Here is a 115343-nt window from a genome sequence, read left to right on the forward strand (position 1 = left end):
CTTCGTCGCCCGGCCGATCGGCTCCGCGCTGTTTGGCCACTTCGGCGATCGCGTCGGCCGCAAGGTCACCCTCGTGGCTTCACTGTTAACCATGGGGATCTCCACCGTGGTGATCGGCCTGTTGCCCGGCTATGAAAGCATTGGCATTGTCGCGCCGATGCTGCTGGCGCTGGCGCGTTTCGGTCAAGGCCTTGGCCTCGGAGGGGAATGGGGCGGCGCAGCGCTGCTGGCTACGGAAAACGCCCCGCCGCGCAAGCGGGCCCTGTACGGCTCCTTCCCGCAGTTGGGCGCGCCGATCGGCTTCTTCTTCGCCAACGGCACCTTCCTGCTGCTCTCCTGGCTGCTGACCGACCAGCAGTTTATGGCGTGGGGCTGGCGCGTGCCGTTTATCTTCTCCGCCGTGCTGGTGATCATCGGTCTGTACGTTCGCGTCTCGCTGCACGAAACGCCGGTCTTCGCCAAAGTGGCGGCGGCGAAAAAACAGGTCAAAATCCCGCTGGGTACCCTGTTGACCAAACACGTCCGCGTGACGGTGCTGGGCACCTTCATCATGCTGGCAACCTATACCCTGTTCTACATCATGACCGTCTACTCGATGACCTTCAGCACCGGCGCCGCACCGAATGGCCTGGGCCTGCCGCGTAACGAAGTGCTGTGGATGTTGATGATGGCGGTGATTGGCTTTGGCGTGATGGTACCTGTCGCCGGCCTGCTGGCGGACGCCTTTGGCCGTCGTAAGAGCATGATTGTCATCACCACGATGATTATTTTGTTCGCCCTGTTCGCTTTTAAACCGCTGCTGGGCTCCGGTAACCCGCTGCTGGTGTTCGCCTTCCTGCTGCTGGGTTTAAGCCTGATGGGACTGACTTTTGGCCCGATGGGCGCGCTGCTCCCGGAGCTGTTCCCGACGGAAGTGCGCTACACTGGCGCGTCATTCTCCTATAACGTGTCGTCGATCCTCGGCGCCTCGGTCGCACCGTACATTGCCGCCTGGCTGCAGGGCAACTACGGCCTGGCGGCGGTCGGCACCTATCTGGCGGCGATGGCGGCGCTGACGCTGATCGCCCTGCTGCTGACCCACGAGACCCGCCACCAGTCGTTGTGATCCTTCGCCCTGACGCCAGCGGCGTCAGGGCTCTCCCCTACTTTTTCATCTGCGACAAAATGGTCCGGCACTGGTTGCTATCGCCCTCCGCCGGGGAGACCAGCGCCAACAGCGCGGCGGCCGGCGTCACCAGGGTTGCCAGCGCGGCCGCAACCGCACCGCGGACAATCAGCGGCCCGGCCTTCACCCCCGCCTGCGGCGATTTAAAAGTGCCCCGAACATACAGCGGTGAACGCAGCGTGATCACCCGGAAGCCTTTACTTTCCGGATCGATGGTCAGGTCCAGCTGCTCGGAGGCGAAGCTGGCGGTCCCGGTCACATTGATCAGCGCGTTTTCCGTATCAAAGGCAAAAATCTGCGGCCGGGCGACACCGTTGGTCACGTCGATATTGGCCGCCGCACAGTTCACCCGGACCTCCTCATCGCCAAAAATCTGGCCTATCAGGTAGTTGCCGACGTTAAGACCGAGAATTTCCATCAGGTTGCGACTGATCAGGCCGTCGTTCATCAGTAGCTTCAGATTGCCATTACTGTTGCCGAGCAGGGCTGCCACCGAGTTACCGCTGCCGCGCAGCTGGACATCGCCATTCATCTCGCCGAGGGTTTTCTGCATCATCTCGACGTTCGGCATCAGCGCCTTCAGCTTCAGGCGTCGCGCCTGCAGATTGGCCTCACCCTGCAGCGGCTTTTTATCGCCCTGCAGGTGTACGCTGCCGGCAATCGAACCATTGGCCAGGCCAAAGCGCACCGGCTGCAGGCGCAGGTCGCCATCTTCCAGGATCACGTGGGTCGACAGATCGCTGATCGGCAGGGTGCCACCGTGCTCAATTCTCCGGCCCTTAAAACGAACATCGGCATCCATCACCTGCCATTTATCGGTTTCAAAGCGGTCTGCCGGCAGCACTTTACCCGCCGGCTGCGGCCGGTCGCTCGCCTGGCGCGAAGCGCTTTTCTTCGTCCCTTTGCCAGAGTCGACACCGATTAACGGCCCGAGGTCCGCCAGCCGCAGCTGCTTCGACTCCATATCGCCGCTGAGTTTCGGCCGCGGTTTGCCGGTGGTGTAGGTCAGGGAGCCATGAATGTCGCTATCGCCGATCCGACCATTAAAATCCTGATAGTCAAAGCGCATGCTGTTTTTCTGCTTAAAGTCGGCGCGCAAGCGGCCGTCGGTAGAGAACGATGGCGTCTCCGGCAGCAGCACGCCGGTCAGGTCGTAGAGATCGCGCAGCGAGTCGCCGGCGAATTTCAGCCGCAGGTCGATGCCGCCGACGTTGAGCGGGTCGCTGACCGTACCGCTGAACGCCACCCGCGTGTTGCCGGAGTGGAAGTCGCCCTGCAATGGAAAAGGGGTGCTTGCGCTGCGCAGGGCCAGCATACCGCCGATTTTACCGTTGCCGGTGACCGGCTGATCCTTGTAGCGGCCCTTCAGCGACAGGCCAAAGACATAGTCACCCACTTTCGTCGCGGTATGGCGATCGTCGGCTCCGGTCACTTCGCTGAACGGCAGCGGTTTGCCGAGGGGATCGACGAGGATGGTGATATCGCTGCGAGTGATCTTGTCATCAATGGCGATAGTCCCGCGATCAAAGAGAATGTTATCAAGGCGAAAGGACCAGCTGGAGGGGGCGCTATCGCCCGACGTACGCTGATCGCCTGCCAGCTGAAAGGTCCAGTTATTGTTGTCTTCCGCCAGGCGGATCAGCCGCACGTCGGGCTGTTCCAGCTTGATCCACGGCAGGTACACCGTTTTGCTCAGCAGCGCCAGCGGGGCGAGGGTCGCCTCCACCCGCGGCAGGTGGATCATGGTCACCTGGGGGATGGCCGGCGGGTTGCCCAGCACGATATCCTCCGCGTGCACGTGCGGCCACGGGATCCAGCTGCGCCAGCCGCGCTCGTCCGGCTGCCGCTCCCAGACCACACCGAGATCGCCACGGATGGCGAACGGGCGGTTAAGCTCAGCGGACACTTTCTGATTGATCGTCGGCTTCAGCCGGTTCCAGTCAAAGGTGGCCAGCACGATAAAGAAAAGAACGATCAGCAACAGTATCGTTCCTGTGATGATAACCAACGTTTTACGGGTTCTGCTCATCCCTACTCCGCTCCTTTTGCATCACGTCAGTCCTGAATATAGTCAAAAAGCGGCGTTTCTCCTGGAAATGCGCTTTTCGTCACATTACGCGCGTCAGGTCAAAAAAATAATGGAACGATGTTTTAATATGATTGACCAGTAAAACAGCGCAGCGCACACTAGCGCTCATATCGATTCCATTGCAGGTTCTGGCTATGTCTAAAAAAATTGCCGTCATTGGCGAATGCATGATTGAGCTGTCAGAGAAGAACGGGGCCGTTAACCGCGGCTTTGGCGGCGATACCTTAAACACCTCGGTCTATATCGCAAGGCAGACCGATGCCAGTGCGCTGAACGTCCACTATGTCACCGCGCTGGGAACCGATGCCTTCAGCCAGCAGATGCTCGACAGCTGGCAGCAGGAAAACGTCAACACCGATCTTATCCAGCGGATGGCCGACCGCCTGCCGGGGCTGTATTACATTGAAACTGATGATACCGGCGAGCGCACCTTCTACTACTGGCGCAACGAGGCGGCGGCAAAGTTCTGGCTGGAGAGCGATCGCGCGGCGGCGATTTGTGAAGAGCTGGCCACTTTCGACTATCTCTATCTGAGCGGCATCAGCCTCGCCATTCTCAGCCCGGCCAGCCGCGACAAGCTGTTCACGCTGCTGCGTGAGTGCCGCGCCAACGGCGGCAAGGTGATCTTCGACAACAACTATCGTCCACGCCTGTGGGCCAGCCAGGCGGAGACGCAGCAGGTCTATCAGGAGATGCTCGCCTGCACCGATATCGCGTTTCTGACCCTCGATGATGAAGACGCGCTGTGGGGGGAAAAACCGGTTGCTGAGGTGATCGCCCGCACGCATGCCGCCGGAGTGGAAGAGGTGGTGGTGAAGCGCGGGGCGGATGCCTGCCTGGTCTCGGTTAGCGGGCAACCGCTACAGGAAGTGCCGGCTGTCAGGCTGGCCAAAGAGAAGGTGGTGGATACCACCGCCGCCGGAGACTCCTTCAGCGCCGGTTATCTGGCTGTTCGCCTGACCGGTGGTGATGCTGAATCCGCCGCCAAACGCGGACACCTGACCGCCAGCACGGTGATCCAGTATCGTGGGGCGATCATCCCACGGGAAGCGATGCCGCAGTAATTCTCCACAGGAAGCGCTCTCCGGCCGCCGCTGGCGCGCCGGAGAGGCGTTAGGTTACTGCCCTGGCGGGATATCGCTGGCCTCGCTGTGAGCGTCAACCGTATCAGCGCTACCGCTGACCGCCGCGGCCGCCGGATTCGGCGCCATCAGTTTTTCCCACGTAGCCTGCAGTTCCTTCATGTTATATTCCGGTTCGCCTTTCGGCTGCTGCAGCACCAGCGCCATATCCTGAGACAGCTGCTGACGCAGGTACTGGTTCAGCATGTCGACCGTCAGGGAGTTGAGGAACTCCTGGCGCAGCTTCTGGTACTGCTCCGGCGCGATATCCACTACCTGATTCTGCAGAGAGCGCATGCGCTGGCTCATCAGAATGTCGGTGTCCGTGCGCGCATAGGTGGCAAACAGCTTCTGCAGCTCAAGGCTTTTCTGGGCGATAAGCGCGTCAAACTCCTCCTGCGGCAGGCCGTTGTCCCGCACTTTCGCCAGCTCGCGCGAGACCACGCTCAGGTTGTTGTTCAGACGCTCGCCCGGCGATTCGATGTTGATGGCGCACTGCGCGCGCTGATAGAGCACCCGGCAGTCAAAGCCAAGACCAATATCCTTCACGTTATTTTTGCTCAGGCTCTGCTGCACATGCCAGAACAGCGCTTCGCGGGCGAGGTCGTCGCGCCAGTAGCGCTGCAGCGCCGCGGAATCACGGATTGGCTGCCAGGGCGCATCCCACATGATGGACAGTTTGTCCTGCCGCACCGCGCTGGTCATGATGCTGACCGGCACGGTAGGCAGTGGTGATAAGGTCGGCACCGCCGCGGGTGTTTCCCGCTTGCCCTTCAGATCGCCGAAGGTTTTACTGATTTGCTCGGCGACGCTGCGGCTGTCGACGTTACCGACCACAATCAGCGTCATGGCGTCGGGGGTGTACCATTTATGATAAAAGTCTTTCAGGTGCGCCACGTCAATCGGCTGCTTCAGCGGCGCTGCGGGATCATGGCCCAGCATAGTGGACCCTTTCAGGCGGTAGCGCCACCAGCCCTCTTTGGTATCCAGCGGCCAGGTCGCCACCATGTCGCTGCCCTGCAGCGCATGATTGATCGATTCAGGCGTAATGGTCAGCTTACCGCTGGCGTCCGCCAGCCAGCTCAGCGCCTCTTTCAGCAAATCGTTGCGGTTATTGGGCAGACTGAGATTAAACATCGTGTAATCGTAAGAGACGATGGCCGGCGGCAGAGGACGCTTCGGGTCAATACTCTGCTGCCATAAAGAGCGCGCCTGCATCGTTGGCAGGCTACCGCTTTGCGTCAACGCCAGGCGGGGAATAAAGCGGCTGAAACCGCTCTGCTGAGTGCTTTCGCTCAGCGAGCCAATATTCACGGACAGACGGACTTCAATACGGTCGCTGGGACGCTGCGGCGTGGCCAGCACCTGCCACGTCAAACCATTCGCTAAGGTCCCTTGTTGCCAGGCCGGATCAGGCTGGAGCGCTTCTGCCTGCACATAACCGGCCGCCGCTACCATCAGCAAACCGCCCGTTAAGAGTTTAATTGTTGTGCCCTGCATGTGAACCCCTGATGAACATTCCTGGTTACAACAGCACCCCACTGACGGGCTGCCGAAAAAAGTGAGAGTGAAATACGTCGGTTAGACCACACGGAGACGAAAATGTCGCATGACAACGCAAAATAATCATTTCGTGTCATTTCCGCCGGGCGGAAATGACCTCTAATTATGCGCAGGAGCCCGTACTCCAGCAAGGGAGTACGGGCCTAAGAGGAGGATTTAAGAGGATAATTCGTGCGATTTGTTCGCTGGAACACGGTTATTCAGAACATCATCCATCTGTTTGGCATCCAGTTCTTTGACCCATTTGGCCACCACCACCGTAGCGACGCCGTTACCCACCAGGTTGGTCAGCGCACGGGCTTCGGACATAAAGCGGTCGATACCGAGGATCAGCGCCAGGCCGGCCACCGGTAAATGCCCGACGGCGGAGATGGTCGCCGCCAGCACGATGAAGCCGCTGCCGGTCACCCCTGCCGCCCCTTTCGAGGAGAGCAGCAGCACCACCAGCAAGGTGATCTGGTGGAAAATATCCATATGGCTGTTGGTCGCCTGGGCAATAAAGACCGCGGCCATCGTCAGATAGATAGAGGTGCCATCGAGGTTGAATGAATAGCCGGTCGGGATCACCAGGCCCACCACCGATTTGCGGCAGCCCAGCTTCTCCATTTTGTCGAGCATTCTCGGCAGCGCCGATTCTGACGAGGAGGTCCCCAGCACAATCAGCAGCTCCTCACGGATATAGCGGATAAATTTGAAGATGCTAAAGCCGGTGGCCCGGGCGATGCTGCCCAGCACGACGACCACAAACAGGATACAGGTGATATAGAAGCAGATAATCAGCTGCCCCAGCTGCACCAGGGTGCCGACGCCATATTTACCAATGGTAAAGGCCATGGCCCCGAAGGCACCGATCGGCGCCAGGCGCATGATCATATTGATGATGCCGAAGATGACCTGCGAGAAGCTTTCAATGACGTTGAAAATCAGCTGACCTTTGCTGCCCAGACGGTGCAGGGCAAAACCAAACAGGACAGCGAACAGCAGAACCTGCAGAATGTTGCCGCTGGCGAAGGCGCCGATGACGCTGCCCGGGATCACATCCAGTAAAAAGGCCACCACCCCCTGGTCTTTCGCCTGCTCAGCGTACATCGCCACCGCTTTCGCATCGAGCGTCGACGGGTCAACGTTCATGCCGGCGCCCGGCTGCACCACGTTGACAATAATCAGACCGATAATCAGCGCGATAGTGCTGACCACTTCGAAATAGAGCAGCGCCACCGCACCGGTACGGCCGACGGCTTTCATACTCTCCATCCCGGCGATCCCCGTCACGACGGTACAGAAGATAACCGGAGCAATCACCATTTTAATCAGCTTAACGAAGGCGTCGCCGAGGGGTTTCATTTGCGCGCCCAGTTCCGGGTAAAAATGGCCCAGCAGAATACCGATCGCTATGGCCGTCAGAACCTGGACATAGAGGCTTTTAAAGATAGAGGTTTTCATAGGGTGTCCTTTGGGAATAACCACAGAGCAAGAAGGGATATTTGACGTCTGTGGCTTAAAAATAACACCCTGGAAACATTTCAGAAATAACTAACGCCGAAAGTGCAACGCAATTGTTAAAATCTTTGAGCTGACTCGCACAAGTCAACAAAATATTTACAAATTTGCATCCTCCTGGACCGGAGATAAATAGCGCGCGCTGAATGCCTCCTGCGGCAAAGCGCAACCGAACAGATGGCCCTGGAGCACCTCGACGCCAGCGGTTTGCAACCAGCGGTACTGGGCGTCGCTCTCCACTCCTTCCGCCACGATACGCAGCGACAGGCCGCGCGCAAGCTGGATCATCGCCGGCACCATGCTGACATCCTCCGGCAGCATATCGATGAATACCTTATCGATTTTCAGAATATCCACCGGCAGGGCCTTCATCTGCTGCAGCTGGTGCAACCCGGCATAACCCATGCCAAAGTCATCCAGCGCAATCTGCACCCCGGCCTCGCGCAGCGGTCGCAACCGCGCCATCACATCCTGCGGATCGTCCATCCGACAGCTCTCCGTCACCTCGAGGATGAGGGTGCCCGGGGCAATGCGGTAGCGGGCGATCAGCTTCAGCATCTCCTCACCACGATCGTGTTCCAGCAGCTGGAGCAGGGAAACATTGACCGACAGCGGCAGCATAATCCCCTGGCTTTGCCAGGCCGCCAGCTGGCGGCAGGCCTCTTCCATCACCCAGTAGCCGACCGGGATAATCAGCCCGCAGGACTCAATACGCTCAATCAGCGACGGCGGTAGCGACCAGCTGCCATCCGCCTGCCGCTGGCGCAGCAGCACCTCGGCGCCGCAGATCTCGCCGCTGGCGCAGGCCACCTGCGGTTGCAGCCAGATAGCGAACTGCTGGTTGTCGAGGGCGGTCATAATGTCGTGCTCTTCCATCAGACGGCGCTGAGCCTTTTCCATCTGCTCGGGATCGAAGAACTCAATCTGGTTTTTGCCTTTACGTCGTGCGGTGACGGCAGCCGACACCGCGCGCCGGTAAAACTGTTCGGCACTGAGCCCGGCGTGGAACATGGCGATCCCGACGCTGGCGTAGGGGCGCAGCTGCAGCCCATGCAGCGGCAAACGCTCATTAATAATAGTGAGCACTTGCTTACTTAACGTCACCGCCTGCCACGGTTCAGCAAGGCCATCGGCGAGAATCGCGAAGTCATACCCGCTCACCTGAGCCAGCACCATTTGCGGCGGAATGGCGGCTCGCAGCTTCTCCACCAGCGTCAGGAGCAGCATTTCGCGCTGGCTCTCCTTGAGGACGCCGGCGGCGTCCTGCAGGGTTTCGCAGGCGACGACGATCAGCGCGGCGCTCTGCGGGCGGGCCACCGTCTGCTCCAGCATCGCCAGCAGAAAGGCTTTATTCGGCAGCTCGGAGACCGGGAAGCGGGTCGACTGGATGGACAGCTCATCATGCTGGCGCACCAGGCTCTGCTGGTTGCGGTTATAGCTGCGCACCAGCATGCCGATCTCGTCGTCGTGATGCAGGCGCGGGAGCGTTAGCTGATGGCCGAGACGCTCCTGCTGAGAGAGATCGTTCAGCTCACGGGCGATACGCCGCAACGGGCGCACCATCAGCCGGTTGATACACCAGGTCAGCGCCACCGTCAGCATTAGCACCAAAAGTAAGTAAGCCGTCACTAACGTAGCAAGGGCGCTCATGACAAACTTATACATGCGATAGGAGTCGGCCTGCAGCACCAGATAGGCCAGCGGCTGCGGGTTGGCTGGCCGCTCCAGTGAATAAATAGGTAACGAAATCTGCACCGGCAGCTCAAACAGCCGGGTGACGGTCACCGGCACCGGCCGCTCGGGGATAAATCGCATCCGCAGCGCCTGGAACTGGTTCGGCAATACCACATCCGCCCGGCTGACGATGCCAGCAGGCTGGATACGGCTCAAAATGGCTTCCGCTTCCGGAATATCGGCTTTCAGAATAGCCGCAGATAACGGTTCGCGAACGGATCGCGCGATACTTTCTAACTGCGTGGCCGTGGTAAAGCGACTCTGTTGCACAAAGTGAAACAGCAAAATAGTGCAAAAAACCAATACAAATGCCATGGACACGCTCGCGACCATCGCCATCTGTTTGATTGTAAGTGAACGGCTGACGCGCAACGGTGTTCTCCACTGATACTGAATGCATACCCGGCATCAATCCTTCAATCCCGGTCGTTTCAGGCTGATTATATACTTAAATCCTTCGCCCACGCCCGCGAGGGATGAAGTGGCGGGATATTTCCGCGCGCTAGCGCAGACGCCGGGAAAGCCTCCCCGGCGGCCGGCGGTGGGCAATGACACACGAGTATACGCGAAGCGCGCCGTGGAGTGGCGCTCTGTGACGTAATTCAGCCTATTCTGCTACCAGTCGGCGTAGGGCACCAGCGGCTGGGGCGGCATATCCAGATCCCCCTGCCAACCGGCCGCCGAGTAGCGGACGTAAAGCAGCGCATGGCTCGGGGTGTAATCCTTCGCCTGCTGAATATCGACCGCGGCGCCGACGAACCAGTTGCTGGTCACCCGCCGCTCCACCAGCGCTCTGGCGGTGTAACCAAATCCCTGGCTGCTGCTTCCCTGCTCCGTCAGCTCGCTGGCGCGCTGGCGGTAGTCGGACGGGATCAGGTTCAGCAGCGGATAACGGGCTTGCGTCTGGGTGCGCGAATGGGACCATGACACCGACCCGCCGAGCTCCCAGGACCAGTTCTCGGTACGCTGACGCCAGGTCACCGGCACGGCGAATGAGAGATATTCCTGCGGGCTGTAGTAGCCGCCCTGGCCGAGGGTGTAGCCGCTGAGATCTTTGTCGTAGTGCCAGATCATATTGTTGAGGCCGACGGTGACGCGACGATTATTCTCGTTGATGACCTTGTAGTAGTACCCGGTCATCCAGCGCACGCGCCAGTTATCCGCCACGTTTTTACCGGTCAGCGAGTCGGCCCCCAGTGAGGACCAGATACCGTGCGCTTCGCCCCGGTCATAGCTGAGGCTCAGGCCGCCGCCGTCGGCGCGGACGCCGCCCCAGGTGGTGCCGGTATGGCTGCTGCTGTCTTTCTGCCCGCCAAAGGAGAGCAGCGAGCTGGAGATGGGGCGCCGGTGGACGTTGACCGTGTACCCCACCGGCCCGACATCGCTGCTGTAGCTCAGCCCCCCCACCACATCGACGACATTGAAGCCCATCGGCGTGGTGCCGATATCGCCGCTCCAGGTGTCATTCTTCCAGCCGACCGCCACGCTGGCCCCGCTGTCGGTCTGGTTTTTACTGCCGCTGGTACAGGCGATCTCCCCGCAGGTACCCCAGCTGGGCGAGTAGCTCCCGTCGCTGTGGGTGGAAAAGCTGCCGGCATCCATATTGACCAGATCGGTGCGGAAGAACATCCGGCCATCCGCCAGCGGAGCATCCACCTGCAGCATGGTGGTATGCGCCTTCAGGTCGGAATAGCCGCCGGTGCCGCTGGAACCCCAGAAGTCGTGTTCCAGGGTGACGTTCAAATCCTGCTGGCGATAAAGGTCGGCGGCATCGCTGCGGATCCCGCGCTTCAGCCAGTCATCCCGGCTGTCGTTGCGCGTCAGCCGCGTAAAGGTATCGTTGTCCTGCGGCTGCGCGGGGGTGATCCCGGAGGCCACCATCGCCTCCCGGTAGTGCGTCAGCGCCTGCTGCGGCGCCCCGGTCTGGGTGGCAAAGCGCGCGGCATCGCGCAGCACCAGCGCACTCTCCATAGAGGGCGGCTGCGCCTTCGCCTGCGGCACAATCTGGTTAAAAATCTGTTGGGCATCAGCGGTATCGCCAAGGCCGGCTCGCGCCAGGGCGACCCGACGCTGCATATTCATGGATTCGGTCTCTGCGCCTTTCAGCTGCATGACCTGCGCCCGGGCGGCCTGTTTATCGCCCTCGGCCAGGTAGACTTCCGCAAGGCCAAGGCGCGCATCGCCGTTATCGGCCTCCTGGCGCAGCACCCGCTGATAGTCGGCAATCGCCGTCTGGCTATCGCCGCGCTGCTGCGCCCAGTCGGCCAGCGTCAGGTCATAGCGCACCGAGGCGGGCTGCTGTTGGATAAGGGCGATCGCCTGCGCTTCGTCACCGCTGTCGCGCAGCTGGTTGGCCTGGCGCAGCACCCGGTCGCTTTGCAGACGCGCCTCAAGTTCACGAATGTTATCCGTCCACGCGCTGCGCGGCAGAGCGGCGATTTGCGCCAGGGCCAGATCGTCCTGGTCGTTCCCCGACAGGTAGAGCCCCGAGGCGTAGACCCGTTCAGCATCCTGCGGCTGGCGGTTGACCATCGCCCGCATCAGTGCGTCGGCCTCCTGGCGCTCACCGGCGCTAACCAGATCGCGCGCCAGACGGTAGGTTATCCACACGCTGTCCGGATCCAGCGCCAGGCGCCGACGCTGAACTTCCGCCGCCTGCGCCCAGTTGCCCTGGCTTTCCAGGGCCTGCGCCTGTTTCTCCAGCCGGTCGTTGGTCAGGCTGCGCTCAATATCATCGATGCTCCGCCGCTGAGCGGGAGGGAGGCCGGCGATCCAGGCGCTGGCTTTCTCCGGCGATTCGGCGCGATAGAGGTTGGCCAGGCCGCGCACCGCCAGGTTATTGCCGCGATCCAGGCGCAACGCCTGCTGGTAATAGCGCTCCGCCGCCGCCGCCTCTTTGCGCGCCGCCGCAACGTCCCCCAGCCCCAGCACGGCATAGCTGTCGGTCCGATCGACCCGCTGCGCCTGGGCATAATAGTTCTGCGCCTGCGAAAGCTGGCCGGCCTTCAGGGCGTTATCCCCCTGCTTGATCAGTAGCCAGTAACGGTTGGTTTGCAGCAGGCTGTCCCATTTGCCGCGGTTCGGGCTGTCGGGGTCCATGGCAATCGCTTTATTGAGCTGCGACACAGCTCGCGCGCGGTCACCGCGCTGAGAATAGGCCTGGCCGAGGGCACCCACCGCATCGCTGTCGCGGCTGTCGGCCTGAACGGCTTTCTGCAGATCCGCGACCGCCTGCGAGGCATTCCCGGACTTGACCGCCGCCAGCCCTTCCGAGCGGGCGCGGAAGGTCGGATCCTGCAGCTGCGCCTGCTGCTGGTCGAGCAGAACGCGGGCGTTGGCCGCCACCGAGCCGGTGGGGAACTGCAGGAGAAATTGCTGCAACGCCTGCACGCTGGCCTTGCTCACCGGCATGCTTTTCACCTCACTGAACCACATATCGGCGGCGATACCACGCCCTGAGGCCGAGCGGGCCATCTCCGCCAGATAGGCGAACCCTTCCTGCGGTTTGTTATCGGCAAACATCTGCTTCGCCAGCGAAGTCAGCAGGCTGACGTTGCCCGGCGTGCTGGCGTTCAGTTTTTTCAACTGGCTGACGCCTTCGCTATGGCGGGCCGGCAGGCGCGCCACCAGCGTCCAGTATTCAATGGCGACGTCAACGTCATCCGGCACGCCGCCGTACAGTTTTTCATAGGCGGCGATGGCTTCATCGACCTTCCCGGCCACGCCCAGCAGTCGCGCCTGCTGCAGCGCCTGCCGGCCCTCGCCGGTGTTGCTTTTCATCTCATTGCGCGATGCTTTCAGTTCCGGAGAGTCCGGCGCCAGCTTCGTTAGTCGTTCCAGCTCTTTTTGCGCCCCGGCGGCATCCCCCTGACGCAGCAGGTAGCGCATCCGCGCGGCAATCAGGTCCGGGTTGTTGGGGTCAATCAGCTCCAGGCGGTACAGCGACTGGCGCACCAGGTCTTCACGGTGGCTGGCCTCGCCGAGGCGCACCTGCTCCAGCAGATGTTCCTGGGCAGGCGTCGTCGCCGCCTGCGCTAACGGCAGCAGCGCAACGCCGAGGGACAGCGTGAGTAAACTTAGTGAGAGCTTGCGCATTCCTGGTTCCAGTCAGGTTGTAATTCGCCACCCGCAGTGAAACGAAAACGGTGTTGATCCCACCCCTGGCCGAACAGCGTCAGGACCGCGCTATAGTAGGCATCCGCGCCGGGATAGTTATCGGCGACGCGCTGGCGTTGCACCGACCGGGCCTCGTCGTCCTGTAAAAATGGTAGCATCACCGCGGAGAAGCCCACGGGTCCCTGGCCGCTGGTCTTGCCGGTGGCAATATTCACTTTCTCCGGGGGCACCCCCTGCTCCGTGGTCTGCGCCGCCATCGGCGCAAAGCGTTGCAGCAGGCGCGCTTTCTGCTTATCGCCTTCATGGAGCATGCCCACCCACAGGTAGACGCGAATCGCGTCATAGCTACCGATCAGCGGTTTCTCGGTTTTCAGCTGCCAGCCTTTCCCTTTCTCATAGCGCACCCAGTCCGGGGTAAAGCCTTTCGGCGCGGTTTCCAGCAGCAGGCGCAGGTTACTGTCGCGCAGGGCAGGCCACGGCGCGCCAAAACGCACAAAGTAGGTGGCCAGCTGCGGCGGAAGATAGCTGGGGTTAAACCGCCAGCCGCTGTCATCGGCAAAACCGACTTTTCCCGGCAGCAGCATCGTGCCAAGGCCCGGCACCGCCACTGTCTCTTCATCGACAATCCGCGCCAGCAGCGCTTTTCCGGTCTCGGTATACTGCGGCTGCTGCCACAGGCGGCCCGCCTCCAGCAGCGCCCAGGCTATCCACAGATCCGAGTCGGATGCCGAGTTGCTGTCCAGCAGGGTCCACTGCTTGTCGTCCTTTTTCCCCCACAGCCAGCCCGGCAGATGTTGTCGCAAGTCACCTTCCGCCAGGTTGTTCTGCGTCCAGGTCAGCAGTTTGTCGAACCCTGCGCGATCGTTGGCTGCCAGGGCGAAGAACAGGCCATAGCTCTGTCCTTCTGAGGTGGAGATTTTGCGCGCATCGCTGGGGTCAATCACCCGACCCTCAGGGCTGACGTACGCTTTTTTAAACTGCTCCCAGGCGGGCCACTGGCAGGCGGCGCCCACCGGGGCCGCCGCCAGCAGCAGCGCGGAGAGCACCGCGCCACAAAGTACTTTCATCATGATTTATTCATCATCCAGGCTAAGACGGCGGCGGCTGATGATGCGCAGCATGCGCCACAGCACCCACGCCAGCAGCACGATACTGATGGCAGCGAAGATCGCCAGCAGGATCGGGTGGTTAGAGAGCGCGAACCAGATACGCTCGAACCAGGGCAGATGGCCGACATAGTAAACGTCGCCCACTCGCAGGCTGTTGACGCCGGACTCACGGATCACTGCCACCGACCCAAACATTGCTGCCCGCTTACCGCTGTCGTTGAGGGCGTTGGTCAGCAGTTCATTACCGCGCGGGCTGTCGGCCAGCAAGGCCACCACGCTGCGCTGATCGTTATACGGCGACTGGAAGCCAATCACCGCCGCCATCGGTCCGGTGGAGGTAATGTCGGTACGCGTGTTGGGCGTGCGGGCCTCATCGTCGGGATAAATGCTCGCCAGGTCATAGTGGCGCATCGGCATTTTCACCCAGCTTTTGGTCGCCTCAACCAGCAGGTTGATTTTGGTGTCGTCCTTGAGGGCCGATGGGATCGCGCCGATCAGCAGCAGATCTGCGTCTTTATCCTTGATCTGGGTGCCATCGTCGGTCATCTGCAGATTAATCGCCGCCAGACCGGTCTGCGAACCAATGCCGCCCAGCGCCTGCAGCAGCGTCGCCACCTGACCCTGGGTCGGCGCCTTCGGCACCACCACCAGCGTGTCGGCGAGATCCGCCATACGGCTATATGGGAAGCCCGCGTTGGCGAAGACGCGCAGGTCCGGCAGGGCGATAAAGTGATAATACTTTGAGAAGTCGATGGTCGAATCGTCACCGATCACCACATGGTTCTGCACCGGCTGGAAGGTAATACAGTTGTCGATGGAGCCGCCCGGCATCGGGTTCATGTACTGGAAGTCAAAGCGCAGCTGGTTGACCGCCCCGAGACGCAGCGCGGGGATGGTGACCTCTGATTTGCCGTCCAGCAGCCCCTGCAGCACCGGCAGACGCAGGATCAGTTTATTCACGTCCTGAGCACTGTTGAGGCTGAATGACTGCAGGAACTGGTCGTTGAGGCTGATATCCATCCGCGAGCTGTCCTTCACCGGTGGCATGGTGTAGCGATATTTCAGATCCATATCGATGCCGTTGGCCCGCAGCAAATAGAGATCCGGCGGCAGGTGAAGCGCCACGGTGATGGCATCCGGCACCAGACCGCTGGACTGCAGCTGTTGCTCATAGGTTTTCAGCTCAGCAAAGGTGACCGAACGGTCGGTGCGCACCCAGTTCGGCGCGTCGTAAGGCTGACGCGGCTGCAGGGTTTTGATGCCGTCCACGGTGACGCTGCTGCCGCGGAATAAAATATTGCCCTGGGCAATCCCCTTCGCCGCCAGCAGCAGGTCGTTATCATCGCGGCCGAAAATCACCAGCAGCTTGACGTAAGGATCGTTCGGGTTGTCGATCATTTCGATGGTCGGCGCCTTGACCGGCGGATGATCGCGCAGGAAGTCCGGGCGCTTGTCGTTAGTGGCGAACACAATGGCGTTACGATCCGGCAGTTCGTTGAAATAGACCGGGAACTGCTGGCCGCGCCAGCCGGCCTTGCTGCCGAACCAGGAGGCGACAATCGCCGCCGCCTGCTGCTGAGCGACCGCCGGCGAGGCCGGGAAAATCATCGGTAGCGTCAGCGGGCGGTTATCGCGCGGATCGTAGAACGGCACCGGGAAGTGCGACAGATCGTTACGCACCTTCAGCGACTGATAGGTGAGATCCAGATAGCTTTCGCGCCCGACGTCCAGCCACAGCGTACTGCTGGCCGGGTTTTCACAGACATCGCGGTAGTGGCCGACAAACTCCAGCCGTACGCGGTTGAAGTCGGTGATGTATAGCGGGTCAATCGGCAACTGCGCGCGGATCTTTTTCCCCAGTTGCTCTTTAGTCACGGGCAGGACGCCCATCAGCTCATCGTTGAGATAGACTTTCAGCTGCGACTGCACGGGCAGCAGCGAGGGCGATGGGGTGTATTCCAGATTGAGCAGCGCGTTGGCGACCAGCTCATCGCTGCGCATGCCGAATTCGACCGATGCGTCAGGCCGTGAGCCGCGCAGCACGATGCTGCCGGGCGGCGGCGCGATGGTGGCAAAGGTTAGCTTCACCTCCCGCTGCGGGACGTTCTCGGCCACTACCGCCGGAGCGGTCGGTTCGGCGAGGGTCGCCGTCGGCTCGCCCACCACGATCGGCGCACCCGGGGTCGCTACCTGCGGCTGAACGCCAGGGGCGGCGTTCGCCACGGCGGCCGGCGCCGCATAAGAGGCCAGCGGATACCAGCTGCACATGCCCACCGCTACTGCACACATCCAGGAAAGTTTTCTTTTCATCGCATTATCATCATTGTTGAGCCATTGCCGGGTCTGCGGAGAGCGTCGGCGCGGCGCGTTCAGGGCGTCGGGGTACAAACGACACTATCCAGGCCACCAGCGAAGTGAGCGCGCGGAAAACCACCTTCACCGACGGCGGTGAAAACTCCGCCAGGTGACGATAGCCACGGAAGCCCAGCTTGAGGATATCCAGCAGGCTTTCCATCGGCTTGTCTTCCGGGAAGCTATCCTGCCAAAGCGCCCACGTATCAGCGCGGGCAAACGTACACTGCACAAAATCGATATGCTGTTGGTTGGTCAACGGCAACAGCTGGAGTCCCACTTCGCTGCCGTTGACCCGCGCGACTCTTACCGGGAAGGCATACTCCTGCTGTCCCCGTTTGAGCAGCAGCCTGGCGTTCTGGCCTTCCAGCACCTGCGCGTCGCCGTGAATTTTGATCCCCAGCCCGCCGTCGGAATAGTCGTGCACCGTGCAGGAGAACAGATGGCCATCTTCGCGGGCAATGGCCGCCGGCATGCTCATTTCGACACGATGCGAACGGCGGACCTGTTTGCTTTCGACCGAGACCGCCACCGCACCGCCAAGAATAATCAGGTTGTAGAACACCCAGACAATACTCACCCAGACGGTGAGGATTTCGTTTTCCGGGCCGTACATAAATCGCCAGATCCCCACCGCGACGCCGACCAGATTGAGCAGTACGAGGTAGATATAGGGCCGGGAGATCACCCAGTCGACATACTCTTCTTCCACCAGCCCGCCCTTCGCGGTGACGTTGAATTTGCCTTTATGCGGGTTAATGAGCGCGACAAAGGTGGGTGGCGCGATATACCAGGCCAGCACCGTCTCGTAGATTTCACTCCAGAACGAATGGCGGTATTTGCCCTGAATCTTCGAGTTGGTCAGGCTGGCGTGGATCATGTGCGGCAACACGAACAGCGCGATCATCAGCGCGGGCGCATAAATGATATAGGCATGGAGCAGCAAAAAGGCCAGCGGCGCCGTGAGGAAAATGAGGCGCGGAATACCGGAGAGGAAGTGGAGCATGGCGTTGGCGTAGCAGACGCGCTGCGCCAGCTTCAGGCCTTTGCCAAACAGCGGGTTATCGAGCCGGAAAATCTGCACCATTCCGCGCGCCCAGCGGATGCGCTGGCCGATATGCGCGGATAAACTCTCCGTCGCCAGCCCCGCCGCCTGCGGGATCCGCATATAGGCTGAGGTGTGTCCCCGCCGGTGCAGACGCAGGGAGGTATGGGCATCTTCGGTTACCGTTTCGACGGCTATCCCGCCAATCTCATCCAGCGGGCCGCGACGGATAACGGCGCAGGAGCCGCAGAAGAAGGTGGCGTCCCACATGTCGTTCCCGTCCTGCACCAGGCCGTAGAACAGCGTCCCTTCGTTCGGCGTTTTGCGAAAGCGGCCAAGGTTGCGCTCAAAGGGATCGGGCGAGAAGAAGTGGTGCGGGGTCTGCATCATCGCCAGCTCTTTCTCTTTCAGGAACCAGCCCATGGTCATCTGCAGAAACGAGCGCGTCGGCACGTGGTCGCAGTCAAAGATCGAGACGAACTCCCCTTTGGCGTATTTCAGCGCATTGTTGATGTTGCCGGCCTTGGCGTGCTCGTGGCTGGTACGGGCGATATAGTGCACCCCGACATCTTTGGCAAACTGGCGAAACGCTTCCCGTCCGCCATCGTCGAGGATCCAGATGTTCAGCTTATCCTTCGGCCAGTCGATGCCCTGCGAGGCGTAAATGGTGTTTTTCACCACGTTGAGATCTTCGTTGTAGGTAGGGACGAAGATGTCCACGGTTGGCCACAGATCCATATCCTCCGGCAGCGGCACCGGCTGGCGGTTCAGCGGCCAGACCACCTGGAAGTAGCCCAGCACCAGCACCACCCAGGCGTAGGTCTCTGCGAACAGCAGAATGATCCCGCACACCAGGCTTACCGGGTCGTTCCAGTTCAGCGTCGAGGTATAGCGCCACCAGATATAGCGGCACGACACCGTCAGCGACAGCACGATAAGCATCAGCGCCGAGAAACGCCCCGGGATGCGGCGCACCAGCAGCGCCACGCCCCACAGCAGCATCAGGAAGATAAACTGCGACAGCGGGTTAAAGGGCTGCGTAATACACATTAGCGCCAGCACCAGCGAGCAGAAGGTCACCCCCCCAAGGATCGCCCGGCGCAGCTTCGGATTAAGGTGCGCCAGCTCTTTCTGTTTATCCAGATGGCCGGTGCGGGCGTTCACCTGTTCAGGCAGTTTCTCCAGCCATTGCGTATAGCGACCGTGCACCCCTTCCAGGGCCGCCAGCGAGCGCCAGTTGACCTTTTTTTCCGGCTCCGGCACGCGCGTCGCCAGCAGCCACAGGGATTGCAATAGATAGCGCAGCGGGTCCAGCGGACGCGGGCGATGCGGATTAATATGGGGAAAATAGGTTTCATGGTGGGCCAGAATCGCCTGCCAGCGCGGCGTCTCCAGCGGCATCAGCGCCCAGACCAGCGACGCCCACAGACAGCCAAGCGACGCCGACAGCCAGGAGGCCCCGTGCTGCCGATAGTCATCATAGCGCGCGCGCAGCCGTTCCCCTACCGGCGGAGCCAGCAGCAGCGTGCTAAGGCGGATCATCCCGCCCTCCCGCCGGTATAGTGGATCAGGCACCAGTTCGCCAGGGTCAGCACCTCTTCCGCCGCCAGAGAGTCCTGGCGATACTCGCCGAGAGGTTGTTTCGCCGCCAGGCACTCAGCCATCGCCTCGTCGCGGTGAATCGTCACCGGCAGGATGCGCGGCTGGCTCTCGAGCCACAGTTGATAGAGATCTTCCTGCAGTTGGCTGCCGACCCGCAGGTCGTTAATCAGAATGTCGCTGTTGGCCGGAAGGGGCTGCTGGTGTAGACGGATATGGCTATTGGCGTCGGGATGGACCACCACCAGCGTGCGATCGCACAGCGTCAGCAGCTCGCGGGTCAACGGCGAATAGCCGCTCGGCAGATCCAGCAGTAGCCAGCGGTACTGGCTCTGCAGCTGCTGCACAGCCTCCGCCATCGCCCCCAGCGCGGGCTGCAGCTGGTCAGCATTTTCTCTTTCGCCGGCGCTGAGCTGGCCAAACGGCAGCAGATCGATATGTTGCGTATAGCGCAGACCCGCGTCGCGCCAGTCCCGACCGTCGAGCAGCGCCCGCGCCCAGCCGTCCTGATGATGGACGTCGGTATTGAAAAAAAAGCGCAGCATATTATCCGGGCTGGCGTCGATCGCCAGCACCGTTTCACCGAGCAATTGCAGCGCCCAGGCGAGTGCAGCCGTAATGGACGTGACGCCAGTCCCCCCGCGCACGCCCTGTAATCCCAGAATAGCCATCTCCGGCTTCCTTATTTTTTCTCTGCAAACTCTGCCAGTAGCGGCCAGCGCTTCAGCGCCGCATTCAGCTGCTCGCGCCGGGAAATATCATGATAATCAATATCCGGCAGGGAAAATGCCCGGCTTAGCGCCAGAAAATCATTTTGAAAGGTGTACCCCAGCGTGGCGTCCGTGGGTACTGCAGGATCTTTTGCTGGCATATCTCTGTCCGTTCGAAATTTATTATTAAACCAGAGGACGAATACAGCGCATCCTTAAAAGCAGGTGTACATGCTAAAACTGATGACCTTTAATTTCAATGTTAGGTTTACTCTGCCGGTTTCGCTAGTAAACTTATCCAGTGTCAATCAGGGCGCACGAGGGATGCCGTGGATAGTGTATTTACTTTGGGTATTTCATCATTATGGGATGAAGTGTGCCATATGCCGGTCGGTGGGGTATGGTGGCTCAATGTTGACCGTTATGCCGATGCCGTCAGTCTGTTTAATCAGACGCTGGCCGCGCAGGCGAAAAACAGCAAGATCGCCGCGCTGGTAATGGGAGACAAACCTAATAATATCATTTCATTAGATAATGAAGGTGGCCCGGATAATATCGCGCTATTCACCCTGCCGAATCGTCCGGAAGCACTGGAAGAAATACATCGTGATTTAGTCTGCTCCCTCGAACCTGGCAATTACTTGTTTATTCTGCTATGCGCTGAAAATACCTGGCAAAATATAAATAAGGATAAGCTATGCGCCTGGGTGGAAAAGACCAGCCGCTGGGCGCAATATCACCATTGCGCTTTCTTAGCGATCAATTCCGCCCAGGATATCGATCGGCAGCTCACCCCATTATTACGCGAGTACCGTTCCCTTTCCGGCCTGGCAAGTATTCGTTACCAGGGTGACCGACATCTCTTTGATATTGCCTGGTGGGGAAGCGAGAAAGGCATCAGCGCCCAGCAGCAGCTGATGGTGCAACGCGATGATGCCGGCTGGCGGCTGGCGCAGGAGGCTGAAACCAGCGTTCAGCCACGTAGCGATGAGAAGGTGATCCTCAGCAATATGCGCGTGCTGGAAGGCGCCCCGCCGCTGTCGGAATACTGGAGACTGTTTGATACTAACGACGATGTCTTCAACGCCGGGCGCACCGCACAAGCGGCCACGTTACTCTTTTCCATTACCCAGAATACGCAAATTGAACAGCTGGGACGCTATATTCATACCCTGCGTCGTCAGCGCGGTACGGCGCTGAAAATTATTGTCCGTGAACAAACGCCCAGCCTGCGCGCGACCGATGAACGCCTGCTGCTCAGCAGCGGCGCCAGTCTGGTGATCCCCAGCAGCGCGTCGCTCTCCCGCTGCCTGACGCTGATCGAAAGCGTGCAGAACCAAAAATTCTCCCGCCATATTCCGGAGGATTTCGCCACGCTGTTGACCTGGAGCCAGCCGTTAAAGCTGCGCGGCTACCAGAAGTGGGATGCCTTCTGCGAAGCAGTACAGAACGTGATGGCCAATACCCTGCTGCCCGCCGACAGCAAAGGCGTGATGGTGGCCCTGCGCCCGGCGCCAGGGTTACGCGTTGAGCAGGCGCTAACGTTATGCAAACCCAACCGGATGGGCGATATCATGACTATCGGCAATAACCGGCTGGTGCTGTTTTTGTCGTTTTGCCGGATCAATGACCTCGATACCGCACTAAACCACATTTTCCCGCTGCCGACCGGCGATATTTTTTCTAACCGCATGGTGTGGTTTGAAGACAAGCAGATCCTCTCGGAAATCGTGATCATGCGCGGCGTCGAGCCCGCGCACTGGAACACGCCGCTGCCCTTGTCGATAGATAAAAACGAAACCATCAACGCCACCCACGATGGACGCCACTGGCGACGCTACCCCGAACCACACCGGTTAACCACCCGTGAGGAACAAGCCTGATGATGTCTATCGCCGATATTCTGCAACTGGTGGTGCTCTGCGCCCTGCTGTTTTTTCCGCTGGGCTACCTGACGCGCCACTACCAGCGCCATATTCGCACGACGTTAAGATTGATGTTCTTTAAACCCCGTTACGTGAAACCGGCGGGCGTATTACGCCGGGGAACCACGGTTAAGCAAGGCAAAGCGAACAAATGACAAACACTAAACCGACCGCGACACCGCTTCCGCTCTGGCAGTACTGGCGCGGACTTGGCGGCTGGAACTTCTACTTTCTGGTCAAGTTTGCCCTGCTGTGGGCCGGGTATCTCAATTTCCACCCGATGTTGAATCTGGTGTTTCTCGCCTTTCTGCTGGTGCCGATCCCGCGCGAAAAACTGCACCGTATCCGCCACTGGATCGCTATTCCGCTCGGCTTCGCGCTGTTCTGGCACGATACCTGGCTGCCCGGTCCGGAGACGCTTTTTAGTCAGGGCTCGCAAATCGCCGGCTTCAGCGCCAGCTATGTCTGGGATCTGATCGTCCGCTTTATCAACTGGAGCATGGTCGGCGCCTTCTTTGTTTTACTGGTGCTGTGGCTATTTATCAGCCAGTGGCTGCGCGTCACTGTGTTTGTCTCCGCGATCATCGTCTGGCTGGCGGTCAGCCCGCTGCTGCCGGCCTTTACCCTGTGGCCCGCCGGTCAGCCGACCACGGCCGCCGCCACGACCGCGCCGGCCAATACCGGGGCCAACGCCGCCGCTGGCGCCGCGACCAGCCCCGCCAGCAGCGATATTCCGCCGCAGACTGAGCCGCCGACATCGGCCAATCTCACCAACTGGCTGAACGGTTTCTATGCCGCCGAGCAGAAGCGCAAGACACCGTTCCCGGACCAGCTGCCGGCGGATGCGCAGCCGTTTGACCTGCTGGTGATCAATATCTGCTCGCTCTCCTGGTCGGATATTGAAGCCGCCGGGCTGATGGATCATCCGCTGTGGAAGCATTTCGATATTGTCTTCAAGAACTTTAACTCCGCGACCTCCTACAGCGGCCCGGCGGCGGTACGCCTGCTGCGCGCCAGCTGCGGTCAGTTGTCGCATACCAACCTGTATCAGCCGTCCGGCGCCGATTGCTACCTGTTTGAAAATCTGGCGAAACTCGGCTTTAACCAGCAGCTGATGCTCGGCCATAACGGTCTGTTCGGCGACTTCCTGAAAGAGCTGCGTTCGCTGGGCGGTATGCAGAGCCCCCTGATGGACCAGACCGGATTGCCGGTCAGCCTGCAGGCGTTTGACGGCTCGCCGGTGTATGAGGATCTGGCGGTCCTCAACCGCTGGCTGAAGACCGAAGAGGCCAGCGGCAATCCGCGGAGCGCCACCTTCTTTAACACCCTGCCGCTGCATGACGGCAACCACTTCCCGGGGCAAAGCAAAACCGCAGACTACAAAGTGCGGGCGCAGAAGCTGTTTGATGACCTGGATAACTTCTTCACCGAGCTCGAGAAATCGGGTCGGAAAGTGATGGTGGTGGTGGTGCCGGAACACGGTGGCGCGCTGAAGGGCGATAAGATGCAGGTCTCTGGCCTGCGGGATATCCCGAGCCCGTCGATCACGAACGTCCCGACGGCGGTGAAATTCTTCGGCATGAAGGCGCCGCATGAAGGGGCGCCGATTATCATCGATCAGCCCAGCAGTTACCTGGCGGTGTCGGAGCTGGTGGTGCGCGCCCTCGACGGCAAAATGTTCAGCGAGGACAGCGTCAACTGGCAGCAGTATGTCGCGAACCTGCCGCAGAGCGCGGCGGTATCCGAAAACGCCAACGCCATCGTCATCCAGTATCAGGGCAAGCCTTATGTCCAGCTGAATGGCGGTAGCTGGGTGCCTTATCCGCAATAAGTGAAAAGGCCGCCATGTTGGCGGCCTTACATCGTCAGACGTTCCCATTCTCCCTTCCCCACCCGCATGCATACGGGCGGGGAAGGCGGCAAATCAATCACCGTCTCTAACGCTGATCCTGTTTCGCCAGCCAGACCAACAGCTTGAGGCTGGCAGAGTAATAATCGTCCTTGTCGTCAATCTGCGGCGCCTCCTGCGGTTCACCCAGCGTCAGATCGCGCACTGCCAGCAGGCCACCAGCCATATACCAGGGGGCCACCTCGTTGGTGCTGACATTGATCCACGCCGGAGTTTGCAGACGCGGGTAACTCTGCATCCAGGCCTTCCACGGCGCGAGCAAAGCGCTTTGCGGATCGGCCCACGAGAGATACAGCGGGATACGAATCGCATCGAAACTCATCCGCGGCGGCCACTCTTTGGCTGGCAGCATCTTGCCATCCGCCCGCAGCGCCACCCAGTCGCTGGGCAGGTGTGATTTCCCCCAGCCCATCTGCCCCAGCAGTGCCTGTCCGTCGGTCTGCAATGTCCGCCAGGCGGTCAGATGCGTCCGCTCCGCGAAGGCGCGCCAGGCCGGGAAGATGAAATAGGAGGGATTAAGGTTCAGATGGTCGTTGAGATTGAACCCTTTCACGCCCGGGAGCATCACCTGGCGACCGGCGAAAGTCACCACCGTGTACTTCAACAGGGAGGCGGTGATGGCGTCCGAGGCAATCGCGTAGCGCTTATCCTGCCACTGCTTTTGCGCGCGCAGCAGCGCCCAGGCGATCAGGGTATCGCCATCGGTGGCGTTGTTTTTATCGGCGATAGGGTCCGGCGCCACCGGGTTATAGCGCCAGTAAAACAGCCCGTTAGACTTATCGCGTAGGGTGCTGTCCGTCCACTGCCACAGCTTGTCGAACGCCGGGCGATCGTTATTCGCCACCGCCAGGAGCATGGCAAAGCCCTGACCTTCCGTATGCGACACATTGCCATTGGCGGTATCAATGATACGGCCGTCCGGCATCATAAAACGGGCCTTATAGCGCTCCCAGGCCGTATCCGCCCACGCCCGGGGCACCAGCATCACTGCCGTTGTCACTATCACCGCCACTAAAGCACGCAGGGGCATAAATTCACTCATTATGGATGGTAGTAAAGAAACTGAACGTCAGAGACGGAGAACACCCGCTCGCGTTGTAAAACGACGTGAGCACTGCCTCCCTGACTCTGCAGCCAGCGAGAATATAACCCCTCGAGTATGGCACAGAACGCGTTGCACCAGCGCACGCGTCCCGCGTCGTCCCGGCTGACCGGCAACGCCTGATGGCGCAGGCGCAGGCCATCCTCACCGACATCAATCGTCACCACGCCCCAGTGAAAATGGGTCAGCAGCCGGTTGATATTCGCCTCCAGCTCCCCCACCGTCTCCGACGCCGGCAGCGGATGGGTCTCCGCCAGCGAGGCGCCCATCTGACGCAGGAAGGGCTGGCTTTCCAGCTCGCCGGCATTATTTAACATACCTTCGACCATAATCACCAACAGATCGAACCATCCGGCAGGCGTCTGCTGCTGCTGGAACCAGGTCGTGACTACCGGGTTATTGTTCTCCGTCATCATCAATGATCTCCCAACATATAGCGGATATAGAGCCCGGCGGTGCTTTCGTTATAATCCCCGAAGGTGTCATAGCCAATCTGGCCCCCCAGCGTCATCTGTTTGTTAACCTTGTAGTCCGCCCCGGCGCGCAGGGTATAGCCGATGCCGCTCTTCGAGGTCGCGGAATAGTAGGCTTCCTTGGCAAACCCATTGCTCACCGCCGTCTCCAGGGTCTGCTGCCACTCCGAATTGGTCGGGAAATAGGCGCTCTTATCCTGACTGTAAGACTGGTAGCCCACCGAGCCGCCAAGCTTCATGGTCCAGTTATCATATTTCTCCGTCAGACTGACCGGCAGCGACACGCTGACATAGTTTTGCGGGCTAAAGTAGCCCCCCTGGCCATAGGTGAAGTAGCTGAGGTTCTTGGAATAATCCATATAGCTCATGCTCAACCCGGTCTGCAACTGGCGGTATTCGTCATGATAGGGCCGCAGATAGACCCCGGCATTGGCGTTAATGCTGGTGTTGCTGGCGACGTTCTGCCCCAGGTAGCTGTAACCGCCGCCGCCGACATAGAAGCCCGCGTCGCCGTCGTCATAGCTCAGCTGCAGGGTGCCGCCATTTTTCGTCACCTGCCCCCAGGTTTTACCGGAATAGGTGTCCTTCAGACCAACGTAAGAAAGCAGGCTGTCGGTCAGTGAGCGGCGTTCGCCGGTCAGGATCAGCGACAGGTAGTTGCTCAGCTTAGGCGACCATTTCACCCCACCGACAACGGTATTGAGATCCTGGCCCAGCGGCGTGCTGCCAATATCGACGCGATAATCGTCACCGCTTAACGCCAGCGCCAGCTCGACGCCGTTGGCCTTCTGCGAATCGGTTGAGCCGCTGGTCTGGTCAACGTTCGGCTTAAGGCTGGAAGAGGCCAGATAGCTGGCGACCTGTCCCGAATCATAGCTCCCGAGCTTCGCCAGGTTTTCCATCCCGCTGCTGGTGGTCGGATTGAAATCTGCCGCATTCAGGGTGCCCAGGCCGCTTAACGCCTCGGCCCCCGGATTGCTGGCAAAATAGGCCGTCCGCTCCGCCTCGGTCATCGAGGCGATCGCCGCCTGCTCGCTGGTAGCGGTACTCACCATATTGGAGACCGCGTTAGCCAGCGGGTTGGCGCCGTAGCGACGCCAGGCGTCGCCGCTGGCGGTGCCGGCGTTCAACGACACCGGGGTGACCGTAAAATCAAAGCGCGAATCGCCAAACGGCGAAGAGGACCAGGTCAGCGGCGTCCGGATCTCCGTCAGCTTGCTGGTCCCCGATTCGCCGTCGCGTCCACGCACGTCCATTCCGCCCTGCAGCCAGCTGCCGGTTTTCTCCTGCAGCGACTCCATCATGGTGTCCACCTGGCGCAGCATGCGCGTCTCGGCGGTATCGACCGGCAGATCGGGCCGCTGGATGCCCGGCAGCGAAGAACCGGGTGCGGCGGCCGACTGGGCGACCTGCCACGGCATATACTGCCCGTAGGTGGAAGCGGTCCGCGTCGGCGCCGACGTTTGCGACACGCCGATGAAGGGGTTATCCGCCGCCAGCACCCCGCCGACGGTTGGCGTTTCGCTGCTGTTGGTGCTTTGCATACCCAGCAGTTTGCCGCGGGCGCTACGCAGGTAGGTCATCGCCTGCTGATGATGGCCCTGCGCCTCTGCGACTCGCGCCAGCAGCAGTAAGCGGTCCGGGGAGTTATCCTGACGTAAGCCACCGGCCAACTGCTCGGCGCGATCGTTGTTCCCCGCCGACAGCGCCACGTCAATGGCCCCGGCGCGCGCATCCTGGTTCGGCGTATCGCGCGTCATCAGGTAGTCATAGACCACCCCGGCCTCTTTGTTCATTTTGCCGCTCTGGTACAACCGCGCCATCGCGAACATCAGATCGGTATTCTGCGGATCGCTCTGCATGGCGCGGATCAGCTTGTCATACGCCGCGGCGTAGTTGCCCTGCTCACGCAGGCGATCGGCTTCGTTAATCACATAGCCATTGCGAATACTCGCCAGCTGCGTCGGCGTACTGCTGGCCTGCAGCTGCGGATTGCTGAGCAGGTTCTGCGCCTCGCCGGTCAGTCCGGCCTGGTTCAGCACCGCAATCTGATCGGCGTAATCACCGGCGTTGCCGGACACGCCGCTGCTGATATTGTTGCGCACCAGCGAGACCGCGGTGGTCAGGTCGCCGCTCTCGGCCAGCAGCCGCGCCAGCTTGCCGGCGTCCGCCGGGGCTTTCGGCGGCGTGGAGGCCATCGCCCGCAAGGTATTGCTGGCGGCGGTGCTGTTGCCCTGCGCCAGATAGTTTTCGGCGGTCACCAGCTGCAGGTTGTAGTTCACCCGCTGGCGTAAATCGCGCATGTCGCTGGTCTGGCTGCCGCCGGGGATGCGCGCCAGCAGCGTCTGCGCCTGCTGCCAGGCACCGTTTTCGCTGGCAAACAGGGCGGCGGCATATAGTGCATTGTTGCTGGCGCCGGGGCGATAGGCCGCCGACATCAGCGAAGAGGCCTCGCTGCCGTTACCCGATTTTTGCAACAGCCGGGCCAGATCAAGGCGCAGCCAGGGATCGTCCGGATAGCGGGCGACGCCTTCGCGCAGAGTGGCAATCGCGCCGCCTGGGTTACCGCTGCTGACCTGCGCCTGGGCCTGACGGCGCACGGTATCGCCCGGCATACCGGCCACCACCCGCGGCTGCAGTTTTTGCTGCAGGCTCTGCGGGAGCGTCTGCAGCATCGCCTGCGCCTCGGCGGATTTATTCTGCTCGCGCAGCACGTAATAGAGGTTTTCCCGCGCCGCCGCGTTCTGCGGATCGTCGCTTAACAGCGAGCGCAGCGTTTGCTCCGCCTGGGGTAAATCTTTGTTATGCCGTAGCACATCGGCACGGAACAGCTTCGCCGAGGCGCCCCGCGCCCCGCTCTGCTGCGCCAGCGGCGCGGAGAGCGCCAGCGCCTGGCTAATATTGCCCTGCTTATAGGCCTGCTGAGCTTGCGCCAGCTGGCCGTAGAACAGCGCATCGGCCGCCTGCTGGCGACGAGTCGCCGAGGCGTCGCCACCGAGATCTGCCGCCCGGCTCAGATACTGCGACGCGGCCTGGTAGTCGCCGCTGCGTTGCGCGATATAGCCCATGCCCGCCAGCGCATCGGCATCCTGCGGGTTGGTCTGCAGCACCTCTTCAAATTGCTGCTTCGCGGCGGCGGTATTGCCGCTGTTCAGATTGGCGTAGCCCTGGCCACGCGCCTGACCGCTGCGCCGTTCGCGAAAGTAATTCTGGACTTCGCTATCCTGCGGATGCCGCTGCATCCAGGTATCGTAATACTGCTCATCGCCGGCCTGCGGGCCCAGCCAGAGCAGCGCCTGACGCAAGCCGCTGTCTGCCTCTTTATTGCCGCTGGCCATCGGCTCCAGCAGGGCGATCCCTTCCCGGCGGGTCTCTTCCCGCCAGGTTAAGGCTTTGCCCAGCGCCACCCGCGGGGCGTTCTCCTGCGGATGCTGGGCCACGTACTGGCGCAGTTCGCTGATGGCCTGCGGATAAAGCGATTTGTCGCTGGCCATGGTCAGGTAATATTCCGCCGCCAGCCCGGCAGGCGGCGTATTGCCATTAAACATGCTGCGCCAGGTCGCCAGCGCCCCGGGAATATTGCCGCCGCGCGCCTGCTGGCGGGCCAGGCTGAGCTGCCCCTGCGGCACCTGCGACATCTTTTTAGCGTTGTCTAAATCCTGCAGCCCAGGGCTGTCCGGCGCCGCTTTCGCCAGCCTGGCGCGCCACTGCGCCGCCGCCTGCATATCGCCACCCTGCTGCGACCAGAGCGCCATCAGATACAGCGCCTGGGTGTTATTGGCATCGACCGAAAGCACCTTCTGCAGCGACTCCATCGCCAGTTCGTCATGCGATTTCTCATGCCAGTAGTTGGCCTGGGCGAACAGCGCCTGCAGCGCCACGTCGTTACCTGCCGCCAGCACGCCACCAGAAGCGCCAAGCGCTAAGGCGCCGGTGAGGCAGAACGTCGTGAGCCGGCGGGAGGTTTTCATCGTTATTGTTATCTTTCTTTTCATTAGTTATCCCCCGAACCCAGACGCTTACGGGCGTGACGTTTAAACATCGCGGTCAGCGCCAGTCCCATTATCGAGGTGGCAATCAGCCCCAACAGGGCCAGGAAACCAGAGTGCTGGCTGGCATACCAGACGGCCATCATGTACCACGGCATCTGACCGCTGGGGAACGGGGTGCTGACCTGGAAGCTGCGCACCCCGTTATCGCTGGTGATCACCGCGGTATCGCCACGGATCCCGGCGTTGATGCGCGGCGAGTCCAGATCGGTCTTCAGTCGCGCCAGCTGGTCATCATTGCTGGCCATCGCCACCACCACCAGGCGAGTCGCGTTCCACGGCGAACGATAGCTGATGAACCCGCGCCAGGCGCTGCTGGACGAGAAGTAGCGATCGGCATCGAGGCTGGCCGAGGTCCAGTCGCCGGTCAGCCGACGTTGAACTTTTTGCCACAGGTCAGGCTCGCGGACGCTCAGCGTGTTATCCACCGGACGATAGGGTGAATCAGCCAGCAGGCTCTGGTTAAAGGCCTGCTGATCGAGAGCGGTGACCGCCAGCACATCACGTTCGCGCAGCGACTGCAGATCCGCGCCGCCGGTCGGCATCCCGAGCACAACGCGGTTATTCGCCAGCGCGGTGCCGGTCGCATTTCCGGAGCGCGCCGCCAGATTCAGCAGGGTGGCCACCTGGGTCTCAGACGGGTCCGCCGGCAGCATGAGCGTCGTTTGTGAATAGTCCGCCAGCCGCGAGAAGGGGAATGAGGCGCCAACGAAATAGGAGAGGTTTGGCAGCAGCGAGAAGTGTCGCGTTTTGCTCAAATCAATCCAGGAGTCGTCAGTGATGCGGCTCTTGATATTGTTATTCAGCAGCACCGAGCACGGAACATCATCTTTCGGCACCACATTGAAGTACATCGACAGCTGGTTATCGCCGTAGATCAGGTAAGGCGCCAGCGGGATGGTAAAGCGCTCCTGGCGCGCATCGCCCCCGAGGTGGCGCCAGACTTTCTCCAGTGGTCCCTGCTTGTTCATCGCCAGGTTATTGAGGAAGGTGCCGTTGAGCGTGACGCTCAGCAGGGACTTGTCCTCATTAATCCAGCTTTCCGACGGGAAGCGGTAGCCAACCTGCAGCGGGATCGTCTCGCCATCCCAGAGATAGAGGTCGGGCGCGGCGCGAAAGGCGATACGTAAAGGCTCATGCCAGACGCCGCTGACGGTCGGGCTTTGATCCTTACGCAGCAGTTCGCTGAGCTTGACCGGACGATCGGTGGGGATCCAGCGCGGCGCATCGTACGCTTTGCCAACCGGGATGGTCTGTGGTTCGACATCCTGCGTCGCGGTTTGCGGGGCGAAGTTGCCGCGGGTCAACCGCCAGGCGGCCATGCGCAGCGCGGTATCGTTTTTGCCGACAATCAACAGTAACTTATAGGCCGGATTGGCGGGGTTGGCGATGATGCGTAGCAGCGGTTTATCGGTTTCCGGCAGCGTCATGCCGCCCACCTGCTCGCCCGGATGGCCAATCACAATACCATGGCGTTCCGGCAGGCGATCGCGCAGGGCGCTGAAGGCGATGCCGCGATAGTCCGCCTGGATACCCAGCCATGAAGAAATCAACGCCGCGGCGCTGAAGACGTCAGCCGACGGCTTCGCCCCATAGGCGACCGCGATGTCCGCCGGCGTCATCTGCATGCTGTCAAAGAAGGGACGCGGGAAATGGCTCAGGTCGTCGCTGATGTTCAGTTGCTGGCTTTCCCAGCTGAAATGCGACGTGGGCAGCACCGTCACCCGCGACGAATCATGAATGTCACGCTGGCACTGCAGGGTATCGCCATCGTTGATCTTCACGCTCAGGTTATTGCTGGAGACCATCAGCGCGGGCGGAATATCCAGCTGGTAATGGGAGACATCCTCGCCATCGGCACCCAACGGCAGGGTGCCGAGGGGCTGACCGTTGAGCATCAGTTGCAGGGTGGCGTTGCGGCTCGCCATTTCCGGCGATACGCGGACGGCAAGGCTGAGCTGGGAATGGATCACCACCTGGTCGGAAGGCAGCGTAAAGCTAACGCCCCCCTGCCGCTGGCCGCCGCTGAGGATAATGCCATCCGGCATCCCCATTTGCGCCAGATTCAGATCGCCTCCCCAGACCGGGGCAACCGGGATGACATCGGGCGTAGCCACCTCACTCACCGGCGGGGTTATTGCGGGCATCTCTGGCACAGGGGCCGTCACCGCCGCATCGCCTGCGGTGGCGGGCGCTGCCGGGGGAGTCCCCTCTTCCGGAGAGGCCGCCGGAGGTTCGTCACCCGGCTCATTGTCCGCCGCGCCGTTGAGCTGCGGAAAACTCAGCGGGGCTGAAGCGCCGGCAGCCGGCTCTTCACTGTGCAGCGCTGGCGCAGAGAACATCCCTGCCAGCAGCGCCAGCGTCGTTAATCGCTTCATAACGTCCCATCCTCCTGCGCCGTTTTCGCCACTGGCGTCCGGTTGCGCTGGCTACGACGGGTTTTCCACGTCAGCCAGAACAGTTCGAACACGCAGCGCAAAATGGTGAAGAAAGAGCGGAACGGGTTATCCTGCGGACGCGGCGGATTAATCCAGGCATCAGCGCGGGCCAGCACCACACGCACCAGTTCACGGCGGCGCGAGAGAGGAATATCTTCATCAAACTTGAGGCGCAGGAAGCGCTCGTCAGAGGTGACCAGCTGAGCCGGGATGGAGATAGCCCCGGACTGCAGGATCAGTTCAATCTCTTCGATGTCATCCTCCAGATGACGCATATCCGGCGCGGCCACGCGGCAGCCGCCCATCGACAGGTCCGCGGTATGGCTGCGGGAAACGATACCGCTGGCGTAATGGATCACCACCGGAATATCGACATCGATACGAATCGTTTTTCGCACCTGCCGCGTCTCGCGCGCCACGGCGATAGCCGCCAGCAGGAAGATCAGGCTGTAGATCCCCCACCCGACGTTCAGGGCGATAACGTTGGGATCCGAGCCAAAGTAGTCATGGCCTATCGCCCGGACGATGCCGACGACCACCCCCAGGGCCAGCAGGCAGGCCACCACCAGATGCGGGCGCACCACGGTGAAATCGAAGTAACCGACGTCAAGCAGCCCGCCCTTATCGGTAACGTTGAATTTGCCGCGTTTGGGGAAAATCATCGTCACCAGGGTCGGCAGCACCAGGTGGAAGGCCAGCACAATATCGTAGATCTCCCCCCAGAAGCTGTAGCGATAGCGGCCGTTCATTCGCGAACCAACGTAAATAGCGAGGAACAGATGCGGCAGGGCATAGGAGACAATCAGGCTCGCTGAAGAGTAAATAATATTGAGGTTAAACAACAGATAAGCCAGCGGGGCGGTGACAAACACCACCCTCGGGAGCGCGAACTGGTAATAGAGCATGGCGCTCAGGTAGCACAAGCGCTGCTGTAAGGTCAGGCCGCGGCCAAACAGCGGGTTATCGAGGCGAAAGATCTGCGTCATCCCGCGCGCCCAGCGGGTACGCTGGATGACGTGCACCACCAGGCGTTCAGTGGCGAGACCAGCCGCCAGCGGAATATCGAGAAAGGCCGATTTCCATCCCAGCCGCTGGAACTTCAGCGCCGTATGGGCATCTTCGGTCACCGTTTCGACGGCGAAACCGCCAATCTGCGCCAGCGCCTCGCGGCGGATCACTGCGCAGGAGCCGCAGAAAAAAGTGGCGTTCCAGTTGTCGTTCCCCTGCTGAATCGGGCCATAGAACAACATCCCTTCGTTCGGGATGTTACGCCCGACGGAGAGGTTACGTTCAAACGGGTCCGGGGAATAGAAGTAGTGCGGCGTCTGCACCAGAGCCAGCATCGGATCTTTCAGGAAACCGCCGACGGTGGCCTGCAGGAAGACGCGCGTGGCGACGTGGTCGCAGTCGAAAACGCAGATAAGCTCCCCGTGGGTCAGGGTCAGCGCATGGTTAAGGTTCCCCGCTTTGGCGTGCTTGTTGTCGTTACGGGTGATATAGCCCACGCCGACGTCGGCGGCGAACACGGCAAACTCACTGCGTTTGCCGTCATCCAGAAGATAAATCTTCATTTTATCTTTTGGATAATCAATGCATTGTGCCGCCAGCACGGTATCGCGCACCACCTCCAGCGGTTCGTTATAGCTCGGAATATAGATATCGACCGTCGGCCACTTACTCATATCATCCGGCAGCGGAACAATGCCGCGCTTCAGCGGCCAGACCGTCTGCAGATAGTTAAGTAACAGCATCACCCAGATATAGACTTCCGCCAGAAAGAGTCCCATTCCAAGAATGGTTTCAATGGACGAGTTGAAGTGCAGGGTCTGCGTGAGACGAAAATACATGTAACGCGTGGACATCAGCAGCGATGTGACGACCATAATGACCGATATGCTGCGGCGCTTACTGAAGCCCATCAGAAAGAGAATACCGATACTTAGCAGACCAAAAATATACTGCTTTTGGCTGTCCATCGGCGTGATCACCACCAGCACGGCAACGGGAGACAGCACCAGCGCCAGCAACCAAAAAAGAGATTTTTTCATTCAGCAGCCCTGCAATAAGTTAAAGCCCTGACATGCGTGGCTGGCTGTGCACCGTGCCATCGCCAATATGGATACCCAACAGCGAAGATATTTTTTTAGCAATAATTTCAATATCAAAGGCCGCTGCGGAGGAGGCGTTAAAGTCAAGGACCGACTTCTGCGAGGCATTGGCCTCCACCACGCTTTCATCACGATGGATCACCCCAAGCAGTCGCTCGCCCAGTTTCTCTTCCATCAGGCTGGTGACGTCCCGGCTGACCTGGCGACGGCTATCGCTTTGGTTAATGACGAAATAGTGCCCGTGCTTATGATTCAGTGCCGCGCCGGTCAGGCGCTGTTTTTCCACGTGCACCAGCGTCGACATCGAGGCGGTATCTGCCAGCAGTGGGATCAGATGCAGGTCCGCCAGCCCCGTCAACGCCTTCAGCGCCGGTGAAGGCCCCGGCGGCATATCGGCGATGGTGATAAGCCCGGGATAGTTGAGCAGCGCCGACAGACCACGCTGGAGAAAATGGTCATTGTGGGTCAGTTGCTCATCAAACGCCTGACGCTGCGCTTCGCTCACTTCGCCGTAAGGCAGGACGAAAATATTGCTGCCGGCGCTCAGCACGCACTGGCTCCAGTCATGCAGTTCCAGCGCCTTCGCCACGTAGCCCCGCTCATCGCTCAGCGGCACGCCAAAATGCAAACGCAGGGCATTCTGGACGTCAAAATCCAGCGCCAGGACTTTGCTGCCCGTTCGCGCCAGCGAATAAGCTAAATTGGCCGCAAGGGTCGTTTTCCCCACGCCACCTTTCGGTGAACAGACGCAAATCAACGGCATGTTGCCATCCTTTCCAGAAGAGATTTCAAAGGCTGGTCTTTATTTTTCGCCACCGGCTCTGCGGTTTTTGCCGCGAACAGGTGGGCATAGTTGTCGGCGCCCGGCGCAGGCCGCGGGGCCATTCTCGGCGGCGAGGTCACCACCGGCTCAGGTACCGGCGCCGCGGCCAATGGCGCAGTCGTCATTGTTGGCGCCGGAGCGACAGATTCCGGCACAGCAGGTTCTGCGACCGGCAATGGGATCGGGGCAATAACTGGGGGGACTGGCGCAACCGGAGGTGATGCTGGCGCCGCGACCACGGGGTCGACACGCTGGAAGAGATCCGCGGGCACGGGCTGCGGCAGCGGCGCGGAGACCGACCCTCCCAGCGCCAGAGTGGAAGATTTCCCGGCGTCGGGATTCAGCTGATTAAGGATCGCCCAGTCGCCGTGTTCCCGCGTGGCGGCTTGCGAAGAAAGATCCTGAAATTTGAGGTTTTGGGTCCGCGTTTTTTCTTGAAAGCGCTGCAGATCATCATAATGGTTCATTGATAACCTCATGATTTTAAAAATTTCATATTAAGTTTGTTGTTATTTTCTTGGTATTAGAAAACATCGTGACGTTTCTTGTATGGCAGATTAATGCCAGCTTAGTCGTACCAATACAACACGATTGACAGGGATATAATAGTTTAGAATTTGATTTTCGGTGTGATTCCACGGCAGAAGTATCACTACACTAACACTTCCCTTTCAGAATGATAGCCCCATTTTTTAGGTATGCGTACATCCTCAACCTCCGCGTACCACCGCGCTTCCCGGCCGTTTTCATATAAATATATTAAACCATGAAAAAATCATGGCATTGGATAAATGAAATAATAAACCTGAACCATTTTAATTTCTCTTTAATTCTATAAAAATGGACTGAAAGGCTTATTTTTTCGGATAATCTACGAAGAATGCTCCGAGAGTATGGCAGAAATTGCAACAATGAACGGTGTTGCCAGGTTTCCTCTCAGGCAGAAGAGAAACTCCCGGTCCGGGGACCGGGAGCGCGCCATCAGGCGTGGGGTTTTTGCGGATTCTCATCCTGATCGACAGCAAAGCAGGCCACCAGTTGGCCACCGTAATCCTTAAGCTGCGGCTGGAGCTGGGTGCATGGACCAAAGCGTCGACGGCAGCGTGCGTTAAAGGCGCAACCCGGCGGCGGGTTCAGCGGGCTCGGCAGTTCGCCGGTCAGCTTGATCCGCTCGCGACGGTCGTCCGGGTTCAGACGCGGGGTCGCCGACAACAGCGCCTGGGTATACGGATGGCGCGGATTGTTGAAGATCTGGTCTTTGGTACCCTTCTCCACGCAGCGGCCGAGATACATCACCATCACTTCATCAGCGATATGCTCGACGACTGACAGGTCGTGGGAGATAAACACGTAGGACAGCCCTAAATCCTGCTGCAGATCCATCATCAGGTTCAGCACCTGAGCTCGTACCGAAACGTCCAGCGCAGAAACCGGCTCATCGGCAATCACCACGTCCGGATCCAGCATCAGCCCGCGGGCAATGGCGATACGCTGGCGCTGACCGCCGGAAAACATATGCGGGTAGCGATCGTAATGTTCGGTTTTCAGACCGACCTTCGCCATCATCGCCAACGCTTTTTCACGGCGCTGATCTTTACTCAGGCTGCTGTTAATCAGCAGCGGCTCTTCCAGAATCTGTCCCACTTTTTTACGCGGGTTCAGCGAACCGTACGGGTTCTGGAACACAATCTGTATTTTCTGCCGCCGCAGCTTCTGCGCCTGCGGGTCGTGCTTAAGCAGATCCTGACCCTGATAGTACAGCTCACCGCCGGTCGGGACCTCAATCATTGTCAGCAGACGGCCCAGCGTCGATTTACCACAGCCCGACTCCCCCACCACCGCCAGCGTTTTACCGCGTTCAAGGGTAAAGGAGACGCCGTCCAGCGCTTTCACCAGCCGTTCCGGGGCGAATATCCCCTTCTTCACCGGATAGTGTTTTTTCAGATCAATGGCCTGCAACAGCGGTTGTTGCGTGGTGGCCTTTTGCGTACTCATAATCCAGGCCTCCCGGCATCATCGAGTGGGTAGTGACATTTAGACTGACGGCCGCCATTGAGATCCGCCAGTACGGGCTCTTCGCTACGGCATTTATCCGTGGCATAGGGGCAGCGCGGGTTCAGCAGGCAGCCGACAGGACGGTCATATTTCCCCGGCACCACGCCCGGCAGCGACGCCAGACGCGCCTTATCCTGAGCGAACTCCGGCAGCGCGCGCAGCAGCGCCTGGGTGTACGGATGGCGCGGCGCGCGGAAGATATCTTTCGCATCACCGGTCTCCACCACCTGACCCGCATACATGACGATAATTTTATGCGCCGCCTCGGCCACCAGCGCCAGGTCGTGGGTGATCAGCACCAGCGCCATATTTTCCTGCTGCTGCAACTCCAGCAGCAGCTCGATGATCTGCGCCTGAATGGTCACATCCAGCGCAGTGGTAGGTTCATCGGCAATCAGCAGTTTTGGCCGACAGGCAATCGCCATCGCGATCATCACGCGCTGACTCATCCCGCCGGAAAGCTGGTGCGGGTAAACGTCGAGCCGCGACGCCGGATCGGGAATGCCCACCAGGTTCAGCAGGTCGATAGCCCGCTGGCGGCGTGTTTGCTTGTTGCCGCCCTGATGAACTTTGATCGCTTCCATAATCTGGTAGCCGACGGTATAGCACGGATTGAGGCTGGTCATCGGATCCTGGAAGATCATCGCCACTTCCGCACCCACCAGCTGACGCCGCTCTTTTTCAGAGATGCGCTGCAGGTCGCGGCCGTTGAACTCCAGTTTGTCCGCCATCACCCGGCCGGGATAGTCAATCAGACCCATAATCGCCAGCGAGCTGACGGATTTACCGGAGCCGGATTCACCGACGATGCCAACCACTTCGCCCTGCTTCACGCTATAGCTGATGCGGTCTACGGCGCGGAACGGCGCGTTCTCATCGCCGAAATGCACCGATAATTTATCTACATTCAATAACGCCATCTCGAACCTCTTACTGCTTCAGTTTGGGATCGAGCGCGTCACGCAGACCGTCACCCATCAGGTTAAATGCCAGCACCGTCAGCAGGATCGCCACACCCGGGAAGGTCACCACCCACCAGGCGCTTTGCGCGAACTGCAATACGTCGGAGAGCATGGTGCCCCACTCAGGCGTCGGCGGCTGTGCGCCCATGCCGAGGAACCCCAGCGCTGCCATGTCGAGAATGGCGTTAGAAAAGCCCAGCGACGCCTGAACGATCAGCGGCGCGAGACAGTTGGGAAGAATATTGACGAACATCTGGCGCATCGCGCCGGCGCCCGCCACGCGGGAAGCGGTCACGTAGTCGCGGTTGACCTCGACCAGCACCGCCGCACGCGTCAGACGCACATAGTGTGGGAGCGCCACGAAGGTCAGCGCCAGCGACGCGTTGACGATAGACGGCCCGAAGATAGCCACCAGCACCAGCGCCAGCAGCAGGCTCGGCAGCGCCAGCATAATATCGACGACGCGCATGATGATGGAATCCACCACTCCGCCGAAATAGCCCGCCACCAGACCGAGCACCACGCCAAGGATCAGCGACAGCACCACCACCAGACAGCCCACCAGCAGCGACAGGCGCGCGCCATACATCAGACGCGACAGAATATCGCGGCCCACGTCATCGGTGCCGAGCAGATGCGTCAGGCTACCACCGTCCTGCCAGAACGGTGGCGCCAGCAGCGAATCACGGAACTGATCCGCCGGGTTATACGGGGAGAGGAAGTTGGCGAACACCGCGATGATAATCATCACCGCCACGTATACCAGACCAACGACCGCGCCTTTGTTGCGTTTGAAATAGTGCCAGAACTCCTGCAGCGGCGTCATCGGCACCGGTGCAGCAATAGCTTTATTCTCAGTAACTTGTGACATGATGGCCCCTTACTTCTTATGCCGGATACGCGGGTTCACCACGCCATACAGCAGGTCGACCAGCAGGTTGACGAGGATAATCATCGTCGCCACCAGCAGTACCCCGCCCTGCACCACCGGGTAATCACGACGCTGCAGCGCGTCAATCAGCCAGCGGCCTAAACCAGGCCATGAGAAAATGGTTTCCGTCAGGATCGCGCCCGCCAGCAGCGTGCCCACCTGCAGGCCAATGACCGTGACCACCGGCAGCATCGCGTTGCGCAGGGCATGGACCACAATCACCCGCATCCGGGTCAGCCCTTTGGCGCGCGCGGTACGAATGTAGTCTTCGCCGAGCACTTCCAGCATCGACGAGCGGGTCATACGCACAATCACCGCCAGTGGGATAGTGCCCAATACGATAGCCGGCAGGATCATATGCATTAAGGCATCGATAAAGTCGCCCTGCTCACCCCAGATGGCGGTGTCAATCAGCATAAAGCCGGTCAGCGGCAAGGTATCGTCAAGGAACACCGTATCGCTGATACGCCCGGAGACCGGGGTCAGGTTCAGTTGCACCGAAACCAGCATAATCAGCATCATGCCCCACCAGAAGATAGGCATGGAGTAGCCAGTCAGCGCCAGACCCACGGCGGTATGGTCAAAGATGGAGCCGCGTTTTACCGCAGCCAGCACGCCCACCGGAATACCGACGGCGACGGCGAAAATCATCGCGCAAACGCCCAGTTCAAGGGTGGCTTTAAAGCGCGGGACGAACTCTTGCCACACGGGAATGCGGCTTTTCAGCGAGATGCCTAAATCACCGTGCAGTACGCCCCAAATGTAATGGGCATATTGCTGCCACAGCGGCTTATCAAGGCCCATTTCGGCCAGCAGCTGCGCGTGACGCTCGGGGGAAATACCACGTTCGCCCGCCATAATCATCACCGGATCGCCGGGGATCATATGGACGAAGGCAAAGGTGAGAAGGGTGATACCGATAAATGTCGGGATGACTAGTCCCAGACGTCGGAGAATAAACTGCAACATAACCCGGATTCTCTCTAGTGACGCCCCGCCTGGCGACAGGGCGTCTGTATTGCTCACAAAAGCATTCCCCGGAATAGCGGGAATACGCCCCCTTCCTCTCCCGCGCGGGGAGAGGGGGTCAGGCATCGTGCTTATTATTCGACGGAGACGTTATCGAAGTGGTGTTTGCCCAGCGGATCCACCACATAGCCTTTGACTTCTTTACGCACCGGCTCATAGACGGTGGAGTGGGCGATGATCAGCGCCGGAGCCTGGTCATGCATCACTACCTGAGCCTGTTTGTACAGTTCAATACGCTTGTTGTGGTCGTCGGTAGCGCGGGCCGGCTGAATCAGATCTTCAAACGGCTTATAGCACCAGCGCGAGTAGTTGGAGCCGTCTTTCGCCGCGGCGCAGCTGAACAGGGTCGCGAAGAAGTTATCCGGATCCCCGTTATCACCGGTCCAGCCCATCATTACGGTCTGGTGCTCGCCCGCTTTCGCCCGCTTCAGATATTCACCCCACTCATAGGTGACAATCTTGGCCTGGACGCCGACTTTCGCCCAGTCGGCCTGGATCATTTCAGCCATACGGCGGGCATTCGGGTTGTACGGACGCTGTACCGGCATCGCCCACAGGTCGATGGTGAAGCCTTTTTCCAGGCCCGCTTCTTTCAGCAGCTGCTTCGCCTTCTCCGGGTCGTAGGTGTAATCTTTAACGTCGTCGTTATAGCCCCACATGGTCGGCGGGATCAGGTTCTTCGCCGCCTGGCCTGCGCCCTGGTAAACGGCTTTGATGATCGCTTCTTTGTTAACCGCGTAGGTCAGCGCCTGACGAACTTTGACGTCGTCCAGCGGTTTCTTCTCAGTATTGAAGGAGAGATAACCGACGTTAAGGCCCGGCTGTTCCAGCAGGGTAATGTTCTTATCTTCCTTCATGCGCGCGATGTCCGCCGGGTTCGGGTACGGCATCACCTGGCACTCATTTTTCTGCAGCTTGGCATAGCGCACGGAAGCATCCGGGGTGATAGAGAAGACCAGACGATCGATCTTCGGCTTGGTACCCCAATAGCCCGGGAAGGCTTTATACAGAATGCGGGAATCTTTCTGGTACTGCAGCAGCTGGAATGGGCCGGTACCGATAGGATTGAGGTCCACTTTTTCCGGCGTGCCGGCTTTCAGCATGTTATCGGCATACTCTTTCGAGAGGATAGAGGCGAAGTCCATGGCCAGGTCAGCGAGGAACGGCGCTTCCGGGCGAGTCAGGACGAACTGGACGGTTTTATCGTCCACTTTCTTCACTTCGCTAATCAGGTCCTGCAGACCCATCCCTTCAAAGTATTCATAGCTGCCGCCAGAAACTTTATGGTACGGGTTATTGGTATTCTTCTGGCGATCGAAGGAGAACACGATGTCATCGGCGTTCAGGTCACGGGTTGGTTTGAAGTCTTTATTATCTTGCCACTTCACGCCCTGACGCAGATGGAAAGTATAGGTTTTGCCATCAGGACTGACTTCCCATTTCTCAGCAAGCCCTGGAATAACTTCCGTCGTACCGGTTTTAAATTCGACCAGGCGGTTATAGATCGGTACGGAACTGGCGTCATAGGTGGTGCCAGAGGTGAAGAGCTGTGGGTTAAAGCCTTCCGGCGAGCCTTCAGAACAATAAACCAGGGTTTTCGCTTGCACGCTGGCGGCGACGGTCATGGCGACCAGGCTCAGACCAAGCTTCAGCATCCCTGATTTCTTCAAGGAAATACTCATTATTCTGCTCCAAAACTGTGATGTTGTTTGCATATATCCGCCGGACCTTTATTTATTTTTATTCGTCCTATTTCAAACGACGGATGCGTTGGCTGCGCTCGATCATCCCAGTCACATCGTTATCTATGCTCAGGGGAGCTCGTACACTTGCCGCCTTTCCGCAGCTCGAACTATTTAGAATATACCCGGTCCAGTCGGTGGTGCCCGAAGGCGTAGAGAGAGATGGGGATTCCTTTCGCAAAAACGACTGAGTTGCAGTACGGATTCTCCATGAAATGCCCCTCATGCCCTACAATCTGTCAACAGAATGGGGAAACGTCAATACAGCCAGCCGGGTTTTACATCCAGCGTGAGAAACGGCAGGCAAAGATTAAAAAAACTTCAAGGCGCTATTTTCAGCAGAGAAATTTATGCTACGGGCCGATAAGCAGAATAAAGACCTTAATAATTTGCAACACGCAGAGGGAAACAATTCCAACAAATGAGAAAAATTTCTTGCTGTGTGACCAATATGTGAGCGATTAATAGCGCGAACGTTAAAGCGCACAGCGGAAAATGCTACATTTAGCCATAAGCTTCGCGAAAAAAGATCTGTTCATCGATAAAAAAATGCAATGGAAGATGTCACAAAATAGCGAATAGCTGGCTGGAAACGTGGGTAAAGACGTTAATTGTGATTCTGGTGGAATTTTTGGCCGGTAGCACACGGATAATGCCCGGCGGCGCTGCGCTTGCGCGGGCCTACGGAACACAAGTCGAACCTCTGCCCCCGGAGGTTCTCATCCTCACAGGCTATAGATGCAAAAAAGCCTGCTCGTTGAGCAGGCTTTTCGAATTTGGTCGGTGATAGAGGATTCGAACCTCCGACCCCTTCGTCCCGAACGAAGTGCGCTACCAGGCTGCGCCAATCACCGAATGCGGGGCGCATCTTACTGCTGGGATGCCTACCCGTCAATGCCTTATTTTCAAAAAATCGCTCAACCGGCGAGAAACTCAGCAGCCTGAGCAGCGAATCGCCGGTTGGTCATTGTTTTCAGCGGCAGCTCACCTCAAACGCTTTGCGATACTCGGATATCTTACAGGTCACCGGCTCACCGAGATAGGTCGAGCCCGCCGGGTTGAATTTAAATTCCCCCAGCAGCATCGTCAGTTCCCCCAGCTCCGGACAGGATTGCTGATGGCGCATGATGTCCGGGCGGGTATCGTTATTTACCGCGCGGGCGATGTCGCTGTATGCCAGCTTGTCGGCAAAGGCATTGGCACAAAACTGGAGTTCGCTTTGCGCCATATGCGCGGCCTGCCCCTTCAGCTCAGCATGCTGCGCCAGCAGCAGCTGGCGAACCTCGCCGGCCCGGCTGTAGCCAATCGCCGTATAGCCGGCCTTATTGCTGAGATTGACGCTGGCGCCAGCCTCAAGCAGCGCCTCGACACTGGCTTTATTATTCATTTTGACCGCCAGCATCAGCGGGCTGAGGTCGTTGGCGGAGAGCTGGTCCACCTTTGCGCCGCGCTGCACCAGCGCCGCGATCACCGCAGGCGACCCCTGACCCGCCGCCACCTGCAGCGCCGTGAGCCCTTCACGGTTCGGCTTATCCACCTCCACACCGGAGGCCGACAGCGCCAGCACCAGATTGGGATCATCCCCCGCCGCCGCCAGCATCAGCGGAGTGGTGCCGGATTTATCCGCCAGGCTGGTGTCCGCCCCGGCGTTGGCCAGCGTCGTGATAGTTTCCGCTGAACGCGCGTGATCGACCGCGAGGAAAAAGACCGATTCCCCTGACGCATTGACGGCCTTCACGTCCGCCCCGTGCCTGATAAGCAGCGCCACAATTTCGTCGACGTTCTTCTTAAACGCGCCGGGTGCCAGTTGTAACGCCATGTCTTCGGTCATCAGCGCGCGGTTACCCGTCGCCAGCGATTTCGCCGCCGTTGCGCCGACAATTTTATCCAGCGCGCTCTCCTCCTCGACAGGCGCATCGGGCTTTTTCATCGCCAGAATATGCTGATAGTCGTTTCTGACGTCCCCGCCGTCGGCAATGGCGGACATCAATGCCGTACTCTTCTCGACGCTGATCTGATTTACCGACGCGCCGGCCTGGAGAAGATCGCCGATAATCGCGGCATCGCTGCCGCGCGCCGCCGCCAGCATCAGCGCCGTGACGCCCTGGCGCGTCTGGAGATTCGGCTTCGCCTGACGCTTAAGCAGTAACGCCACCACATCGCGACGATTTTCCGCGGCAGCGACCATCAGGCCACTTAAGCCGGTTTTATCCTGACCATCCACATCAATGCCGTTATTCAGCATGGCTTCGACCGTCGCCGGCGCATCGTATTTACAGGCCAGCAGGAACTGGCTGGTCTCTTCCTCAGACTGGCAGCCTGCGAGCATCAACAGGCACAGCAAGGCCAACCCCTTTATTACCTTCATCCTTTCTCTCCATGAAAAGTTCGAGCACAGGGGAAGCAAGGAAACTGGAGGGTAATCAAAGAAGAAGAGGCAACCTGCCAGACACGTCCACTGTGCGAAAAAAATCCCTCGCGCGACGTCAGCCGGCGAGGGATTAGCTTATCCTGGGCTCAGGAAGGGAAAACAGACCCGAGAATCTGAAAATAAAATCTGTGCCTTACTTTTTCCAGCGGCACCAGTTGTTATTCTCATTGATCCCGCCATCCGGCGAGGTATAGCCGAGGCAGCCCATAATGGTGTCGTACAGCTCGACGTGACGGCGCGGCACCTTCATCGCGGCCTGCTGCTGCAGATGGGCAAACGCGGCGGCATGATCGGGGTTCTCCAGGTATTTATCCGACATCCACACCATCATCGGCACGCGGAACTGCTCCGGCGGCGCCATCTTGCGCGGCGTTCCGTGCAGGTGTTCACGCTCGTTAATCGACTCCCCATGATCGGCGGCATAGAACACAATCGCTTTCTTATCCCGCAGCTGGTCGAGGACGCTGACGATAAAGTGATCGACGTAGGTCACGCTGTTATCGTAGGAGTTAATCAGCTCCGCTTTCGAGCATTTATTGTCAACGCCGACGCACTCCGGCTTCCACTGGGCAAAGCTGCGCGGGTAGCGTTGGGTGTAGTTAAAATGAGAGCCTTTGGTGTGGATGATGATCAGATGCTTACCTGACGCATTGTCCTGCGCCATCCCGCGCTTCATCTCCTCCACCAGCAGCATATCGTCAACGCTCTTGCCGCGGTTGCGCGGCTCGGCGCCAATTTGCTCGCGGTAGGCGATATTGTTGGCCATCGTGTTGCTGTAGAACCACATCTCGCTCTGCATGGCATAGAGATTGCCGTTGAAGCCCAACTGATGAAGCACGGCAAAGACGTTCTGCTCTTTGAGCGTCCGCTGCGGGTTATCCTCCGCCCCGCCCTGACGCACAAACATGCAGCGTAACGACAGCTTGGTGGCGGTATCGCAGGAGTAACCGCGGAAGGCGACGAGATTCTTCTCTTTCTCCAGCTCTGGCGTGGTGTTGCGGCTATAGCCGAGGATGCCCATATGGTCCCAGCGGGTCGTTTCGCCAATGATGAATACCACGTAGGTGTCATCAAGTCCCTCAGGGGCGACGTAGGTAAACTTCTTCGCCGGGTTAATTAGCGATTTATTATCCGAGGATTCATCCACCTGCGCCCAGGCGTACAGCCCCAGCGCCGACAGCCAGTTTGATGGCAGGTAGGAGTTGGCGATCACCCCGCCGTAGCTGGGCATATCCACTTCCGAATGGCGCTCCACATCGTGCTGACGCAGCTCAAGCAGGCGGATGGGGCCCCAGACAATAAGTCCGGCCAGCACCACGATCAGCACGTTTTTAACCCGCTGGCCTGGGGTGCGCAATTGGCGCAGCAGCGTATGGCGGCAGCGGTTACTCCAGATGAACAGCAACGGCGGCGCACTCACCACCACCAGCCAGAGGATCAGGTGCCAGCCGATAACCTCTTTCGACAGGTCGATATCGGTGGTCATCACCGAGGCGATAATTCCGTAGCCAATCACCACATTGAGGAACGTCATGTAGTAACTGGCGGCGGCGGAAAACAGGACAATCAGCGTCGCCAGAATGCGCCAGATGCGGCGGCCAAACAGTGACAGCAGACGTAACAGGAAGAAGGTGACAAAGACCGTGGCAACCAGTTCAACGACACCGGAAAGCCCTTTCCAGAAAGTGAACTCTTGAGCATAACCATCGAAACGCCGGAAAAAAACGGCGACGTTCATAAACCAGCCGATGTACAGCGCCAGCCAAAAACTAAGCTTCTGCTGCGTCATCGTTCTAATATATTTCATGCAAGCAAACCTGGAAAAAGAAGAATAAAACACCGCCTGACGCTGTGGCACGAGTCAGTAGGCTAATAGGGTGCGTTAGGGTTGGTTATCAGAAACCTCTACAAAGCGCGATAAGTAGACCACAGGGAACGGGAAAAGTATCAGGAGGGAATGTGATCCAGCCAAACATTTACAAAACATTTGGCTGGATTGGCACTATTTGCTTAGGGGATTAACCAGGGGCGCGTTTCAGGCTGCAGGTTTCAGGCATGCGCCTCGCTATAGACTCTGCCTTTCGGCTGACGAATGGTGGTGGACAGCGCCAGCGACAGAATCAGCAGGGCGAAGATCACGCAGAAAGTCACGTAGAAGCCGCCGAACAGCGAAGCGATGAGAGAGCCGCAGATGCTGCCGATACCAAAGCCCAGATAAATCACGCCATAGTTTTTCGCCAGATTGTTCAGGCCAAAGAACTCACTCACCAGTGACGGGAAGACGGTGATGGTGCCGCCGAAGTTAAAGGCGACGCAGGCGATGGCGGCGAAGAAAGTCATGGCATTCAGCGGGGCGAACAGCAGCGCGGCCATCCCCACCAGCGACACCACCTGGCCGATGGTAATCACACGAATGCGGGAGATTTTGTCGGACAGGATGCCTAACACCAGGCGGCCGCTGAGGTTAGCAATCGAGATAACCGTGACCGCGTTTGCCGCCGTGGCGACATCCAGGTGGACCATCCCCTGGGCAATATCTTTCGCCACGCCAATCACGTACAGACCGCTCATGCAGGCCGTCAGGAACATCACCGCCAACATCCAGTACTGCGGTTTACGCATTGATTCTGCCAGGCTGAAGTCGTTTTCTACCACGCCATTGGCCGCGGTGGTCGCCGTATGATTCGGCGCATCTTTCATCAGGGTCGCGCCAAACACAATCATCACCAGCACGATAGCGCCCCAGATGACGAAGGTTTTTTCCAGACCGACGGTGGCCAGCAGATGGGAGTCAATGAATTTGAACCCCAGGCTACCGAGACCATAGGAACCGATGGAGAAAGCGGAGATCAGCCCTTTACGTTCAGGGAACCACTTCACGCAGTTCGACAGCGTCAGCAGATAACCGGCGCCGTCCGCCAGCCCCACCAGCACGCCCGCGCTCAGCCACAGCATCATCAGGCTGCTGGAGTGCGCGGTCAGGAAGAAGCCCAGACCGAGCAGGATCCCGGAGGCCATCGTGACGCGCTTAACGCCAAAGCGCTCCTGCAGTTTCCCGGCAACCGACGAGGAGAGCGCCAGCCCGAGGCTCAGCAGGCCAAAGGAGAAAGCCACCCGGCTAACCGGCTCGCCCAGTTTGTCAGACAGCGAACTATTAAACAGGCTCCAGGTATAGACCGAACCGAGAGCAAATTGGGTGATGATAGTGCCGATTAGCGTAAGCCAGCGGGTCGATTGACGGTTTGCAGCGTTCATAGCAGTTGTCCTGATAAATTAACTGCCGCCACAATAGCGAAGGCCCCTCATCCTGTGGGGAAAAAAGGCATGAACTGCCATCAGCAGGGAATGAAATGCATTAATGGCGGAACGAATGACATTGCAAAACATTCATTCCGCGAATTATAGGGAAAAAGTTAGTGTGCGCTATCTCACAGAAATGCGCCATTACTGAGATTTAACAATAACCGTGTCGTTTCAAACGCGTAACAATGTCGGGTTAAAAGTTGGCGCTGACGCCCATCAGATAGAGCGTATTTTCCCCCGATGGGACATTGTCCGCCTGCGACAGCGTCGCCCATGCTGCCACGTGGGATCCCAACTGCATATCGGCACCCAGGGTGACATCACTCCAGCCGCCTTCTCTGGCGCGGGTCGTCGACGACCAGGCATCGCTGGCGAGCGACTGGTTATAGCTCACCTGAGCCCAGGGATGTACGCCCCACAGCGACTGATAATCCATGCGCCAGCCGAGCGTGTTGACATACCCCGTCTCGCCCGCGCTTCTCGTCACCGGCGCGGTGACGTCGCTGCGCAGGCTGGCCACCGGCCCGGAGGTCATGCCATTTGCCAGCAGATAATTCCAGCCGACGCTCTGACCACGGCTGCTGTCCGGTGGCGCCAGCGCCTGGTTTAATGCCAGGCCGCCGGGCGTCTCTGAAGACTTCATCCGCTCAGCAAGAATATCTTCGTAACGTGGTTGGTGATCGCTATCCCATGTATAGCGTTCCGGCGTATTACTTTTTGTATCGATAGCGATATATTCCTGTTGCCAGGCATTCGCTCCAGAGACATACAACACCCAGACGGATATGCTCGCCGGGATCAAGAAGCCCCGGAGGCCATTGCATTTCTTTATTATCATTAATGCGACTCCAGAAAAGAGCCGAATCGGCAATATTGCTGTGTTTTTTTTGGGGATACGATTTCCCTGTATTAACTATTATCTTTATCTTTCAGCCGTCAAGCCGGGCGTTCACTTTTTTAGCGTAGAGGGAGAAATATCAATGCAACGTTGCGGATGGGTGAGCCAGGATCCGTTATATATCGAGTATCACGATACCGAATGGGGTGTGGCGCAAAAAGAGGGCCGTCAGCTGTTTGAAATGATCTGCCTTGAGGGCCAGCAGGCCGGTTTGTCATGGATCACCGTGTTAAAAAAACGGCAGAACTACCGCCAGGCTTTTCACCAGTTCGACCCGGTACGCGTGGCAGCGATGGGGGAAGATGATGTCGAGCAGTTGCTACAGAATGCCGGCATCATTCGCCATCGGGGAAAAATTCAGGCCATTATCGGCAACGCCCGCGCTTACCTGGCGATGGAAGAAAATGGCGAGTCGTTCACTGATTTTGTCTGGTCCTTCGTCAACAATGAGCCGCAGGTAACGTGCGCCGCGACGCTGGCAGAAATTCCCACCACGACGCCGGCCTCAGATGCGCTATCGAAGGCATTGAAAAAACGCGGCTTTAAATTTGTCGGCTCGACAATCTGTTATTCCTTTATGCAGGCCTGTGGGCTGGTCAACGACCATGTCACCGGCTGCTTCTGTCACCCTGGAGGTCAGGATGATCCGCAAGTGGGACACTAAAGATACCGCTCCGCTGCTGGCGCTGTGGCTGGACAGCACGATTCATGCTCATCCCTTTATCAGCGAAAGTTACTGGCGCGACAGCATCGCGGTGGTACGGGATGTCTATCTTCCCGCCGCCAGCTCCTGGGTCTGGGAGCGCGACGGAGTATTAAAAGGCTTTGTTAGTGTGCTGGACTCCCGCTTCGTCGGCGCGTTGTTTGTCGCGCCGGACGCCATCCGCCAGGGCATTGGCCGGGCGCTGCTGAATGAAGTCAAACAGCACTACGCCTGGCTTAGCCTTGAGGTTTACCAGAAGAACGAATCGGCGGTCAGTTTCTACCATGCGCAGGGCTTCCGGATTGAAGACTGCGCATGGCAGGACGACACTCAGCACCCGACGTGGATTATGCGTTGGCCGGCGGATCAAATGCTGTAAGTGGCAGCGCCGGGCCGGTATATTTCTCCAGCCACGCCAGGGCGGTGTTCCCGGCACAGCCGTTGCCGAGCCGGGATGTCGGAATATCTTTGGTTAAGACGTTCACCGCCCCGTTTTTGCAGATGCCCACCAGCGGATCCAGGTCGGGCCATGCCCCTTCATGCAGGCAAATCACCCCCGGGCGGATCCCCTCCGTCACCACCGCGCCGGCCAGCACCTGACCGCGGGCGTTCCACACCCGCACCAAATCGCCATCGGCAATCCCGCGCGCCTGCGCATCTTGTGGATGGATGGTCAACGGTTCACGTCCGGCGACGGCATAGCGTTCGCGCAGCGCGGTATAGTTCAGCTGACTGTGCAGACGGTGTGCCGGATGGGCCGACAGCAGCTGCAGCTGCCCTGCCTCGGCGTTGCCATGCCACTCGTCGGGCTCCAGCCACATCGGGTGCGGCGGGCAATCGGCGTAGCCAAAGGCGGCGATGGTTGGTGAGTGGATCTCAATTTTACCGCTCGCCGTTTTCAGCGGGTTGGCCTGCGGATCGTCGCGGAAGGCGGCGAAGCGGGCAAAACGGGCATTCTCCGGCTCCTCCGGCATCTCAATCAGCTGGTTAGCCTGCCAGAATTCGGCAAACGGCGGCAGCGTCACCTGCTGCTGGGCGCCGCGCCGGGCGGCCATCTGATAGAAGGTCTCCAGCCACTGCAAATCACTCTTCCCTTCAGTGAAGCGCTCGCGGCCGCCCGCTTCCCAGCGTTCGCTGAGGTCGGCAAAAACTGCGAAATCGTCGCGCGCTTCATCTCGCGGGGCGACCACCTGCTTCATCGGCACCAGATGCTGATTGCTGTAATCCCCGGTCATGGTCAGATCGTTGCGCTCAAACGAGGTGGTCGCCGGCAGGACGATATCGGCATGGCGCGCGGCGGCGGTCCAGAAGCATTCGGAGATGACGATCAGCTCCGGTTTCTGCCAGGCCTGAATCAATCGGTTGGTGTCCTGATGATGAGTAAAGTTGGCCCCGCCGGCCCACCAGATAAAGCGAATGTCGGGGAAGCGACGCGCCATGCCGTTGTGCTGATAGTCCGCCCCCGGATTCTCCAGCGCCTCGACGATCCGCGCGACCGGGATCTTCTCCACCGCGTCCACGCCCCCGGCGACGCTTCCCTGCATCGAGCCCAGCACCGCCGCGCGGCGCGTCGGGTTGCCGCCGTTGGCGAAATGGTAGGAAAGACCAAACCCGCCTCCCGGGGTGCCAATCTGCCCCAGCATGGCGGCCAGGGTGACCAACATCCAGTGCTTCTGCTCGCCATACTGCTGGCGCTGCATGCCCCAGCCAGACATCAGCATGGTGGTGTTTTCATGGAAAAGTTTCGCCAGTTCGCGGATCTTATCTGCTTCCACACCGCAGATCGCCGCCGCCCAGTCAGCGGTTTTCGCTACGCCGTCGCTTTCGCCGGTCAGATAGCGGGCAAAAATATCGTAGCCGCTGGTGCAGCGGGTAAGAAACGCATCATCCTGCCAGCTATTCTCCACCAGCGTATGGGCGATCCCCAGCATCAGCGCGACATCGGTGCCCATATGCGGGGCGATCCATTCCATCGAATCGCCAAAGAAATCGACGGTTTCCGATCGCATCGGATCGATGCAGATCAGGCGCTTGCCGCTCTGGCGCAGCCGGTCGAACCACGGGATCCCCTGCTCGTCGGAGGCGTTCCAGGCAATTTTCAGCGTGTTCAGCGGGTTGGCGCTCCACAGCACCACCACTTCGCTGTGCTCGAGCACCAGCGGCCAGCTGGTCTGCTGCTGATACACCTCATTGCCGCCCACGACGTAAGGCATGATCGCCTGCGCCGCGCCGGTGGAGTAATCGCCAAGATGGCCGGTATAGCCACCTGCCAGGCTCATGTAGCGCTGCAGCAGGGTGGCCGCCTTATGCAGGACGCCGTTAGAACGCCAGCCGTAGGAGCCGGCGAAAATCGACTGCGGACCGTAGCTTTCGCGGATCCGCCGATGCTGGGCATCAATCAAATCCAGCGCCTGATCCCAGCTCACCCGCACGAATTCATCCTGACCGCGGACCCCCTGCGGCGTTTCCGGTGAAGCAAGGAAGCCTTTGCGCACCATCGGATAGCGCACGCGGGTTTTGCTGTGGACCTGATCGCGCACCGCCGTTTGCAGCGAGTTGGCAAACGGTGTCGCCAGCGCGCCCCGGGAGGAGAGGACGTTTTCACCGTCCGTTTCCACCAGCATCGGTCCCCAGTGGGCGGCGGTTAAGATGGTTTTGGTTGCAGATGAGGTTGGCAAGGGTGGCTCCTGGTCAGCGAATGCAGGTGTCATGACGGCGTGATGGGCAACCGTTCAATGTTATTTACAAAATGAGATGGTATCCGGGGAATTTTCTACGTAATCACGCGTCATAATCAACCGTCACGTTCGCTGTGACAAAGAAAAAAAAGGATTAAGGACATTAAATGAAAAAACGCGTACTTATGATTGCGGCGCTGGTCAGCGGCACTCTGGCCATTTCTGGCTGCACCACCAACCCCTATACCGGTGAACGTGAAGCAGGTAAATCCGGTATTGGCGCAGGTATTGGCTCCTTAGTGGGCGCTGGCGTCGGCGCGCTCTCCTCTTCCAAACATGACCGCGGCAAAGGCGCACTGATTGGCGCAGCGGCAGGCGCGGCGCTCGGCGGAGGCATTGGTTACTACATGGACGTGCAGGAAGCGAAGCTGCGCGACAAGATGCAGGGAACCGGGGTTAGCGTGACGCGAAATGGCGACAATATCGTGCTGAACATGCCGAATAACGTCACCTTCGACAGCAACAGCGCCAACCTGAAACCGGCCGGCGCCAACACCCTGACCGGTGTGGCCATGGTACTGAAAGAGTACGAGAAAACCGCCGTTAACGTGGTCGGCTACACCGACAGCACCGGCAGCAAGGATCTGAATATGCGTCTGTCGCAACAGCGTGCAGACAGCGTCGCCAGCGCGCTGATCACGCAGGGCGTGGCGGCCAACCGCATTCGTACCACCGGCATGGGGCCGGCGAATCCTATCGCCAGCAACAGCACGGCAGAAGGCAAAGCGCAGAACCGTCGCGTGGAAATTACCCTCAGCCCGCTGCAATAAGCGCATCCTCATGTCGCCCGGCAGCCGCTCTGCCGGGCAAAATGCTTGATATCGCTATTTTTCGCGCTAATGTGTTGGCAGATTTTCAGCAAAGGAAGCCACCATGGCGAAAGCGGCGCGTGCAACTATCAGCGATGTGGCGAAAGCCGCAAAGACCGGCAAAACCAGCATTTCACGTTATCTCAACGGCGAGAAGCATCTGCTTTCCGACGATCTGTTATCACGTATTGAAAAAGCCATTGCCGAACTCGACTACCGCCCCAGCCTGATGGCCCGCGGCCTCAAGCACGGCCGAACCCGCCTTATTGGCCTGATCATCGCCGATATCACCAACCCCTACTCGGTCAATGTCATGAGCGGCATTGAAGCGGCCTGCCGGGAAAAAGGCTTCACTCTGCTGGTGTGTAATACCAATAACGAGCTGGATCAGGAACTGCACTACCTGGACCTGCTGCGCAGCTACCAGGTGGAAGGCATCGTGGTCAACGCGGTCGGCATGCGTGAGGATGGCCTGAACCGCCTGCAGCAGTCAGCCCTGCCGATGGTGCTGATTGACCGTAAAATCCCCGATTTCGCCTGCGATGTGGTCGGGCTTGATAACGCCCAGGCCGCTACCACCGCCACCGAACACCTGGTGGAGAAAGGATTTGAGGCCATCCTGTTTCTCAGCGAACCGCTGGGCTCGGTGAATACCCGCCGCGAGCGTCTGAGCGCTTTTCGCGCCACCCTCACCCGCCACCACGGCGTGGTGGCTGAAAACGCCGAAGTACCGCTCAACGACGGCGCGATGATGGACAACGTCCTGCGCCAGTTCCACGCCCGCCATCGCGGGATGCGTAAAGCAGTGATTTCCGCCAACGGCGCGCTGACGCTGCAGGTGGCCCGTGCCCTGAAGCGCGTCGGCCTGATCTGGGGCAGCGATATCGGCCTGCTGGGCTTCGACGAACTGGAGTGGGCGGAGCTGGCTGGCGTCGGTATTACCACCCTCAAACAGCCGACGTGGCAGATCGGCTACGCCGCGGTCGAACAGGTGATTCGGCGCATTGCCGGCACTAACGACCCCATCCGCGAGCGGGTCTTCTCCGGCGAGCTTATCGTCCGCGGATCAACCTCCCGTTAACGATCCTTCGTGATGCCGATCATAAATTAAACATCTCGCCCTTTCTTATGGAACCGATACCATCTAGCGTATTAAGGAGATTAAGCAACAAACGCCGGGAGTAAGAGCGCGATGGCCAGAAAAATTATTGTCGTTACCGCTGCGTATGGTAATGACCATGTTAAATCCTTAGGCGGCCAGGCCGCCGTCCTGCCGTTTATCGCCGACGCCGGTGCGGACGGCGTCGAAATCCGCCGTGAGCTGTGCAGCGCGGAAGAGCTCAACGCTCTGCCGTCGCTGGCGGCCACCATTGAGCGCCACGGCCTGCTGGCCTGCTACTCCGCGCCGCAGGCGCTGTTCGCCGATAACGGCGAGCTCAACCCGGCACTCCCGGCGCTGCTCGCGGAAGCGCAAACCCTGAATGCCCTGTGGCTGAAGCTCTCCCTGGGCCATTTCCTCCACAATCAGCAGTTGGATGAGCTGCGCGATATCCTCAGCGACAGCGGCATGGCGTTGGTGGTAGAGAATGACCAGACCGACTGCGGCCAGCTGGCGCCGATGCAGCGCTTCAAAGCCGCCTGCCGGGTCAATCAGCTGCCGATCACCTTAACGTTTGATATGGGCAACTGGCTGTGGGTCGGCGACTCGCCGGAAGAGGCGGCACGTCACCTTGCGCCGGCGGTCAGCTATATTCATGTGAAAGCCGCGGAGCCCCATCATGAGAAATTCCGCGCGGTACCGCCGGATCAGGCCGCCGACCGCTGGCTGGCCCTGCTCGATAATCTTCCCGCCGACGCGCCGCGTGGAATCGAGTTTCCGCTGACTGGCCATGACCTGACGGCCGTGACCCGCCGCTACGTCAACCTGTTACGCGAGGATTAAGCCGTGGAAAATTTAGATGTCATCACCATCGGCGAAGCTATGGCCATGTTTGTCGCCACCGAAACCGGCGATCTGGCCGAGGTGGAGCATTTCATGAAACGCGTTGCCGGCGCCGAACTGAACGTCGCCACCGGCCTGGCGCGCCTGGGTCTGAAGGTCGGCTGGGTCAGCCGCGTCGGCAATGACAGCTTTGGCCGCTTCGTACTGCAATCGCTGGCGAAAGAGGGGATCGATAGCCATGCTGTCGCCATCGACAACCGCTTCGCTACCGGTTTCCAGATGAAATCGAAAGTCGAAAATGGAACCGATCCCATTGTGGAATATTTCCGCAAAGGCTCTGCCGCCAGCCATCTGTCGCCGGACGATTTTCGCGCCGACTACTTCACCAGCGCCCGCCATCTGCACCTGAGCGGCGTGGCCGCCGCGCTCTCTGAAAGCTCATATGCGCTGCTGGAGCATGCGGCGAAGGTGATGAAAGCCGAGGGAAAAACCCTCTCTTTCGACCCCAATCTGCGCCCGGTGCTGTGGAAAAGCGAAGCCGAGATGGTGGAGAAACTCAACCGTCTCGCCTTCCAGGCTGACTGGGTTTTGCCAGGCTTAAAAGAGGGCGTGATTCTCACCGGCCAGCAGACCCCGGAAGGGATTGCCGATTTCTATCTCTCCCGCGGCGTCAAGGCGGTAGTCATTAAAACCGGCTGCGACGGCGCCTGGTTCAAGAGCGCCTGCGGCGAACAGGGAACGGTTGATGCCATTAAAGTCGATAACGTCGTCGATACCGTCGGCGCCGGCGACGGCTTTGCCGTCGGGGTGATTAGCGCCCTGCTGGAAGGCAAAACCCTGCTTCAGGCGGTGAACCGCGGCAATAAAATCGGTTCGCTGGCGATTCAGGTCCAGGGCGACAGCGAGGGGCTGCCCACCCGCGACGCGCTGGGCGAATAACATTTATACGCAACAATAACAGCCGTCCTGTACCCTACCTGCAGCGCGGCACAGCAGCGTCCGTTTCGACGGACGGATGTCACCTCATTGACAGAGGCAAGCCTATGAATAGCTCAACAAATGCAACGAAACGCTGGTGGTATATCATGCCTATCGTGTTTATCACGTATAGCCTGGCGTACCTCGACCGTGCCAACTTCAGCTTCGCCTCCGCGGCAGGCATTACCGAAGACCTGGGCATCACCAAGGGGATCTCCTCCCTGCTGGGGGCCCTGTTCTTCCTTGGCTACTTCTTCTTCCAGATCCCCGGCGCTATCTATGCGGAGCGCCGCAGCGTTCGCAAACTGATCTTTATCTGCCTGATCCTGTGGGGCGGTTGCGCCTCGCTGACCGGTATTGTGCATAATATCCCGGCGCTGGCGGCTATCCGCTTCATCCTCGGCGTCGTTGAAGCCGCGGTGATGCCGGCGATGCTGATCTATATCAGCAACTGGTTCACCAAATCAGAACGCTCTCGCGCCAACACCTTCCTGATCCTCGGTAACCCGGTGACGGTCCTGTGGATGTCGGTGGTCTCTGGCTACCTGATTCAGGCCTTCGGCTGGCGGGAAATGTTCATCATCGAAGGGGTGCCGGCGGTGATCTGGGCCTTCTGCTGGTGGGTGCTGGTGAAAGACAAACCGTCGCAGGTTAACTGGCTGGCGGAGAGTGAAAAAGCCGCGTTGCAGGAACAACTGGATCGTGAGCAGCAAGGCATCAAGGCGGTGCGTAACTATAGCGAGGCTTTCCGCTCCCGCAACGTGGTCCTGCTCTGCGCACAGTACTTTGCCTGGAGTATCGGGGTGTACGGTTTTGTACTGTGGCTGCCGTCGATTATCCGTAGCGGTGGTGAAAATATGGGGATGGTGGAAGTGGGTTGGCTCTCTTCTGTTCCTTATCTGGCGGCCACTATCGCCATGATCGTCGTCTCCTGGGCGTCCGATAAAATGCAGAACCGTAAACTGTTCGTCTGGCCGCTGCTGTTGATTGGCGGACTGGCCTTCATCGGCTCCTGGGCGGTCGGCGCCAATCATTTCTGGGTCTCTTACACCCTGCTGGTGGTGGCCGGTGCGGCAATGTATGCGCCTTACGGTCCCTTCTTCGCCATTATTCCGGAAATGCTGCCGCGTAACGTCGCCGGAGGCGCCATGGCGCTGATCAACAGTATGGGCGCTCTGGGCTCCTTCTGCGGCTCGTGGTTTGTCGGCTACCTGAACGGTGCCACCGGCAGCCCCGCAGCCTCCTATATTTTTATGGGGGTGGCGCTTTTCGCCTCAGTATTGCTGACTTTGATTGTTAAGCCTGCTAATAATCAAAACCTTCCGCTTGGCGCTCATCACGCCTGAACTATTTCTACTACGGAGATTCGCATGAAGCCGTCTGTCATTCTCTATAAAACGCTTCCCGACGACCTGTTACAGCGTCTGGAGGAACACTTTTCCGTCACCCAGGTGAAAAACCTGCAGCCGGAGACCGTTTCGCAGCACGCAGAGGCCTTCGCCCAGGCTGAAGGCCTCCTGGGCTCCAGTGAAAAGGTTGACGCCGCGCTGCTGGAGAAGATGCCGAAGCTGCGTGCGACCTCCACCGTTTCCGTTGGCTATGACAACTTCGACGTCGATGCGCTGAACGCCCGCCGGGTGCTGCTGATGCATACTCCGACCGTGCTGACCGAGACCGTCGCCGATACGGTCATGGCGCTGGTGCTGAGCACCGCGCGCCGGGTGGTGGAAGTGGCGGAGCGCGTCAAAGCGGGCGAGTGGACGAAGAGCATTGGGCCAGACTGGTTCGGCAGCGACGTGCACCATAAAACCTTAGGTATCGTCGGCATGGGCCGCATCGGCATGGCGCTGGCGCAGCGCGCCCACTATGGATTCGGCATGCCGATTCTGTATAACGCGCGCCGCCAGCATCCGCAGGCGGAAGAACGCTTCAACGCCCGCTATTGCGATCTCGATACCCTGCTGCAGGAAGCCGATTTTGTCTGCCTGATCCTGCCTCTGAGCGAAGAGACCCACCATCTGTTCGGTCAGGCGCAGTTTGCCAAAATGAAATCTTCCGCCATCTTCATTAATGCCGGGCGTGGCCCGGTGGTGGACGAGCAGGCGCTGATCGCCGCCCTCCAGGCGGGTGAAATTCATGCTGCCGGTCTCGATGTGTTCGAACACGAACCGCTGGCAAAAGACTCGCCGCTGCTGAGGCTGCCGAACGTCGTCGCGCTGCCGCATATCGGCTCCGCCACCCATGAGACGCGCTACAACATGGCGGCCTGCGCGGTGGACAACCTGATCGATGCCCTGAACGGTAATGTAGAGAAAAACTGCGTTAATCCGCAGGTAAAATAAGCCATAAAAAAACCCGGGTAACGGCGGCAACCGCCCTCCCCGGGTTCTTTTTGCATCTTTTCCGTCAGCCGGCTCGTTCGCCGCAGCCAACGTCAGCCAGATGAGACATTAACGCGTGGCGTTCACCGCCGCCGTCCATGCCTGATTAAACGCCTGATGCTGCGCCGCCAGCGGCCCAATCAGCGTATTGTACTGGCTGGCCTGCTGCGAGGTTGGGAACTGAATGCCGTTGGCCACAAAGCTCACCTGAGTCCCCTGCTGAGCGACGAAATCCCCCACCTGAACCAGCTGCTGGGTAAAGATTTGCGCGGCCGGGATCAGCGGCTGCAGCGCGTCGGCTGGCGCCGTTACGACCTTGGCGTAGACCTGATCGAAGACCGGCTTGAGATCGTCAGCCTGCTTCAGAGCGCTATGCGCAGCATCGGCCTGCATTTTCGCATTCTGCAGCTGCTGGCTGAGCACGCCTAGCGCGCCGTTCGCCTGACGCAGCGGCTCACGCTGGGTCATGTAGTCCTGTGGGACACGGATAGCATTGACGCTGTCCACCACCGGGCGCAGACCTGCATCCATCGCCTGGCTCACCTGCTGCGAGTAGCCGTAAATTACCGCGTAGTCAGAGACAAAAGGCCCAAACTGTTTTTTCTGATCGGCGGTCAGCGTCGGCAGACGTTCACCGCTACGCATCGCCGTATTCTGCAGGAAGTCGATAAACGCTTTGCGCTGATCGCCTTCTTTATCAAAACACCCACTCAGGCTAACCACCATCAATAAGGCCGCCATAGCCGCAAACCAGCGAGAGCAGGACTTTCCTGTCGCCATTTTTTTACTCCTTTCAGCCAAAAAAAGCGCACAACGACACACACGTGCCAGACGCTGACAAGGATAGTCCAGCTCGGCCTCGCAGGATACCCTTTACTGCTAATCTTACGCAGGAAAAACGCCATTCCGCACGCCATCGTCACGGTGTAGAGCGTCTGTTATGCACATCACAAATATGGTCTTCACATTCCGCAAGCGAATGTCACGTAACTATTTGATTTTAATGACACTAAAAAGCATCTACGCAACGTGGTGCGCTAAAGCGGACGATAATCGCACGCTTTGGCGCGCGCCTGGATTGCCTGCCCCCCCACTTCGATGATTTGATAAATGAGCGATTAACGGCGATACGTTCGATTATCGCACAAATCAAACTCAACGACGCGAGGACGACGATAACAACAGACCTCTGTCCCTCGCTCAGTCTGCCAGGAAAGCCGTATGACTAAGACAACCATCGACATTCAGGCCTTTATCAACGAGCACCCCTTCACCCGCTACCAGTGGATGATCCTTGCGCTCTGCTTTATCACCGTCGCGATGGACGGATTCGACACCGCGATCATCGGATTTATCGCCTCCGACCTGGTACAAGAATGGGGCGTGGAGAAATCGGCGCTCGGCCCGGTGATGAGCGCCGCGCTGGTGGGTCTGGCGGTCGGCGCCTTAACCGCGGGACCGCTGGCTGACCGTATCGGCCGCAAAAAAGTGCTGATTATGTCGATCGTGGTGTTCGGCGGATTCAGCCTGCTCACCGCCTTCGCTACCAGTCTTAACCAGCTGACGCTGCTGCGTTTCCTGACCGGTCTGGGGCTCGGCGCGGCGATGCCGAATGCGGCCACCCTGATGAGCGAATATGCGCCAGAGCGCCGTCGGGCGCTGCTGGTGAACCTGATGTTCGTCGGCTTTCCGATGGGGTCGTCGCTGGGCGGCTTTTTATCCGCCTGGATGATCCCGCACTATGGCTGGCAGAGCGTGCTGGTGCTGGGTGGCGTGATGCCTCTCCTGCTGGCCGTGGCGTTAATTTTTCTGCTGCCGGAGTCTGCCCGCTATCTGGTGGTGAAGCAGCAGCCAGCGCAGCGCATTGCCGCCATCCTGAAGCGCATCGCGCCGTTACCGGACGTCGTCGACTTTGAGCTGCGCGAAGCAGGCCAGGTAAAAGAGAAATCGTCTATCGGCGTCATTTTCTCCCCTCGCTACGCGGTAGGTACCGTGATGCTGTGTCTGACCTACTTTATGGGGCTGTTGATTTTTTATCTTCTGACCAGCTGGCTACCGCTGCTGATCCGCGAAACCGGCGCCTCGATGAGTCAGGCTTCCATTATCACCGCCCTGTTCCCGCTGGGCGGCGGAATTGGCGTGCTGATCCTCGGCGCGTTGATGGACAAGATCAATCCCAACAAGGTGGTGGCCGTTGGCTGGCTGCTGACTGGCGTTTGCGTCTGCCTGGTCGGTTTCTCCACCAGCAGCCTGGCGCTGATGGGGGTGATGGTGTTTATCGCCGGTAGTATTATGAATGGCGCGCAGTCGTCGATGCCCGCGCTGGCGGCAGGCTTCTACCCGACGCAGGGGCGTGCCACCGGCGTCGCCTGGATGCTGGGTATCGGCCGCTTCGGCGGGATCCTTGGCGCGTTCAGCGGGGCCTTCCTCATGCAGGCGCAGCTCTCCTTTGAGACCATATTCACCCTGCTGGCCATCCCGGCGTTCCTGTCAGCCATCGCGCTGTTGATCAAATACCGGTTCAGTAAACCCGCACCGGCCAACGCGGACGACGCGAGAGGCCTGCAGAAAGCCTGATCGCTAAGCCGGCGGCACTGCGCCGGCTTATCTGCTTTTTTCTTATCCGTTTACAAAAATTTTCGAAGCCATTTGATACCGTTAATAATCATCCTATTAGGCCCTACTGCCGTTTGGCTGCCGGGCCCGATTCGATAGCCTGTTGGCAAATAATCACGGACGTTACCATCGCGGGTGCCTTTTTCTGACTATTCTTAAAGAGCTTTAGAAAAATCTCTTCCGCTGTGTGATAAAAGGAGTTCTCAATGGAATATAAAGATCCTGTGTTTGAACTGCTGAGCAGCCTGGAACACATCGTTTTTAAGGATGATAATCAGATAATTACCTCAAACCGTAAGTCCACTGTGTTTAGTGAATTTGAACAACTGCGTAAAGGCACTGGACTTAAGATTGACGACTTCGCCAACGCCATGGGCGTGAGCGTCGCCATGGTAAGAGAGTGGGAGTCGAGACGGGTTAGACCGTCCCCTACCGAGCTGAAATTGATGCGCCTGATTCAGGCCAATCCACAGCTTTCACGACAGTTACTCGATTAATCCAGCGCGCAGCGGCATGGGTCAGTAAGGGGGCTTTTGCCGCTGCACCGTAAAAAAAGTTTGCTATCAGGTGCTGAACGTGCGTTAATGCTCGCAGGTTTGATGTACAGACCACAGAGCAGTCGAATAGAGCAGTCCTTCAAAGGTTATCCAAAGATACCCCCGTAGTGAACTTTCCCTTTATCGGTTTAAATCTGTAGTCCAGACCGCTACGCCGCAAGGCTCACTTATTTTTTTTAAAGGTAATTCACTATGTCCGGTAAAATGACTGGTATCGTAAAATGGTTCAACGCTGACAAAGGCTTCGGCTTCATCACTCCTGACGATGGTTCTAAAGACGTGTTCGTACACTTCTCTGCTATCCAGAACGAAGGCTACAAATCCCTGGACGAAGGTCAGAAAGTTTCCTTCACCATCGAAAGCGGCGCTAAAGGCCCGGCAGCTGGCAACGTAACTTCTCTGTAAGTTCAAGCCGCTAAGAATCAAGAATCCCTGCCTGATGGCGGGGATTTTTTTTATCTGTCGCCAATAGCCGCCAGCATACAATGGCGGCTGTTGGGCATTCAGAGCCGGGAAAAGTGCCAGCCCGTCTCCCGCCACGCCAGACTATGGGTCAGCTTCAGACCGTGTAAAAATGCCTCGTCATGTGACACCACCAGCATCGCGCCGGGAAACGCCGCCAGCGCGCTTTCAATAGCCTGTGTCGACGCTAAATCGAGATGATTGGTCGGCTCATCCAGCAAAAGCAGCTGGGCGGGATCGCGCCTCCAGAGCACGCATGCCAGGGCCGCTTTCAGGCGCTCACCGCCGCTGAGCGCCGCCAGCGGCAGAGTGACCTTATCCGCACCCAGCTGGAGCTGCGCCAGACGGGTACGCAGAAGGCCCTCATCCAGCGGGGTATCGTCCAGGCTCAGGTGCGCCATGACCGATAACGACAGATCCAGCTGCGTCAGATGTTGATCCAGATAAGCCGCGCTCACCGACAACCGGACATCGCCGGAGACGGCCTGCTCCAGCCTCAATAGCGTTTTTAGCAAGGTGGTTTTACCGCAGCCGTTCGGCCCCTTTAGCGCGACGCGCATGGGACCATCCATGCGCCAGTTCAGCGGTGCAGCCGGTGAATGGGCGAGCTGTAATGACTCCACCACCAGAACCTGCTTGCCGGCGGCCACTTCGCTACCCGGCAGCGTGAACATCACCGGATTGTCGTCTTCTACCCGCTCCCGTGCCTGCTGCACAGCGGCATTCAGACTGCTGTTCTGTTCACGATGCTGACGGCGCAGCGTTCCCGGGCGCTCTTTTGCCGCGCCTTTGTACTTCACGCGTTCAAACGAGGCGATATTCAGTGTATCAACGGTCCGCAGCGTCTGAGCCGATCGCCGCTGGGCGGCGTCATGCTCCTTTTGCATCCGTGCACGGGTCCGCCGTCGCTCGGTCGCCGCATGTTCCAGCGCCGCGCGCGCAGCCTGCTGCGCCGCCTCGCGCTGTTGCTGATATTCATCATAGTTGCCGGCGTAGCTGCGCAGCGCCGTCGGTGTCAGCTCAATAATCTCAGGCATCAGGGTCAGCAACTCGCGATCGTGGCTGGCGATCAGGGCTCCGCCTTGCCAGCTTTCCAGCTGGTGATAGAGCCACTCCCGCCCCTGGCGGTCCAGATGGTTAGTGGGCTCATCCAGCAGCAGGTAATCGGCACCCGAGACAAAGGCGCCGCACAGCAGGGCCTTCATCCGCTCGCCGCCGCTGAGTGAAAAAGCGGGGCGATCGGCAGAGAACGGCGGGAGATGGGCTTCACGGAAAGCTAAACTCAGGCGATCGGATAGATCCCAGTGGCCATCCAACAACTCGAAATCATCCGCCAGTCCGTTACCTCGCTCAAGGCGAGACAAGGCATCAAATATCGGCGCATAGCCCAGCAGCGCCGCGAGGGTCATCTCTGGCGTGACGTTCGGCTGCTGCGCCACCCAGGCAATAGAAGCCGCGCGCTCGATATAGCCGTCGGCGGGGGAATCCAGACCGGCCAACAGACGTAGCAGACGCGTCTTACCAACGCCGTTACGGCCAACCAGGCCGCAAAGCGACGATTCCAGCGATAAATTCAGCGGACCAAAAAGCGTATCTCCCGTCGCAAACTGACAGGTGACCTGATGTAAAACAAAAGCGGGGATGTGGGCGCAATGAGCCATAAGCACTCCTGAATGAAATCAATACTCCCCTACCCGCAACGTCTGCGAGGTAAGGCGTGAAATTCATCAGTCGTGTTTGTTCATTTGTGGGGCGCGCTCCAGTGAGACGAGGAATTCGTCGGGGCATAGGATAGCCACACTCCGGTATGCGTTGCAAGCCTGTTTTATTCAACGATCGTGTAAAAATAAAAAGGCCTCCTGATATCAGGAGGCAAATGATTTATTTGGTGAACAATGAAAGGGTGCATTGAGAATGCCTGACACTGCAAGCATGGTGGGGATAAATCCCCACCAGATGCTCTTACTGTTTAATATCACAGGCTAAGAATGCCACCAGCTCAATATTTCCCTGCCTGAGCTGTAATTCACATAGCGAATCACGAACCATCCAGGTCAATAATAAAATAGTGAAGCAAATCACTACTAAGCCAAACAACAGATACTTTTGCGGCATTCCTCGCCTCCAGTGTTGATTTTCAACAAGTAAGAGGCTACTCTTATGGTGTTCATGCATAGGGGAGCCTCACTTTGATTACTATCAGGTGGGGCTTTTCTCTGTCTGTCTCCCGCTGAATACCTGAGACACACAGTCTCAAGCACCCGCCGCCATTCTAGCGTAAATACTTCACGGAATTATGTTTATATATTCCTAAAACATTTCTTCTCGATGAATGCAAATAATGAAGATATCAATGGCAGAATTATTAACGGTTCACCTATTTATATTTCATGTATAAAAAGACCTGCCCTGAGGCAGGTCTTTTATTATTTCCGATACGCTTACTGCAGCAGAGAAATATCCGCTACCTGCAGGAACAGTTCACGTAGTTTGGACAGCAGCGTCAGACGGTTGATGCGAACATCTTTGTCTTCAGCGTTAACCATCACGTTCTCGAAGAACTCATCCACCGGCTCGCGCAGCGCAGCCAGCTCGATCAGCGCATCCTGATAACGGCCTGCGGCGAAATACGGCTGCAGTTTGTCGCGCAGCACCACCAGATTGCCGGCCAGCTTGATTTCCGCCGCTTCTTTCAGCACCGAAGCGTGAACGATATCGTTCAGCGTCTCGTCGGATTTCGCCAGGATGTTGGAGACACGTTTGTTCGCCGCCGCCAGCGCGGAGGACTCTTCCAGGGTACGGAAGTGCGATACCGCCTTCATGCGTGCATCGAAATCCGCCGGGCGGGTTGGACGACGCGCCAGTACGGCCTGGATGGTGTCCACGCTATAGCCTTCATCCTGATACCAGGCGCGGAAGCGGCCCAGCATGAAGTCGATCACCTCATCAACCACATTGGCGTTGGTCAGCTTCTCACCGTACAGACGCACCGCTTCTTCGGTCAGCGTTTGCAGATCGAGATTCAGGTTCTTCTCAACGATGATACGCAGCACGCCCAGCGCGGCACGACGCAGCGCAAACGGGTCTTTATCGCCTTTCGGATGCTGCCCGATACCAAAGATACCCGCCAGGGTGTCCATCTTATCGGCAATCGCCACCGCGCAGGCCACCGGGTTAGACGGCAGCGCGTCGCCGGCAAAACGTGGCTGATACTGCTCGTTCAGCGCCACGGCCACATCTTCCGCTTCGCCGTCATGGCGCGCGTAGTGCATCCCCATCACACCCTGGGTGTCGGTGAACTCGAAGACCATGTTGGTCATCAGGTCGCACTTGGACAGCAGGCCCGCGCGGGTCGCGTGGTTCACGTCAGCGCCAATCTGCTCGGCAATCCAACCCGCCAGTGCCTGGATGCGATCGGTCTTGTCGCGCAGGGTCCCAAGTTGCTGTTGGAACAGCACGGTTTCCAGACGCGGCAGGTTATCTTCCAGACGTTTTTTACGGTCGGTGTTGAAGAAGAATTCAGCATCGGCCAGACGCGGACGAACCACCTTCTCGTTACCGGAGATGATCTGCTGCGGATCTTTGGACTCGATGTTGGCCACGAAGATAAAGTTCGGCAGCAGTTTGCCGGCGTTGTCGTAGACCGGGAAGTACTTCTGGTCGCCCTTCATGGTGTAAACCAGCGCTTCGGACGGCACCGCGAGGAATTTTTCTTCGAACTTCGCCGTCAGCACCACCGGCCATTCCACCAGCGAGGTGACTTCTTCCAGCAGGCTTTCGCTCAGATCGGCTTGCCCGCCAATCTTACGTGCCGCCTCTTCCGCATCGGCTTTGATTTTGGCTTTACGCTGTTCGTAATCGGCAATGACTTTACCGCGCTCCAGCAGGATCTGCGGATACTGGTCGGCATGGTCGATAGTGAACTCCGGCTCACCCATAAAGCGATGGCCGCGGATAATACGGTCAGAAGCGATACCCAAAATGGTCGCCGGAATAACCTGATCGCCCAACAGCAGGGTGACGGTGTGAACCGGACGCACGAAGTGGACGTCAGACGCGCCCCAGCGCATCAGTTTCGGGATCGGCAGCTTCGCCAGCGAGCTGGCAATCATGTTCGGCAGCAGCGCTTCGGTGCTTTCGCCCTTCACATGGGCGCGATAGAGCAGCCACTCGCCTTTATCGGTGGTCAGACGTTCGGCCTGATCAACGGTGATGCCGCAGCCGCGCGCCCAGCCTTCGGCCGCTTTGCTTGGCTTGCCTTCGGCATCGAACGCCTGGGCAATAGCCGGGCCGCGTTTTTCTACTTCGCGATCGGCTTGCGCCGCCGCCAGGTTGGCTACCTTCAGCGCCAGACGACGCGGGGCGGCGAACCATTCCACTTTACCGTGTGCGAGGCCGGCGTTATCCAGCTCCGCGGTCACGTTCGCAGCAAAAGATTCCGCCAGGCTGCGCAGCGCTTTTGGTGGCAGCTCTTCAGTGCCGATTTCCACCAGAAAAGTATTCTCAGACATGGCCGCCTCTTATTTATTCTTGTTGCACATCGGGAAGCCGAGCGCTTCACGGGAAGCGTAGTACGCTTCCGCCACTGCTTTAGTCAGGGTGCGAATGCGCAGAATATAGCGCTGACGCTCGGTGACGGAGATGGCTTTACGCGCATCCAGCAGGTTGAAGCTGTGAGCCGCTTTCAGAATACGTTCATAGGCCGGTAGCGGCAGCGGGGTCTCCAGCGCCAGCAACTGCTGGGCCTCTTTCTCATACTGCTCGAAGCAGGAGAACAGGAAGTCGACGTCGGCGTATTCGAAGTTGTAGGTGGACTGCTCCACTTCATTCTGGTGGAACACGTCGCCGTAAGTGGTTTTACCCAGCGGGCCATCACTCCAGACCAGGTCATAAACGCTGTCCACGCCCTGGATATACATCGCCAGACGCTCCAGACCGTAGGTGATCTCGCCAGTCACCGGCTTACATTCAAGGCCGCCCACCTGCTGGAAGTAGGTGAACTGCGTCACTTCCATGCCGTTGAGCCACACTTCCCAGCCCAGACCCCAGGCACCCAGCGTCGGGTTTTCCCAGTTGTCTTCGACAAAACGAATATCGTGAATGGTCGGATCCATACCCAGCTCTTTCAGCGATCCGAGGTACAGCTCCTGAATGTTGTCCGGAGAGGGCTTAATCACCACCTGGAACTGATAGTAGTGCTGTAAACGGTTCGGGTTTTCGCCATAGCGGCCATCGGTTGGACGACGGGAAGGCTGCACGTAGGCGGTCGCCATTGGCTCCGGCCCTAACGCGCGCAGGCAGGTCATCGGGTGAGAGGTGCCGGCGCCGACTTCCATGTCCAGTGGTTGAACAATGGTGCAGCCCTGACGAGCCCAGTAATCCTGTAAGGTCAGGATCAGGCCCTGGAAGGTCCTGGTATCAAACTTTTGCATATGATTTCGTGCTGGATACGTGTGGATTTAAAGGAAGGAGTCAGTATACCCGCTGGCTGCGAGATATACAGTACGAAACGGCGTTGTTTCAGGAAAACGGACGAAATTTACGCCAGCCGGGGTCGATTCAGCGCATCGAAAGATGCATAAACTGGCCGTCCGGGTCAAAGGAACAGATGAAACGCTCATTCTTGCCGGTCCGCCCCGAAAGCTCGTAGCTCGCCTGGAATTGTTCAAAATGGTTCACGTCAACGAGCTGCGTTTGCGTGTTGTAGCGGATAGCGGCCTGATCCTTGCAAAGCTGCGCCATATTGAGCGTAGTCTGCGGCGTAATGCGCGCACGCTGCGCTTTTTGCGCCGGCGGAGATATGGTCTCGCTACAACCCGCGAGGAGTAGCACCAGCATAACGGAAACAACACCTTTCACCACGTACTCCTCCACCGCCTTGTTAGCAAGTTGTTATCGTAAAGATTCAGTATTACAGGTATTTTGCGAATATCATGAAACCACGACAAGTCTGTGATCGAAAACTCAGACTAATCTATTGCGACACCGGGGCATAAGGCGGGTCAGACCTTATTTCGCCAGCAGACTTTGAGGGACTGATGCAAGAAAAGATACACTGGATCACCAACCTGCGCGGTATCGCCTGCATGATGGTGGTGATGATCCACAGTACCAGCTGGTATATTACTCATCCGCATGCAATTACCCTTATGGAATGGGACATCGCCAATCTGCTCAATTCCGCCTCCCGCGTCAGTGTGCCGCTGTTTTTTATGATCTCGGGATACCTGTTTTTTGGGGAACGTAGCGCCCAGCCGCGCCATTTCTGGCGGATCGGCCTGTGCATTGCGTTCTATAGCGCGCTGTCTCTGCTGTATATCGCGCTGTTTACCCATATCAACGTCGAGCTATCGTTAAAGAATTTGCTGCAGAAGCCCGTCTTCTACCACCTGTGGTTTTTCTTTGCTATCACCGTCATCTACCTGCTCTCGCCGCTGATTCAGGTCAAATCCGTCAGCGGCAAAATGCTGCTGGCGCTGATGGCGATCCTCGGTATTCTGGCCAACCCCAATATGGTCAGCGTCAAAGCCGCCGGGATTGAGTGGCTGCCAGTCAACCTCTATATCAACGGCGACACCTTCTACTACGTGCTCTACGGCGTGCTGGGCAGAGCCATTGGCACCCTGGACACCGATAAAAAATGGCTGACCCCGCTCTGCGCCGCGCTGTTCATCGCCGCCGTGTGGGCCATTTCACGCGGAACGTTGCATGAGCTGCGCTGGCGCGGAGACTTCGGCGACACCTGGTATCTCTACTGCGGACCGGCGGTGTTCGTTTGCGCGGTCACCCTGCTGACGCTCGCTAAAAACTGGCTTAACGCGCGTCCCCTGCCCGGTATCGCCTGCATTGCGCGACATTCGCTGGGGATCTACGGGTTCCATGCCCTGATAGTGCATGCGCTGCGCGCCAGCCATCTGGAACTGACCCGCTGGCCGCTGCTGGACATTGTGTGGATCTTTAGCGCCGCTCTGCTTGGCAGCCTGCTGCTGTCAGGCCTGGTGCAGCGGGTTGATAGCCGCCGGCTGGTCAGCTAACGGCCCGCCGTCCAGAGGGGCCCGACTTACGACTCAGGCCCCTCTTCCGTCACGCTGAGAGGTTCCCGTAAGCGCGTCGGGTCCCAGGCATCACGCACGTTTTTCTGCACCGCAACAGCGCCAAACAGGCTCAAAAAATACGCCAGCCCATAGAACCCTTTCTCGCTGAGCAGCAGAGTGGCATTCCACAGCCCGATAACCAGCAGACCTACAGCGATAACGAAGACCACCAGACAGGTGGTGTAGTACAGCGCGGTGGTCGGAATGGCTTCATACTTATCGCGCACCGTCTTTTGATAAGATGCCGCGGCAAACAGCCCCAGTACCAGGACGGCAAAATAATAGCCTTTCTCATTCAACTGCATATCGGCATTCCACAGTCCCACCAGATAGGTGACGATGCCGCCGATCAGGGCAATCCAGGAGATCAAATGAAACGCAGGAGAATACGTCGCGTGCTTGTTTTCCATTACTTTTTACCTTTTACGCGCCTCGGGGCGGCGCTTATTCCGTTTTTTGCATCGCGCGGGCGACGCGGGTCCGTTCGGGGGTTGCCGATGCGCCATATAAGCAGACAAACCACGCCGCGATATAGACGGCTTTTTCATGCCAGTCTGCCGGCACATACCAGGCGCCGACCAGCAGCAGGCCGACCGATAGCAGCAGCACCAGCCGACATAAGGCAATAAAGCCGTCGTCCTGTTCCTGCCACTGGCTGGCGCGCTGATGGGCGAGGACGGCAAACATCCCCATCACCAGTACGCCGAGAAAATAACCTTTACCGCTAAACAACGGGCAGGTTCGCCAGATACCGAGTAGATAAACCAGCGATCCTGCTGCCATCATCACCCTGGCAATATTGCGTTTTGTGTTCATCTCACCTCCCTGGTCGACAGGGGCTGATTATGACCGAGTCACCCGACGATGCCGCAGGTTATGCACGGCAAAGCGGTGATTTCGGAATAAACAAATACGCTTTTTTGGATGGATGTAGCCGGGACATTCAGGGAGGGAATCCGCCCGGCGCTGCCGGACGGACTGAGGCTAAGACATCAGCGGTTTCAGGTGCTGATAAATCTGGCGGAAGGTTTCCCGCTGTGGCGCATAGTGGGCCACACGGCGATCGTCCGGGCGATGGGCTTGTTCAAGCGGTAGCGGCTTCAGCAGCCCGGCGCGGTCTGCCTCGTCGTGAACCGCCAGCTGCGCCAGCCGGGCCGCCCCCAGCGCCGGGCCGACATCGCCCCCGGTACGGTAATCGAGCTGCAGGCCGCTAATATCCGCCAGCATTTGCCGCCAGTAAGCGCTGCGCGCCCCGCCGCCGATAAGCGTGATGCTCTGCGGCTTGATGCCGCAGGCGTGTACCACGTCCATGCCATCCGCCAGCGCATAGCCCACCCCTTCCAGCACCGCCCGCGCCAGCTCTGCCGGCCCATGCTGATGTGTCAGGCCAAAAAAGACGCCCTTGGCCTGCGGGTTGTTGTGCGGCGTGCGTTCGCCCGACAGATAGGGCAGGAACCACACCGGACCGGCGCTTTCATCCGCCGTCTGTGCCGCCGCGATCAGTGCCGGCACGCTGGCCAGGCCGGTTAATTTCGCCGCCCAGTCCAGACAGGAGGCCGCGCTGAGCATCACCGACATCAGATGCCAGCGGCCCGGCAGCGCGTGGCAGAAGCTGTGCACCGCGCTTTCGGGTTTGCTGAGGAACCCTTCGCTGACCGCGAAATAAACGCCTGAGGTGCCCAGCGACAGCATTGCCTGGCCGGCGTCGGCCATTCCGACCCCAACCGCGCCCGCGGCATTGTCGCCACCGCCGCCCACCACCAGCGCCTGCGGCATATTCCACGCCTGCGCCACTTCAGGACGCAGTTGCCCGGTGACATCGCTGCCTTCAAACAGCGCCGGCATCGCGTCCCGACTGAGATCGCAGGCGGCGAGCATCTCATCGCTCCAGTCACGCCGGGCGACGTCCAGCCACATCGTACCGGCGGCGTCAGACATGTCGCTGGCGAGCTCGCCGGTCATCCGCAGGCGCAGATAATCCTTCGGCAGCAGCACTTTATCCACCTGGTTGAACACCGCCGCCTCGTGCCGCTGCACCCACAGTAACTTCGGCGCCGTAAAGCCCGGCATCATCAGGTTGCCGGTGATCTGCCGAGAAGCACTGACTTTTTCCTCCAGCAGCTGGCACTCTTCGGCGCAGCGGCCGTCATTCCATAAAATGGCCGGACGCAACACCTGTAACGATTTATCCAGCAACGTGGCGCCGTGCATCTGCCCGGCGATCCCCAGCGCTTTCACGTCGCGCAGGCTATGCTGCGCGCCCAGGGCTTTCATCGCCGTGTCTGTCGCCAGCCACCACTGTTCGGGATCTTGTTCCGACCACAGCGGATGCGGACGCGAGACGGTGAGTTTTTCGGTATGCGATGCCACTACCTCACCCTGCTCATTGAGCAGAATGGCTTTGACGCCCGATGTTCCCAGATCGATGCCGATATACATACTACCTCTCCTTAAACGCGCGCCACGGCTGAGCGTGGCGCGAACAGAGCATCCTGGTTGCGACGCCGGTCACGCCGGGCGCCGCCGCATGATTACTTATCAAACAGATAATGGTTGACCAGGTTTTCCAGTTGTTCCTGCTGGCCGCTGCGATGCTGCGGCGCCAGCTGATGCTGAGTGGCATACTGGGCAATGTCGCTCAGGGTCATCTGCCCGTTAAGGATCTGCTGCCCCAGCTCACCGTTCCAGCCGGCGTAGCGTCTGGCCACGCGTTTATCCAGCTCACCGTCCTCAATCATCCGCGCCGCAACTTTCAGCGACAGCGCCATGGTATCCATCGCACCGATATGGCCATAGAACAGATCGTATTTATCGGTGCTCTGCCGGCGCACTTTCGCATCAAAGTTGAGACCGCCGGTGGTGAAGCCGCCCGCTTTGAGAATTTCATACATCACCAGCGCATTCTCTTCGACGCTGTTCGGGAACTGATCGGTATCCCAGCCCAGCTGCGGATCGCCGCGGTTGGCGTCGACGGAGCCGAACAGCCCCAGCGCAATGGCCGTCGCGATTTCATGATGGAACGAGTGGCCAGCGAGCGTCGCGTGGTTAGCCTCAATATTCAGTTTAATCTCTTTTTCCAGACCAAACTGTTTGAGGAAGCCGTAAACGGTAGAGGCATCATAGTCATACTGATGCTTGGTCGGTTCCTGCGGTTTGGGCTCAATCAGCAGCGTGCCTTTAAAGCCAATTTTATGCTTATGCTCCACCACCAGCTGCATGAAGCGGCCAATCTGTTCACGCTCCTGGCGCAGGTCGGTATTCAGCAGGGTTTCATAACCCTCGCGACCGCCCCACAGCACATAGTTTTCGCCTCCCAACTGATGAGTAGCATTCATCGCGGTGACCACCTGGGTGGCCGCCCAGCTAAACACTTCCGGATCCGGGTTGGTGGCCGCGCCGGCGCCGTAGCGCGGGTTGGTAAAGCAGTTTGCGGTACCCCACAGAAGCTTCACGCCGCTCTGCTGCTGTTTCTCTGCCAGCACCTCGACCATCCGGGCGAAGTTATTGCTGTACTCCTGCAGCGAGGCGCCTTCCGGCGAGACATCGACATCGTGGAAGCAGTAGTAAGGCACGTTGAGTTTGTGGAAGAATTCAAACGCCACATCGGCTTTACGTTTGGCCATCTCCAGGGCGTCGCCAGGCTGCTGCCATGGACGGTCAAAGGAGCCCACGCCAAACATATCGGCGCCATTCCAGCAGAAGGTATGCCAGTAACAGGCCGCAAAACGCAGATGATCTTCCATCCGTTTGCCCAGCACCAGTTCATCCGGGTTGTAGTGACGGAAAGCCAGCGGGTTAGTGGATTTCGGGCCTTCGTAACGAACGCGATCGAGTTGATCGAAATAGGTCTGCATAGAGAACTCCATATTCAGAGATGCGGCGAATAACCAATCAGATACCCTAAATAATTCGAGTTGCAGGAAGGCGGCAAGAGCGTGAACCTCCAGGCGCTGGCACCAGCAAGAGGTCGGAGCAACGAATGTCACCAACCCACCTACAACTTGAAGTATGACGGGTTTAAGCCAATATAGAATTTCACTTTCCATCTCCTCAATTACGTTATTTCACACCGCCATTGAGAGAATCCACAAACGTGCGCCAGCTCGCAAAAAATAATATACTTCCGCCTTCTCCGCGCCTTGTCGGACAAGTCCAGTGCAATAATAAGAGTGTGCATGAATAAAATACGATCGCCGTCATAATTTGCACATTAAACGAAATTTCATAACGGCAAAATAAGAACCGGTAATTGCCAGCCCTGCTTTCCGCGTTAAGAATCTGTAACGTATCCGCAACCTCATGTATCAAACATTATTTTTCCGTTCGTCTTACCTACCCTTACAAAAAAGGTATCGTTATTATGAAGATAAAGAACCTTTGCCTTACACTTTGCGCCAGCTCTCTCCTCCTCGCCAGCATGGCGGGGATGGCGAAAGAAGTGAAGATTGGCATGGCCATCGACGATCTGCGTCTGGAGCGCTGGCAGAAAGACCGTGATATTTTCGTCAATAAAGCAGAATCCTTAGGCGCCAAAGTTTTTGTCCAGTCCGCCAATGGCAATGAAGAAACGCAGATGTCGCAAATTGAAAATATGATCAACCGCGGCGTCGATGTGTTAGTCATTATTCCTTATAACGGTCAGGTGCTCAGCAACGTTATTAAAGAAGCCAAGCAGGAAGGTATTAAAGTCCTGGCCTATGATCGTATGATTAATAATGCTGACATTGATTTTTATATTTCTTTCGACAATGAAAAAGTTGGTGAAATGCAGGCGCAAAGTCTGGTCGACAAAGTGCCGCAGGGTAATTATTTCCTGATGGGCGGCTCGCCGGTGGATAATAACGCCAAACTTTTCCGCGCCGGGCAAATGAAGGTCCTCAAGCCGTATGTGGATGAAGGCAAAATTAAGATTGTCGGCGATCAGTGGGTTGACGGCTGGCTGCCGGAGAACGCGCTGAAAATAATGGAAAACGCGCTGACGGCGAATAATAACAAGATCGATGCCGTGGTCGCCTCCAATGACGCTACGGCCGGCGGCGCTATCCAGGCCTTAACCGCCCAGGGGCTGGCCGGCAAAGTGGCGATCTCCGGTCAGGATGCTGACCTGGCGGGCGTGAAGCGCATTATTTCCGGTACCCAGACAATGACCGTCTATAAACCGATTACCACCCTGGCCACCAGCGCCGCTGAAATCGCCGTTGAGCTGGGTAACGATAAACAGCCGAAGGCCGATACCACGCTGAATAACGGCTTAAAAGATGTCCCTTCGCGCCTGTTAACGCCAATTGAGGTGAATAAAGAGAATATCGACGCCACGGTTATTAAAGACGGTTTCCATAAAAAGAGTGAACTGTAATGGCTGACGCCCCGCTGCGGGGCGTCATTTTCATCCCGCCGGATATCACTTTTGCGGAGTCTTTATGGCCTGGCTACTCGAAATGAAGAACATCACCAAAACCTTCGGCGCCGTTAAAGCCGTGGATAACGTCAGCCTGCGTCTTAACGCTGGCGAAGTGGTCTCGTTATGCGGTGAAAATGGGTCGGGGAAATCGACGCTGATGAAGGTGCTGTGCGGTATCTATCCGCACGGAAGCTATGAGGGCGAGATTATTTTTGCCGGCGAAACGCTGCAGGCAAACCATATTCGCGATACCGAACGCAAAGGCATCGCCATTATTCACCAGGAGCTGGCGCTGGTGAAACATCTCACCGTGCTGGAGAATATTTTCCTCGGCGCCGAGATCTCCCGCCACGGTCTGCTGGATTATGAAACCATGACGCTGCGCTGTCAGAAGCTGTTGGCGCAGGTCAATCTGCCCATATCGCCCGACACCCGCGTCGGCGACCTCGGCCTTGGTCAGCAGCAGCTGGTGGAGATCGCCAAGGCGCTGAATAAACAGGTTCGTCTGCTGATCCTCGACGAACCGACCGCTTCCTTAACCGAACAAGAGACCGCGACGCTGCTGACGATCATTCGCGATCTGCAAAACCACGGTATCGCCTGCATTTATATTTCTCACAAGCTCAATGAGGTCAAAGCGATCTCCGACACGATCTGCGTGATCCGCGATGGCCAGCACATCGGCACCCGCGACGCCAGCGGCATGAGCGAAGACGATATCATCACCATGATGGTCGGCCGCGAGCTCACCGCGCTCTATCCCAGCGAGCCGCACGCCCACGGCGAGGAGATCCTGCGGGTCGAACATTTAACCGCCTGGCACCCGGTTAACCGCCATATTAAACGCGTCAATGACGTCTCGTTTTCCCTGCGTCGCGGGGAAATCCTCGGCATCGCCGGGCTGGTCGGCGCCGGGCGTACCGAGGCGGTACAGTGCCTGTTCGGCGTCTGGCCGGGGCGCTGGCAAGGGGAGATCTTTATTGATGGCCAGCCGGTGAGCATCACTAACTGCCAGCAGGCCATTGCCCACGGCATCGCCATGGTGCCGGAAGACCGCAAAAAAGACGGCATCGTGCCGGTGATGGCGGTGGGCAAAAATATTACCCTGGCGGCGCTCAACCAGTTCACCGGCGCGATGAGCAGCCTGGACGACGCCGCCGAGCAACACTGCATTCAGCAGTCCATTCAGCGTTTGAAAATTAAAACCTCCTCGCCGGAGCTGGCGATTGGCCGCCTGAGCGGCGGCAACCAGCAAAAGGCGATTCTGGCGCGCTGTCTGTTGCTCAATCCGCGCATTCTGATCCTCGACGAACCCACCCGTGGTATCGATATCGGGGCGAAGTATGAAATTTATAAACTGATTAACCAGCTGGTGCAGCAGGGCATCGCGGTCATTGTCATTTCATCAGAACTGCCCGAGGTGCTCGGTCTCAGCGATCGGGTGCTGGTCATGCACGAAGGCAGACTAAAAGCCAATTTGGTTAATCAACATCTGACCCAGGAACAGGTGATGGAAGCCGCGCTGAGGAGCGAACGCCATGTCGAAGAACACGTCGTCTGAAATCAAACTCACCCCAACTGCCCCCGCCGCCTTGCCGGCGCTGAAGGGGCTGAATCTCCAGGTCTTTGTGATGATCGCCGCGATCGTCGTCATTATGCTGTTTTTCACCTGGGTTACCGATGGCGCCTACCTGAGCGCACGCAATATCTCCAACCTGCTGCGCCAGACGGCCATCACCGGTATCCTCGCCGTTGGCATGGTGTTTGTGATTATTTCGGCAGAAATCGACCTGTCCGTCGGCTCGATGATGGGGCTGCTGGGAGGCGCCGCGGCAATCTTTGACGTCTGGCTCGGCTGGCCGCTGCCGCTCACCATCCTGGTGACGCTGGTGATGGGCCTGCTGCTCGGTGCGTGGAACGGATGGTGGGTGGCCTATCGCAAGGTTCCCTCGTTTATCGTCACCCTCGCCGGGATGCTGGCGTTTCGCGGCATTCTGATCGGCATCACCAACGGGACCACCGTCTCGCCCACCAGCCCGGCGATGGCGCAGATCGGCCAAAGCTATCTGCCAGACGGTATTGGATTTGGCATCGGCGTGGTCGGCATGGCGGCGTTTATCGTCTGGCAGTGGCGCGGGCGGATGCGCCGTCAGGCGTTAGGTCTGGCGACCTCGTCCTCCACCGCCGCCGTTGGCCGTCAGGCCATTACCGCGGTGATTGTGCTGGGCGCAATCTGGCTGCTCAATGACTATCGTGGCGTGCCGACCCCGGTGCTGATCCTCGCTGCCCTGCTGCTGGCAGGCCTGTTTATGGCCACCCGCACCGCTTTTGGTCGTCGCATCTATGCCATCGGCGGCAACCTGGAGGCGGCCCGCCTGTCCGGAATTAACGTTGAGCGTACCAAGCTGGCGGTGTTTGCCATTAACGGCCTGATGGTCGCCATTGCCGGGCTGATCCTCAGCTCGCGCCTCGGCGCCGGGTCGCCCTCGGCGGGCAATATCGCCGAACTGGACGCCATCGCCGCCTGCGTCATCGGCGGCACCAGCCTGGCGGGCGGCATCGGCAGCGTCGCCGGAGCGGTAATGGGGGCGTTTATTATGTCAGCCCTGGATAACGGCATGAGCATGATGGACGTCGCCACTTTCTGGCAATATATCGTCAAAGGCGCCATTTTACTGCTGGCGGTGTGGATGGATTCCGCTACCAAGCGGCGCGCTTAAGGAGAGACTCTCTTAAGAATGTCTGAATTCTTTGCGCTACCGCCAAACTTCGCCACAAGGCGCTTGAAATATCTCGGGCATTAGCCGGTAGTGTATACCCAACATCATTCGGGTTGCAGACGGCGCATCCGGGCCGCGTACCGGCGTACGTGGCCGGGGTGAGTGCGCAGCAACATCAAGAATGAAGGGGTATGACCGGGGTTAGAGCAGGAACATTATCTATGTTTGAAAAGCGTCACCGTATTACGCTGTTATTCAATGCCAACAAAGCTTATGACCGCCAGGTGGTTGAGGGCGTCGGCGAGTATCTGCAAGCCTCCCAGCTGGAGTGGGATATCTTTATTGAAGAGGATTTTCGGGCACGAATCGAAAACATCAAAGAGTGGTTGGGCGATGGCGTTATCGCCGACTATGACGATCCCGAAATTGAAAAGCTGCTGGCCGATGTCCACGTGCCCATCGTCGGCGTCGGCGGCTCTTATCATCAGCCAGAGCAGTACCCGCCGGTCCACTATATTGCCACGGACAACGCTGCGCTGGTGGAAAGCGCCTTTCTCCATTTGAAGGAAAAAGGGGTGCACCGCTTCGCGTTTTACGGACTCCCCACCTCCAGCGGTAAACGCTGGGCGGTAGAGCGCGAGTATGCCTTCTGCCAGCTGGTCGCGAAGGAGAAGTATCGCGGCGTGGTCTACCAGGGGCTGGAGACGGCGCCGGAAAACTGGCAGCACGCGCAAAACCGGCTCGCCGACTGGCTGCAAACCCTGCCGCCGCAAACTGGCATCATCGCCGTCACCGACGCCCGCGCCCGCCACGTCCTGCAGGCCTGCGAGCTGCTGCATATCCCGGTGCCAGAGAAACTCTGCGTTATTGGCATTGATAACGAGGAGTTGACCCGCTACCTCTCTCGCGTCGCGCTCTCCTCCGTCGCCCAGGGCACCCGCCAGATGGGTTATCAGGCGGCAAAATTACTCCACCGACTGCTGAATAACGAGGCGCTCCCGCTGCAGCGCCAGCTGATCCCGCCGATGCGCGTCGTTGAGCGACGCTCCACCGACTACCGGTCATTGAACGATCCCTCCGTGATTCAGGCGATGCATTACATTCGCAACAACGCCTGCAAAGGCATCAAGGTGGAACAGGTGCTCGACGCCGTGGGCATCTCTCGCTCCAATCTGGAGAAACGCTTCAAAGAGGAAGTCGGGGAGACCATCCACACGGTGATCCACAGCGAGAAACTGGAAAAGGCGCGCAGCCTGCTGGTGTCCACCAGCCTGTCGATCAATGAGATTTCACAAATGTGCGGCTACCCATCGCTGCAATATTTTTATTCGGTGTTTAAGAAGGAGTACGACGTGACGCCGAAGGAGTACCGTGACCGGCACAGCGAGGTGATGCTGTAGGGCAAAAAAATGCCCGGCGACAAGGCCGGGCATCCGGATTACAGATGGGCGGCGATGAGCCGCTGATTGTCCTGATACATCGCGAAGAGATAGTTGTTGTAGCTCGACCCTTTGGTCGAATAACCCTTCAGCTTATGAATCATCGTACTGGCCGTCACTTCCTGATCCGCCTTGCGCAGCTGCAGGCGCGATTTGCGGAATGAAGAATAAGCCGGGTGGGTGTTCAGGTTGGTGACATAAGCCTGCACCGACTGCTCCACCGATTCGAACTGCGAGTAGCCTTTCATCGCCCCGCGGCAGCGACCGGCGCCGCACTTCATGCCAAACAGGTTGTTGTTCTCACGCGCCAGCTTGGAGGTACCCCAGCCACTTTCCGCCGCCGCCATGGTTGCTACCATGCTGTTCGGAATAATGTCGACACGCTCAAGCAGCGCGTTCCAGGGCACATGACGCGTATTGCCTGACCACTTCACCTTATAACGGGCAGCGATATCTTTCAGGCGCGCCTTCTCAGTCGGCGACCAGCGAGCATCGTATTGCTTGGAAACAAGCCAGTTACGATCCGCAGTAATCGCCTGATTCTGCTTGGTAATATAAGGCATGACCGTCCGGAGAAACGCTTTTTTCCTTGGTGTTCCGGAAGGGTATTTTCGCAAGTCAGGAAGTGAACTGCTCTTTACACTATTGCGAGAATACTCTTGTTTACTGCTTACCTTAGTACTACTGATCTTCTTAACCGTTGGGGCTTTATGACTCTTTGTTGCTGTGTGCGTTGTTGCCAACACACTACCTGAAAATACACAGGTTAGTAACATAAGTATGGCGGCCCCATATCGTCGTATGGGATTCGATATCATCAGGTCTCCTGGTCGGATATATGCATTCCAACACCTTGTGTTTCACAAAAAAACGATAGCTGAATCGCTAATAGTATCAAAAATACGCAATGAGAGCATCAACAGAAATAGTCCAATTCCGAATTGGTGTCATCTGAAATCGGTTTCTGCGCCGCATCGCCAGTGCGAAAATGCTAGCTTCGTCTCATTTTTAGCCTATTTTTTGAGCGGTGTCACTCACCCCTTTTCATCCTCCTGGTAAAACGCCCGCCAGGAGGAGTTCACCCGTGCGGCAACAAGGCACACTAGATAAAAACCGCTCACAGGATCCCGCAATGAAACTCGCTGCGCTTGCCACGTTATTCGTGCCTGGGATGGCCTTTGCCGCCTGGACTACCACCGACTTCCCTGCCTTTACCGAAGAAGGGACGGGCCGATTCATCAGCCAGAAAGTGGTTGAGAAGGGTACACGTCCTCTGCAGCTAAATTTTGACCAGCAGTGCTGGCAGCCTTCCGGCGGCATTAAGCTCAACCAGATGCTGTCCATGGAGCCCTGCCGTGGCACCCCGCCGCAATGGCGCATCTTCCGCCAGGGGTTGTATACCCTGGAGGTGGATACCCGCTCCGGCACACCGACAATGATGATTTCGCTGGAGGAAAAAGAGGCCAGCGCCGCCGCGCCGCAGATCCGTCAGTGTCCGAAGTGGGATGGAAAACCGCTGACCATCGACGTCAGCAAAACCTTCGCCGAGGGCAGCAAGGTCCGCGATTTCTACAGCGGCAATGTCGCGACCGTCAGCGGCGGCAAAATCACCCTGCAGCCCGCCTTCGGCAGCAATGGCCTGCTGCTGCTCGAGCGTGCCGAGACCGCCGCCCCGGCGCCGTTTGACTGGCACAATGCCACTGTCTACTTCGTCCTGACCGATCGCTTTGTAAACGGCAACCCGGCCAACGACAACAGCTATGGCCGTCATAAAGACGGCATGCAGGAGATCGGCACCTTCCACGGCGGCGACCTGCAGGGATTAACCAGCAAGCTGGATTATCTGCAGCAGATGGGGGTTAACGCCCTGTGGATCAGCTCCCCGCTTGAGCAGATCCACGGCTGGGTCGGCGGCGGCACGAAGGGCGATTTTCCTCATTACGCCTACCACGGCTATTACACCCAGGACTGGTCGAAACTGGACGCCAACATGGGGACCGAAGCGGATCTCCGCCGGCTGGTGGATGAAGCGCATAAGCGCGGCATACGCATCCTGTTTGACGTAGTGATGAACCATACCGGTTACGCCACCCTGGCCGACATGCAGGAGTTCCAGTTCGGCGCCCTGTATCTGCAAGGCGATGAGCTGAAAAAAACCCTCGGCGAGCGCTGGACGGACTGGAAACCGGGCGCGGGCCAGACCTGGCATAGCTTTAACGACTACATCAACTTCAGCGACAAAGCCGGCTGGGAGAAATGGTGGGGCAAGAAGTGGATCCGCACCGATATCGGCGATTATGACAACCCAGGCTATGACGATCTCACCATGTCGCTGGCCTTCCTGCCGGACCTGAAAACCGAATCGAAGGAAGCCTCAGGCCTGCCGAACTTCTATAGCCATAAACCAGACACCGCGGCGAAGGCGATCCCGGGCTATACGCCGCGCGACTACCTGACCCACTGGCTGAGCCAGTGGGTACGCGACTACGGCATCGATGGCTTCCGCGTCGATACCGCCAAACATGTGGAGATGGACGCCTGGCAGCAGTTAAAAACCCAGGCCACCGCCGCGCTGGCGGAGTGGAAGAAAGCCAATCCGGATAAAGCGCTGGATGCGGCGCCGTTCTGGATGACCGGTGAAGCCTGGGGACATGGGGTGATGCAGAGCGATTATTATCGCCACGGTTTTGATGCGATGATCAATTTCGACTACCAGGACCAGGCGGCGAAAGCGGCTACCTGTATGGCCAATATTGACCTCACCTGGCAGCAAATGGCCGACAAGCTGCAGAGCTTTAACGTCCTGAGTTACCTCTCCTCGCACGATACGCGCCTGTTCCGCGAAGGCGGCACCACCGCGGCGGAGCTGTTGCTGCTGGCCCCTGGCGCCGTGCAGATTTTCTATGGTGACGAATCATCACGTCCGTTCGGCCCCACCGGCTCGGACCCGCTGCAGGGCACCCGTTCGGAGATGAACTGGCAGGATGTTAATGGCAAGGCGGCCCGCAGCGTCACTCACTGGCAGAAGATCGGTCAGTTCCGCGCTCGCCATCCGGCTATCGGCATGGGCAGACAGACAACGCTGTCGATGCCGCGTGGTTACGGGTTCGCGCGTGAGAGCGGTGAAGACAAAGTGATGGTCATCTGGGCCGGACAGCAGCAGTAATCCACAGGTGGCTCTCCGCCCTGGCGGGGAGCCAATCAGAACAAAACGCTAACAAAATAGCAATTTACAGGATAAAGATAAAAAGCCGCCTCCTCCCGCCGATTTGCACCACGCTAGCGCTGGCGTTATGGTTAGCCACTTTCCAGAACCACCGATAGACTATTCGCGATGACATTTTCCCTTTTCGGCGACAAATTCACCCGTCATTCAGGCATCACCCGCTTGATGGAAGACCTTAATGACGGTCTGCGCACGCCGGGCGCTATTATGCTGGGCGGCGGCAACCCCGCTCAGATCCCGGAAATGAATGACTACTTCCAGCAGCTGCTGTCCGACATGCTGGATAATGGCAAAGCCCTTGATGCGCTTTGTAATTATGATGGTCCGCAGGGCAAAAGTGAGCTACTGAACCTGCTGGCGAACATGCTGCGCGACGAGCTGGGCTGGGAGATCGAACCACAGAATATTGCGCTAACAAACGGCAGTCAGAGCGCATTTTTCTACTTATTTAATCTGTTTGCAGGCCGTCGGGCAGATGGCACCACGCGTAAGGTACTGTTCCCACTGACGCCGGAATATATCGGTTACGCCGATGCCGGTCTGGAAGAGGATCTGTTCGTTGCCACCCGGCCGAACATCGAACTGCTGCCGGAAGGCCAGTTTAAGTACCATGTTGATTTTGAACATCTGCAGGTGACGGAAGAGACCGGGATGATCTGCGTCTCGCGCCCCACCAACCCGACTGGCAACGTCATCACTGATGAAGAGCTGATCAAACTGGATGCGCTGGCGAATCAGCACGGGGTCCCGCTGGTGATTGATAACGCCTACGGCGTGCCATTCCCGGGCATTATCTTTAGCGACGCCCGACCGCTGTGGAATCCAAACATCGTGCTGTGTATGAGCCTGTCCAAACTGGGCCTGCCGGGCAGCCGCTGCGGGATTATCATCGCCAACGAGAAAATCATCACCGCCATCAGCAACATGAACGGCATTATCAGCCTCGCCCCTGGCGGCATCGGGCCGGCAATGATGTGCGAAATGATTAAACGACAGGATCTGCTGCGTCTGTCAGAGACGGTGATCAAGCCCTTCTATTACCAGCGGGTGCAGGAAACCATCGCCATTATTCGCCGATATCTGCCGGAGGAGCGCTGCCTGATCCACAAACCGGAGGGGGCCATTTTCCTCTGGCTGTGGTTTAAGGACCTGCCGGTCTCCACCGAGCTGCTGTATCAGCGGCTGAAAAAGCGCGGCGTGCTGATGGTGCCGGGGGATTACTTCTTCCCGGGTCTGGATAAGCCGTGGCCGCACACCCACCAGTGCATGCGCATGAACTATGTGCCAGACCCGCAAAAAATTGAGGCCGGGGTGAAAATTCTCGCCGAAGAGATTGAATTCGCCTGGCGCGAACAGGAAGCATAGTCTTTGACGCCGCGGGCGGGTAACGCCCGTCAGCGACCCCACTCACGCCAGCGCCAGCCGCTGGCGTTTTTGCGCGCATAGCGCTTCCAGCTCCGCGGGAACCATGACCCGCAGCGCCTGCGTCGGGCAGGCGGCCACGCAGGCCGGTCCTTCGGCGCGATGATGGCATAAATCGCATTTCAGCGCCCGCGCCTGCTGATTCACTACCGTAACGGTCATCGCGCCGTACGGGCAGGCCACCATGCAACTTTTGCAGCCGATGCAGCGCCGCTGGTCGACCCACCAGACGTCATTGTCGCGCTGAATCGCCCCTTGCGGGCAAACGCTGGCGCAGGGAGCATCCTCGCATTGCCGGCACGCCGTCGCCGTCGATATGTCACCGCTTTTCACTACCCGGATACGCGGCGCGAAATGGTTCGTCGACAGGGCGGCGACATCCTGCGCCTGCTGGTGCGCCACCGCACAAGCCACTTCACAGGTACGACAGCCAATGCACCGCTGGGCATTGGCAATAAGAAACTGGTTCATCCTCTGCTCCCTGGGGATAAAAACGCAGCGTGCCAGAATATCCCCTGCCCGCGCTTTGATCCTGAATGGAATCAGCGCTGTTTTTTGTCAGATGGCCTGCAGGATGTGGTCATTTGCCTGACGCTTCACGCACCGTGAAACCCAGTTCACGCGAGATCGCCTCCGCGGTCTCACGCAGCGGTTTTAACAAGTTCTTTTCGCCTATCTGCTTGAGGCGCGACGTCGACAGGGAAATAGAGATGGCGTAGGGCACGCGCTGGTGAATATCAAAAACCGGCACCGCCAGACAGGACACCCCCAGCTCATTCTCTTCCCGATCCATGGCCATGTTACGTTCACGGATCTGCGCCAGCTCATCATGCATGGCCGGTAAGCCGGTGATGGTGTTGCGGGTCAGCGGCTGAATAACATCCTGATGAGTATTCCAGTAATGCTCAACATAATCAGGATGGCCGAACGCCATGTAAATCTTCCCCATCGCGGAACAGTAGAGCGGCATATGCTGGCCAATGTAAGCACGGGTACGCAGCATTCCGGTTGTCGGCTCGAGCTTGTAAATCAGGATCGCATGATCGTCTTCCCGACTGGAAAAGTTCACCGTCTCGCCCGTCGCCAGATTAAGCGTTTCAAGATGGGGGGCCGCCACATGAATGATATTCAGCGAGGACAGCGCCTTCTGTCCGACCGCGATGAACTTGGTGGTGAGCCGATAGCTACCCGCCGCCGGCGCTGGCGTGACATACCCGCAGGACTGCAAGCCCTGCAGCAATCGATGGACCGTGCTTTTATTCAGCCCCGCCAGCTCTGACAGATGCGCCAGCGGGCAACCGTTTGGATAGTTGCTCAGGATTTCAATCAACATCAGTCCACGGAACAGGCTCTGACTTCCCGCCGGCCTCTCTTTGTCTTGCCCTGTCTCGCTCTCTTTCATCACCATCGCTTCCGCTCCCCTTTCGTTGCGTTCTGATGGTAGCGCAAAGTGTGTGTCAGTTCACGATCTGAGATCAAAAAACATAACCAATTGATTTTTATTGTTTTTAAAAAACACCCCTGCCGTTGATCTGACAAATTTTGATCGTTATATTTGAAATCAGATTTCGCATTGTGAAATTTAATGATAAAAAAGCGATCAAAACTCACCAGGGAAACACGTATGAAAGTAACTTTTTCGCAGTTAAAAGAGGCCTTCAATCAGGTACTGCTTAAACGCGGCGTGGCGGCGGAAACCGCCGATGCCTGCGCGGACATGTTCGCCCGCACCACGGAATCCGGCGTCTATTCACACGGCGTGAACCGCTTTCCCCGCTTTATCCAGCAACTGGACAATGGCGATATCATCCCTGAAGCCAAACCGCAGCGTATTACCAGCCTCGGCGCGATTGAGCAGTGGGACGCCCGGCGGTCCATCGGCAACCTGACGGCAAAAAAGATGATGGACCGGGCCATTGAGCTGGCATCCGATCACGGCATTGGGCTGGTGGCGCTGCGGAACGCCAACCACTGGATGCGCGGGGGGAGCTACGGCTGGCAGGCGGCGGAAAAAGGCTACATCGGCATCTGCTGGACCAACTCCATCGCCGTGATGCCGCCGTGGGGCGCCAAAGAGTGCCGTATCGGTACCAACCCGCTGATCGTCGCCATTCCTTCCACACCAATCACCATGGTGGATATGTCGATGTCGATGTTCTCCTACGGCATGCTGGAGGTGAACCGCCTGGCGGGCCGTGAACTGCCGGTAGACGGCGGATTCGACGATGAGGGCAATCTGACCAAAGAACCGGGCGTCATCGAGAAAAATCGCCGCATTTTGCCCATGGGCTACTGGAAAGGATCCGGCCTGTCGATCGTGCTGGATATGATCGCTACCCTGCTTTCTAATGGATCTTCTGTTGCCGAAGTGACCCAGGAAAACAGCGATGAATATGGCGTTTCGCAGATTTTCATCGCCATTGAGGTCGATAAGCTTATCGACGGCGCAACCCGCGATGCCAAGCTGCAACGGATTATGGATTTCATCACCACCGCCGAACGGGCCGATGAAAACGTGGCCGTCCGTTTACCCGGCCATGAGTTTACCCGCCTGCTGGAAGAGAATCGTCGCGACGGTATCACCGTCGATGACAGCGTCTGGGCGAAAATTCAGGCGCTGTAAGGAGTTAAGCCATGATCTTTGGACATATCACGCAGCCTAATCCGTGTCGGTTGCCTGCGGCAATTGAGCGAGCCCTGGATTTCCTGCGCAGCACCGATTTCAGCAAACTGGTCCCCGGCGTCGTGGAGATCGACGGCAAAAATATCTTCGCGCAGATTATCGACTTAACCACTCGCGAAGTTGCCGAAAATCGCCCGGAAGTGCATCGCCGCTATCTGGATATCCAATTTCTGGCCTGGGGCGAAGAGAAAATAGGTTTCGCTATTGATAACGGTAATAACGCCATTAGCGAATCGCTATTAGCACAGCGCGATATTATTTTCTTTCACGGTTGCGAACATGAATCGTTCCTTGAAATGATCCCGGGAAGCTACGTCATATTTTTCCCACAGGATGTTCATCGCCCCGGATGCCATAAGTCGGTCGCCACGCCGATCAGAAAAATCGTGGTTAAAGTGGCCATCGACGCTTTATAAAAGCATTATATTCAGGAGCACATTATGAAAAATAATACCGGTTATATTATCGGTGCGTATCCCTGTGCACCCTCTTTTCACCAGAAAAGTGAAGACGAAGAAAAAGCATTCTGGCGGCAACTGGCCGACACCCCGGATATTCGGGGGCTGGAGCAGCCCTGTCTTGAACATCTCCACCCACTGGGCGATGAGTGGTTATTGCGCCATACTCCTGCCGACTGGCAAATCGTCGTCACGGCGATTATGGAAACCATGCGCCGCCGCGGAGGTCACGGCGGCTTTGGGCTGGCGTCCAGCGACGAAGAACAACGTAAAGCCTGCGTGGCGTACTATCGCCACCTTTACCAGAAAATCAACACGATCAATGCGGCAAACGCCGGGAAAATCGTGGCGCTTGAACTCCATGCCGCCCCTTGCGCCAGCAACCCTAACGTCGCCCAGGCTACCGACGCCTTTGCCCGTTCGCTGAAGGAAGTCGCCAGCTGGGACTGGTCGTGCGACCTGGTGCTGGAACATTGCGATGCGATGACCGGCCCCGCGCCGCGCAAGGGATTTCTGCCTTTAGATAATGTGCTGGAAACCCTTGCCGGTTATGAGATCAGCGTTGGCATTAACTGGGCACGCTCTGCCATTGAAGGCCAGGACACCACCCTGCCGCTAGCCCATACCCGGCAGGCCAGCCAGGCCGGTAAGCTTGGCGCACTGATGTTCTCCGGTACCACGCAACATGGCGAATACGGTGAATGGCAGGATTTACACGCACCGTTCTCCCCCTTCTGTGCAGAAAGTTTAATGACCCACACACATGTGCGTGAATTATTAGCCTGTACTGACAGCAAGCCCTTGCAATTTCTCGGTATTAAATTACTGGAAATTAATCCTGATGCGGACGTCAATCATCGCATAGCGATATTACGCGACGGCATTACTGCCTTAAATAAAGCACAACAATAATAAAAAACAGAACACTTACTCTACGAGGCTACAACTATGAATATGACCTCTCGACCAGGACTAAAAGATATCCCTCGTCAGCGTTGGCTGCGAATTATTCCACCCATTCTGATCGCCTGTATTATCTCTTATATGGATCGCGTCAATATCGCCTTTGCGATGCCGGGCGGCATGGATGCAGAACTGGGTATTTCCGCCACCATGGCGGGACTGGCAGGTGGTATTTTCTTTATTGGTTATCTGTTCTTACAGGTTCCCGGCGGCAAAATTGCCGTTCACGGAAGCGGCAAGAAGTTTATTGGCTGGTCGCTGGTCGCCTGGGCGGTGATCTCCGTCCTGACGGGATTAATCACCAACCAGTATCAGCTGCTGGTGCTGCGCTTCCTGCTGGGGGTAGCAGAAGGCGGTATGCTCCCGGTGGTGCTGACCATGATCAGCAACTGGTTCCCGGACGCCGAACGCGGGCGCGCTAACGCCATTGTCATTATGTTTGTCCCCATCGCCGGGATTATCACCGCCCCGCTTTCGGGATGGATCATCACCGTACTCGACTGGCGCTGGCTGTTCATTATCGAAGGTTTGCTCTCAGTGGCCGTTCTGTTGCTCTGGGCCTATACCGTCTATGACCGCCCACAGGAAGCGCGCTGGATCTCTGATGCCGAGAAGCACTATCTGGTGGAAACGCTGGCCGCAGAACAAAAGGCGATTGCCGGAACCGAGGTGAAAAACGCTTCGCTCAGCGCAGTGCTTTCCGATAAAACCATGTGGCAGCTTATCGCGCTGAACTTCTTCTATCAGACCGGGATTTACGGCTACACCTTGTGGCTGCCCACCATCCTCAAAGAGCTGACCCACAGCAGCATGGGCCAGGTCGGGGTGCTCGCCATTCTGCCCTACGTCGGCGCCATTGCCGGGATGTTCCTGTTCTCTTCCCTCTCTGACCGTACCGGCAAACGCAAACTGTTCGTCTGCCTGCCGCTGATTGGCTTTGCCCTGTGCATGTTCCTGTCGGTGGCGCTGAAGAATCAGATCTGGCTGTCCTACGCCGCGCTGGTCGGCTGCGGGTTCTTCCTGCAATCGGCGGCTGGCGTGTTCTGGACCATTCCGGCACGGCTGTTCAGCGCTGAAATGGCCGGCGGCGCGCGCGGGGTTATCAACGCCCTCGGTAACCTCGGCGGCTTCTGCGGTCCCTACGCGGTGGGCGTACTGATCACTCTCTACAGCAAAGACGCGGGGGTGTATTGCCTGGCTATCTCCTTGGCTCTGGCCGCGCTGATGGCTGTGCTGCTGCCGGCGAAATGCGATGCCGGCGCCACGCCCGTCAATACAGTGAACTCGCGGAAGCACGCCGCCTAAAAAATCGCCAGGCCTGTGGGTCATCTTCCCGCAGGCCGGCTAAGCGCAGCGCCATCCGGCAACATTGAGAGATAAAAAATGAGTGAGAAAGCACGCTTCTGGCTGGGCATTGATTGCGGTGGTACCTATCTGAAAGCCGGATTATATGACGCGCAAGGCCGTGAACATGGCATTAACCGACAATCACTGCAGACGCTGTCGCCTTTGCCAGGTTATGCCGAACGCGACATGGACCAGCTCTGGCAGCAGTGCGCCGCCACCATCGCCGGGCTGTTACGACGTACCGGTATCTGCGGTGAACAAATTAAAGGCGTGGGCATCTCCGCGCAGGGCAAGGGGCTGTTCCTGCTTGATAAACAGGATCGCCCGCTGGGCCATGCCATGCTCTCTTCCGACCGCCGGGCGCTGGCGATCGTCCAGCGCTGGCAACAGGATGGGATCCCGGAAAAGCTCTATCCCGTCACCCGCCAGACCCTATGGACCGGACATCCCGCCTCGCTGCTGCGCTGGGTGAAAGAACATGAACCACAGCGCTACGCGCAAATTGGCTGCGTGATGATGGGCCATGACTATCTGCGCTGGCGCCTGACCGGCGTGAAAGGGTGCGAAGAGAGCAACATCTCTGAATCCAATCTCTACAACATGACCAGCGGCCAGTACGACCCGCGTCTGACCCAATGGTTGGGCATCAGCGAAATTGACGGTGCGCTGCCGCCCCTCGTTGGTTCTGCAGAAAAAGGCGGGGAGATCACCGCTCAGGCAGCCGCCATCACCGGTCTGGCGGCGGGAACCCCCGTCGTCGGCGGTCTGTTTGATGTGGTCTCCACCGCACTCTGCGCCGGTATCGAAGATGAATTCACGCTCAACGCGGTGATGGGCACCTGGGCCGTCACTAGCGGGATCACCCGCGGCCTGCGCGACCATGAAGCGCACCCTTACGTCTACGGCCGCTACGTCAACGACGGGCAGTACATTGTTCACGAAGCCAGCCCCACCTCGTCGGGCAACCTCGAATGGTTCACCGCCCAGTGGGGCGAACTCTCTTTTGACGATATCAATCAGGCCGTCGCCGGCCTGCCAAAGGCCGGTAGCGACCTCTTTTTTCTGCCGTTTCTCTACGGCAGCAACGCCGGGCTGGAGATGACCTGCGGCTTCTATGGCATGCAGGCGCTCCACACCCGCGCGCATCTGCTGCAGGCGGTCTATGAGGGCGTGGTGTTCAGCCACATGACCCACCTCAACCGCATGCGCGAGCGCTTTACCCACGTGCAGGCCCTGCGCGTCACCGGCGGCCCGGCGCACTCCGACGTCTGGATGCAGATGCTGGCGGACGTCAGCGGCCTGCGCGTCGAGCTGCCGCAGGTAGAGGAGACCGGCTGCTTTGGCGCCGCGCTCGCCGCCCGGGTCGGCACTGGCGTTTATCGCGATTTCAACGATGCCTGCCGCCACCTTCAGCACCCGGTGCGCACGCTGCTGCCTGACATGGCCGCCCACGCGCGCTACCAGCAAAAATATTGCCATTACCAACATTTGATTGAAGCACTACAGGGCTACCACGCCCGTATTAAGGAGCATGCATTATGAGCCGACCATTACTGCAACTGGCGCTCGACCATACCAGCCTTGAAGCGGCCAGCCGCGATGTCACCCTGCTACAGGACCACGTCGATATCGTTGAAGCCGGCACCATCCTCTGCTTAACAGAAGGCCTTAGCGCGGTGAAAGCCCTGCGCGCCCAGTGTCCGGATAAAATCATCGTCGCCGACTGGAAGGTTGCCGATGCGGGAGAAACGCTGGCTCAGCAGGCCTTTGCCGCTGGCGCCAACTGGATGACCATCATCTGCGCCGCGCCCCTCGCCACGGTGGAAAAGGGCCACGCCGTCGCGCAAAGCTGCGGCGGTGAAATACAGATGGAGTTGTTTGGCAACTGGACGCTGGATGACGCTCGCGCCTGGTACCGCACCGGCGTCCGCCAGGCGATTTACCATCGCGGCCGCGACGCCCAGGCCAGCGGACAACAGTGGAGTGACGTCGATCTGGCGCGGATGAAAGCGCTCTCAGATATCGGCCTTCAGCTGTCGATCACCGGCGGCATCACCCCGGCCGATCTGCCGTTGTTCAAAGATATTCAGGTGAAAGCGTTTATTGCCGGACGCGCGCTAGCCGGAGCAACGCAACCGGCGCAGGTCGCCGCGGCGTTCCATGCGCAGATCGACGCTATCTGGGGAGATAAGCATGCGTAACCATCCGTTAGGGATCTATGAGAAAGCACTGGCGAAAGATCTCAGCTGGCCGGAACGGCTGGTGCTGGCGAAAAGCTGCGGTTTCGATTTCGTCGAGATGTCGGTGGATGAGACCGACGAGCGGCTGTCGCGTCTCGACTGGAGCGCAACACAGCGCGCCTCGCTGGTCACCGCTATGCTGGAAACCGGCGTGGCGGTCCCGTCGATGTGCCTCTCCGCGCATCGCCGTTTCCCTTTTGGCAGCCGCGATGCGGCCGTGCGCCAGCAGGCACGAGAGATCATGACCAAAGCCATCCGTCTGGCGCGCGATCTCGGCATCCGCACCATTCAGCTGGCAGGGTATGACGTCTATTACGAAGCGCATGATGAAGGTACCCAACAGCGCTTTGCCGAAGGGCTGGCGTGGGCAGTGGAACAGGCCGCAGCGGCGCAGGTGATGCTGGCGGTGGAGATCATGGATACCGCTTTTATGAACTCCATCAGCAAATGGAAAAAGTGGGATGAGATGCTCGCCTCGCCGTGGTTCTCGGTCTACCCGGACGTGGGCAACCTTAGCGCCTGGGGAAACGACGTCACCGCCGAGCTGAAGCTGGGTATCGATCGCATCGCCGCCATTCATTTAAAAGATACCCAGCCGGTGACCGCGCAGAGCCCCGGTCAGTTCCGCGACGTACCGTTTGGCGAAGGCTGTGTGGATTTCGTCGGCATCTTCAAAACACTGCATGAGCTGAACTATCGCGGCGCATTTCTGATTGAGATGTGGACGGAAAAAGCCAAAGAGCCGGTACTGGAAATTATTCAGGCCCGACGCTGGATAGAAGCGCGGATGCAGGAAGGAGGATTCGCATGTTAGAACAGCTCAAAGCCGACGTGCTGGCGGCCAATCTGGCGCTCCCGGCACACCAGCTGGTGACGTTTACCTGGGGCAACGTCAGCGCGGTCGATGAAACACGCACGCTGATGGTGATCAAACCTTCCGGCGTGGAATACGACGTGATGACCGCCGAGGATATGGTGGTGGTCGAGATCGCCAGCGGCAAAGTAGTGGCCGGCGGCAAAAAGCCTTCATCGGACACGCCGACCCATCTGGCACTCTATCGCCGTTATCCGCAGATCGGCGGGATCGTGCATACCCACTCCCGCCACGCGACGATCTGGTCACAGGCGGGTCTCGATCTGCCCGCCTGGGGCACCACCCACGCCGACTACTTCTATGGCGCGATCCCCTGTACCCGCCTGATGACCGAAGAGGAAATTAACGGAGAATATGAGTATCAGACCGGCGAAGTGATTATTCAGACCTTTGAAGAACGACGCCTCGATCCGGCACAGGTTCCGGCGGTACTTGTCCATTCACACGGTCCGTTCGCCTGGGGAAAAGACGCCGCAGACGCCGTACATAACGCCGTGGTGCTTGAGGAGTGCGCGTATATGGGGCTGTTCTCGCGCCAGCTCTCGCCTCAGTTGCCGGAGATGCAGACGGTATTGCTGGATAAACACTATTTGCGCAAGCACGGCGCGAACGCCTATTACGGGCAAAACTGACGCCAACCGCCTCTCTTCCCCGGCAGGACGCCGGGGAGCTGGCGCTAATGATTACAGAAACAACGCCTTATCGCGCAGGATATGATCGTTACCGCGACGGCGGGTGAAGCCAATCCGATCAAAATACTCCAGGATCTGGATCGCCAGCTTCCGCCCGACGTTTAAGGTATCGCGGAAATCCGCGGCGCAGGTGGATCCGCGCAGCTGATCCAGCTCGCGCACCCGCTGGGCGAACTGCACAATGCGATCGTTGCGGTAGTAACGATCCTTGACGATCGCGGTAATCATCCCCTGCTGCGCCGCCTGGCGCAGCACCGCGCGCATCAGGGACTCTTCAACATGGACTTCGCGCGCAAGATCGCGCACCCACCAGGGGTCATCGCCGAACAGGGTTTCCACCTTCTGCCAGACCGCCTGCTGCTCGTCGGTAAACCCGGCTTTATGCTCCGGCAAATGCAGCCAGCCGTGATGGCTGTGGACTATGCCGCTCTCGCGCATCTGCTCAATCAGCAGCAGCACCAGCGCTTCATCTTCCATCGGCAGCGCGATGCGACGCAGGCGCTCCCGGCCCGGCCCGGGCTCATCGCGATGCTGCTCATGGTAACGCGCCAGAGCATCCAGCAATTTTCGCTGCCAGCGGGCGGCAAGCGGGGCACTGAGCAGGCGCTGTCCGGCCTGCAGATAGTCTGGTCGCTGGATCATGGCGGCCATTCCGGCTTCGCTGAGCTGCCGCGCCCAGGCGAAGCGCTCAAGCCGGACGGCATCCCGCTGCAGATGCAGCTCAAGCGCCTGCGCATCGTCAGCGCCGACCGCCGCCAGAGCGTGCAGCCACTGCAGATATTCCGGTTTACGTTTGCCGCGGCGCGGGGGATCCAGCGTCACCACCCGTGCGCCGGCCAGCGTCAAGCGAGCAGAGATATCGCGGAGCACCAGCCGGTCGTTATCCGCCAGCCACAGCGGGGTATCCAGCACCAGCTCCGCCAGGTTGTCCTCAAGGAGCGACACCCGGCCGGTAATGTGGCTGGCAGCGTGGTGAATATGCAGCGGCTGCCACTGGCTGAGCGGCGTATGGCACTGCAGCTCGACAATCACCCGTTCAGCAGGCTCCGGCGGCGGTGAGGACAACAGCCAGTCGCCGCGGTGCAATGCCTCTTTCTGTGCATCGCCGACAATATTCAGCGCAATGCGCTGCCCGGCGTGCGCCTGCTCAACCGCTTGATTCTGGGCATGCAGACCACGCACGCGCATCGGCGTATTCACGCCGGTAAGCCACAGAGTATCCCCGACCCGTACTTCGCCGGAGAGCGCCGTCCCGGTGACCACCAGCCCCGCGCCTTTGACGGTAAAAGCACGGTCCAGCGCCAGGCGAAACCGCTGCTGCTGCGGGTGGGGGCGCTCCGCAAGCTGCAGCAGATGGCTGCGCAGTTCGGCAATACCGATGTTTTCCGCCGCCGCGGTGGGAAAGAAAGCGACGGCGTCAAAGCCCAGCTCGCGCAGAGTCTGCTCGACCTCCGCCTGCACCTCCGCCACCCTGTCGGCCGCTACGCGGTCCGTTTTGGTCAGCGCCACGGTCAGCGTCGGCTTTCCGGTCAGTTGCAGGATCGCCAGGTGTTCGCGAGTTTGCGCCATCACCCCGTCATCGCAGGCCACCACCAGCAGCGCATGGTCAATACCCCCCACCCCCGCCAGCATGTTGGACAAAAACTTTTCGTGCCCGGGAACGTCAATAAATCCCAGCACCCGCCCGTCCGGCTGCGGCCAGTAGGCATAGCCGAGATCGATCGTCATTCCCCGCGCTTTCTCTTCCGGCAGACGATCGGCATTCACGCCGGTTATCGCCTGCAGCAGCGTCGTTTTGCCGTGGTCAACATGTCCAGCGGTGGCAATAATCATCGTAACAACATCTCCATAAACCGGGTTTCATCTTCCAGACAGCGCAGGTCCAGCCAGAGCCGACCGTCATCAATGCGGCCAATCACCGGGAACGGCAGTGCGCGCCAGCGGGCCGCCAGTGCCTCCAGCCGGCTGCCGCGGCCGTCATGTGGGGTAAAGGTCAACGCCGCGCTGGGCAGGCGGTCAACGGGTAACGAACCGCTGCCAATCTGCGACTGGCAGGCTGCCACGCTGACGGCAAAATCAGCATAGTGTGCCGCCAGGTCAGGCTGCAGGCGTTCAGCCAGCCGACGGATCTCTTCCGCCGGACGGGTGAGCAAGCGCAGCGTCGGTAATCTCTCCGTCAGCACCTCCGGGTGCTGATAGAGGCGCAGCGTGGCTTCCAGCGCCGCGAGGGTCATTTTATCCGCGCGCAGGGCCCGCTTCAGCGGATGGCTTTGCAGCCGGGCAATCAGCGCGCGTTTGCCGACGATAATTCCGGCCTGCGGGCCGCCGAGCAGCTTGTCGCCAGAGAAACTAACCAGGCTCACCCCGGCGGCGATCATCTCCTGCGGCATCGGCTCCTTCGGCAGGCCATACTGGCTGAGATCCACCAGCGACCCGCTGCCCAGGTCGGCCACCACCGGGACGTCCAGTTCGCGGCCAATGGCCGCCAGCTCCGCCTCGTCGACGGCTTTGGTAAAGCCCTCAATACTGTAGTTGCTGGTGTGGACCTTCATCAGCAGCGCGGTATTGTCATTCACTGCCTGGCGATAGTCTTTGGCATGGGTGCGGTTGGTGGTACCCACTTCGTGCAGCTGACAACCCGCCTGGCGCATCACGTCGGGAATGCGAAATGCCCCGCCGATCTCCACCAGTTCGCCGCGGGAGACCACCACTTCGCGGCCGCTGGCGGTGGCCGCCAGCATCAACAGAACGGCCGCCGCGTTGTTGTTCACGATACAGGCATCTTCCGCGCCGGTGATCTGGCACAGCAGATCGGCAATGGCGCGATCGCGATGGCCGCGCCCGGCGTCGTCGAGATCATATTCGAGCGTCACCGGCGCGCGCATCGCGCTGGCAACCGCCTCCACGGCCGACTCCGCCTGAATGGCGCGCCCGAGATTGGTATGCAACACCGTACCAGTGAGATTAAACACCGGACGCAGAGCGCTCTGCTGGCCGGCGGTGAGCCGCTGCGCGCAGGCGTTCAGCCAGTCATGGCTCCAGTCAGGAAGCGTCTGCCGTTGGCTAATCTGTTCCCGCGCCTCATCCAGCATCTGGCGCAGCTGCGCCACCACCTGCGAATGGCCGTGCTGCGCCAGCAAGGGAGAAAAAGTGGGGTCGCGTAGTAAGCGGTCAATGGCCGGAAGCCGGGTATAAAGCGCACGAATATCGGTAGTCATGAATGGGCCTGGCGGTAAGTTATTTTCCCCCCTCCCGACGGGAGAGGGAGTCAACAATCAGTGGCGATTGTAACGCCTCCCTGCGCAAACTGTTACCTGCCTGGGTCAAGTCCGCGGCGGTTCGGTACGCGCAAAGCTGGCGCGCTGGAACAGCGCATCCACCAGCTTCACCAGCTGGGGCCGGGTGGCGCACCAGCCGGGCGCTACCCGGCGAAAGTTCAGATAAGCAATGGCGCAGGCCGTGGAAATGGTCGCCAGATTGACCTCGTCGCCGCGCAGCGTTCCGTCTGCCGCGCAGGCTTCCAGCCTGTCGAGGCCACGAGCCACTTTCTCCCGCTGGCGGAGCAGCTCTTGTTCTGACTGCTGCGCGCCAGGGCGGGTTTTTTCGCGCACCAGCGCCTGGGCGGCCTCCATGACCCCATCCGCCAGCGCTTCAAGCTGACGCATCCTGAGAGCGGCTCTGGGGTCGGTGGGGATCATCGGCGGCGCCACGCCCAGCAGCTCCAGATACTGGGCGATGACCGGGGAGTCAAACCAGCACTCACCGTCGTCCGTCACCAGCGCCGGTACTTTGCCCAGCGGATTATAGCGCGCCACACCGTTGCTTTCGCTGTAGGGGGATTCGTTGACAAACTCAAAAGGGATGCGCTTTTCCAGCAGGATCACGGAGATTTTGCGCACAAAGGGACTGGTGTAGCTGCCGATCAGTTTCATAGCCTGCTCCTTATCGCCAACAAATTATCGCCAACAAAGATATGAGTATGGCTCAGGGCGGGGCAAAAGGCAGGTGAGCATCCCGCTCAACCTGCCGCCGATCGCATTAATGATCGAGATAGAGGTAGTGCATCCAGCTGGTCATGCGCAGCAGCACTTTACGCATCACCGAGACGTGGGTGAAATGGTCGGAGTAGACTGCCACCTGCGCGTAGATGCCATCGGGTAGCGCATCAATTTCGGCATTGGGGTCGAGCTCAATGGTCGCCAGCACGCCATCACTGCCCGGCGTCACGGTCAGCGACTGCAACGCCCCTTGCGCCTGATAACTTCCCCCCGGCACCACCGGTAAAATGCTCACCAGTTTGCCGTGGAACACCTGCCCGGGCAGAGCATTAAACACCGCTTCCGCATCGTCTCCTTTCTCCAGCCTTAACAGGGAGTTTTGCCTAAACTGGGCGACGATCAGCCGTTTTTGCTCCGGGATAAATACCATTACCGGGCGCAGCGGCAGCGAGGCGGCATAGGTCCCCGGGCGGATCAGCACCTGGGTGATATACCCATCGCTGGGCGCCCGCACAGTGGTCTGGTCAAGATTGTATTTCGCCTCCGCCAGTTGGGCGCGCAGGCTAACCACTTGCGACTGCTCGCCATTGATCATGCTGTCCAGCTGGCTCTGGATCTGCGCCTGCTCCGCTACCGACGCCTTGACCAGCGCATCCTGGGCAAGATAATTCTGCCTGGCGTTATCAATGTCGCTTTCCGAGAACGGGTTCACCCGCGCCTGGCTCCCTTTCAGGTAGCGCTGATAGTCCTTGTATAAGCGATCGCGCTCCGCCGACACGCGGGTGGTGTTGGCCTGGGCTTCAGAGAGCTGCGCCTTGAGGGTGTTAATACTGTGCAGCGCCGTCACCAGGTCGGCCTGCAGGCGGTCGACCCGCGCCTGATAGCGCGCTGGGTCAATAGTAAAAAGCACCTCGCCCTTTTTGACGCGCTGATTCGCTTTGTCGGTGACGCTGTCAACCACTCCGGTAACCTGCGGCGTAATAGGAATAGATATCACTGCCTTTTGCGCCAGAAAGGTGTACGGGTGGTTATAGTTCATTAATAAAATAAGCGCGCTAACAATAAATACCCCCCCCAGCGCCGCGGTAGGTACCGTCCATTTATTTACCGGTATTTTGAAGATTTTAAATATCGACCAGGCGATGGCCACGTAGGTCAAAATTATCAACAGATCCATAGATTATTTCTCCGCCGCAGAGGTGGACTGTGGCCGCTGGATGGCCGCCACCTGGTGTTCAAGGTCGCTCAGTCGTTGGCGAAGCTGTTGTATATCCGTCTCTTTTTCAGGTTCGTCAGGGGCCGTATTCGCCTTATGCTGCATGCCCCAGCCGCGCTCAGGCTGGTACAGCGTGGCCCAAATCCATAAAAACGGCCAGATGACGTGGAGAGTAAAAAGACTGACCCATCCGGCGACATGAATAGCATCGGAATGAGGGTGGTTGCGTTTTTTGGCGATCAAATAAGGAATATCGTGAATAATGATAATTCCATAAAAAATGACCAGAAAAACGAAGATCAGAACGCCCAGCGCAAAATAATTGAGAAACATAATTCCCTCGGCTTTACGCTAATAATTTATATGAATTTTATTCACGACCCACTGACATTCGGGCCGCTATTTTGAGCATAATTCACGCCTTTCATTTTTGCCATCCGGCGTAAAAAAGTTATTCGGCAGTTAAGGTTGCTTAGTTACAGAGTCATCCCGACGTGGAAGCAAAACCGGGCCGAGATCACAGCGGCGAAAATCCCCCGCGAAATTCTTTGTGATCAAAATCACAAACAAACAACAAAACCACGAAACAAAATTGTGACAAATATCACACAAAAAGGCAGATCAGCGGCTAAAAAGGCGCTGTGTTGTTTTTTTACACAGGCGTTATGTGATCAACATCACTACAAAAACCGCTTTGCCCCCTATATTCATGTGATCCGTATCACACAAAAGGGCGCTAGCTGGACAGCTTAACGATTCAGTGCCAGATTTCGCACTATCAATCAGGGTCCGGCTACCTCTGCCGCCACATTAACAACAAACCTCGGGCTTTTAGCCTGCGCGATACGCAAAACAGAAGAAGGGGTGTTTTATGTCATCCGATATCAAGATCAAGGTGCAAAGCTTTGGTCGTTTCCTCAGCAATATGGTGATGCCGAATATCGGCGCGTTTATCGCGTGGGGTATCATCACCGCGCTTTTCATTCCGACAGGGTGGTTGCCAAACGAAACGCTGGCGAAGCTGGTCGGTCCGATGATCACCTACCTGCTGCCGCTGCTGATCGGTTACACCGGCGGTAAATTAGTCGGCGGCGAACGTGGTGGCGTGGTCGGGGCGATCACCACCATGGGCGTTATCGTCGGCGCGGATATGCCGATGTTCCTCGGCTCAATGATTGCCGGCCCGCTGGGCGGCTACTGCATCAAGAAGTTCGATAACTGGGTAGACGGTAAGATCAAATCCGGTTTTGAAATGCTGGTGAATAACTTCTCCGCTGGCATCATCGGGATGATCCTTGCCATCCTGGCCTTCCTCGGCATCGGCCCGGCGGTTGAAGTTCTGTCGAAAATTCTGGCGGCTGGCGTTAACTTTATGGTGGCGCACGACATGCTGCCGCTGGCGTCTATCTTCGTGGAACCGGCAAAAATCCTGTTCCTCAATAACGCCATCAACCACGGTATCTTCTCGCCGCTGGGTATTCAGCAGTCCCACGAGCTGGGTAAATCCATCTTCTTCCTGATTGAAGCTAACCCGGGTCCGGGGATGGGCGTTCTGCTGGCGTACATGTTCTTTGGCCGCGGCAGCGCAAAACAGTCTGCAGGCGGGGCGGCTATCATCCACTTCCTGGGGGGTATCCATGAAATCTACTTCCCGTACGTGCTGATGAACCCGCGTCTGATCCTGGCCGTTATCCTCGGCGGGATGACCGGTGTCTTCACCCTGACCATCCTCAACGGCGGTCTGGTCTCTCCGGCTTCCCCGGGCTCTATCCTGGCAGTGCTGGCGATGACGCCGAAAGGCGCCTACTTCGCTAACATCGCCGCGATTATCGCAGCGATGGCGGTCTCCTTCGTGGTCTCTGCGGTTCTGCTGAAGACCAGCAAGGTAAAAGAAGAAGACGATATCGAAGCCGCGACGCGTCGTATGCACGACATGAAAGCGGAATCCAAAGGCGGTAGCCCGCTGGCGGCCGGTAATGTGACCAACGACCTGAGCCATGTGCGTAAAATCATCGTCGCTTGCGACGCCGGGATGGGCTCCAGCGCCATGGGTGCCGGGGTACTGCGCAAGAAAGTGCAGGATGCCGGACTGAGCAACATCTCGGTCACCAACAGCGCAATCAATAACCTGCCGCCGGATGTTGACCTGGTCATTACCCACCGCGACCTGACCGAGCGCGCCATGCGCCAGGTACCGCAGGCGCAGCATATTTCGCTGACCAACTTCCTCGACAGCGGTCTGTACACCAGCCTGACCGAGCGTCTGGTCGCGGCCCAGCGTCACATCGACAACGAAGTCAAAGTCACCGATAGCCTGAAAGACAGCTTTGATGATGGCGACAAAAATCTGTTCCAGCTGGGCGCGGATAACATCTTCCTCGGTCGCAAAGCGGCCACCAAAGAAGAAGCCATTCGCTTCGCCGGCGAGCAGTTGGTGAAAGGGGGCTACGTCGAGCCGGAATATGTGCAGGCGATGCTGGACCGCGAAAAACTGACCTCAACCTATCTCGGCGAGTCCATCGCGGTACCGCACGGCACCATCGAAGCGAAAGACCGGGTGCTGAAAACCGGCGTCGTCTTCTGCCAGTACCCGGAAGGCGTGCGCTTTGGGGAAGATGAAGACGATGTCGCCCGTCTGGTCATCGGCATCGCGGCCCGCAACAACGAGCATATTCAGGTTATCACCAGCCTGACTAACGCCCTGGATGACGAAACCGTGATTGAGCGCCTGGCGAAAACCACCAGCGTCGACGAAGTTCTGGCACTGTTGAATAAATAACCAAAGCGGTCCATTCCCTCTCCCTTTGGGAGAGGGTTTGGGTGAGGGGAAAAGCCTCACCCCAGCCCTCTCAGGTAAAAACATTAATTGAAGGTTAATACTATGAAAGCATTACATTTTGGCGCAGGTAATATCGGACGTGGCTTTATCGGTAAATTGCTGGCCGACGCGGGCATCGAACTGACGTTCGCCGATGTCAATCAGACCGTACTTGATGCCCTGAATGCCCGTCATAGCTATCAGGTTCACGTCGTCGGTGAGAATGAGCAGGTGGATACTGTCTCCGGCGTCAATGCCGTCAGCAGCATCGGCGATGAGGTTGTGGACCTGATCGCTGAGGTGGATCTGGTCACCACCGCCGTCGGTCCCGTCGTACTTGAGCGCATCGCCCCGGCCATCGCCAAAGGGCTGGCGAAGCGCAAAGCGCAGGGCACCGAACGCCCGCTGAACATTATCGCCTGCGAAAATATGGTGCGCGGCACCACGCAGTTAAAAGGCCACGTATTTAACGCGCTGGCCGAAGAAGATAAAGCGTGGGTTGAAACCCATATCGGCTTTGTCGACTCTGCCGTTGACCGTATTGTGCCGCCATCGGCTTCCGCCACCCATGACCCGCTGGAAGTCACCGTGGAAACCTTCAGCGAGTGGATTGTCGATGAGACCCAGTTCAAGGGCGCGCTGCCGACTATCCCGGGAATGGAATTAACTGATAACCTGATGGCATTTGTCGAACGCAAGCTCTTCACCTTGAACACCGGGCATGCTATAACCGCCTACCTCGGAAAACTGGCGGGCCACCAGACGATTCGCGACGCGATCCTCGACGAGAAAATTCGTGCCGTCGTGCAGGGCGCGATGGAAGAGAGCGGCGCGGTGCTGATCAAACGTTACGCCTTTGACCCGCAGAAACACGCGGCTTATATCCAGAAAATTCTTGGACGTTTCGAGAACCCGTACCTGAAAGACGATGTCGAGCGCGTTGGCCGTCAGCCGCTGCGCAAACTGAGTGCTGGCGACCGTTTAATTAAGCCGCTGCTGGGTACACTGGAATACGGTCTGCCGCACCGCAACCTGGTAAAAGGGATTGCGGCGGCGATGCATTTCCGTAGCGAAGACGATCCGCAGGCGCAGGAGCTGGCGGCACTGATCGCCGACAAGGGGCCGCAGGCCGCGCTGGCGCAGATTTCCGGCCTGGATGCCGCAAGTGATGTCGTCGCGGAGGCCGTTAACGACTACAACGCGGAAAAATGATGCACAACCTGGCGCGACCAACGTCGCGCCCATTACGACTCCTGTCAGATATGCAGGCAATGATGGAAGAAACACAAGCATTTGAAAACCGTGTGCTTGAGCGTCTGAATGCTGGCAAAACCGTACGAAGCTTCCTGATCGCCACCGTCGAGCTGTTAACGGAAGCGGTCAATATTCTGGTGCTTCAGGTGTTCCGTAAAGACGACTACGCGGTGAAATACGCCGTCGAGCCCTTGCTGGAGGGCAGCGGGCCGCTCGGCGATCTCTCTGTACGCCTGAAGCTGATTTATGGCCTTGGGGTGATAAGTCGTGCCGAATATGAAGACGCCGAACTGCTGATGGCCCTGCGCGAAGAGCTTAACCACGACGGCAATGAGTACAGCTTTACCGACGACGAAATTATCGGTCCGTTCGGCGAGCTGCACTGCGTCGCCGCCCTGCCGCCAACGCCGCAGTTTGATGACAGCGATGCCGAACTGCTGGCAATGCAGAAGCTGCGTTACCAGCAGATGGTGCGCTCAACAATGGTGTTGTCCCTGACTGAGCTGATTTCGCGAATCAGCTTAAAAAAAGCCTTCCAGAAATCAACGCTCTGATTCCGGCTCCGTCTGGTCGCAGGTCGGCCGGTAAAGCTGACGATAATATTCCAGACGCTGCAGAAACAACGCTTCCTTATCCTGGGGAATATCTCGGGGTATATGCTGCAGACGCGGAGATTTTTTCAAATACTCCATAAACGCCTGACTGGAAGCCATAAAATCAACCGCTTTATCGATTAAACGTGGTACGCCGTCGCCGATCTTTGCCATCACGTCCTCCTTTTGGGAATAATCTTAATAAGCATTAGTCAAATCACCGGCGCGGGTTAAGGAAAACGTGCTTATCCGCCGACAGGCTTCACAGAAATGAAATTAGACCAGGTGTTAGGCAGAATATTAATAAAATTCAAATTATTAGCTAGTATGAGTATCCCATTCTGACGGCGATAAACGGCGAATTTTTGATAAATAACTATCAACAATGGCGGTCACGGCACATACTATAGGCGAATGAAGCCCCTTTATTAACAGATTAAGTCACCATGAAAGAAGTCGAAAAGAATGAAATCAAGCGTCTGAGCGACCGTCTCGACGCCATCCGCCATCAGCAGGCCGAGCTGTCGCTGGTGGAAGCCGCCGACAAATACGCCGAGCTGGAAAAAGAAAAAGCCACCCTGGAAGCGGAGATTGAACGTCTGCGTTCCGTCCAGAGCCAGAAGCTGAGCAAAGAGGCGCAGAAGCTGATGAGTCTGCCGTTCCGCCGCGCGATTACCAAAAAAGAGCAGGCCGATATGGGCAAACTGAAGAAAAGCGTCCGTGGTCTGGTGGTCGTCCATCCAATGACCGCCCTGGGCCGGGAAATGGATCTGCAAGAGATGACCGGTTTCGCCCGCAGCGAATTCTGATCCCCTGCCCTCTCCGCCCGGAGAGGGTCATTCTGTCTCCACGCTCCCTGTTTTTATCCCCAGCCAGGCCGATTGGTCCAACCAATAATTTCATCTACCCCCCAGCAGTTCACAAATCCATCAAAATACATCACAAACACGTTGCTTAAGAGCAACATCTGATTAACCATTCGTTGTCATCAACCCTGATACCCTTAATTGGCCGGGCCAATTTTACCTACGATGGGATCGGCAATGAGCGCAGACTCAGCCCTCCTCTCCTGGCGGCCCGATGGAGACCCTGCATGAATCTCTGGCAACAAAACTACGATCCCGCCGGTAATATCTGGTTATCCAGTCTTATCGCATCGCTACCGATACTGTTTTTCTTTTTTGCGCTGATTAAGCTCAAACTGAAAGGCTATATCGCTGCCACCTGGACCGTCGCTATCGCACTGACCGTCGCCTTGCTGTTCTATAAAATGCCGGTGGATCGCGCCTTAGCCTCGGTGGTCTACGGCTTCTTCTATGGCTTGTGGCCTATCGCGTGGATTATTATCGCCGCGGTCTTCGTCTATAAAATCTCGGTGAAGACCGGGCAGTTCGACATCATCCGCTCATCGATCCTGTCGATTACACCGGACCAGCGCCTGCAGATGCTGATCGTCGGCTTCTCGTTCGGCGCCTTTCTCGAAGGGGCAGCGGGTTTCGGCGCGCCGGTCGCGATTACCGCCGCGCTGCTGGTCGGTCTTGGGTTTAACCCGCTGTATGCGGCTGGCCTGTGCCTGATCGTCAACACCGCGCCGGTGGCCTTTGGCGCGATGGGCATCCCGATCCTGGTCGCCGGCCAGGTGACCGGTATCGACAGCTTCGCCATCGGCCAGATGGTGGGCCGCCAGCTGCCGTTCCTGACCATTATCGTCCTGTTCTGGATCATGGCCATTATGGACGGCTGGCGGGGCATCAAAGAGACCTGGCCGGCGGTGATGGTTGCAGGCGGTTCGTTCGCCATCGCCCAGTACCTCAGCTCTAACTTCCTTGGCCCGGAGCTGCCGGACATCATCTCGTCGCTGGTCTCCCTGGTCTGTCTGACCTTGTTCCTCAAACGCTGGCAGCCGGTGCGCATCTTCCGCTTCGGCGATATCGGCGCCTCGCAGGTGGATATGACGCTGGCTCGCACCCGCTACACCGCGGGACAAGTGATCCGCGCCTGGTCGCCGTTCCTGTTCCTGACCGCCACCGTGACCCTGTGGAGCGTACCGCCGTTTAAAGCGCTGTTCGCACCGGGCGGCGCAATGTATGACTTCGTCATCAATATTTCGGTGCCGTTCCTCGACAAAATGGTTGCCCGTATGCCGCCGGTGGTTAGCGCCGCGACGCCATACGCCGCGGTGTATAAATTCGACTGGCTGTCGGCAACTGGCACCGCCATTCTGTTCGCCGCCCTGCTGTCCATCGTCTGGCTGCGCATGAAGCCGAAAGACGCGCTGACCACCTTCGCCGGGACACTGAAGGATCTGGCGTTGCCAATCTACTCTATCGGTATGGTGCTGGCGTTCGCCTTTATCTCTAACTACTCCGGGCTGTCGTCGACCCTGGCACTGGCGCTGGCCCATACCGGCCACGCGTTTACCTTCTTCTCGCCGTTCCTTGGATGGCTGGGGGTATTCCTGACCGGTTCGGACACCTCGTCTAACGCCCTGTTTGCTGCGCTGCAGGCAACGGCGGCGCAGCAGATTGGCGTCTCCGATATTCTGCTGGTCGCGGCCAACACCACCGGCGGCGTCACTGGCAAGATGATTTCTCCGCAGTCGATCGCCATCGCCTGCGCCGCGGTAGGCCTGGTGGGTAAAGAGTCGGATCTGTTCCGCTTTACCGTCAAACACAGCCTGATCTTCACCTGCATGGTGGGCCTGATCACCACGCTGCAGGCCTACGTTTTAACCTGGATGATCCCGTGATAGTGATGCCTAAACGCCTGGCCGACGACGTGGCGCGTCGCGTCCGGGCGCTGATTGAAGAACAACAGCTGGAGGCGGGCATGCGACTGCCCGCTGAACGCCAGCTCGCCGCCCAGCTCGGTGTTTCGCGCAATTCCCTGCGCGAAGCGCTGGCGATGCTGGTCAACGAAGGGCTGTTGCTGAGCCGTCGTGGCGGCGGCACCTTCGTCCGCTGGCAGCATGAGCCGTGGTCCGAGCAAAACATCGTCCAGCCGCTGAAGACGCTGCTGGCTGACGACCCCGACTACAGTTTTGACATCCTCGAAGCCCGCCACGCCATCGAGGCCAGCACCGCGTGGCACGCAGCGATGCGGGCGACCGACGCCGATAAAGAAAAAATTCGCCTGTGCTTTGAAGCGACCCAGAGTGAAGACCCGGATATCGCCTCCCAGGCGGACGTCCGCTTCCATCTGGCGATCGCCGAAGCCTCGCATAACGTGGTACTTCTGCAAACCATGCGCGGCTTTTTCGACCTGCTGCACTCCTCCGTTAAGCAGAGCCGCCAGCGGATGTATCTGGTGCCGCCGGTGTTTGCCCGCCTGACGGAACAGCACCAGGCCGTGATGGAGGCTATTGTTGCCGGTGACGCCGAGGCGGCGCGCCAGGCGATGATGGGCCACTTAGGTTTTGTCCACGCCACGATTAAACGTTTTGATGAAGACCAGGCCCGCCAGGCGCGAATTACCCGCCTGCCCGGTGACCACAATGAAAATTCCAGGGAGAACTCGTGATGATTATTTCCGCCGCCAGCGACTATCGCGCCGCCGCACAGCGTATCCTGCCGCCATTTCTGTTCCACTATATCGACGGCGGCGCCTACGCCGAACATACCCTGCGCCGCAACGTCGAGGACCTTTCCGATGTGGCCTTGCGCCAGCGTATTTTGCGCAATATGTCTGACCTGAGTCTCGAGACCACTCTGTTCAACGAGAAGCTGGCGATGCCGACGGCGCTGGCGCCGGTCGGGCTGTGCGGCATGTACGCCCGCCGCGGCGAAGTGCAAGCGGCGGGTGCAGCAGACGACAAAGGCATTCCGTTCACCCTCTCTACCGTTTCCGTTTGCCCGATTGAAGAGGTCGCCCCGACCATCAAGCGCCCGATGTGGTTCCAGCTGTACGTTCTGCGCGACCGCGGCTTTATGCGCAATGCGCTGGAGCGCGCTAAAGCCGCAGGCTGCTCGACGCTGGTCTTTACCGTCGATATGCCGACCCCTGGCGCCCGCTACCGCGACGCCCATTCCGGCATGAGCGGCCCGAACGCCGCCCTGCGCCGCTACTGGCAGGCCGTGACTCATCCGCAGTGGGCGTGGGACGTCGGCCTTAACGGTCGCCCGCACGATCTGGGCAACATCTCCGCCTATCTCGGCCAACCGACCGGTCTGGAGGATTACATCGGCTGGCTGGCGAATAACTTCGATCCGTCGATTTCATGGAAAGACCTCGAGTGGATCCGCGATTTCTGGGACGGCCCGATGGTGATCAAAGGGATCCTCGATCCGGAAGACGCCCGCGACGCGGTGCGCTTCGGCGCTGACGGCATTGTGGTCTCCAACCACGGCGGCCGCCAGCTCGATGGCGTGCTCTCCTCGGCCCGCGCCCTGCCGGCGATTGCCGACGCGGTGAAAGGCGACATTACTATTCTCGCCGACAGCGGCATCCGCAACGGTCTCGACGTGGTGCGGATGATCGCCCTGGGCGCCGACAGCGTACTGCTGGGCCGCGCGTATCTGTACGCCCTGGCGACCCACGGTAAGCAGGGAGTGGCGAATCTGCTGAACCTGATCGAGAAAGAAATGAAAGTGGCGATGACCCTGACCGGGGCGAAAACCATCCGTGAAATCAGCCGTGATTCGCTGGTGCAGAATGCCGAAGCGCTGCAGACCTTCGATGCGCTGAAGCAGAATAACGCCGCGTAGGCGGCGGCGTCATTCTCTCCCCTCACCCTAATCCTCTCCCAAAGGGAGAGGGGACTGTCCGGCAGACAGGTTAGCGGCGGCGTTTCCCTGAGCCTCTGTCCACGAGAAGTATCGACTGATGGGTGAGTCCTTTACCAGCCCCCCTCCGGCTCACCGACCGGCGCCGGTTTTCCCCCTCTCCCTCAGGGAGAGGGCCGGGGTGAGGGTTCGCCAAATATCTGCTATTCTGCCCCCCGCAATTAAGGGGGCAGTATGCTGAACATCGTGTTATTCGAACCAGAGATCCCGCCGAACACCGGGAATATTATCCGCCTGTGCGCCAACACGGGCTTCAGTCTGCATATCATTGAGCCAATGGGCTTCACCTGGGACGATAAGCGCCTGAGACGCGCCGGGCTGGACTATCACGAGTTCACTGCCGTGCAGCGCCATGCGGATTACGCGGCGTTTACCGCCAGCGCGCAACCGCAGCGTCTGTTCGCTCTGACCACCAAAGGCACGCCGGCGCACAGCGCAGTGAGCTATCAGGATGGCGATTTCTTGATGTTTGGCCCGGAAACCCGCGGTCTGCCGGCCAGCATCCTCGATGCCCTGCCGCCAGAGCAGAAAATCCGTATTCCGATGATGCCGGACAGCCGCAGCATGAACCTGTCAAACGCGGTGTCGGTGGTGGTGTATGAGGCCTGGCGCCAGCTGGGGTATCCGGGCGCCGTGTTGCGCAGCTAACCTGAGCCATTCCCGGATGGCGGCGCGCCGCGCCTTATCCGGGTTACATATCTGAGCTTAACGCCGGCAAATAGCAATACATCAAATCCCGTCGCCGTACTCGAAGGTGTGGTGGATGCCGTTGAAATGCTGATCCATATCCATCGCCGGCTTGTCGCTCTCCGGCTTGCCGACGATGCGTGCCGGTACGCCCGCCGCGGTGGTGTGCGGCGGAACCGGCTGCAATACCACCGAACCGGCGCCAATCTTCGCCCCACGTCCCACTTCGATATTACCGAGGATCTTCGCCCCGGCGCCAATCATCACGCCTTCGCGAATTTTCGGGTGACGGTCGCCGCTGGTTTTACCGGTACCGCCGAGGGTAACCGACTGCAGAATAGAGACGTCATCTTCAATCACCGCCGTTTCGCCGACCACAATGCCGGTGGCGTGGTCGAGCATGATCCCACGGCCGATTTTCGCCGCCGGGTGAATATCCACCTGGAACGAGACGGAGACCTGATTTTGCAGGAAAATCGCCAGCGCGCGTCGGCCCTGAGTCCACAGCCAGTGGCCGATACGATAGGCCTGCAGCGCATGAAAACCCTTCAGGTAGAGCAGCGGCGTGGAGTATTTATCCACCGCCGGGTCGCGCGTGCGCACCGCCTGAATATCGCAGGCGGCGGCGGCGATCATTTCCGGATCGGCGGCATAGGCCTCTTCCACCACTTCGCGAATGGCGATCGCCGGCATAATCGGCGAGGCCAGCTTGTTGGCCAGCATATAGCTCAGCGCACTGCCCAGATTTTCATGCTTGAGTAGCGTAGCGTGGTAAAAACTGGCGAGCATCGGCTCACAGTCAGCCAGAGCCCGGGCTTCGGCTTTAATATTATTCCAGACGATATCCAGTTCTTCACACGGCATTGCATACTCCAGACGATATGATAATGACCTGCCAGTTCTGCGCTGGCAGGGTCATTCAGGTGACAAAGGAAAGCTAATTACTGCTGCGCTCGTCCTTGCGGGCGCGACCCAATAAGGTCAATGCTGCCTCGCGCGCAATTTTTCCGCAATACAATACCTGATAAATTTCCTCGGTTATTGGCATTTCGACACCTAAACGCTGTGCCAGAACGCGAACTTCCTTGGTATTGCGGTAGCCTTCGACCACCTGGCCAATCTTGTCCTGGGCGCTCTGCACGTCCATACCCTGGCCGAGCATCATGCCGAAGCGACGGTTACGGGACTGGTTGTCGGTGCAGGTGAGCACCAGGTCACCCAGGCCGGCCATGCCCATAAAGGTTTCTGGATCGGCGCCCAGCGCCGCCCCAAGACGGGACATTTCCACCAGCCCGCGGGTGATCAGCGCCGTACGCGCATTGGCGCCGAAGCCGATGCCGTCCGACATACCTGCCCCGATGGCGATGACGTTTTTCACCGCACCGCCGAGCTGCACGCCGATAAAGTCCGGGTTGATGTAGACGCGGAAGCTCTTGCCGCAGTGCAGCAGGTGCTGCAGATCCTCGGCAAACTGCGGATCCGTCGCTGCCAGAGAAATCGCCGTCGGCAGGCCGGCGGCCAGCTCTTTGGCGAAGGTTGGCCCCGAGATCACCGCCAGCGGGATATCATCGCCCAGCGCTTCACGCGCCACGTCCTGCAGCAGGCGGCCGGTTTCAGCCTCCAGGCCTTTAGTCGCCCACACCAGACGTGCGTCGGGACGCATCAGCGGTTTAATCTGACGTAATACCTGGCCGAACACATGGCTTGGCACCACGACCAGAATGTCGCGGCTGGCAGCCAGCGCCGTAGCCAGGTCGCTCTCAAGATGCAGCGTATCCGGGAAAGGCACATCGGGAAGGAACGCGGCGTTGCAGCGATCGTGTTGCAGCGTCGCGATATGTTTCGGGTCGTGGCCCCAGAGCACAACGTGGTGGCCATTTCTTGCCAGGGTGATGGCAAGAGCGGTGCCGTAAGAGCCGGCACCGATCACAGTCATTGCAGCATTAAGTGCGTTCATCAGGCATCCTGATGTTGTTCAGCACCTTCGCCAGCCTGCTGCTGCAGATAGTTCATAAACAGCGCGTCGAAGTTCACTGGCGCAAGGTTAAGTTGCGGGAAGGTACCGCGGGAAACCAGGCTGGTGATGCACTCGCGCGCGTACGGGAACAGAATGTTCGGGCAGTATGCGCCGAGGCAGTGCGCCATCTGGGTGCCGTCGATGCCGTCGATGGAGAAAATACCGCCCTGCTGTACTTCACAGAGGAACGCGGTTTCTTCGCCCAGCGCGGCGGTCACGGTCACACGCAGCACCACTTCATAAACGCCTTCAGCCAGCTGGGTGGAGGCGGTATCCAGATCAAGTTTAACTTCCGGCTGCCAGTCTTTCTGGAAAACTTGCGGCGCGTTCGGCGCTTCAAAAGAGATATCTTTGGTATAGATACGCTGGATCTGGAAGGTCATTTCGGTGCTGTTTTGTTCTGACATAGTAAAACCCTTTCGTGTTGTCCTTAAATACGCGCTTCCGCCAGGGAAAGCGCGCAAAAATTAGCGCAAGAGGGGATCAAGTCCACCACGTGAATCAAGCGCATACAAGTCGTCACAGCCGCCAATGTGCTGCGCATCAATAAAAATCTGCGGAACCGTCGTCCGTCCGCTGCGCTGGATCATCTCCTCACGCTTCGCGGCATCGCCATCGATCGGCAACTCATGGAACGTTACGCCTTTGCTGTTCAACAGCGCTTTCGCGCGTACGCAGAACGGGCAGGTCGCTTTGGTGTAGATCTCAATATTGGCCATGACTTTACTCCTGTTTTTACCCTGGGGGTTTTACGCCGCAGCCTGAGCTTCCCCTCACGTCAGGCATGAAGGGGAAAGCGCGGCGGCATTACCACGCGAGGTAAGTTATTTGCCGCGTACCAGAGGAAGGTTTTCGCCGCTCCAGCCAGCGATGCCCTCTTTCAGTACAAAGACTTTTTCAAACCCGGCTTTGTTCAGCGCGCTGGCTGGCTCTTGCGCCTGCATGCCGGAACCGTCTACCACAATAATGGGTTGCGATTTGTGTTTTTCCAACTCGCCGACGTTATTGGCTTTGATATCGGCAGGCAGCAGGTTGATGGCGCCGGCAATATGGCCTTTACGGAAATCGTCACGCTGACGCAGGTCGACCACCACCGCATCTTCTTTATTGATAAGACGCGTCGCTTCACCACGAGTGATGACTTTAACTTTCGACATCAACCCTTTAAAGGTGGTGAACAGTACCGCACCCAGCAGCGCGATCCACGCGATGCTCAGGACCGGGTGACGGCCGATGAATTGCATAATTTCTTGCATGGGGGGTTACAACTCCCGACTAAGTGATAAAAAACCAGGGAAGGAGTATACCTGTGCATTGCGGCAAATACAGCCAGTGAGCGCGATGTAATGTATTTTCTGCGGCCGGTCACGAAAAAAAAACCGCCTTCGCCATCGCCTCTGGCACCGCCCCTTCCCTTTCTTTGATCTTTCACGGGGATTTAAACGATTCAGCTGTAGTAAAATTACGCAAAATTTCTGTCTTTGAGCATGAGGTTGTCGCAATGTCGGTTTCTAAAAAACCTATGGTACTGGTGATTCTGGATGGCTACGGCTATCGCGAAGACCAACAGGATAACGCCATTTACAGCGCTAAAACGCCGGTAATGGATGCCCTGTGGGCCAAACGTCCGCATACCCTGATCGATGCATCCGGCCTGGAAGTCGGCCTGCCGGACCGTCAGATGGGGAACTCTGAAGTAGGCCACGTCAACCTGGGCGCCGGTCGTATCGTCTACCAGGACCTGACCCGTCTCGATGTTGAAATTAAAGAACGCACCTTCTTCGCCAACCCGGTACTCACCGCCGCGGTCGACAAAGCGGTCGCCGCCGGTAAAGCGGTGCATATCATGGGCCTGATGTCTCCGGGCGGCGTCCACAGCCACGAAGATCACATCATGGCGATGGTGGAGCTGGCAGCAGAGCGCGGCGCTGAGAAAATCTACCTGCACGCCTTCCTTGATGGCCGTGATACGCCGCCGCGCAGTGCGGAAAAAACGCTGGCAAAATTCGAAGCCAAATTTGCCGCGCTGGGCAAAGGCCGCATCGCATCTATCATTGGCCGCTACTACGCCATGGACCGCGACAACCGTTGGGATCGCGTGGAACAAGCTTATGACCTGATGACCCTGGCGAAAGGCGAATTCCAGGCGGATACCGCCGTCGCAGGTCTGCAGGCTGCCTACGCCCGTGATGAAAACGACGAATTCGTCAAAGCGACCGTTATCCGCGCCGCCGGCCAGGCCGATGCCGCGATGGAAGACGGCGACGCGCTGATCTTCATGAACTTCCGTGCTGACCGCGCGCGTGAAATCACCCGCGCCTTCGTCAACGCCGACTTCGACGGCTTCGCGCGTAAGAAAGTGGTTAACCTCGACTTCGTGATGCTCACCGAATACGCCGCCGACATCAAAGTCGCCTGCGCTTATCCGCCCGCCTCGCTGGCTAACACCTTCGGCGAGTGGATGGCGAAGCACGATAAAACCCAGCTGCGCATCTCCGAAACTGAGAAATACGCTCACGTCACCTTCTTCTTCAACGGCGGCGTAGAAGAGCCGTTTAAAGGCGAAGAGCGTATTCTGATTAACTCGCCAAAAGTGGCGACCTACGATCTGCAGCCGGAAATGAGCTCTGCCGAGCTGACCGAGAAACTGGTCGCCGCCATCAAAGGTGGCAAATACGACACCATCATCTGTAACTACCCGAACGGCGATATGGTTGGCCATACCGGGGTGATGGAAGCGGCAGTGAAAGCGGTTGAAGCGCTGGATCACTGCATCGACCAGGTGACTCAGGCAGTGGAATCCGTTGGCGGCCAGTTGCTGATCACCGCCGACCACGGCAACGCCGAGCAGATGCGCGACCCGGCCACTGGTCAGGCGCACACCGCCCATACCAACCTGCCGGTTCCGCTGATCTACGTCGGTAACAAAGCGGTCAAAGCGGTCAATGGCGGTAAACTTTCCGACATCGCCCCGACCATGCTGTCGCTGATGGGAATGGAAATCCCGCAAGAGATGACTGGCAAGCCGCTGTTCATCGTGGAATAATCCTTCCCCATGAGGGGAAAGGCGACGTATTCAACTACATGGATCGCAACGGCAGTTCGATCCGTCCTTTACGCCAGCGCGCTCAGCGCTGGCGTATTGCTGTGCGCGTCATCTGCTCACGCCGACGATCGCGATCAGCTAAAATCTATTCAGGCCGACATCGCCGCCAAACAGCGGGCGATTAAGCAACAGCAGCAGCAGCGCGAAACCCTGCTCGCCCAGCTCAGGGCACAGGAAGAGGCGATCGCCGCCGCGACCCGCAAACTCCGCGAAACCCAGGACAGCCTGAACCAGCTCAATAAGCAAATTGACGAGATGAATGCTTCTCTCGCGAAGCTGGAGCGCCAGCGCGCGTCTCAGGAGCGGAACCTCGCCGCGCAGCTTGATGCCGCGTTCCGTCAGGGGCCGCATACCGGCATCCAGATGGTGCTGAGCGGTGAAGAGGGTCAGCGCAACCAGCGGATGCAGGTCTACTTCAGCTATTTCAACCAGGCTCGCCAGGAGACGATCGCGGAGCTGAAGAAAACGCGCGAAGAGATGGCGGTGCAAAAGTCGATGCTCGAAGAGAAGCAGAGTCAGCAGCAGACGCTGGTCTACGAGCAAAAAGCCCAGCAGGCGAAGCTGGAGCAGGCGCGTAACGAACGGAAAAAGACCCTTTCCGGGCTGGAGTCTTCCATTCAGCAGGGTCAGCAACAGCTAAGTGAAATGCGGGCTAACGAATCGCGCCTACGCGGTCGTATCGCCCAGGCGGAGGCTGCCGCCAAAGCCCGAGCCGATCGGGAAGCACGCGATGCACAGGCGGTGCGCGACCGCCAGCAGGAAGCGTCGCGCAAAGGCACCACCTATAAACCAACGGAAAGCGAGCGTTCGCTGATGTCACGCACCGGCGGGCTGGGCTCGCCGCGCGGTCAGGCGTTCTGGCCGGTTCGCGGTCCGCTCCTTCATCGATATGGCGAACAGCTGCAAGGTGAACTACGTTGGAAAGGGATGGTTATCGCCGCGTCTGAAGGCACCGAAGTCAGAGCCATTGCCGATGGTCGGGTCATTCTGGCCGACTGGCTGCAGGGCTATGGTCTGGTGGTGGTGGTCGAACATGGCAAAGGCGACATGAGCCTGTATGGCTATAACCAAAGCGCGCTGGTCAGCGTCGGTACGCAGGTGCGTGCCGGCCAGCCTATCGCGCTCGTAGGCAGCAGCGGCGGTCAGGGCCGTCCGTCGCTCTATTTCGAAATTCGCCGCCAGGGTCAGGCGGTCAATCCACAGCCGTGGTTGGGAAGATAAGTTTTGCTTCAATTTCGCGCAATTGCTCTTGCCGTAGCCGGTTCGCTGGCTCTGGCGGCGCCAGCATTCGCTGGCAAACTCTCCATCGTTATTGACGATTTTGGCTACCGCCCGCAGACCGAGAATCAGGTGCTGGCGCTGCCGTCAACTATCTCCGTCGCCGTGCTGCCGAACGCGCCGCACGCCCGGGAAATGGCCACTAAAGCGCATAATCTGGGCCATGAAGTGCTCATCCACCTGCCGATGGCGCCGCTCAGCAAACAGCCGCTGGAAAAAGACACCCTGCGCCCCGAGATGAGCAGCGAGGAAATCGAGCGCATCATTCGCGAGGCTTACGGCAAAGTCCCCTACGCCGTCGGGCTGAATAACCATATGGGCAGCGCGATGACCTCCAACCTGTTTGGCATGCAGAAGGTGATGCAGGCCCTGGAGCGCTACAATCTCTATTTTCTCGACAGCGTCACCATCGGCAATACCCAGGCCATGCGCGCCGCGCAGGGCACCGGGGTGAAGGTGATCAAGCGCAAGGTGTTTCTTGACGATACGCAGAATGAAGCCGATATCCGCAACCAGTTCAATCGCGCCATCGCCCTGGCGCGGCGCAACGGTTCGGCGATAGCCATTGGCCATCCGCATCCGACGACGGTGCGGGTGCTGCAGCAGATGGTCTATAACCTGCCGCCGGATATTACGCTGGTGCGCCCGAGCAGCCTGCTGAACGAGCCACAGGTCGACAACTCGACGCCAAACTATGCTCAGCCGCCTGCGCAACAAACGCCACCTCAGCAGCAGAAGCCGCGTAATCCGTTCCACGGCGTGAAGTATTGCAAGCCGAAGCAGCCGCTGGAGCCGGTGAACGCCAGCCGCTTCTTCACTATCCTCAGCGACAGCATCAGCCAGAGCGCGCTGGTCCAGTACTATCGCCTCAAATGGCAGGGCTGGGACAATCCAGGCAACTAGACCACTCAGGGGTCCGTTCGCTTTTGCGCGACGGGCGCCTGGTTATCCTCGTGGGCGTACCACGCCTTAAAGTATTTCAGAAAGCTGTAAAACGTGGCGTACAGGCCAGTGACTACGCCGACCTTGCCATAGCGCCATGCCCCGCTAAACAGATACCACTTAAAGAAAGCGCCAATGGCGCTGACGATCCCCCGCGTCAGCGAAGGTTTGACCGGCTGGTGCTTCACCAGCCGGGTGGTATAGCTGTTCAGCTTATTAAACACTTCATGCAGCGAATAAAAGGTGTCATGGCGAACGAAGCCCGGCAGCCTGACGGAGCGTGCGTGTCCGACCACCTGGTCATCCACCGGCCGATCGTTAAACCGCGCCTGCTGGCGGTTAAAGAGGCGCACCGGGTAATCCGGCGAGGAAATGGGGTAGATCGTCCGCACCTGCGTGCCGAGCACAAACCAGTAGCGCGGCAAACGCCAGGCGCAGGTTGGGTCTGGCTCCTCGCCCGCTTTTAACGCCTGAATGGCCGCCACCACGTCGTTATCAAGAATCTCATCGCTGTCCATGCACAGCACCCAGTCATGGCTGGCCAGCCCGATGGCATAGTTCATCTGGGCGCCGTGGGCTTTATAGGCATGGTGATGGACGGTGAGACCAAACTGCTGACAAATAGAG

93 protein-coding genes, 1 tRNA gene and 1 pseudogene (2 of these 95 cut by a window edge) are annotated in these 115343 nt (G+C 58.6%); 42 read left to right on the forward strand and 53 right to left on the reverse strand.

Annotated elements, in window-relative coordinates; translation table 11 throughout:
- Positions 1-1105, forward strand: the 3' portion of a protein-coding gene (locus CWM54_RS19790) for an MFS transporter (RefSeq protein ID WP_100676313.1). Its footprint begins 218 nt before the window's first position; the window shows 1105 of its 1323 coding nt (coding positions 219-1323); the start codon falls outside the window, past its left edge; its stop codon occupies positions 1103-1105.
- A gap of 37 nt (positions 1106-1142) precedes the next feature.
- On the opposite strand, the gene CWM54_RS19795 is transcribed toward CWM54_RS19790, so the two are convergent.
- Complete coding sequence (locus CWM54_RS19795) at positions 1143-3194, reverse strand: AsmA family protein (RefSeq protein WP_061153030.1); 2052 nt, start codon at positions 3192-3194, stop codon at positions 1143-1145.
- A 194-nt stretch (positions 3195-3388) separates the two neighbouring features.
- On the opposite strand from CWM54_RS19795, the gene CWM54_RS19800 reads away from it, so the two are divergent.
- On the forward strand, positions 3389-4318 hold the full coding sequence (locus CWM54_RS19800; protein ID WP_100680939.1) for a sugar kinase: 930 nt from the start codon (positions 3389-3391) through the stop codon (positions 4316-4318).
- Between the two features lie 54 nt (positions 4319-4372).
- On the opposite strand, the gene CWM54_RS19805 is transcribed toward CWM54_RS19800, so the two are convergent.
- The 9 genes from CWM54_RS19805 to bcsR all read right to left on the reverse strand — a co-directional run bounded on the left by CWM54_RS19805 (position 4373) and on the right by bcsR (position 20264).
- A complete protein-coding gene (locus tag CWM54_RS19805) occupies positions 4373-5875 on the reverse strand; it encodes a M16 family metallopeptidase (RefSeq protein ID WP_061153028.1) in 1503 nt (500 codons plus the stop codon).
- A gap of 219 nt (positions 5876-6094) precedes the next feature.
- Positions 6095-7381: a dicarboxylate/amino acid:cation symporter gene (locus CWM54_RS19810; protein ID WP_061153027.1), complete on the reverse strand. Its 1287-nt coding sequence runs from the start codon at positions 7379-7381 to the stop codon at positions 6095-6097.
- 156 nt (positions 7382-7537) lie between these two features.
- A complete protein-coding gene (hmsP, locus tag CWM54_RS19820; protein ID WP_206053090.1) occupies positions 7538-9544 on the reverse strand; it encodes a biofilm formation regulator HmsP in 2007 nt (668 codons plus the stop codon).
- Between the two features lie 243 nt (positions 9545-9787).
- A complete protein-coding gene (bcsC, locus tag CWM54_RS19825) occupies positions 9788-13267 on the reverse strand; it encodes a cellulose synthase complex outer membrane protein BcsC (protein ID WP_100680940.1) in 3480 nt (1159 codons plus the stop codon).
- Positions 13249-14358 (reverse strand): cellulose synthase complex periplasmic endoglucanase BcsZ, encoded by a 1110-nt coding sequence (gene bcsZ / locus CWM54_RS19830; RefSeq protein ID WP_061153024.1) that lies wholly within the window; start codon positions 14356-14358, stop codon positions 13249-13251. Before bcsZ ends, bcsC begins: the two co-directional genes overlap by 19 nt.
- Before the next feature lie 3 nt (positions 14359-14361).
- Positions 14362-16707, reverse strand: coding sequence for a cellulose biosynthesis cyclic di-GMP-binding regulatory protein BcsB (gene bcsB / locus CWM54_RS19835; protein ID WP_100698330.1), 2346 nt, complete (start codon positions 16705-16707; stop codon positions 14362-14364).
- A gap of 10 nt (positions 16708-16717) precedes the next feature.
- Complete coding sequence (gene bcsA, locus CWM54_RS19840) at positions 16718-19336, reverse strand: UDP-forming cellulose synthase catalytic subunit (RefSeq protein WP_012540356.1); 2619 nt, start codon at positions 19334-19336, stop codon at positions 16718-16720.
- Positions 19333-20064 (reverse strand): cellulose biosynthesis protein BcsQ, encoded by a 732-nt coding sequence (gene bcsQ / locus CWM54_RS19845; RefSeq protein ID WP_061153021.1) that lies wholly within the window; start codon positions 20062-20064, stop codon positions 19333-19335. The genes bcsA (CWM54_RS19840) and bcsQ overlap by 4 nt, the downstream gene beginning before the upstream one ends.
- Before the next feature lie 11 nt (positions 20065-20075).
- The gene (gene bcsR / locus CWM54_RS19850) at positions 20076-20264 is read right to left on the reverse strand and encodes a cellulose biosynthesis protein BcsR (RefSeq protein WP_002921513.1); all 189 of its coding nucleotides are present in this window, start codon (positions 20262-20264) and stop codon (positions 20076-20078) included.
- Positions 20265-20432: 168 nt separating this feature from the next.
- Here bcsR and bcsE point away from each other — a divergent pair, with 168 nt between their 5' ends.
- From bcsE to bcsG, 3 genes are read left to right on the forward strand one after another with little or no spacing between them, the layout of a single operon-like run.
- Positions 20433-21986: a cellulose biosynthesis protein BcsE gene (gene bcsE / locus CWM54_RS19855; RefSeq protein WP_100698218.1), complete on the forward strand. Its 1554-nt coding sequence runs from the start codon at positions 20433-20435 to the stop codon at positions 21984-21986.
- Positions 21986-22183 (forward strand): cellulose biosynthesis protein BcsF, encoded by a 198-nt coding sequence (bcsF, locus tag CWM54_RS19860; protein WP_100698220.1) that lies wholly within the window; start codon positions 21986-21988, stop codon positions 22181-22183. Before bcsE ends, bcsF begins: the two co-directional genes overlap by 1 nt.
- Positions 22180-23859, forward strand: a complete 1680-nt coding sequence (gene bcsG, locus CWM54_RS19865; RefSeq protein ID WP_100698222.1) for a cellulose biosynthesis protein BcsG — start codon at positions 22180-22182, stop codon at positions 23857-23859. The genes bcsF and bcsG overlap by 4 nt, the downstream gene beginning before the upstream one ends.
- Before the next feature lie 106 nt (positions 23860-23965).
- Here bcsG and CWM54_RS19870 read toward each other — a convergent pair whose 3' ends face one another.
- The 17 genes and pseudogenes from CWM54_RS19870 to CWM54_RS19955 form a co-directional block, all read right to left on the reverse strand.
- Positions 23966-24967, reverse strand: coding sequence for a glycosyl hydrolase family 8 (locus tag CWM54_RS19870; protein ID WP_061153018.1), 1002 nt, complete (start codon positions 24965-24967; stop codon positions 23966-23968).
- An 11-nt stretch (positions 24968-24978) separates the two neighbouring features.
- Positions 24979-25455 (reverse strand): cellulose biosynthesis protein BcsD, encoded by a 477-nt coding sequence (gene bcsD, locus CWM54_RS19875; RefSeq protein ID WP_008806909.1) that lies wholly within the window; start codon positions 25453-25455, stop codon positions 24979-24981.
- Positions 25455-29507, reverse strand: a complete 4053-nt coding sequence (locus CWM54_RS19880; protein WP_100698224.1) for a cellulose biosynthesis protein BcsC — start codon at positions 29505-29507, stop codon at positions 25455-25457. Before CWM54_RS19880 ends, bcsD begins: the two co-directional genes overlap by 1 nt.
- Complete coding sequence (gene bcsB / locus CWM54_RS19885; RefSeq protein ID WP_100698226.1) at positions 29507-31939, reverse strand: cellulose biosynthesis cyclic di-GMP-binding regulatory protein BcsB; 2433 nt, start codon at positions 31937-31939, stop codon at positions 29507-29509. Before bcsB (CWM54_RS19885) ends, CWM54_RS19880 begins: the two co-directional genes overlap by 1 nt.
- A complete protein-coding gene (gene bcsA / locus CWM54_RS19890; RefSeq protein WP_100698228.1) occupies positions 31936-34047 on the reverse strand; it encodes a UDP-forming cellulose synthase catalytic subunit in 2112 nt (703 codons plus the stop codon). The genes bcsB (CWM54_RS19885) and bcsA (CWM54_RS19890) overlap by 4 nt, the downstream gene beginning before the upstream one ends.
- Positions 34048-34066: 19 nt before the next feature.
- A pseudogene (locus CWM54_RS19895) lies at positions 34067-34859 on the reverse strand (cellulose synthase operon protein YhjQ/BcsQ).
- A gap of 1 nt (position 34860) precedes the next feature.
- Positions 34861-35397: a cellulose biosynthesis protein BcsO gene (gene bcsO, locus CWM54_RS19900; RefSeq protein ID WP_100698230.1), complete on the reverse strand. Its 537-nt coding sequence runs from the start codon at positions 35395-35397 to the stop codon at positions 34861-34863.
- 514 nt (positions 35398-35911) lie between these two features.
- Positions 35912-36925, reverse strand: coding sequence for a dipeptide ABC transporter ATP-binding subunit DppF (gene dppF / locus CWM54_RS19905; RefSeq protein ID WP_061153011.1), 1014 nt, complete (start codon positions 36923-36925; stop codon positions 35912-35914).
- A complete protein-coding gene (gene dppD, locus CWM54_RS19910; RefSeq protein ID WP_061153010.1) occupies positions 36922-37905 on the reverse strand; it encodes a dipeptide ABC transporter ATP-binding protein in 984 nt (327 codons plus the stop codon). The genes dppF and dppD overlap by 4 nt, the downstream gene beginning before the upstream one ends.
- Before the next feature lie 10 nt (positions 37906-37915).
- Complete coding sequence (gene dppC / locus CWM54_RS19915) at positions 37916-38818, reverse strand: dipeptide ABC transporter permease DppC (RefSeq protein ID WP_061153009.1); 903 nt, start codon at positions 38816-38818, stop codon at positions 37916-37918.
- Between the two features lie 9 nt (positions 38819-38827).
- Complete coding sequence (dppB, locus tag CWM54_RS19920) at positions 38828-39847, reverse strand: dipeptide ABC transporter permease DppB (protein WP_008806900.1); 1020 nt, start codon at positions 39845-39847, stop codon at positions 38828-38830.
- A gap of 134 nt (positions 39848-39981) precedes the next feature.
- The gene (gene dppA / locus CWM54_RS19925) at positions 39982-41589 is read right to left on the reverse strand and encodes a dipeptide ABC transporter periplasmic-binding protein DppA (RefSeq protein ID WP_061153008.1); all 1608 of its coding nucleotides are present in this window, start codon (positions 41587-41589) and stop codon (positions 39982-39984) included.
- A gap of 837 nt (positions 41590-42426) precedes the next feature.
- Positions 42427-42503: transfer RNA gene (locus CWM54_RS19935), tRNA-Pro, on the reverse strand.
- 119 nt (positions 42504-42622) lie between these two features.
- Positions 42623-44017, reverse strand: coding sequence for an ankyrin repeat domain-containing protein (locus CWM54_RS19940; RefSeq protein WP_100698232.1), 1395 nt, complete (start codon positions 44015-44017; stop codon positions 42623-42625).
- A gap of 196 nt (positions 44018-44213) precedes the next feature.
- A complete protein-coding gene (gene eptB, locus CWM54_RS19945; RefSeq protein ID WP_061153006.1) occupies positions 44214-45887 on the reverse strand; it encodes a kdo(2)-lipid A phosphoethanolamine 7''-transferase in 1674 nt (557 codons plus the stop codon).
- Positions 45888-46129: 242 nt separating this feature from the next.
- Positions 46130-47335, reverse strand: coding sequence for an MFS transporter (locus CWM54_RS19950; protein WP_100676319.1), 1206 nt, complete (start codon positions 47333-47335; stop codon positions 46130-46132).
- Positions 47336-47576: 241 nt separating this feature from the next.
- Positions 47577-48158 carry an autotransporter outer membrane beta-barrel domain-containing protein gene (locus CWM54_RS19955; RefSeq protein WP_165785948.1) on the reverse strand — a complete coding sequence of 194 codons (582 nt, stop codon included), beginning with the start codon at positions 48156-48158 and terminating at the stop codon, positions 47577-47579.
- 205 nt (positions 48159-48363) lie between these two features.
- Here CWM54_RS19955 and tag point away from each other — a divergent pair, with 205 nt between their 5' ends.
- Both tag and CWM54_RS19965 read left to right on the forward strand, forming a co-directional pair.
- A complete protein-coding gene (gene tag, locus CWM54_RS19960) occupies positions 48364-48945 on the forward strand; it encodes a DNA-3-methyladenine glycosylase I (RefSeq protein ID WP_061153003.1) in 582 nt (193 codons plus the stop codon).
- A complete protein-coding gene (locus CWM54_RS19965) occupies positions 48923-49363 on the forward strand; it encodes an N-acetyltransferase (protein ID WP_100698234.1) in 441 nt (146 codons plus the stop codon). The genes tag and CWM54_RS19965 overlap by 23 nt, the downstream gene beginning before the upstream one ends.
- On the opposite strand, the gene CWM54_RS19970 is transcribed toward CWM54_RS19965, so the two are convergent.
- Positions 49332-51662: a molybdopterin guanine dinucleotide-containing S/N-oxide reductase gene (locus CWM54_RS19970; RefSeq protein ID WP_061153001.1), complete on the reverse strand. Its 2331-nt coding sequence runs from the start codon at positions 51660-51662 to the stop codon at positions 49332-49334. The two genes, CWM54_RS19965 and CWM54_RS19970, sit on opposite strands and share 32 nt — an antisense overlap.
- 167 nt (positions 51663-51829) lie before the next feature.
- On the opposite strand from CWM54_RS19970, the gene CWM54_RS19975 reads away from it, so the two are divergent.
- The 6 genes from CWM54_RS19975 (at position 51830) to ghrB (ending at position 57793) form a co-directional block, all read left to right on the forward strand.
- Complete coding sequence (locus CWM54_RS19975; RefSeq protein ID WP_002921917.1) at positions 51830-52492, forward strand: OmpA family lipoprotein; 663 nt, start codon at positions 51830-51832, stop codon at positions 52490-52492.
- A gap of 103 nt (positions 52493-52595) precedes the next feature.
- Positions 52596-53612, forward strand: a complete 1017-nt coding sequence (locus tag CWM54_RS19980) for a LacI family DNA-binding transcriptional regulator (protein ID WP_100698236.1) — start codon at positions 52596-52598, stop codon at positions 53610-53612.
- 111 nt (positions 53613-53723) lie between these two features.
- Entirely contained in the window at positions 53724-54473 is a 750-nt protein-coding gene (locus tag CWM54_RS19985) for a sugar phosphate isomerase/epimerase family protein (protein ID WP_100698238.1), read from the forward strand.
- 3 nt (positions 54474-54476) lie between these two features.
- The gene (locus tag CWM54_RS19990) at positions 54477-55412 is read left to right on the forward strand and encodes a sugar kinase (RefSeq protein ID WP_100698240.1); all 936 of its coding nucleotides are present in this window, start codon (positions 54477-54479) and stop codon (positions 55410-55412) included.
- 104 nt (positions 55413-55516) lie between these two features.
- Complete coding sequence (locus tag CWM54_RS19995; protein WP_061152997.1) at positions 55517-56797, forward strand: MFS transporter; 1281 nt, start codon at positions 55517-55519, stop codon at positions 56795-56797.
- Positions 56798-56821: 24 nt separating this feature from the next.
- Positions 56822-57793 (forward strand): glyoxylate/hydroxypyruvate reductase GhrB, encoded by a 972-nt coding sequence (gene ghrB / locus CWM54_RS20000; protein ID WP_061152996.1) that lies wholly within the window; start codon positions 56822-56824, stop codon positions 57791-57793.
- A 108-nt stretch (positions 57794-57901) separates the two neighbouring features.
- Here ghrB and CWM54_RS20005 read toward each other — a convergent pair whose 3' ends face one another.
- Positions 57902-58612 (reverse strand): DUF3053 domain-containing protein, encoded by a 711-nt coding sequence (locus CWM54_RS20005; RefSeq protein ID WP_061152995.1) that lies wholly within the window; start codon positions 58610-58612, stop codon positions 57902-57904.
- A gap of 441 nt (positions 58613-59053) precedes the next feature.
- Here CWM54_RS20005 and CWM54_RS20015 point away from each other — a divergent pair, with 441 nt between their 5' ends.
- The 3 genes from CWM54_RS20015 (at position 59054) to cspA (ending at position 61410) form a co-directional block, all read left to right on the forward strand.
- Positions 59054-60409, forward strand: coding sequence for an MFS transporter (locus CWM54_RS20015; RefSeq protein WP_061152994.1), 1356 nt, complete (start codon positions 59054-59056; stop codon positions 60407-60409).
- Positions 60410-60654: 245 nt separating this feature from the next.
- Positions 60655-60945, forward strand: a complete 291-nt coding sequence (locus CWM54_RS20020; protein WP_061152993.1) for an HTH-type transcriptional regulator — start codon at positions 60655-60657, stop codon at positions 60943-60945.
- 252 nt (positions 60946-61197) lie between these two features.
- On the forward strand, positions 61198-61410 hold the full coding sequence (gene cspA / locus CWM54_RS20025) for an RNA chaperone/antiterminator CspA (protein WP_004126446.1): 213 nt from the start codon (positions 61198-61200) through the stop codon (positions 61408-61410).
- Positions 61411-61508: 98 nt separating this feature from the next.
- Here cspA and CWM54_RS20030 read toward each other — a convergent pair whose 3' ends face one another.
- The 5 genes from CWM54_RS20030 to CWM54_RS20055 all read right to left on the reverse strand — a co-directional run bounded on the left by CWM54_RS20030 (position 61509) and on the right by CWM54_RS20055 (position 67326).
- Positions 61509-63128: an ATP-binding cassette domain-containing protein gene (locus CWM54_RS20030; protein WP_100680952.1), complete on the reverse strand. Its 1620-nt coding sequence runs from the start codon at positions 63126-63128 to the stop codon at positions 61509-61511.
- Between the two features lie 301 nt (positions 63129-63429).
- Entirely contained in the window at positions 63430-63582 is a 153-nt protein-coding gene (hokA, locus tag CWM54_RS20035) for a type I toxin-antitoxin system toxin HokA (RefSeq protein WP_012967075.1), read from the reverse strand.
- A gap of 326 nt (positions 63583-63908) precedes the next feature.
- Positions 63909-65978: a glycine--tRNA ligase subunit beta gene (glyS, locus tag CWM54_RS20040; protein ID WP_100698242.1), complete on the reverse strand. Its 2070-nt coding sequence runs from the start codon at positions 65976-65978 to the stop codon at positions 63909-63911.
- A gap of 9 nt (positions 65979-65987) precedes the next feature.
- Positions 65988-66899, reverse strand: a complete 912-nt coding sequence (gene glyQ / locus CWM54_RS20045) for a glycine--tRNA ligase subunit alpha (protein WP_004205014.1) — start codon at positions 66897-66899, stop codon at positions 65988-65990.
- 127 nt (positions 66900-67026) lie between these two features.
- Positions 67027-67326: a YsaB family lipoprotein gene (locus CWM54_RS20055; protein WP_077598891.1), complete on the reverse strand. Its 300-nt coding sequence runs from the start codon at positions 67324-67326 to the stop codon at positions 67027-67029.
- 179 nt (positions 67327-67505) lie between these two features.
- Between CWM54_RS20055 and CWM54_RS20060 the strand changes: the two genes are divergently transcribed.
- Entirely contained in the window at positions 67506-68501 is a 996-nt protein-coding gene (locus tag CWM54_RS20060) for an acyltransferase (RefSeq protein ID WP_074386976.1), read from the forward strand.
- A gap of 26 nt (positions 68502-68527) precedes the next feature.
- Here the strand turns inward: CWM54_RS20060 and yiaA are convergent, their stop codons facing one another.
- The 4 genes from yiaA to xylA all read right to left on the reverse strand — a co-directional run bounded on the left by yiaA (position 68528) and on the right by xylA (position 72415).
- Positions 68528-68971, reverse strand: coding sequence for an inner membrane protein YiaA (yiaA, locus tag CWM54_RS20065; RefSeq protein ID WP_012540331.1), 444 nt, complete (start codon positions 68969-68971; stop codon positions 68528-68530).
- A 34-nt stretch (positions 68972-69005) separates the two neighbouring features.
- Positions 69006-69377 (reverse strand): inner membrane protein YiaB, encoded by a 372-nt coding sequence (yiaB, locus tag CWM54_RS20070; protein ID WP_008806878.1) that lies wholly within the window; start codon positions 69375-69377, stop codon positions 69006-69008.
- A 168-nt stretch (positions 69378-69545) separates the two neighbouring features.
- The gene (gene xylB / locus CWM54_RS20075; protein ID WP_100698244.1) at positions 69546-71000 is read right to left on the reverse strand and encodes a xylulokinase; all 1455 of its coding nucleotides are present in this window, start codon (positions 70998-71000) and stop codon (positions 69546-69548) included.
- 92 nt (positions 71001-71092) lie between these two features.
- The gene (gene xylA, locus CWM54_RS20080; protein WP_008806876.1) at positions 71093-72415 is read right to left on the reverse strand and encodes a xylose isomerase; all 1323 of its coding nucleotides are present in this window, start codon (positions 72413-72415) and stop codon (positions 71093-71095) included.
- 506 nt (positions 72416-72921) lie between these two features.
- Between xylA and xylF the strand changes: the two genes are divergently transcribed.
- The 4 genes from xylF (at position 72922) to xylR (ending at position 78082) form a co-directional block, all read left to right on the forward strand.
- Positions 72922-73917: a D-xylose ABC transporter substrate-binding protein gene (gene xylF, locus CWM54_RS20090; RefSeq protein WP_061152988.1), complete on the forward strand. Its 996-nt coding sequence runs from the start codon at positions 72922-72924 to the stop codon at positions 73915-73917.
- 64 nt (positions 73918-73981) lie between these two features.
- The gene (locus CWM54_RS20095; RefSeq protein ID WP_042946854.1) at positions 73982-75523 is read left to right on the forward strand and encodes a xylose ABC transporter ATP-binding protein; all 1542 of its coding nucleotides are present in this window, start codon (positions 73982-73984) and stop codon (positions 75521-75523) included.
- Positions 75501-76682 (forward strand): xylose ABC transporter permease XylH, encoded by a 1182-nt coding sequence (gene xylH / locus CWM54_RS20100; protein WP_008806873.1) that lies wholly within the window; start codon positions 75501-75503, stop codon positions 76680-76682. Before CWM54_RS20095 ends, xylH begins: the two co-directional genes overlap by 23 nt.
- Before the next feature lie 221 nt (positions 76683-76903).
- On the forward strand, positions 76904-78082 hold the full coding sequence (gene xylR / locus CWM54_RS20105; protein WP_004145231.1) for a D-xylose utilization transcriptional activator XylR: 1179 nt from the start codon (positions 76904-76906) through the stop codon (positions 78080-78082).
- A gap of 38 nt (positions 78083-78120) precedes the next feature.
- On the opposite strand, the gene CWM54_RS20110 is transcribed toward xylR, so the two are convergent.
- Positions 78121-78939, reverse strand: coding sequence for a protein bax (locus CWM54_RS20110; RefSeq protein WP_008806871.1), 819 nt, complete (start codon positions 78937-78939; stop codon positions 78121-78123).
- A gap of 314 nt (positions 78940-79253) precedes the next feature.
- Between CWM54_RS20110 and CWM54_RS20120 the strand changes: the two genes are divergently transcribed.
- Together CWM54_RS20120 and avtA are read left to right on the forward strand one after the other, a co-directional pair.
- Complete coding sequence (locus CWM54_RS20120) at positions 79254-81287, forward strand: alpha-amylase (protein WP_100698246.1); 2034 nt, start codon at positions 79254-79256, stop codon at positions 81285-81287.
- Positions 81288-81455: 168 nt separating this feature from the next.
- Positions 81456-82712 carry a valine--pyruvate transaminase gene (avtA, locus tag CWM54_RS20125; RefSeq protein WP_025714093.1) on the forward strand — a complete coding sequence of 419 codons (1257 nt, stop codon included), beginning with the start codon at positions 81456-81458 and terminating at the stop codon, positions 82710-82712.
- Positions 82713-82754: 42 nt separating this feature from the next.
- On the opposite strand, the gene CWM54_RS20130 is transcribed toward avtA, so the two are convergent.
- Together CWM54_RS20130 and yiaJ are read right to left on the reverse strand one after the other, a co-directional pair.
- A complete protein-coding gene (locus CWM54_RS20130; RefSeq protein WP_100680955.1) occupies positions 82755-83240 on the reverse strand; it encodes a 4Fe-4S dicluster domain-containing protein in 486 nt (161 codons plus the stop codon).
- Between the two features lie 109 nt (positions 83241-83349).
- Positions 83350-84177, reverse strand: coding sequence for an IclR family transcriptional regulator YiaJ (yiaJ, locus tag CWM54_RS20135; protein WP_012540327.1), 828 nt, complete (start codon positions 84175-84177; stop codon positions 83350-83352).
- Positions 84178-84393: 216 nt separating this feature from the next.
- On the opposite strand from yiaJ, the gene yiaK reads away from it, so the two are divergent.
- From yiaK to araD, 8 genes are all read left to right on the forward strand, one after another.
- Complete coding sequence (gene yiaK, locus CWM54_RS20140) at positions 84394-85392, forward strand: 3-dehydro-L-gulonate 2-dehydrogenase (protein WP_100680956.1); 999 nt, start codon at positions 84394-84396, stop codon at positions 85390-85392.
- Positions 85393-85403: 11 nt separating this feature from the next.
- Complete coding sequence (locus CWM54_RS20145) at positions 85404-85868, forward strand: YhcH/YjgK/YiaL family protein (protein ID WP_100680957.1); 465 nt, start codon at positions 85404-85406, stop codon at positions 85866-85868.
- 24 nt (positions 85869-85892) lie between these two features.
- A complete protein-coding gene (locus tag CWM54_RS20150; protein ID WP_061152983.1) occupies positions 85893-86822 on the forward strand; it encodes a DUF4862 family protein in 930 nt (309 codons plus the stop codon).
- Positions 86823-86858: 36 nt separating this feature from the next.
- A complete protein-coding gene (locus tag CWM54_RS20155) occupies positions 86859-88178 on the forward strand; it encodes an MFS transporter (protein ID WP_039102638.1) in 1320 nt (439 codons plus the stop codon).
- A gap of 78 nt (positions 88179-88256) precedes the next feature.
- Entirely contained in the window at positions 88257-89762 is a 1506-nt protein-coding gene (locus tag CWM54_RS20160) for an FGGY-family carbohydrate kinase (protein ID WP_100698248.1), read from the forward strand.
- On the forward strand, positions 89759-90421 hold the full coding sequence (gene ulaD / locus CWM54_RS20165; protein WP_100698250.1) for a 3-keto-L-gulonate-6-phosphate decarboxylase UlaD: 663 nt from the start codon (positions 89759-89761) through the stop codon (positions 90419-90421). Before CWM54_RS20160 ends, ulaD begins: the two co-directional genes overlap by 4 nt.
- Positions 90414-91274 (forward strand): L-ribulose-5-phosphate 3-epimerase, encoded by an 861-nt coding sequence (locus CWM54_RS20170; RefSeq protein ID WP_100680960.1) that lies wholly within the window; start codon positions 90414-90416, stop codon positions 91272-91274. The genes ulaD and CWM54_RS20170 overlap by 8 nt, the downstream gene beginning before the upstream one ends.
- Positions 91268-91966: an L-ribulose-5-phosphate 4-epimerase gene (gene araD / locus CWM54_RS20175; protein ID WP_100680961.1), complete on the forward strand. Its 699-nt coding sequence runs from the start codon at positions 91268-91270 to the stop codon at positions 91964-91966. Before CWM54_RS20170 ends, araD begins: the two co-directional genes overlap by 7 nt.
- Positions 91967-92017: 51 nt before the next feature.
- Here the strand turns inward: araD and selB are convergent, their stop codons facing one another.
- From selB to CWM54_RS20200, 5 genes are all read right to left on the reverse strand, one after another.
- Positions 92018-93859 carry a selenocysteine-specific translation elongation factor gene (gene selB / locus CWM54_RS20180; RefSeq protein ID WP_100680962.1) on the reverse strand — a complete coding sequence of 614 codons (1842 nt, stop codon included), beginning with the start codon at positions 93857-93859 and terminating at the stop codon, positions 92018-92020.
- Positions 93856-95244: an L-seryl-tRNA(Sec) selenium transferase gene (selA, locus tag CWM54_RS20185; RefSeq protein ID WP_100680963.1), complete on the reverse strand. Its 1389-nt coding sequence runs from the start codon at positions 95242-95244 to the stop codon at positions 93856-93858. The genes selB and selA overlap by 4 nt, the downstream gene beginning before the upstream one ends.
- 105 nt (positions 95245-95349) lie before the next feature.
- A complete protein-coding gene (locus CWM54_RS20190) occupies positions 95350-95958 on the reverse strand; it encodes a glutathione S-transferase (RefSeq protein WP_100698252.1) in 609 nt (202 codons plus the stop codon).
- A 106-nt stretch (positions 95959-96064) separates the two neighbouring features.
- A complete protein-coding gene (locus CWM54_RS20195; protein ID WP_061152976.1) occupies positions 96065-97201 on the reverse strand; it encodes an HlyD family secretion protein in 1137 nt (378 codons plus the stop codon).
- Positions 97202-97204: 3 nt separating this feature from the next.
- Positions 97205-97573, reverse strand: coding sequence for a DUF3302 domain-containing protein (locus CWM54_RS20200; RefSeq protein WP_004152044.1), 369 nt, complete (start codon positions 97571-97573; stop codon positions 97205-97207).
- Positions 97574-98111: 538 nt separating this feature from the next.
- On the opposite strand from CWM54_RS20200, the gene mtlA reads away from it, so the two are divergent.
- From mtlA to mtlR, 3 genes are all read left to right on the forward strand, one after another.
- Positions 98112-100019 carry a PTS mannitol transporter subunit IICBA gene (gene mtlA, locus CWM54_RS20205; protein WP_061152975.1) on the forward strand — a complete coding sequence of 636 codons (1908 nt, stop codon included), beginning with the start codon at positions 98112-98114 and terminating at the stop codon, positions 100017-100019.
- A gap of 102 nt (positions 100020-100121) precedes the next feature.
- The gene (gene mtlD, locus CWM54_RS20210; RefSeq protein ID WP_061152974.1) at positions 100122-101270 is read left to right on the forward strand and encodes a mannitol-1-phosphate 5-dehydrogenase; all 1149 of its coding nucleotides are present in this window, start codon (positions 100122-100124) and stop codon (positions 101268-101270) included.
- Entirely contained in the window at positions 101270-101866 is a 597-nt protein-coding gene (gene mtlR, locus CWM54_RS20215) for a mannitol operon repressor MtlR (protein ID WP_002922401.1), read from the forward strand. Before mtlD ends, mtlR begins: the two co-directional genes overlap by 1 nt.
- Here the strand turns inward: mtlR and CWM54_RS20220 are convergent.
- Entirely contained in the window at positions 101855-102079 is a 225-nt protein-coding gene (locus CWM54_RS20220; RefSeq protein ID WP_012540317.1) for a hypothetical protein, read from the reverse strand. The genes mtlR and CWM54_RS20220 overlap by 12 nt on opposite strands.
- A gap of 272 nt (positions 102080-102351) precedes the next feature.
- Here CWM54_RS20220 and CWM54_RS20225 point away from each other — a divergent pair, with 272 nt between their 5' ends.
- The 5 genes from CWM54_RS20225 to trmL all read left to right on the forward strand — a co-directional run bounded on the left by CWM54_RS20225 (position 102352) and on the right by trmL (position 107334).
- A complete protein-coding gene (locus CWM54_RS20225) occupies positions 102352-102714 on the forward strand; it encodes a YibL family ribosome-associated protein (protein ID WP_100680965.1) in 363 nt (120 codons plus the stop codon).
- Between the two features lie 284 nt (positions 102715-102998).
- Complete coding sequence (gene lldP / locus CWM54_RS20230) at positions 102999-104654, forward strand: L-lactate permease (protein WP_061152972.1); 1656 nt, start codon at positions 102999-103001, stop codon at positions 104652-104654.
- Positions 104651-105424 (forward strand): transcriptional regulator LldR, encoded by a 774-nt coding sequence (lldR, locus tag CWM54_RS20235; RefSeq protein ID WP_061152971.1) that lies wholly within the window; start codon positions 104651-104653, stop codon positions 105422-105424. The genes lldP and lldR overlap by 4 nt, the downstream gene beginning before the upstream one ends.
- The gene (lldD, locus tag CWM54_RS20240; RefSeq protein ID WP_008806858.1) at positions 105424-106608 is read left to right on the forward strand and encodes an FMN-dependent L-lactate dehydrogenase LldD; all 1185 of its coding nucleotides are present in this window, start codon (positions 105424-105426) and stop codon (positions 106606-106608) included. Before lldR ends, lldD begins: the two co-directional genes overlap by 1 nt.
- A 252-nt stretch (positions 106609-106860) precedes the next feature.
- Positions 106861-107334 (forward strand): tRNA (uridine(34)/cytosine(34)/5-carboxymethylaminomethyluridine(34)-2'-O)-methyltransferase TrmL, encoded by a 474-nt coding sequence (gene trmL / locus CWM54_RS20245; RefSeq protein WP_074386960.1) that lies wholly within the window; start codon positions 106861-106863, stop codon positions 107332-107334.
- 81 nt (positions 107335-107415) lie between these two features.
- Here trmL and cysE read toward each other — a convergent pair whose 3' ends face one another.
- The 5 genes from cysE to CWM54_RS20270 form a co-directional block, all read right to left on the reverse strand.
- The gene (cysE, locus tag CWM54_RS20250; RefSeq protein WP_061152969.1) at positions 107416-108237 is read right to left on the reverse strand and encodes a serine O-acetyltransferase; all 822 of its coding nucleotides are present in this window, start codon (positions 108235-108237) and stop codon (positions 107416-107418) included.
- A 73-nt stretch (positions 108238-108310) separates the two neighbouring features.
- The gene (gene gpsA, locus CWM54_RS20255) at positions 108311-109330 is read right to left on the reverse strand and encodes an NAD(P)H-dependent glycerol-3-phosphate dehydrogenase (RefSeq protein WP_008806857.1); all 1020 of its coding nucleotides are present in this window, start codon (positions 109328-109330) and stop codon (positions 108311-108313) included.
- Positions 109330-109797 carry a protein-export chaperone SecB gene (gene secB, locus CWM54_RS20260; RefSeq protein ID WP_040226392.1) on the reverse strand — a complete coding sequence of 156 codons (468 nt, stop codon included), beginning with the start codon at positions 109795-109797 and terminating at the stop codon, positions 109330-109332. The genes gpsA and secB overlap by 1 nt, the downstream gene beginning before the upstream one ends.
- A 60-nt stretch (positions 109798-109857) precedes the next feature.
- Complete coding sequence (gene grxC, locus CWM54_RS20265; RefSeq protein ID WP_008806856.1) at positions 109858-110109, reverse strand: glutaredoxin 3; 252 nt, start codon at positions 110107-110109, stop codon at positions 109858-109860.
- 105 nt (positions 110110-110214) lie between these two features.
- A complete protein-coding gene (locus CWM54_RS20270; RefSeq protein ID WP_008806855.1) occupies positions 110215-110646 on the reverse strand; it encodes a rhodanese-like domain-containing protein in 432 nt (143 codons plus the stop codon).
- Between the two features lie 245 nt (positions 110647-110891).
- Here CWM54_RS20270 and gpmM point away from each other — a divergent pair, with 245 nt between their 5' ends.
- The 3 genes from gpmM to CWM54_RS20285 are packed head-to-tail and all read left to right on the forward strand — an operon-like array spanning position 110892 to position 114677.
- The gene (gene gpmM, locus CWM54_RS20275; RefSeq protein ID WP_100680968.1) at positions 110892-112436 is read left to right on the forward strand and encodes a 2,3-bisphosphoglycerate-independent phosphoglycerate mutase; all 1545 of its coding nucleotides are present in this window, start codon (positions 110892-110894) and stop codon (positions 112434-112436) included.
- A gap of 9 nt (positions 112437-112445) precedes the next feature.
- Entirely contained in the window at positions 112446-113717 is a 1272-nt protein-coding gene (gene envC / locus CWM54_RS20280; RefSeq protein WP_061152967.1) for a murein hydrolase activator EnvC, read from the forward strand.
- A 3-nt stretch (positions 113718-113720) separates the two neighbouring features.
- Complete coding sequence (locus CWM54_RS20285; RefSeq protein WP_100698254.1) at positions 113721-114677, forward strand: divergent polysaccharide deacetylase family protein; 957 nt, start codon at positions 113721-113723, stop codon at positions 114675-114677.
- A 5-nt stretch (positions 114678-114682) separates the two neighbouring features.
- On the opposite strand, the gene CWM54_RS20290 is transcribed toward CWM54_RS20285, so the two are convergent.
- Positions 114683-115343, reverse strand: the 3' portion of a protein-coding gene (locus tag CWM54_RS20290) for a glycosyltransferase family 2 protein (RefSeq protein ID WP_061152965.1). The gene runs 128 nt beyond the window's last position; 661 of the gene's 789 nt are visible here — the last part of the coding sequence; the start codon falls outside the window, past its right edge; it ends in the stop codon at positions 114683-114685.

Source organism: Klebsiella sp. D-Nf1, from assembly GCF_002810515.1.
Lineage (GTDB): Bacteria > Pseudomonadota > Gammaproteobacteria > Enterobacterales > Enterobacteriaceae > Klebsiella > Klebsiella variicola.

Bases quoted from the DNA above. Each gene is read 5' to 3' on its own strand.
- CWM54_RS19795 (WP_061153030.1), bottom strand. From the start codon at position 3,194: ATGAGCAGAACCCGTAAAACGTTGGTTATCATCACAGGAACGATACTG.
- CWM54_RS19800 (WP_100680939.1), top strand. From the start codon at position 3,389: ATGTCTAAAAAAATTGCCGTCATTGGCGAATGCATGATTGAGCTGTCA.
- CWM54_RS19805 (WP_061153028.1), bottom strand. From the start codon at position 5,875: ATGCAGGGCACAACAATTAAACTCTTAACGGGCGGTTTGCTGATGGTA.
- CWM54_RS19810 (WP_061153027.1), bottom strand. From the start codon at position 7,381: ATGAAAACCTCTATCTTTAAAAGCCTCTATGTCCAGGTTCTGACGGCC.
- bcsC (WP_100680940.1), bottom strand. From the start codon at position 13,267: ATGCGCAAGCTCTCACTAAGTTTACTCACGCTGTCCCTCGGCGTTGCG.
- bcsZ (WP_061153024.1), bottom strand. From the start codon at position 14,358: ATGATGAAAGTACTTTGTGGCGCGGTGCTCTCCGCGCTGCTGCTGGCG.
- bcsB (WP_100698330.1), bottom strand. From the start codon at position 16,707: ATGAAAAGAAAACTTTCCTGGATGTGTGCAGTAGCGGTGGGCATGTGC.
- bcsA (WP_012540356.1), bottom strand. From the start codon at position 19,336: ATGATCCGCCTTAGCACGCTGCTGCTGGCTCCGCCGGTAGGGGAACGG.
- bcsQ (WP_061153021.1), bottom strand. From the start codon at position 20,064: ATGGCTATTCTGGGATTACAGGGCGTGCGCGGGGGGACTGGCGTCACG.
- bcsR (WP_002921513.1), bottom strand. From the start codon at position 20,264: ATGCCAGCAAAAGATCCTGCAGTACCCACGGACGCCACGCTGGGGTAC.
- bcsF (WP_100698220.1), top strand. From the start codon at position 21,986: ATGATGTCTATCGCCGATATTCTGCAACTGGTGGTGCTCTGCGCCCTG.
- bcsG (WP_100698222.1), top strand. From the start codon at position 22,180: ATGACAAACACTAAACCGACCGCGACACCGCTTCCGCTCTGGCAGTAC.
- CWM54_RS19870 (WP_061153018.1), bottom strand. From the start codon at position 24,967: ATGCCCCTGCGTGCTTTAGTGGCGGTGATAGTGACAACGGCAGTGATG.
- bcsD (WP_008806909.1), bottom strand. From the start codon at position 25,455: ATGATGACGGAGAACAATAACCCGGTAGTCACGACCTGGTTCCAGCAG.
- CWM54_RS19880 (WP_100698224.1), bottom strand. From the start codon at position 29,507: ATGAAAAGAAAGATAACAATAACGATGAAAACCTCCCGCCGGCTCACG.
- bcsB (WP_100698226.1), bottom strand. From the start codon at position 31,939: ATGAAGCGATTAACGACGCTGGCGCTGCTGGCAGGGATGTTCTCTGCG.
- bcsA (WP_100698228.1), bottom strand. From the start codon at position 34,047: ATGAAAAAATCTCTTTTTTGGTTGCTGGCGCTGGTGCTGTCTCCCGTT.
- bcsO (WP_100698230.1), bottom strand. From the start codon at position 35,397: ATGAACCATTATGATGATCTGCAGCGCTTTCAAGAAAAAACGCGGACC.
- dppF (WP_061153011.1), bottom strand. From the start codon at position 36,925: ATGAGTACGCAAAAGGCCACCACGCAACAACCGCTGTTGCAGGCCATT.
- dppD (WP_061153010.1), bottom strand. From the start codon at position 37,905: ATGGCGTTATTGAATGTAGATAAATTATCGGTGCATTTCGGCGATGAG.
- dppC (WP_061153009.1), bottom strand. From the start codon at position 38,818: ATGTCACAAGTTACTGAGAATAAAGCTATTGCTGCACCGGTGCCGATG.
- dppB (WP_008806900.1), bottom strand. From the start codon at position 39,847: ATGTTGCAGTTTATTCTCCGACGTCTGGGACTAGTCATCCCGACATTT.
- dppA (WP_061153008.1), bottom strand. From the start codon at position 41,589: ATGAGTATTTCCTTGAAGAAATCAGGGATGCTGAAGCTTGGTCTGAGC.
- CWM54_RS19940 (WP_100698232.1), bottom strand. From the start codon at position 44,017: ATGAAGGTAATAAAGGGGTTGGCCTTGCTGTGCCTGTTGATGCTCGCA.
- eptB (WP_061153006.1), bottom strand. From the start codon at position 45,887: ATGAAATATATTAGAACGATGACGCAGCAGAAGCTTAGTTTTTGGCTG.
- CWM54_RS19950 (WP_100676319.1), bottom strand. From the start codon at position 47,335: ATGAACGCTGCAAACCGTCAATCGACCCGCTGGCTTACGCTAATCGGC.
- tag (WP_061153003.1), top strand. From the start codon at position 48,364: ATGCAACGTTGCGGATGGGTGAGCCAGGATCCGTTATATATCGAGTAT.
- CWM54_RS19965 (WP_100698234.1), top strand. From the start codon at position 48,923: ATGATCCGCAAGTGGGACACTAAAGATACCGCTCCGCTGCTGGCGCTG.
- CWM54_RS19975 (WP_002921917.1), top strand. From the start codon at position 51,830: ATGAAAAAACGCGTACTTATGATTGCGGCGCTGGTCAGCGGCACTCTG.
- CWM54_RS19980 (WP_100698236.1), top strand. From the start codon at position 52,596: ATGGCGAAAGCGGCGCGTGCAACTATCAGCGATGTGGCGAAAGCCGCA.
- CWM54_RS19985 (WP_100698238.1), top strand. From the start codon at position 53,724: ATGGCCAGAAAAATTATTGTCGTTACCGCTGCGTATGGTAATGACCAT.
- CWM54_RS19995 (WP_061152997.1), top strand. From the start codon at position 55,517: ATGAATAGCTCAACAAATGCAACGAAACGCTGGTGGTATATCATGCCT.
- ghrB (WP_061152996.1), top strand. From the start codon at position 56,822: ATGAAGCCGTCTGTCATTCTCTATAAAACGCTTCCCGACGACCTGTTA.
- CWM54_RS20005 (WP_061152995.1), bottom strand. From the start codon at position 58,612: ATGGCGACAGGAAAGTCCTGCTCTCGCTGGTTTGCGGCTATGGCGGCC.
- CWM54_RS20015 (WP_061152994.1), top strand. From the start codon at position 59,054: ATGACTAAGACAACCATCGACATTCAGGCCTTTATCAACGAGCACCCC.
- CWM54_RS20020 (WP_061152993.1), top strand. From the start codon at position 60,655: ATGGAATATAAAGATCCTGTGTTTGAACTGCTGAGCAGCCTGGAACAC.
- cspA (WP_004126446.1), top strand. From the start codon at position 61,198: ATGTCCGGTAAAATGACTGGTATCGTAAAATGGTTCAACGCTGACAAA.
- CWM54_RS20030 (WP_100680952.1), bottom strand. From the start codon at position 63,128: ATGGCTCATTGCGCCCACATCCCCGCTTTTGTTTTACATCAGGTCACC.
- hokA (WP_012967075.1), bottom strand. From the start codon at position 63,582: ATGCCGCAAAAGTATCTGTTGTTTGGCTTAGTAGTGATTTGCTTCACT.
- glyS (WP_100698242.1), bottom strand. From the start codon at position 65,978: ATGTCTGAGAATACTTTTCTGGTGGAAATCGGCACTGAAGAGCTGCCA.
- glyQ (WP_004205014.1), bottom strand. From the start codon at position 66,899: ATGCAAAAGTTTGATACCAGGACCTTCCAGGGCCTGATCCTGACCTTA.
- CWM54_RS20060 (WP_074386976.1), top strand. From the start codon at position 67,506: ATGCAAGAAAAGATACACTGGATCACCAACCTGCGCGGTATCGCCTGC.
- yiaA (WP_012540331.1), bottom strand. From the start codon at position 68,971: ATGGAAAACAAGCACGCGACGTATTCTCCTGCGTTTCATTTGATCTCC.
- yiaB (WP_008806878.1), bottom strand. From the start codon at position 69,377: ATGAACACAAAACGCAATATTGCCAGGGTGATGATGGCAGCAGGATCG.
- xylB (WP_100698244.1), bottom strand. From the start codon at position 71,000: ATGTATATCGGCATCGATCTGGGAACATCGGGCGTCAAAGCCATTCTG.
- xylA (WP_008806876.1), bottom strand. From the start codon at position 72,415: ATGCAGACCTATTTCGATCAACTCGATCGCGTTCGTTACGAAGGCCCG.
- xylF (WP_061152988.1), top strand. From the start codon at position 72,922: ATGAAGATAAAGAACCTTTGCCTTACACTTTGCGCCAGCTCTCTCCTC.
- CWM54_RS20095 (WP_042946854.1), top strand. From the start codon at position 73,982: ATGGCCTGGCTACTCGAAATGAAGAACATCACCAAAACCTTCGGCGCC.
- xylH (WP_008806873.1), top strand. From the start codon at position 75,501: ATGTCGAAGAACACGTCGTCTGAAATCAAACTCACCCCAACTGCCCCC.
- xylR (WP_004145231.1), top strand. From the start codon at position 76,904: ATGTTTGAAAAGCGTCACCGTATTACGCTGTTATTCAATGCCAACAAA.
- CWM54_RS20110 (WP_008806871.1), bottom strand. From the start codon at position 78,939: ATGATATCGAATCCCATACGACGATATGGGGCCGCCATACTTATGTTA.
- CWM54_RS20120 (WP_100698246.1), top strand. From the start codon at position 79,254: ATGAAACTCGCTGCGCTTGCCACGTTATTCGTGCCTGGGATGGCCTTT.
- avtA (WP_025714093.1), top strand. From the start codon at position 81,456: ATGACATTTTCCCTTTTCGGCGACAAATTCACCCGTCATTCAGGCATC.
- CWM54_RS20130 (WP_100680955.1), bottom strand. From the start codon at position 83,240: ATGAACCAGTTTCTTATTGCCAATGCCCAGCGGTGCATTGGCTGTCGT.
- yiaJ (WP_012540327.1), bottom strand. From the start codon at position 84,177: ATGGTGATGAAAGAGAGCGAGACAGGGCAAGACAAAGAGAGGCCGGCG.
- yiaK (WP_100680956.1), top strand. From the start codon at position 84,394: ATGAAAGTAACTTTTTCGCAGTTAAAAGAGGCCTTCAATCAGGTACTG.
- CWM54_RS20145 (WP_100680957.1), top strand. From the start codon at position 85,404: ATGATCTTTGGACATATCACGCAGCCTAATCCGTGTCGGTTGCCTGCG.
- CWM54_RS20150 (WP_061152983.1), top strand. From the start codon at position 85,893: ATGAAAAATAATACCGGTTATATTATCGGTGCGTATCCCTGTGCACCC.
- CWM54_RS20155 (WP_039102638.1), top strand. From the start codon at position 86,859: ATGAATATGACCTCTCGACCAGGACTAAAAGATATCCCTCGTCAGCGT.
- CWM54_RS20160 (WP_100698248.1), top strand. From the start codon at position 88,257: ATGAGTGAGAAAGCACGCTTCTGGCTGGGCATTGATTGCGGTGGTACC.
- ulaD (WP_100698250.1), top strand. From the start codon at position 89,759: ATGAGCCGACCATTACTGCAACTGGCGCTCGACCATACCAGCCTTGAA.
- CWM54_RS20170 (WP_100680960.1), top strand. From the start codon at position 90,414: ATGCGTAACCATCCGTTAGGGATCTATGAGAAAGCACTGGCGAAAGAT.
- araD (WP_100680961.1), top strand. From the start codon at position 91,268: ATGTTAGAACAGCTCAAAGCCGACGTGCTGGCGGCCAATCTGGCGCTC.
- selB (WP_100680962.1), bottom strand. From the start codon at position 93,859: ATGATTATTGCCACCGCTGGACATGTTGACCACGGCAAAACGACGCTG.
- selA (WP_100680963.1), bottom strand. From the start codon at position 95,244: ATGACTACCGATATTCGTGCGCTTTATACCCGGCTTCCGGCCATTGAC.
- CWM54_RS20190 (WP_100698252.1), bottom strand. From the start codon at position 95,958: ATGAAACTGATCGGCAGCTACACCAGTCCCTTTGTGCGCAAAATCTCC.
- CWM54_RS20195 (WP_061152976.1), bottom strand. From the start codon at position 97,201: ATGGATCTGTTGATAATTTTGACCTACGTGGCCATCGCCTGGTCGATA.
- CWM54_RS20200 (WP_004152044.1), bottom strand. From the start codon at position 97,573: ATGTTTCTCAATTATTTTGCGCTGGGCGTTCTGATCTTCGTTTTTCTG.
- mtlA (WP_061152975.1), top strand. From the start codon at position 98,112: ATGTCATCCGATATCAAGATCAAGGTGCAAAGCTTTGGTCGTTTCCTC.
- mtlD (WP_061152974.1), top strand. From the start codon at position 100,122: ATGAAAGCATTACATTTTGGCGCAGGTAATATCGGACGTGGCTTTATC.
- mtlR (WP_002922401.1), top strand. From the start codon at position 101,270: ATGCACAACCTGGCGCGACCAACGTCGCGCCCATTACGACTCCTGTCA.
- CWM54_RS20220 (WP_012540317.1), bottom strand. From the start codon at position 102,079: ATGGCAAAGATCGGCGACGGCGTACCACGTTTAATCGATAAAGCGGTT.
- CWM54_RS20225 (WP_100680965.1), top strand. From the start codon at position 102,352: ATGAAAGAAGTCGAAAAGAATGAAATCAAGCGTCTGAGCGACCGTCTC.
- lldP (WP_061152972.1), top strand. From the start codon at position 102,999: ATGAATCTCTGGCAACAAAACTACGATCCCGCCGGTAATATCTGGTTA.
- lldD (WP_008806858.1), top strand. From the start codon at position 105,424: ATGATTATTTCCGCCGCCAGCGACTATCGCGCCGCCGCACAGCGTATC.
- trmL (WP_074386960.1), top strand. From the start codon at position 106,861: ATGCTGAACATCGTGTTATTCGAACCAGAGATCCCGCCGAACACCGGG.
- cysE (WP_061152969.1), bottom strand. From the start codon at position 108,237: ATGCCGTGTGAAGAACTGGATATCGTCTGGAATAATATTAAAGCCGAA.
- gpsA (WP_008806857.1), bottom strand. From the start codon at position 109,330: ATGAACGCACTTAATGCTGCAATGACTGTGATCGGTGCCGGCTCTTAC.
- secB (WP_040226392.1), bottom strand. From the start codon at position 109,797: ATGTCAGAACAAAACAGCACCGAAATGACCTTCCAGATCCAGCGTATC.
- grxC (WP_008806856.1), bottom strand. From the start codon at position 110,109: ATGGCCAATATTGAGATCTACACCAAAGCGACCTGCCCGTTCTGCGTA.
- CWM54_RS20270 (WP_008806855.1), bottom strand. From the start codon at position 110,646: ATGCAAGAAATTATGCAATTCATCGGCCGTCACCCGGTCCTGAGCATC.
- gpmM (WP_100680968.1), top strand. From the start codon at position 110,892: ATGTCGGTTTCTAAAAAACCTATGGTACTGGTGATTCTGGATGGCTAC.
- envC (WP_061152967.1), top strand. From the start codon at position 112,446: ATGAGGGGAAAGGCGACGTATTCAACTACATGGATCGCAACGGCAGTT.